At 39.6% G+C, this 115,343-nt stretch carries 99 protein-coding genes, 7 tRNA genes, 1 other RNA gene and 4 pseudogenes (1 of these 111 running past the window's edge); 51 read left to right on the forward strand and 60 right to left on the reverse strand.

Annotation, left to right across the window (positions count from 1 at the left end; genetic code table 11):
- Positions 1-12: 12 nt before the first annotated feature.
- The 4 genes from nusB to HG567_RS00020 are packed head-to-tail and all read right to left on the reverse strand — an operon-like array spanning position 13 to position 2,393.
- Positions 13-429, reverse strand: a complete 417-nt coding sequence (gene nusB, locus HG567_RS00005; RefSeq protein WP_000235739.1) for a transcription antitermination factor NusB — start codon at positions 427-429, stop codon at positions 13-15.
- A 1-nt stretch (position 430) separates the two neighbouring features.
- A complete protein-coding gene (gene ribH / locus HG567_RS00010) occupies positions 431-901 on the reverse strand; it encodes a 6,7-dimethyl-8-ribityllumazine synthase (protein WP_202163824.1) in 471 nt (156 codons plus the stop codon).
- 9 nt (positions 902-910) lie between these two features.
- Positions 911-1,741, reverse strand: coding sequence for a 3-deoxy-8-phosphooctulonate synthase (kdsA, locus tag HG567_RS00015; protein ID WP_202163825.1), 831 nt, complete (start codon positions 1,739-1,741; stop codon positions 911-913).
- Positions 1,728-2,393 carry a carbonic anhydrase gene (locus HG567_RS00020; protein ID WP_202163826.1) on the reverse strand — a complete coding sequence of 222 codons (666 nt, stop codon included), beginning with the start codon at positions 2,391-2,393 and terminating at the stop codon, positions 1,728-1,730. Before HG567_RS00020 ends, kdsA begins: the two co-directional genes overlap by 14 nt.
- Before the next feature lie 121 nt (positions 2,394-2,514).
- Here HG567_RS00020 and pyrF point away from each other — a divergent pair, with 121 nt between their 5' ends.
- Together pyrF and panC are read left to right on the forward strand one after the other, a co-directional pair.
- Positions 2,515-3,198 carry an orotidine-5'-phosphate decarboxylase gene (gene pyrF, locus HG567_RS00025; RefSeq protein WP_202139723.1) on the forward strand — a complete coding sequence of 228 codons (684 nt, stop codon included), beginning with the start codon at positions 2,515-2,517 and terminating at the stop codon, positions 3,196-3,198.
- The gene (panC, locus tag HG567_RS00030; RefSeq protein ID WP_202163827.1) at positions 3,199-4,029 is read left to right on the forward strand and encodes a pantoate--beta-alanine ligase; all 831 of its coding nucleotides are present in this window, start codon (positions 3,199-3,201) and stop codon (positions 4,027-4,029) included.
- Between the two features lie 13 nt (positions 4,030-4,042).
- Here the strand turns inward: panC and HG567_RS00035 are convergent.
- The 8 genes from HG567_RS00035 to groES form a co-directional block, all read right to left on the reverse strand.
- Positions 4,043-4,118: transfer RNA gene (locus HG567_RS00035), tRNA-Glu, on the reverse strand.
- A 72-nt stretch (positions 4,119-4,190) separates the two neighbouring features.
- Positions 4,191-4,267, reverse strand: a tRNA-Asp gene (locus HG567_RS00040).
- Positions 4,268-4,307: 40 nt separating this feature from the next.
- Positions 4,308-4,383 (reverse strand) — tRNA-Val (locus HG567_RS00045).
- 41 nt (positions 4,384-4,424) lie between these two features.
- Positions 4,425-4,499 (reverse strand) — tRNA-Glu (locus HG567_RS00050).
- A 10-nt stretch (positions 4,500-4,509) separates the two neighbouring features.
- Positions 4,510-4,585, reverse strand: a tRNA-Lys gene (locus tag HG567_RS00055).
- 468 nt (positions 4,586-5,053) lie between these two features.
- Complete coding sequence (hopZ, locus tag HG567_RS00060; RefSeq protein WP_202163828.1) at positions 5,054-7,063, reverse strand: Hop family adhesin HopZ; 2,010 nt, start codon at positions 7,061-7,063, stop codon at positions 5,054-5,056.
- 286 nt (positions 7,064-7,349) lie between these two features.
- Positions 7,350-8,990, reverse strand: a complete 1,641-nt coding sequence (groL, locus tag HG567_RS00065) for a chaperonin GroEL (protein ID WP_001040316.1) — start codon at positions 8,988-8,990, stop codon at positions 7,350-7,352.
- Between the two features lie 25 nt (positions 8,991-9,015).
- Positions 9,016-9,372: a co-chaperone GroES gene (groES, locus tag HG567_RS00070; protein ID WP_000671934.1), complete on the reverse strand. Its 357-nt coding sequence runs from the start codon at positions 9,370-9,372 to the stop codon at positions 9,016-9,018.
- A 286-nt stretch (positions 9,373-9,658) separates the two neighbouring features.
- Here groES and dnaG point away from each other — a divergent pair, with 286 nt between their 5' ends.
- The 6 genes from dnaG (at position 9,659) to HG567_RS00100 (ending at position 16,359) form a co-directional block, all read left to right on the forward strand.
- On the forward strand, positions 9,659-11,338 hold the full coding sequence (dnaG, locus tag HG567_RS00075; RefSeq protein ID WP_202139725.1) for a DNA primase: 1,680 nt from the start codon (positions 9,659-9,661) through the stop codon (positions 11,336-11,338).
- A complete protein-coding gene (locus HG567_RS00080) occupies positions 11,335-12,387 on the forward strand; it encodes an MnmA/TRMU family protein (protein WP_202139726.1) in 1,053 nt (350 codons plus the stop codon). Before dnaG ends, HG567_RS00080 begins: the two co-directional genes overlap by 4 nt.
- Positions 12,388-12,476: 89 nt before the next feature.
- Entirely contained in the window at positions 12,477-13,304 is an 828-nt protein-coding gene (locus HG567_RS00085) for a DUF5718 family protein (RefSeq protein WP_202139727.1), read from the forward strand.
- Between the two features lie 145 nt (positions 13,305-13,449).
- Positions 13,450-13,731, forward strand: coding sequence for a TrbC/VirB2 family protein (locus tag HG567_RS00090; RefSeq protein WP_001272686.1), 282 nt, complete (start codon positions 13,450-13,452; stop codon positions 13,729-13,731).
- Positions 13,731-13,994 carry a competence protein ComB gene (locus HG567_RS00095; RefSeq protein WP_202139728.1) on the forward strand — a complete coding sequence of 88 codons (264 nt, stop codon included), beginning with the start codon at positions 13,731-13,733 and terminating at the stop codon, positions 13,992-13,994. The genes HG567_RS00090 and HG567_RS00095 overlap by 1 nt, the downstream gene beginning before the upstream one ends.
- 1 nt (position 13,995) lies before the next feature.
- On the forward strand, positions 13,996-16,359 hold the full coding sequence (locus HG567_RS00100) for a VirB4 family type IV secretion/conjugal transfer ATPase (protein ID WP_202139729.1): 2,364 nt from the start codon (positions 13,996-13,998) through the stop codon (positions 16,357-16,359).
- 35 nt (positions 16,360-16,394) lie between these two features.
- Here HG567_RS00100 and ffs read toward each other — a convergent pair.
- An RNA gene (gene ffs / locus HG567_RS00105) (signal recognition particle sRNA small type) lies at positions 16,395-16,492 on the reverse strand.
- 175 nt (positions 16,493-16,667) lie between these two features.
- Between ffs and HG567_RS00110 the strand changes: the two genes are divergently transcribed.
- The 3 genes from HG567_RS00110 to nspC all read left to right on the forward strand — a co-directional run bounded on the left by HG567_RS00110 (position 16,668) and on the right by nspC (position 20,297).
- On the forward strand, positions 16,668-18,008 hold the full coding sequence (locus tag HG567_RS00110; RefSeq protein WP_202139730.1) for a COG3014 family protein: 1,341 nt from the start codon (positions 16,668-16,670) through the stop codon (positions 18,006-18,008).
- 109 nt (positions 18,009-18,117) lie between these two features.
- Positions 18,118-19,083, forward strand: coding sequence for a chemotaxis protein CheV1 (gene cheV1 / locus HG567_RS00115; RefSeq protein ID WP_120916061.1), 966 nt, complete (start codon positions 18,118-18,120; stop codon positions 19,081-19,083).
- The gene (gene nspC / locus HG567_RS00120; RefSeq protein ID WP_202139731.1) at positions 19,080-20,297 is read left to right on the forward strand and encodes a carboxynorspermidine decarboxylase; all 1,218 of its coding nucleotides are present in this window, start codon (positions 19,080-19,082) and stop codon (positions 20,295-20,297) included. Before cheV1 ends, nspC begins: the two co-directional genes overlap by 4 nt.
- 21 nt (positions 20,298-20,318) lie before the next feature.
- On the opposite strand, the gene lpxE is transcribed toward nspC, so the two are convergent.
- From lpxE to HG567_RS00140, 4 genes are all read right to left on the reverse strand, one after another.
- Positions 20,319-20,828 (reverse strand): lipid A 1-phosphatase LpxE, encoded by a 510-nt coding sequence (gene lpxE / locus HG567_RS00125; protein ID WP_237393065.1) that lies wholly within the window; start codon positions 20,826-20,828, stop codon positions 20,319-20,321.
- 67 nt (positions 20,829-20,895) lie between these two features.
- On the reverse strand, positions 20,896-22,461 hold the full coding sequence (gene eptA / locus HG567_RS00130) for a phosphoethanolamine--lipid A transferase EptA (protein ID WP_202163830.1): 1,566 nt from the start codon (positions 22,459-22,461) through the stop codon (positions 20,896-20,898).
- 616 nt (positions 22,462-23,077) lie between these two features.
- Positions 23,078-25,147, reverse strand: coding sequence for a Hop family adhesin SabA/HopD (sabA, locus tag HG567_RS00135; protein WP_202163831.1), 2,070 nt, complete (start codon positions 25,145-25,147; stop codon positions 23,078-23,080).
- A 689-nt stretch (positions 25,148-25,836) separates the two neighbouring features.
- Complete coding sequence (locus HG567_RS00140) at positions 25,837-27,117, reverse strand: citrate synthase (protein ID WP_120902647.1); 1,281 nt, start codon at positions 27,115-27,117, stop codon at positions 25,837-25,839.
- A 201-nt stretch (positions 27,118-27,318) separates the two neighbouring features.
- On the opposite strand from HG567_RS00140, the gene icd reads away from it, so the two are divergent.
- Together icd and HG567_RS00150 are read left to right on the forward strand one after the other, a co-directional pair.
- A complete protein-coding gene (gene icd, locus HG567_RS00145; protein WP_000323979.1) occupies positions 27,319-28,596 on the forward strand; it encodes an isocitrate dehydrogenase (NADP(+)) in 1,278 nt (425 codons plus the stop codon).
- Positions 28,597-28,662: 66 nt separating this feature from the next.
- Positions 28,663-29,190, forward strand: a complete 528-nt coding sequence (locus HG567_RS00150; protein WP_194148509.1) for a DUF1523 family protein — start codon at positions 28,663-28,665, stop codon at positions 29,188-29,190.
- Here HG567_RS00150 and bioD read toward each other — a convergent pair.
- The gene (gene bioD / locus HG567_RS00155; RefSeq protein ID WP_202139736.1) at positions 29,167-29,823 is read right to left on the reverse strand and encodes a dethiobiotin synthase; all 657 of its coding nucleotides are present in this window, start codon (positions 29,821-29,823) and stop codon (positions 29,167-29,169) included. The two genes, HG567_RS00150 and bioD, sit on opposite strands and share 24 nt — an antisense overlap.
- A gap of 3 nt (positions 29,824-29,826) precedes the next feature.
- The gene (locus HG567_RS00160; protein ID WP_202139737.1) at positions 29,827-31,530 is read right to left on the reverse strand and encodes a hypothetical protein; all 1,704 of its coding nucleotides are present in this window, start codon (positions 31,528-31,530) and stop codon (positions 29,827-29,829) included.
- A 110-nt stretch (positions 31,531-31,640) separates the two neighbouring features.
- Here HG567_RS00160 and HG567_RS00165 point away from each other — a divergent pair, with 110 nt between their 5' ends.
- The 14 genes from HG567_RS00165 (at position 31,641) to HG567_RS00230 (ending at position 43,876) form a co-directional block, all read left to right on the forward strand.
- Positions 31,641-32,054 (forward strand): universal stress protein, encoded by a 414-nt coding sequence (locus HG567_RS00165; RefSeq protein WP_001023008.1) that lies wholly within the window; start codon positions 31,641-31,643, stop codon positions 32,052-32,054.
- Between the two features lie 35 nt (positions 32,055-32,089).
- On the forward strand, positions 32,090-32,365 hold the full coding sequence (locus HG567_RS00170; RefSeq protein WP_202140204.1) for an ATP-dependent Clp protease adaptor ClpS: 276 nt from the start codon (positions 32,090-32,092) through the stop codon (positions 32,363-32,365).
- Entirely contained in the window at positions 32,365-34,590 is a 2,226-nt protein-coding gene (locus HG567_RS00175; RefSeq protein ID WP_202163832.1) for an AAA family ATPase, read from the forward strand. Before HG567_RS00170 ends, HG567_RS00175 begins: the two co-directional genes overlap by 1 nt.
- Positions 34,580-34,933 (forward strand): aspartate 1-decarboxylase, encoded by a 354-nt coding sequence (panD, locus tag HG567_RS00180; protein WP_000142250.1) that lies wholly within the window; start codon positions 34,580-34,582, stop codon positions 34,931-34,933. The genes HG567_RS00175 and panD overlap by 11 nt, the downstream gene beginning before the upstream one ends.
- Before the next feature lie 2 nt (positions 34,934-34,935).
- On the forward strand, positions 34,936-35,238 hold the full coding sequence (locus tag HG567_RS00185; RefSeq protein ID WP_000347926.1) for a YbaB/EbfC family nucleoid-associated protein: 303 nt from the start codon (positions 34,936-34,938) through the stop codon (positions 35,236-35,238).
- Positions 35,238-36,242, forward strand: a complete 1,005-nt coding sequence (locus tag HG567_RS00190; RefSeq protein WP_202140206.1) for a PDZ domain-containing protein — start codon at positions 35,238-35,240, stop codon at positions 36,240-36,242. The genes HG567_RS00185 and HG567_RS00190 overlap by 1 nt, the downstream gene beginning before the upstream one ends.
- Positions 36,243-36,249: 7 nt before the next feature.
- Entirely contained in the window at positions 36,250-37,305 is a 1,056-nt protein-coding gene (locus tag HG567_RS00195) for a type IV secretion system protein (protein ID WP_202140205.1), read from the forward strand.
- Positions 37,306-37,320: 15 nt separating this feature from the next.
- On the forward strand, positions 37,321-37,434 hold the full coding sequence (locus HG567_RS00200; protein WP_001217868.1) for a hypothetical protein: 114 nt from the start codon (positions 37,321-37,323) through the stop codon (positions 37,432-37,434).
- Positions 37,431-38,174 carry a VirB8 family type IV secretion system protein gene (locus tag HG567_RS00205; RefSeq protein ID WP_202139739.1) on the forward strand — a complete coding sequence of 248 codons (744 nt, stop codon included), beginning with the start codon at positions 37,431-37,433 and terminating at the stop codon, positions 38,172-38,174. Before HG567_RS00200 ends, HG567_RS00205 begins: the two co-directional genes overlap by 4 nt.
- Positions 38,174-39,154 carry a TrbG/VirB9 family P-type conjugative transfer protein gene (locus HG567_RS00210; RefSeq protein WP_202139740.1) on the forward strand — a complete coding sequence of 327 codons (981 nt, stop codon included), beginning with the start codon at positions 38,174-38,176 and terminating at the stop codon, positions 39,152-39,154. The genes HG567_RS00205 and HG567_RS00210 overlap by 1 nt, the downstream gene beginning before the upstream one ends.
- On the forward strand, positions 39,147-40,283 hold the full coding sequence (locus tag HG567_RS00215) for a DNA type IV secretion system protein ComB10 (RefSeq protein WP_202139741.1): 1,137 nt from the start codon (positions 39,147-39,149) through the stop codon (positions 40,281-40,283). The genes HG567_RS00210 and HG567_RS00215 overlap by 8 nt, the downstream gene beginning before the upstream one ends.
- Before the next feature lie 69 nt (positions 40,284-40,352).
- Entirely contained in the window at positions 40,353-41,750 is a 1,398-nt protein-coding gene (locus HG567_RS00220; protein ID WP_202139742.1) for a mannose-1-phosphate guanylyltransferase/mannose-6-phosphate isomerase, read from the forward strand.
- A gap of 55 nt (positions 41,751-41,805) precedes the next feature.
- Complete coding sequence (gene gmd / locus HG567_RS00225) at positions 41,806-42,951, forward strand: GDP-mannose 4,6-dehydratase (protein WP_202139743.1); 1,146 nt, start codon at positions 41,806-41,808, stop codon at positions 42,949-42,951.
- The gene (locus HG567_RS00230) at positions 42,944-43,876 is read left to right on the forward strand and encodes a GDP-L-fucose synthase family protein (protein WP_202139744.1); all 933 of its coding nucleotides are present in this window, start codon (positions 42,944-42,946) and stop codon (positions 43,874-43,876) included. Before gmd ends, HG567_RS00230 begins: the two co-directional genes overlap by 8 nt.
- A 289-nt stretch (positions 43,877-44,165) precedes the next feature.
- Here the strand turns inward: HG567_RS00230 and hypE are convergent, their stop codons facing one another.
- The 8 genes and pseudogenes from hypE to HG567_RS00265 form a co-directional block, all read right to left on the reverse strand.
- Complete coding sequence (gene hypE, locus HG567_RS00235) at positions 44,166-45,164, reverse strand: hydrogenase expression/formation protein HypE (RefSeq protein WP_202139745.1); 999 nt, start codon at positions 45,162-45,164, stop codon at positions 44,166-44,168.
- A 2-nt stretch (positions 45,165-45,166) separates the two neighbouring features.
- Positions 45,167-47,419, reverse strand: coding sequence for a carbamoyltransferase HypF (hypF, locus tag HG567_RS00240; RefSeq protein ID WP_202140207.1), 2,253 nt, complete (start codon positions 47,417-47,419; stop codon positions 45,167-45,169).
- Positions 47,416-48,408 (reverse strand): agmatine deiminase family protein, encoded by a 993-nt coding sequence (locus HG567_RS00245; RefSeq protein WP_202139746.1) that lies wholly within the window; start codon positions 48,406-48,408, stop codon positions 47,416-47,418. Before HG567_RS00245 ends, hypF begins: the two co-directional genes overlap by 4 nt.
- 51 nt (positions 48,409-48,459) lie before the next feature.
- Positions 48,460-49,158 (reverse strand): DNA-methyltransferase, encoded by a 699-nt coding sequence (locus HG567_RS00250; RefSeq protein WP_202139747.1) that lies wholly within the window; start codon positions 49,156-49,158, stop codon positions 48,460-48,462.
- Positions 49,155-49,556, reverse strand: a complete 402-nt coding sequence (locus tag HG567_RS07720) for a DNA cytosine methyltransferase (protein WP_421813255.1) — start codon at positions 49,554-49,556, stop codon at positions 49,155-49,157. The genes HG567_RS00250 and HG567_RS07720 overlap by 4 nt, the downstream gene beginning before the upstream one ends.
- Before the next feature lie 168 nt (positions 49,557-49,724).
- Positions 49,725-50,601, reverse strand: a pseudogene (locus tag HG567_RS07725) (DNA cytosine methyltransferase); the annotation flags it as partial.
- A gap of 40 nt (positions 50,602-50,641) precedes the next feature.
- The gene (gene putP / locus HG567_RS00260; protein WP_202139748.1) at positions 50,642-52,132 is read right to left on the reverse strand and encodes a sodium/proline symporter PutP; all 1,491 of its coding nucleotides are present in this window, start codon (positions 52,130-52,132) and stop codon (positions 50,642-50,644) included.
- A 26-nt stretch (positions 52,133-52,158) separates the two neighbouring features.
- The gene (locus HG567_RS00265; protein WP_202163833.1) at positions 52,159-55,716 is read right to left on the reverse strand and encodes a bifunctional proline dehydrogenase/L-glutamate gamma-semialdehyde dehydrogenase; all 3,558 of its coding nucleotides are present in this window, start codon (positions 55,714-55,716) and stop codon (positions 52,159-52,161) included.
- Between the two features lie 321 nt (positions 55,717-56,037).
- Here HG567_RS00265 and HG567_RS00270 point away from each other — a divergent pair, with 321 nt between their 5' ends.
- From HG567_RS00270 to HG567_RS00310, 9 genes and pseudogenes are all read left to right on the forward strand, one after another.
- Positions 56,038-56,247, forward strand: a complete 210-nt coding sequence (locus HG567_RS00270) for a hypothetical protein (RefSeq protein WP_000849021.1) — start codon at positions 56,038-56,040, stop codon at positions 56,245-56,247.
- Between the two features lie 619 nt (positions 56,248-56,866).
- On the forward strand, positions 56,867-57,691 hold the full coding sequence (locus HG567_RS00275) for a coiled-coil domain-containing protein (protein WP_479680769.1): 825 nt from the start codon (positions 56,867-56,869) through the stop codon (positions 57,689-57,691).
- 10 nt (positions 57,692-57,701) lie between these two features.
- A complete protein-coding gene (locus HG567_RS00280) occupies positions 57,702-60,122 on the forward strand; it encodes a hypothetical protein (protein WP_202163834.1) in 2,421 nt (806 codons plus the stop codon).
- Positions 60,119-60,688 (forward strand): hypothetical protein, encoded by a 570-nt coding sequence (locus HG567_RS00285; RefSeq protein WP_202139751.1) that lies wholly within the window; start codon positions 60,119-60,121, stop codon positions 60,686-60,688. Before HG567_RS00280 ends, HG567_RS00285 begins: the two co-directional genes overlap by 4 nt.
- Before the next feature lie 15 nt (positions 60,689-60,703).
- Positions 60,704-60,778 (forward strand): annotated as a pseudogene (locus HG567_RS00290) (type VII secretion protein); the annotation flags it as partial.
- Positions 60,775-61,869: pseudogene (locus tag HG567_RS00295) on the forward strand (HNH endonuclease); the annotation flags it as partial. The pseudogenes HG567_RS00290 and HG567_RS00295, both read left to right, overlap by 4 nt.
- A complete protein-coding gene (locus tag HG567_RS00300) occupies positions 61,839-62,258 on the forward strand; it encodes an SMI1/KNR4 family protein (protein ID WP_202139753.1) in 420 nt (139 codons plus the stop codon). The pseudogene HG567_RS00295 and the gene HG567_RS00300, both read left to right, overlap by 31 nt.
- A gap of 4 nt (positions 62,259-62,262) precedes the next feature.
- Positions 62,263-62,601 (forward strand): hypothetical protein, encoded by a 339-nt coding sequence (locus HG567_RS00305; protein ID WP_202140209.1) that lies wholly within the window; start codon positions 62,263-62,265, stop codon positions 62,599-62,601.
- A gap of 2 nt (positions 62,602-62,603) precedes the next feature.
- Positions 62,604-65,033 (forward strand): FtsK/SpoIIIE domain-containing protein, encoded by a 2,430-nt coding sequence (locus HG567_RS00310; RefSeq protein WP_202163835.1) that lies wholly within the window; start codon positions 62,604-62,606, stop codon positions 65,031-65,033.
- Between the two features lie 224 nt (positions 65,034-65,257).
- Here the strand turns inward: HG567_RS00310 and HG567_RS00315 are convergent, their stop codons facing one another.
- The 10 genes from HG567_RS00315 to glmM form a co-directional block, all read right to left on the reverse strand.
- A complete protein-coding gene (locus HG567_RS00315; protein ID WP_202140210.1) occupies positions 65,258-66,055 on the reverse strand; it encodes an urease accessory protein UreD in 798 nt (265 codons plus the stop codon).
- On the reverse strand, positions 66,055-66,654 hold the full coding sequence (gene ureG / locus HG567_RS00320) for an urease accessory protein UreG (protein ID WP_011578340.1): 600 nt from the start codon (positions 66,652-66,654) through the stop codon (positions 66,055-66,057). Before ureG ends, HG567_RS00315 begins: the two co-directional genes overlap by 1 nt.
- 28 nt (positions 66,655-66,682) lie before the next feature.
- Positions 66,683-67,402 carry an urease accessory protein UreF gene (locus tag HG567_RS00325; RefSeq protein ID WP_202164013.1) on the reverse strand — a complete coding sequence of 240 codons (720 nt, stop codon included), beginning with the start codon at positions 67,400-67,402 and terminating at the stop codon, positions 66,683-66,685.
- Positions 67,403-67,457: 55 nt separating this feature from the next.
- Positions 67,458-67,970: an urease accessory protein UreE gene (ureE, locus tag HG567_RS00330; protein ID WP_202163836.1), complete on the reverse strand. Its 513-nt coding sequence runs from the start codon at positions 67,968-67,970 to the stop codon at positions 67,458-67,460.
- A 1-nt stretch (position 67,971) separates the two neighbouring features.
- Entirely contained in the window at positions 67,972-68,559 is a 588-nt protein-coding gene (ureI, locus tag HG567_RS00335; RefSeq protein WP_000901267.1) for an acid-activated urea channel protein UreI, read from the reverse strand.
- 192 nt (positions 68,560-68,751) lie between these two features.
- Positions 68,752-70,461 (reverse strand): urease subunit beta, encoded by a 1,710-nt coding sequence (gene ureB / locus HG567_RS00340; RefSeq protein WP_000724281.1) that lies wholly within the window; start codon positions 70,459-70,461, stop codon positions 68,752-68,754.
- A gap of 3 nt (positions 70,462-70,464) precedes the next feature.
- Complete coding sequence (ureA, locus tag HG567_RS00345; protein WP_000779233.1) at positions 70,465-71,181, reverse strand: urease subunit alpha; 717 nt, start codon at positions 71,179-71,181, stop codon at positions 70,465-70,467.
- Between the two features lie 248 nt (positions 71,182-71,429).
- Positions 71,430-71,505 (reverse strand) — tRNA-Val (locus tag HG567_RS00350).
- Between the two features lie 20 nt (positions 71,506-71,525).
- Entirely contained in the window at positions 71,526-71,999 is a 474-nt protein-coding gene (gene lspA / locus HG567_RS00355) for a signal peptidase II (protein WP_202139756.1), read from the reverse strand.
- Positions 71,993-73,330, reverse strand: coding sequence for a phosphoglucosamine mutase (gene glmM / locus HG567_RS00360; RefSeq protein WP_202163837.1), 1,338 nt, complete (start codon positions 73,328-73,330; stop codon positions 71,993-71,995). Before glmM ends, lspA begins: the two co-directional genes overlap by 7 nt.
- A 94-nt stretch (positions 73,331-73,424) precedes the next feature.
- Between glmM and rpsT the strand changes: the two genes are divergently transcribed.
- The 5 genes from rpsT (at position 73,425) to HG567_RS00385 (ending at position 78,991) form a co-directional block, all read left to right on the forward strand.
- On the forward strand, positions 73,425-73,694 hold the full coding sequence (rpsT, locus tag HG567_RS00365) for a 30S ribosomal protein S20 (protein ID WP_001273632.1): 270 nt from the start codon (positions 73,425-73,427) through the stop codon (positions 73,692-73,694).
- Positions 73,695-73,805: 111 nt separating this feature from the next.
- On the forward strand, positions 73,806-74,864 hold the full coding sequence (prfA, locus tag HG567_RS00370; protein ID WP_000025119.1) for a peptide chain release factor 1: 1,059 nt from the start codon (positions 73,806-73,808) through the stop codon (positions 74,862-74,864).
- Positions 74,865-75,295: 431 nt separating this feature from the next.
- Positions 75,296-75,553, forward strand: coding sequence for a hypothetical protein (locus HG567_RS00375; RefSeq protein WP_033764644.1), 258 nt, complete (start codon positions 75,296-75,298; stop codon positions 75,551-75,553).
- Between the two features lie 10 nt (positions 75,554-75,563).
- The gene (locus HG567_RS00380; protein ID WP_202139758.1) at positions 75,564-76,955 is read left to right on the forward strand and encodes an outer membrane protein; all 1,392 of its coding nucleotides are present in this window, start codon (positions 75,564-75,566) and stop codon (positions 76,953-76,955) included.
- Positions 76,956-77,209: 254 nt separating this feature from the next.
- Complete coding sequence (locus HG567_RS00385) at positions 77,210-78,991, forward strand: dentin sialophosphopreproprotein (RefSeq protein ID WP_202139759.1); 1,782 nt, start codon at positions 77,210-77,212, stop codon at positions 78,989-78,991.
- A gap of 375 nt (positions 78,992-79,366) precedes the next feature.
- Here the strand turns inward: HG567_RS00385 and tlpC are convergent, their stop codons facing one another.
- From tlpC to fabD, 9 genes are all read right to left on the reverse strand, one after another.
- Positions 79,367-81,388, reverse strand: coding sequence for a methyl-accepting chemotaxis protein TlpC (gene tlpC, locus HG567_RS00390; RefSeq protein WP_202139760.1), 2,022 nt, complete (start codon positions 81,386-81,388; stop codon positions 79,367-79,369).
- A gap of 144 nt (positions 81,389-81,532) precedes the next feature.
- Entirely contained in the window at positions 81,533-81,922 is a 390-nt protein-coding gene (gene rpsI, locus HG567_RS00395) for a 30S ribosomal protein S9 (RefSeq protein ID WP_001227269.1), read from the reverse strand.
- The gene (gene rplM / locus HG567_RS00400) at positions 81,919-82,344 is read right to left on the reverse strand and encodes a 50S ribosomal protein L13 (protein ID WP_000167675.1); all 426 of its coding nucleotides are present in this window, start codon (positions 82,342-82,344) and stop codon (positions 81,919-81,921) included. The genes rpsI and rplM overlap by 4 nt, the downstream gene beginning before the upstream one ends.
- Before the next feature lie 337 nt (positions 82,345-82,681).
- Positions 82,682-82,870: a DUF5408 family protein gene (locus HG567_RS00405; protein WP_108540873.1), complete on the reverse strand. Its 189-nt coding sequence runs from the start codon at positions 82,868-82,870 to the stop codon at positions 82,682-82,684.
- Between the two features lie 6 nt (positions 82,871-82,876).
- A complete protein-coding gene (locus tag HG567_RS00410; protein ID WP_000061414.1) occupies positions 82,877-84,229 on the reverse strand; it encodes an FAD-dependent oxidoreductase in 1,353 nt (450 codons plus the stop codon).
- A 53-nt stretch (positions 84,230-84,282) separates the two neighbouring features.
- On the reverse strand, positions 84,283-85,656 hold the full coding sequence (locus HG567_RS00415; RefSeq protein WP_202163838.1) for an SH3 domain-containing C40 family peptidase: 1,374 nt from the start codon (positions 85,654-85,656) through the stop codon (positions 84,283-84,285).
- Between the two features lie 19 nt (positions 85,657-85,675).
- Positions 85,676-87,715, reverse strand: coding sequence for an RNA polymerase sigma factor RpoD (gene rpoD / locus HG567_RS00420; RefSeq protein ID WP_202139762.1), 2,040 nt, complete (start codon positions 87,713-87,715; stop codon positions 85,676-85,678).
- A gap of 164 nt (positions 87,716-87,879) precedes the next feature.
- Complete coding sequence (locus HG567_RS00425) at positions 87,880-88,575, reverse strand: 5'-methylthioadenosine/adenosylhomocysteine nucleosidase (protein WP_000250158.1); 696 nt, start codon at positions 88,573-88,575, stop codon at positions 87,880-87,882.
- 10 nt (positions 88,576-88,585) lie between these two features.
- Positions 88,586-89,515, reverse strand: coding sequence for an ACP S-malonyltransferase (fabD, locus tag HG567_RS00430; RefSeq protein ID WP_202163839.1), 930 nt, complete (start codon positions 89,513-89,515; stop codon positions 88,586-88,588).
- A gap of 129 nt (positions 89,516-89,644) precedes the next feature.
- Here fabD and HG567_RS00435 point away from each other — a divergent pair.
- From HG567_RS00435 to HG567_RS00445, 3 genes and pseudogenes are all read left to right on the forward strand, one after another.
- Positions 89,645-89,736 (forward strand) — tRNA-Ser (locus HG567_RS00435).
- Positions 89,737-89,953: 217 nt separating this feature from the next.
- A pseudogene (locus HG567_RS00440) lies at positions 89,954-91,025 on the forward strand (HTH domain-containing protein).
- Positions 91,026-91,028: 3 nt separating this feature from the next.
- The gene (locus tag HG567_RS00445; RefSeq protein ID WP_202138082.1) at positions 91,029-91,853 is read left to right on the forward strand and encodes a DNA-methyltransferase; all 825 of its coding nucleotides are present in this window, start codon (positions 91,029-91,031) and stop codon (positions 91,851-91,853) included.
- A gap of 20 nt (positions 91,854-91,873) precedes the next feature.
- Here the strand turns inward: HG567_RS00445 and HG567_RS00450 are convergent, their stop codons facing one another.
- Both HG567_RS00450 and HG567_RS00455 read right to left on the reverse strand, forming a co-directional pair.
- Complete coding sequence (locus HG567_RS00450; RefSeq protein WP_202163840.1) at positions 91,874-92,770, reverse strand: alpha-1,2-fucosyltransferase; 897 nt, start codon at positions 92,768-92,770, stop codon at positions 91,874-91,876.
- 97 nt (positions 92,771-92,867) lie between these two features.
- Complete coding sequence (locus HG567_RS00455) at positions 92,868-93,398, reverse strand: hypothetical protein (protein WP_001125762.1); 531 nt, start codon at positions 93,396-93,398, stop codon at positions 92,868-92,870.
- A gap of 72 nt (positions 93,399-93,470) precedes the next feature.
- Between HG567_RS00455 and HG567_RS00460 the strand changes: the two genes are divergently transcribed.
- Positions 93,471-94,415: a D-2-hydroxyacid dehydrogenase gene (locus HG567_RS00460; RefSeq protein ID WP_202139766.1), complete on the forward strand. Its 945-nt coding sequence runs from the start codon at positions 93,471-93,473 to the stop codon at positions 94,413-94,415.
- A 346-nt stretch (positions 94,416-94,761) separates the two neighbouring features.
- Here HG567_RS00460 and HG567_RS00465 read toward each other — a convergent pair whose 3' ends face one another.
- Both HG567_RS00465 and thrC read right to left on the reverse strand, forming a co-directional pair.
- A complete protein-coding gene (locus tag HG567_RS00465; RefSeq protein WP_202139767.1) occupies positions 94,762-95,475 on the reverse strand; it encodes a hypothetical protein in 714 nt (237 codons plus the stop codon).
- 105 nt (positions 95,476-95,580) lie between these two features.
- Complete coding sequence (thrC, locus tag HG567_RS00470; protein ID WP_202139768.1) at positions 95,581-97,041, reverse strand: threonine synthase; 1,461 nt, start codon at positions 97,039-97,041, stop codon at positions 95,581-95,583.
- A gap of 193 nt (positions 97,042-97,234) precedes the next feature.
- Between thrC and tlpA the strand changes: the two genes are divergently transcribed.
- The 3 genes from tlpA to HG567_RS00485 all read left to right on the forward strand — a co-directional run bounded on the left by tlpA (position 97,235) and on the right by HG567_RS00485 (position 101,347).
- On the forward strand, positions 97,235-99,262 hold the full coding sequence (gene tlpA, locus HG567_RS00475; RefSeq protein WP_202139769.1) for a methyl-accepting chemotaxis protein TlpA: 2,028 nt from the start codon (positions 97,235-97,237) through the stop codon (positions 99,260-99,262).
- Positions 99,262-100,368 carry an epoxyqueuosine reductase QueH gene (locus HG567_RS00480; RefSeq protein ID WP_202163841.1) on the forward strand — a complete coding sequence of 369 codons (1,107 nt, stop codon included), beginning with the start codon at positions 99,262-99,264 and terminating at the stop codon, positions 100,366-100,368. The genes tlpA and HG567_RS00480 overlap by 1 nt, the downstream gene beginning before the upstream one ends.
- A gap of 217 nt (positions 100,369-100,585) precedes the next feature.
- Positions 100,586-101,347, forward strand: a complete 762-nt coding sequence (locus HG567_RS00485; RefSeq protein WP_202139771.1) for an outer membrane beta-barrel protein — start codon at positions 100,586-100,588, stop codon at positions 101,345-101,347.
- On the opposite strand, the gene HG567_RS00490 is transcribed toward HG567_RS00485, so the two are convergent.
- From HG567_RS00490 to HG567_RS00520, 7 genes are all read right to left on the reverse strand, one after another.
- Complete coding sequence (locus HG567_RS00490) at positions 101,344-102,108, reverse strand: glycosyltransferase family 2 protein (RefSeq protein ID WP_120888409.1); 765 nt, start codon at positions 102,106-102,108, stop codon at positions 101,344-101,346. The genes HG567_RS00485 and HG567_RS00490 overlap by 4 nt on opposite strands.
- 120 nt (positions 102,109-102,228) lie before the next feature.
- Positions 102,229-103,383: an HNH endonuclease gene (locus tag HG567_RS00495; protein WP_187830677.1), complete on the reverse strand. Its 1,155-nt coding sequence runs from the start codon at positions 103,381-103,383 to the stop codon at positions 102,229-102,231.
- A complete protein-coding gene (locus tag HG567_RS00500) occupies positions 103,380-105,404 on the reverse strand; it encodes a DNA methyltransferase (protein ID WP_187830678.1) in 2,025 nt (674 codons plus the stop codon). Before HG567_RS00500 ends, HG567_RS00495 begins: the two co-directional genes overlap by 4 nt.
- Positions 105,405-105,521: 117 nt before the next feature.
- Positions 105,522-107,222, reverse strand: a complete 1,701-nt coding sequence (locus tag HG567_RS00505; protein ID WP_338154000.1) for a bifunctional metallophosphatase/5'-nucleotidase — start codon at positions 107,220-107,222, stop codon at positions 105,522-105,524.
- Positions 107,223-107,408: 186 nt separating this feature from the next.
- Complete coding sequence (locus tag HG567_RS00510) at positions 107,409-107,867, reverse strand: S-ribosylhomocysteine lyase (protein WP_000783576.1); 459 nt, start codon at positions 107,865-107,867, stop codon at positions 107,409-107,411.
- A 37-nt stretch (positions 107,868-107,904) separates the two neighbouring features.
- Positions 107,905-109,047 carry a cystathionine gamma-synthase gene (locus HG567_RS00515; protein ID WP_202139773.1) on the reverse strand — a complete coding sequence of 381 codons (1,143 nt, stop codon included), beginning with the start codon at positions 109,045-109,047 and terminating at the stop codon, positions 107,905-107,907.
- Positions 109,048-109,071: 24 nt separating this feature from the next.
- Positions 109,072-109,989 carry an O-acetylserine-dependent cystathionine beta-synthase gene (locus HG567_RS00520; RefSeq protein WP_202139774.1) on the reverse strand — a complete coding sequence of 306 codons (918 nt, stop codon included), beginning with the start codon at positions 109,987-109,989 and terminating at the stop codon, positions 109,072-109,074.
- Positions 109,990-110,107: 118 nt separating this feature from the next.
- On the opposite strand from HG567_RS00520, the gene HG567_RS00525 reads away from it, so the two are divergent.
- Positions 110,108-110,686 carry a hypothetical protein gene (locus tag HG567_RS00525; RefSeq protein ID WP_202139775.1) on the forward strand — a complete coding sequence of 193 codons (579 nt, stop codon included), beginning with the start codon at positions 110,108-110,110 and terminating at the stop codon, positions 110,684-110,686.
- Positions 110,687-110,925: 239 nt separating this feature from the next.
- On the opposite strand, the gene dnaK is transcribed toward HG567_RS00525, so the two are convergent.
- Genes dnaK through HG567_RS00540 form a run of 3 tightly spaced genes read right to left on the reverse strand, consistent with a single transcriptional unit; the run spans position 110,926 to position 114,208 of the window.
- Complete coding sequence (gene dnaK, locus HG567_RS00530) at positions 110,926-112,788, reverse strand: molecular chaperone DnaK (protein ID WP_202163842.1); 1,863 nt, start codon at positions 112,786-112,788, stop codon at positions 110,926-110,928.
- 29 nt (positions 112,789-112,817) lie between these two features.
- A complete protein-coding gene (grpE, locus tag HG567_RS00535) occupies positions 112,818-113,378 on the reverse strand; it encodes a nucleotide exchange factor GrpE (protein WP_202139777.1) in 561 nt (186 codons plus the stop codon).
- Entirely contained in the window at positions 113,378-114,208 is an 831-nt protein-coding gene (locus tag HG567_RS00540; RefSeq protein ID WP_202140211.1) for an HrcA family transcriptional regulator, read from the reverse strand. Before HG567_RS00540 ends, grpE begins: the two co-directional genes overlap by 1 nt.
- Before the next feature lie 382 nt (positions 114,209-114,590).
- Between HG567_RS00540 and HG567_RS00545 the strand changes: the two genes are divergently transcribed.
- Together HG567_RS00545 and HG567_RS00550 are read left to right on the forward strand one after the other, a co-directional pair.
- Entirely contained in the window at positions 114,591-115,229 is a 639-nt protein-coding gene (locus tag HG567_RS00545) for a class II aldolase and adducin N-terminal domain-containing protein (RefSeq protein ID WP_194149202.1), read from the forward strand.
- Between the two features lie 20 nt (positions 115,230-115,249).
- Positions 115,250-115,343: the beginning of a hypothetical protein gene (locus tag HG567_RS00550; RefSeq protein ID WP_202139778.1), read on the forward strand. 203 nt of this gene lie beyond the right edge of the window; only the first 94 of its 297 coding nucleotides appear in the window; its start codon is at positions 115,250-115,252; its stop codon lies off the right edge, out of view.

Raw genomic sequence — 115,343 nt, forward strand, 5'->3', positions numbered from 1 at the left:
CATAAAACGCCCTCAATTCAAGGGTTTTTGAGCGAGCTTTTTACTCAAAGAATCCAAGATAGCGTTTAAAAATTTAGGGGTGTTAGGCTCAGCGTAGAGTTTGCCAAGCTCTATGCATTCATTGATGATAATAGGGTTTTGTGTGGGCGTGAAGCCAATTTCATACGCTCCTAAGCGTAAAATCGCCTTTTCCATGCTCCCTAATCGCTTGAAATCCCAGTCTTTCAAATGCGGCTCGATGAGAGCGTCAATTTCATTGATTTTTTCTAACACGCCATTAAAAAGGCTTAAGGCAAAAGCGAGCTGGTTGTTTTTAATCTTTTTTTCTTCCAACATGCTGGAAGCGATTTTTTTAATTTCTTCATTACCGCTTTCAAACGCATACAACAATTCAACCACAGCCCCCCTGGCTTGAGTTCGTGTCGCCATTTTAACCCTTGAGAGTTTGGCACAAGCTCAATAATTCAATGAGAGTGCTCATCGCTTCAAAGCCCTTATTGCCGGCTTTACTGCCCGCTCTTTCAATCGCTTGTTCAATATTGTCCGTGGTAAGCACGCCAAAGCTTACCGGCATGCTGTATTTTAGCATTGCGTTTGCAATGCCCTTAGTCGCTTCCGCGCTCACGTAGTCAAAATGCGGAGTCCCCCCTCTAATAATGGCTCCTAAAACGCACACGCCATCGTATTTTTCGCTCTCTAACAATTTGTCTAAAATCAAAGGCAATTCATAAGCCCCAGGCACCAGCACGAGATCTAAAAGATTCTCATCGCCCCCATGCCTTTTAAAGCAATCCATCGCCCCTTCTTTTAATCTGTCTGTGATGATATGGTTGAAGCGCGATGTTAAAATAGCGACTCTTTCATTCCCTTGCAATTGCAATTTCCCTTCTATGATTTGCATGAAATTCCTTTAAAATAAATTTTGGATTTTTAACATGTCGGTTACTAAGTGTTCTAGCTCGTCAGGTTTTAGCATGTTCGCCCCATCGCTTAGGGCGTTTTTAGGATCAACATGCGTTTCAGCGAATAACCCATCAATCCCCACCGCCGCCGCTGCTCTCGCTAAAATAGGGGCAAAAGAGCTGTCTCCTGAACTTTTCCCGTTCGCTCCCCCTGGCATTTGCACGCTATGAGTAGCGTCAAAAATCACAGGGGCAAACTCTCGCATGATTTTTAAAGAACGCATATCCACCACTAAATTCCCATACCCAAAGCTGCTCCCCCTTTCACACAACCACACGCCATTTTTTAACGCTGTTTCATAAGTGGGGCTTTGAATGCTTTTATCTCTCGTTTTAAGGGCTTTTAAGACAGAATATTGCATGTCTTTTGGGTTCATGAATTGCCCTTTTTTGATATTGACAATAGCGTTAGTTTGGCTCACTGCTACAATCAGATCCGTTTGGCGGCACAAAAACGCCGGGATTTGTAAAATATCCGCTACTTTGGCTGCCGCACTTGCTTGATAGCTCTCATGCACATCGGTTAAAATTTTATAGCCAAATTCCTCTTTGATAATTTGTAACATTTCTAAGCCTTTTTCCAAACCAGGCCCTCTGTAACTCTCTAAACTCGTGCGGTTAGCCTTATCAAAACTCGCTTTAAAATAAAAATCCAACCGCTCGTTGTTGGCTAGGGGTTGCAATTTAGTAGCGATACTTCTTAGATTTTCTAAACTCTCAATGACGCATGGCCCGGCAATTAAAACGGATTTAGGGGTTTTTGTGTTAGAAGTTTTCATGACTTTTCCTTTGTTTAATGGTTTCTTCAATCGGCTCAAAAAAATGGCTTTCAAAATTATAATTATAAATCCTGCCTGTCTCTATGATATAGTGCCAACCAAAAATTTTTAATTCGTTATCCATCACTCTTTCTTGAATGAAATCATAGCTTAAGAGGTTGTTGAGTTGCAAGCGCACGTTCAAACGCTCCGTAAGCCATGAACGCTTGGCGAAATGGTTGCTGAATTGCGGATGGTTTTTTAATTCTTCTTTAATAGGCTCTAAAAATTGTATCCAGTCTGCAATGTAAGGGGTTTTAGCTTTGGTGGTTTCATCATGGATTAAATGAATGCTTCCGCAAGCCCCACAATCGCTATGCCCGCAAATAATAATGTTTTGAATCCCCACATGCACGATAGCGTATTCAACGCTCGCAATGGTAGAAAGGGACTCTTTATGGCTTGTTTTAGGGGGGATCACATTGCCCATGTTGCGGATCACATACAATTCGCCCGGTTTAGTGCCTGTGATTAGATTAGGCACGACTCGTGAATCCACGCAAGAAATGAACAAAGTGTGGGGCTTTTGCTTGGTTTTTAAGCTCTCATAAAGCTCTTTAAGCTCTTCATACTCATTCTCTTGAAACTCTAACGCTCCTAAAAACGCTTTCACTCTTTAACCCTTAAATCTCATTTTCTTAAACTTGGTTTTCATTTTAAAACGCTTATCATAGCTAAAAATCTTGCATTTCTTTTTGTTATAATGGCGTTATTTTACACTTTAAAGGGCTTTCATGCAATTATGTGTCGCATTGGATTTAGAAAAAAAAGAGGACAACCTTTCTTTATTGCAAGAATTAAAGGGCTTAGATTTATGGGCTAAGGTGGGGCTTAGATCGTTTATAAGAGATGGGGCTGTTTTTTTAGATGAAATCAGAAAGATTGATGAAAATTTTAAGATCTTTTTGGATTTGAAGCTCTATGATATTCCTTATACGATGGCAAATGCCGCGCTAGAGTGTGCGAAATTAGAAATTGATATGCTCACCGTGCATTTAAGCAGCGCTAAAAGCGCGCTAACCATTTTAATGCAACGCTTGAACGCTCTTAAAAAACGCCCCTTAATCATGGGCGTGAGCGCTTTAACCAGCTTTAGCGAAGAGGAATTTTTGATGGTGTATAACGCCCCTTTAAAAACGCAAGCGATCACATTAAGCGCTATGGGTAAAGAGAGCGGGATTGATGGGGTGGTGTGTTCGGTGTTTGAAAGTTTGGCGATTAAAGAGGCTTTGGGTCAAAACTTTTTGACTTTAACCCCTGGCATAAGGCTGGATAAAAACGATAAAGAAGATCAAGAAAGGGTGGCGAACGCTAAAGAAGCTAAACAAAATTTAAGCGATTTTATCGTGGTAGGCCGCCCCATTTATCAGGCTAAAGAGCCTAGAGAAGTGGTTTTAGAGCTTTTAAAGGATTGTTAAATGCGCGTGTTAGAAACGATTGCTGCTTTAAGAGAGTGTCGTAAAAGTTTGAAAGAAAGCGTGGGGTTTGTGCCGACTATGGGGGCTTTACACAGAGGGCATCAAAGCCTGATAGAAAGGAGTTTGAAAGAAAATTCCCACACGATTGTAAGCGTTTTTGTCAACCCTACGCAATTTGGGGCTAACGAAGATTTTAGCGCTTACCCGCGCCCTTTAGAAAAGGATTTAGCTTTGTGTGAAGGATTGGGCGTTAATGCGGTATTTGTGCCTAAAATTGGCGAAATGTATCCCTATGAAGCAGAGCAACGCTTAAAACTCTACGCCCCTGCATTTTTATCCCGCTCTTTAGAGGGAGCTATGCGTAAGGGGCATTTTGATGGGGTGGTTCAGGTTGTGTTAAAATTGTTCCATCTTATCAATCCTACTAGAGCGTATTTTGGTAAAAAGGACGCCCAACAGCTTTTAATCATCCAGCATTTAGTTAAAGATTTGCTTTTAGACATTGAAATAGCGCCATGCGAGATTGCGCGAGATAGCGATCATTTGGCTTTAAGCTCTAGGAATGCGTATTTGAATGCAAGAGAAAGAAAACAAGCCCTAGCCATTCCAAAAGCTTTAGAAAATATCCAGCAAGCCATAGATAAGGGCGAAAAAGCGTGCGAAAAACTTAAAAAACTAGGGCTTGAAATTTTAAAAAATTTAGAAGTGGATTATTTGGAATGCTGTAACCACAAACTAGAGCCTTTAAAAACCATAGAGCCAACTAACACGCTCATTTTAGTGGCGGCTCGTGTGGGTAAAACCAGGCTTTTAGATAATTTATGGGTGTAGTTTGGAATTTTTGTGGCGACCCTTGAAAGATTTGAACTTCCGTTTCCACCGTGAAAGGGTGGTATCCTTGGCCACTAGATGAAAGGGTCATTTTTAACAATTGACTATTATAACTATTATATTGGAAATAAAGCGTAGAAAATGATTTAAAAAGTTCTTGGTGGCGGAGCGGACGGGACTCGAACCCGCGACCCCCTGCGTGACAGGCAGATATTCTAACCAGCTGAACTACCGCTCCCTATCCAAAATCCATAGCCTAAAAATGCATGCTTTAGTCATGGTGGTCGCTATAAGACTCGAACTTATGACATCTACCTTGTAAGGGTAGCGCTCTACCAACTGAGCTAAGCGACCAAAATATTGAGATAAAATCCAACTAAACCCGTATAAAAGAGTGGTGACTCCTAGGGGATTTGAACCCCTGTAACCACCGTGAAAGGGTGGTATCCTAACCACTAGATGAAGGAGCCACGATGCTCATGGTGACCCGTGTTGGATTTGAACCAACGGCCCATTCCTTAAAAGGGAATTGCTCTACCAGCTGAGCTAACGGGTCTCACAAAAAAAGATAATGATACAATTTTTTTTAACGCTTGTCAAGAATAATTGAAAAATATTGCGGTTTTCAAAGAAATGACACGCTCTTAAAACGGCATAACAGCTTTTTGCTTAAATAAAAAACTTGGTTGCGCTTTAATGCCATAAGGATCACAATAGATGCGTTTTTGTTATTGGTTAGGTTTTTGGGGTTTTAAAAAAGCTTTATCAAGATCTAACAAATCTTATTAGGATTTAATGCTTTTTTTGTTTAAAAAATTTCATTTTTAAAAAATGGGTTTTTGTTTTATTGTTTTAGATCTTATTTTGTTGTAAAACGCATTTTCTTAAAGTTCTTAAAGTTTTATTTTATTTTCTTAAAGGGATAGGGGTGAATTTTACGCTTGACCCCAAAAACAAAGGGTTCAAAAAAAGAAAGGCTTCAAAAGAAATCCCTTAAAAAGGGAGTTTCACAAAAAGCCAAACATTAGTAAGCGAACACATAATTCAAATACACGCTATACAATCTTCGGTATTGGAGTTGAGTGCCTAGCAAAGAATAGTAATTCGTGTTAATCGTGGGGATCTTCACGCCTAATTCCACGCCATGCTGAGCCGCATGATCGCTCGCTTTCTTTTTGTTTTTAGCCAGATTCATTCTCAAGCCCAAATTGAATAAGAATTGGAAATTCGCCACATTCATTTTAGCGCTATAGAAATTATTGAAAGTCGCTAAATTCACATACTGGGAATTAAGCCATGAAGTGCCGGCTAACGCAATCCCCCCAAACACCCCAAAAGAAATCTTATTGTTTTTGGTGGCTTTATCGTTGATAAAGTTATAGAGGACATCTGTTCCTACCCCATAAGTGAACACATCAGAGGCGGAGTTGAAAAAGCTGGATTTGATATAAGCATGGTTGTAATCAAAAAAGCCGTAATACCTAGCCCCCCATCTTCTTTTTTCACCAAAAAATTGCTTATAGCCCACTTGCACGCCGATCCCATTCATGGCACCATTGTTGGTTTGAGAGCTGATTAAGCCAACGCGTCTGAAAGGGTTATGCCCTAATTCTTGCGTGGCGTTTAATAATTGCGAATAAGCGCTTTGGTTGACTTGATAAACGGCCTGTAAGCCTCCGGGGTTATTAGGGTTAGTGGATTGGCTTATCAAATTTTTAAGGAATGGGGAATTAGGCGTGTTTGAAGCGGTCGTGGTGATGCTGTTATAAGTGTTGTTTAAATCCTTAAGGCTGCCTCTAAAATCAAGTATCGTGCGCGCCAACAACTCAGATTGCTTGATTTGCTCGGCTTGAGTGCCAAAATGCACAAGGCTGTTATTTAAAGCCGTTATCGTTTCTTGCACATAGGCGCAACCCGCTCCCCAAGTGTTGTTAGTAACCCCTGCATCAGGTAATGTCCCACCCCCATTGCGGCAAGCTGCCAAGTAGTTTGTGACAAATTGGCTTGGGATAGTGTCAAGGTCATTTTTCATTTGATTGGCCAGACTGAGCATCTTGGCTTGCGCTTGCGCGCGATTGAGCATGTTTTGAGCGAAAGCCCTATCAGAAGAGGTGTAAGGATTGAAATCTTGTGGCGCGTTTTGATTGCTTTGCTGGTTGTTAAGGATTTGAGCTTGCGTTACGATTTCTTGGGCGTTTTTGATCATGCTAGTAACGGCACTAAATTCAGTGGCAAAAACCTGACACACATTCCCTGCCGTATTTAAACCCCACGGCGCGCCCCCATTTTGTCCTGGATTGTGATTGACCCATGGGCAGTTTGTAGTGAGGACGCTTATCATTTTACTGGCTTCTTGCAAAAGGGTTTGAGCGTTATTAGTAATAGTAGTAGTTTCCTTACTACTTTGCCCGTTAGTTTGCGTTGTTATGTTTATAGTTACTTGTTTTCCTGCACTATCCAAAACAGGAAACCCATTGTCGGTTTTTAACGCCTGTTGGATAGCTTGATAAGCGTTGTTAAGCTTTTTCATGTTATCAATGCTTAAAGGGCCGCTAACCCCGTTGTTAAAACCGGTTAAATTGCAATTAATGGAATTTGAATTGCGTCCTGGCTGGCCCTCAAAGGTTACGCTTGGTTGCCCACTATTACCAGGACCGCATTGGACATTATAAGCTATCACATTCCACAGCCCCACCGCAGCATTGAGCGCCAAATACACCGCTTGATACGCCGGGGAGTTGGTTTTTTCGCCGGTCAACCCTTGCGTGTTTGCTTTTAAATTATCGATCGCCGCATTGATTTCTGAAGGGCTGCTCGCGTTCGTTACCGCCTGATTGAGGTTGTTAAAATTGGTTAAAAGGTTGCTCAAATTCTCATAAGTGTCTGAGAGCTTTTTCAATTCGCCGGTGTTTTTCACCATTTGAGCGGCTTCACCGATCTGATAGCCCGCGCTGATAAAAAAGCCGTTGTCTTCAGCGTTTAAAAGCGATGAAGCGAGAGAGAGAGAGAGAGAGAGTAAAAAGGTTTTTTTCATAGATATTCCCCTTGAAATTAAAATGGTTAGGTGAGCCTTGTAAAAGAATGAGATCTTATCACAAGATTTCGTTAATATAGCATGAATTGATAAGATTTTTGCACTAATGGGGCGTTTTGTTGTTTCAAAAAAAGGTTTTTTTGGTGTTTTGGAAACATTTTTTAATATTGAAAGGGGGGTTAAAATCAGGTTTTGTCTTTTGTTGTGTGCTTTATTTGTAAAACGAGCGGTTTTGTCAAATAAAAGCCCCCAAAAAGAGGGCTTTCATCAAGAAAAGCAAGGGGGCTTACATCATGCCACCCATGCCTCCCATACCGCCCATGCCTCCCATATCAGGCATTGCTGGGGTTGCTTTTTCTTCTTTGATTTCATGCACGGTGGCTTCTGTGGTTAAAAGCAGGCTTGAAACCGAAACCGCATTTTGTAAAGCGATCCTTTCTACTTTTAAGGGGTCAATAATGCCTTCTTTAAACATATCCACATATTTGCCGTTGCTAGCGTTAAAACCAAAATGCCCTTCGTGTTTTTGCACTTCATTCACGACCACACCGCCATCATAACCGGCATTGATAGCGATTTGAGCTAATGGGGCTTTAATGGCACGCATGATGATTTCATAGCCCACTTTTTCATCATCGTGTAAATTCAAATGCACTTTTTGAGCCGCACGAATGAGAGCCGCACCGCCGCCAATAACAATGCCTTCTTCAACAGCCGCTTTAGTCGCGCTCAACGCGTCATCAACCCGATCTTTTTTCTCTTTCATTTCCACTTCACTCGCAGCGCCCACTTTAATCACAGCCACACCGCCAGAGAGTTTAGCCAATCTTTCTTGCAATTTTTCTTTGTCATAATCGCTTGTCGTGCTTGCAATTTGGGTTTTGATTTGCGCAACTCTGTCTTTGACATCATGGCTATGGCCTTTGCCATCTACGATCGTGGTGTTGTCTTTGTCGATCACAATCCTTCCAGCTTTGCCTAAAAACTCCACTTCAGCGTTTTCTAAAGTCAAGCCTAATTCTTCGCTAATAACTTGACCACCGGTTAAAACAGCGATGTCTTTGAGCATTTCTTTTCTTCTGTCCCCAAAGCCTGGAGCCTTAACCGCTGCGATATTCAACACGCCTCTTAATTTATTCACCACTAGAGTCGTTAAAGCTTCGCCCTCAATGTCTTCAGCGATGATTAAAAGCGGTTTGCCCTCTTTCATGGTTTTTTCTAGTAGCGGGAGAATGTCTTTCATGCTAGAGATTTTTTTATCCGTTAAAAGGATGTAAGCGTTATCCAATTGAGCGGTCATTTTTTCAGCGTTTGTTACAAAGTAAGGGGAGAGGTAGCCTCTATCAAATTGCATGCCCTCTACGACATCTAATTCATCTTCAATGCCCTTAGCTTCTTCAACGGTGATCACGCCGTCTTTACCCACTTTTTCCATAGCGTCAGCGATGAGTTTCCCGATATTGTGATCGGAGTTTGCAGAAATGGTCGCTACTTGGGTGATTTCTTCTTTACCGCCTACTTTTTTGCTCGCTTTTTTAAGCTCATTAATGATCGCTTCAGCGGCTTTATCCATGCCTCTTTTCACTTCAATAGGGTTAGCCCCAGCCGTGATATTCCTCAAACCTTCTTTAAAAATGCTATAAGCCAGCACGGTCGCTGTGGTCGTGCCATCGCCGGCAGCATCAGCGGTTTTGCTCGCTACTTCTTTAACGAGTTGAGCGCCCATGTTAGCTACCGGGCAACTTAATTCAATCTCTTTAGCCACGCTCACGCCATCTTTGGTGATGCTTGGAGCGCCATAGCTTTTTTGAATCAACACGTTCCTGCCTCTTGGCCCCATGGTAACTTTAACAGCGTCATGGAGTTGTCTCACGCCTTCAAATAAAAGGTTTCTTGCACTATCTGAAAATTTAATTTCTTTTGCCATTTTGTATCCTTAATAATAATGTTTTTTAGTGTTTTTTGTGATCATGACAGCAAGCTTCATGCTCTTTAGCATGTTTATGGTCATGATTACCTGTATGACAGCAAGAGCCTGAGCCCACAATGCCTAGAATGTCTTCTAGTTCTAACACCATGTATTCGGTGCCGTCTAAAACGATTTCTGCACCTTTGTATTTGCCAAAAGCGATCACATCGCCTTCTTTAACGCATTTGCAACCCTCACTGATTTTATGGCTAACGGCTTTGACTACGCCCATTAAAGGCTTTTCTTTAGCGTTATCAGGGATGATGATGCCTGAACTGGTTTTGTTCTCTTCTTCAAGTCTTTCTACTAAGACCCTTTCTCCTAGTGGTTGAAACTTCATTTCAGTTCTCCTAAGTTTTGATAAATAAAATAGAAATTTAGCGCTTAGTATTCTTAAGCGACATAACTATAGCGCATTTTTAGGGATAAGTCAAGCCATAAAAACAAAGCTAAGACTATAACTATAAGGATTATTAAGTCTATTTATATAAAGTTTTATTAGTTTAAAAATATAAGGATTAGAAAAGGGGGCGTTATTAACAAACCTTTTTTAAGATTTTATTTATTGAGTATAATCCCTTTTGAGAAAGTCAAACCAAAAAAACCCATTAAAGAAAGCATGAAAAATGATTCTTAAAAGTTCCATTGATCGCCTTTTACAAACGATAGACATTGTAGAAGTCATTAGCTCTTATGTGGATTTGAGGAAATCAGGCTCTAGCTACATGGCTTGTTGCCCTTTTCATGAAGAAAGGAGCGCGAGTTTTAGCGTCAATCAAATTAAAGGGTTTTACCATTGCTTTGGGTGTGGGGCGAGCGGGGATAGCATTAAATTTGTGATGGCATTTGAAAAGCTTTCGTTTGTGGAAGCGCTTGAGAAATTAGCCCACCGATTCAATGTAGCTTTAGAGTACGACAAAAGCACTTATTACGATCATAAAGAAGATTACCACCTTTTAGAAATGGTGAGTTCGTTGTATCAAGAAGAGCTTTTTAACGCCCCATTTTTTTTGAATTATTTGCAAAAAAGAGGGCTTAGCCTAGAGAGTATTAAAGCGTTTAAATTAGGCTTATGCACGAATAGAATCGATTACGGCATTGAAAATAAAGGCTTGAATAAGGACAAGCTCATTGAATTAGGCGTGCTAGGCAAGAGCGATAAAGAGGATAAAACCTATTTGCGCTTTTTGGATCGCATCATGTTCCCTATTTATAGCCCTAGCGCTCAAGTGGTGGGTTTTGGAGGGCGCACCTTAAAAGAAAAAGTAGCCAAGTATATCAATTCGCCCCAAAATAAGCTTTTTGATAAATCCAGCTTGCTCTATGGCTATCATTTGGCTAAAGAGCGCATTTATAAACAAAAGCAAGTCATTGTAACAGAAGGGTATTTGGATGTGATTTTATTGCACCAAGCGGGTTTTAAAAACGCCATAGCCACGCTTGGGACAGCTTTAACGCCATCGCATTTGCCCTTGCTTAAAAAAGGCGATCCAGAAATTCTTTTGAGCTATGATGGGGATAAGGCAGGGCGGAATGCGGCTTATAAAGCGAGCTTGATGTTGGCTAAAGAGCAAAGAAAGGGGGGGGTGATTTTGTTTGAAAACAATCTCGATCCAGCGGATATGATCGCTAATGGCCAGATTGAAACCTTAAAAGACTTGTTATCGTGCCCCATGGCTTTTATTGAGTTTGTTTTAAGGCGCATGGCGGGTTCTTATGTTTTAGACGATCCTTTAGAAAAAGATAAGGCTCTTAAAGAAATGTTAGGGTTTTTAAAAAATTTCTCTTTGCTTTTACAAAGCGAATACAAACCCCTAATCGCTACGCTTTTGCAAGCGCCTTTGCATGTTTTAGGGATTAGAGAGCCAATCTCTTTTCAGCCTTTTTACCCCAAAACAGAAAAGCCTAATCACTCTCAAAAGTTTGCGCATGTTTCTAGCACGCCCAGTTTGGAATTTTTAGAAAAATTGGTGATCCGCTACCTTTTAGAAGACAGAAGCCTGTTAGATTTGGCGGTGGGCTATATCCATAGTGGGGTATTCTTGCATAAAAAACAAGAATTTGACGCTTTGTGTCAAGAAAAATTGGACGACCCTAAATTAGTTGCGTTATTATTAGATGCGAATTTACCCCTAAAAAAGGGGGGTTTTGAAAAGGAATTGCGTTTGTTGATTTTGCGCTATTTTGAGCGGCAACTCAAAGAAATCCCTAAAAGTTCGCTCCCTTTTAGCGAAAAAATGAACGCTTTGAAAAAGGCTCGCCAGGCCATTATGAAATTAAAACAAGGAGAATTAGTCGCCATATGAAACAAATAAAAGCTTTAGCCCTATTTAGTGGGGGGTTGGATAGTTTGTTGTCCATGAAATTACTCATTGATCAAGGCATTGAAGTGAGCGCTTTACACTTCAATATAGGGTTTGGGGGGAATAAAGATAAAAGAGAGTATTTTGAAAACGCCACCGCGCAAATTGGGGCTAAGCTCCTAGTGTGCGATATTAGAGAGCAGTTTTTTAACGATGTGTTGTTTAAGCCCAAATACGGCTATGGGAAGTATTTCAACCCTTGCATTGATTGCCATGCCAACATGTTTAGGAACGCTTTTTATAAAATGCTTGAATTGAACGCGGATTTTGTTTTGAGCGGGGAAGTGTTGGGGCAACGCCCTAAATCCCAAAGGAAAGAAGCGCTCAATCAGGTGAGGAAATTAGTCAGAGAAGTGGGCGAAGAGGCGCGTTTTGATCCCATTTTAGACCGAACGCAAGCAAGCGGTGAAAAACCGCAATTTTTAGATGAATTGCTCTTAAGGCCCATGAGCGCTAAACTCTTAGAGCCTACTTTTATGGAAAAAAAGGGTTTTGTTGATAGAGAAAAGCTTTTAGATGTGAGTGGTAGGGGGCGCACTAGGCAATTGCAAATGATCAAAGATTATGGCTTGAAATATTATGAAAAGCCAGGTGGGGGGTGCTTGCTTACGGATATTCAAGTGAGCAATAAGATTAAGAATTTGAAAGAATACAGAGAAATGGTGTTTGAAGACAGCGTGATTGTCAAAAACGGGCGTTATTTTGTCTTACCCCATAACGCTCGTTTGGTGGTGGCAAGGAATGAAGAAGAAAACCATAAGCTAGACATTGAGCACCCCTTAATGGATAAGATTGAATTATTAAGCTGTAAAGGCCCTTTGAGTTTGGTGGATAAAAACGCCAGCCAAGAAGATAAAGAATTGGCCGGCCGTATCGCTTTAGGCTATGCTAAGACTTTAAAAAATCAAGCTTACCTCATTCAAATAGGGGATGAAAAGCGCGAACTTTACCCTTTGGATAAAGAGAACGCTAGGGAGTATTTGTTCGCTTGAAAGGGGAGTTTTTGAGAATTTTAGGGGTTTTCTTTTTATGCTATAATGGAAAAAGCTCTAATCATTAAGCTATTTGCTAGGAGGTTTGCATGCAAGAGTTTTTAGGTTTTGGTGTGGTGGGGAATTTTGCAGGGCATTTGGAGCAAGCAGGAGAGAGTCATAGTTTTATTAACATGAAAAGCGAAGAAAAGGACGCCCCTAAGGGGTTATTCCCTTTTTATATCCCGTATGAGAATTGCTATTTGGGGCGTTGTTGCATTAATAACCATAAGATTATTTTGCCTAGTGATCCACATTTAAGGGTGCAAGCAGAGCCAGAAATCGCTTTAGAATGCGATGTCAAATATGATGAAAAACATTTGGTAACCAAGCTTGTGCCTAATTTTTTCATGGCGTTTAATGACGCTTCTGTGCGCAATTTAGAAGCCACAAAGCTCTCCCAAAAAAAGAATTTTTCACCAGCTTCTAAAGGTATAGGGCAGAAATTGCCCATTGACAGGTTTGTTTATGGGGGGGTGTGCAACAATTTCTCTATCGCGTCTTTTTTGAAATACAATAATGTTTGGCACATTTATGGGGAAAACAGCAAATTGCTCAAATACGAGTTTTTTTATCAAAAGCTTTTAGATTGGATTAAAGACAGATTGAACCACCAACAAGATGGCGACTCTTTAGAGGCTCTAAGACCTTTTTTAGAGCGCCATAATTTCCCCACCAAAATGATTTTTGCGATTGGGGCTACCCCTTATATGCCTTTTGCACAAGAGCATTTTTTACAAAAAGGCGATGAGGTGGTGATCGTTGCTTACAACCATTTACAATACAGTTTTGAAAAGATTCAAAGCCTCTTAGAAGAATACACCCTACAAACCAAAGAACACACCAATCTTTCTTATGTCTATCAAATCGTAGAATAGTAAGGCTTTTACCTCTTTAGCTTTGCTTTTTTACCCTTTCAAAGATTAAATGCACCCCTTTTGACCCCCTTTTAGAGGATTTTTATGGTTTTTTTGAGATAATAAAGCGTTATAAAGTTAATTAAAATTAAACAAAAGGGTTTTGATGTCCGCTCATTTTTTAAAAATCATTTTTTTAGTAGGCATGTGCGTTTCAAGTTTGTTCGCTGAAGGTTTAGAGGGGTTTTTTAACGCCCTAGAAGCCCAGCTCAAAAGCCCCATCGCTAAGGGGATTTTAATGGTGATTTTCATAGGGATCGCTATTTATGTGTGGAGGAATTTAGACCGGTGGAAAGAGATTTTATTCACGATCCTTGGCGTGGTGTTTGGGATTTTTTTATTCTTTAAAGCCCCGAGTTTAGCGAATTGGTTCATGGGAATTTTTTGATGATTATCCTATCAGCGAGCGTGAAGAATTTGCGTGAAATTTCGGTTAAAGAAAAATTTTTATGGCTGAACGCTAAGTCTTATTTGATTTCTGTTTTTGTGCCTTTTATTTTGCTCCCTTGGATTGATTTGTTGAGCGCTTCTTTATTGTATTTAGGGTTTTTAGCGCTCTTTAGCGTGTTGGAATTTTTTGATGAAGATATTGCAGATATTATTATTGCCAGAAGCAAAATAAAGACTAAAACCAAATGTTATAGAGCGTAGAATGTTAGAAAAGCTTTTGAGCGCTGTCAAACAAAAAGTTTCAAACTATTTTTTAGGGGTTTTGCCTAAAAGCTATTCTATGAGCGAAGAAAACAACATTTTAGGCTTGTATGATGAGCATTTCTTGCTCACTAAAAACGAAAACTTAGTGGGAATTCTCCGTTTAGAGGGGGTGAGTTACACCCATTTAAGCACAGAGCAATTGCAAGATCTTTTCACCGAGCGCCAAATGGCGTTGGATTCTTTAGAAAAAGTCGTGGCGCGCCTTGTGGTTAAAAGGCGTAAAATTGATCACCAACAAAACATTCAATCTGATTCTAAATACTTGCAAGCGATTTTGAATCAATTTGAAAACAAAGAAGTGTATGAAAATCAGTATTTTTTAGTTTTAGAAAGCACTCACTCTTTGCATGGTGTTTTGGAGCATAAGAAAAAATCTTTCATGCATGCTAATAGGGAAAATTTTAAGGATATTCTCTCTTATAAAGCGCATTTTTTGCAAGAAACTTTAAAAAGCCTAGAAATCCAGCTCAAAAATTATGCCCCCAAACTCTTAAGCTCTAAAGAGGTTTTGAATTTTTATGCAGAATACATTAATGGGTTTGATCTCCCCCTAAAACCCCTAGTAGGGGGGTATTTGAGCGATAGCTATATCGCTAGTTCCATCACTTTTGAAAAAGATTACTTCATTCAAGAGAGCTTTAACCAAAAAACCTATAACCGCTTGATTGGCATTAAAGCTTATGAGAGCGAGCGCATCACTTCTATAGCGGTGGGAGCGCTTTTATACCAAGAGACGCCTTTGGATATTATCTTTTCCATAGAGCCTATGAGCGCGCATAAAACGCTGAGTTTTTTAAAAGAGAGAGCCAAGTTTAGCATGTCTAGTCTTGTTAAAAACGAGCTATTAGAATACCAAGAATTAGTCAAAACCAAACGCCTATCCATGCAAAAATTCGCCCTAAACGTTCTTATCAAAGCCCCCAGTTTAGAGGATTTAGACGCTCAAACGAGCTTAATTTTAGGGCTTTTATTTAAAGAAAACTTAGTGGGCGTTATAGAAACTTTTGGCTTGAAAGGGGGGTATTTTTCCTTTTTCCCTGAACGCATCCATTTAAACCACCGCTTGCGTTTTTTAACCTCTAAAGCCCTAGCGTGTTTAATGGTGTTTGAAAGGCAAAATTTAGGTTTTAAGGCTAATTCATGGGGGAATAGCCCTTTGAGCGTGTTTAAAAATTTGGATTATTCCCCTTTTTTATTCAATTTCCACAACCAAGAAGTGAGCCACAATAACGCTAAAGAAATCGCCAGAGTGAATGGGCATACTTTAGTTATAGGGGCTACCGGGAGCGGTAAAAGCACGCTGATTAGCTTTTTAATGATGAGCGCTTTGAAATACCAAAACATGCGCCTTTTAGCCTTTGACAGGATGCAAGGGCTGTATTCTTTCACCGAATTTTTTAAAGGGCATTACCATGACGGCCAATCTTTTAGCATTAACCCCTTTTGTTTAGAGCCTAATTTACAGAATTTAGAATTTTTGCAATCCTTCTTTTTGAGCATGTTTGATCTCGCCCCTTCAAGGGATAAAGAAGCCTTAGAAGACATGAATGCGATTTCTTGTGCGATTAAGAGCCTTTATGAGACCCTATACCCCAAAGATTTTAGTTTGCTAGATTTTAAAGAAACGCTTAAAAGAACCTCATCTAACCAATTGGGCTTGAGTTTAGAGCCGTATTTGAATAACCCCCTTTTTAACGCTTTGAATGACGCGTTCAACTCCAACGCTTTTTTAAACGTGATAAACCTAGATGCGATCACCCAAAACCCTAAAGACTTAGGGCTTTTAGCCTATTACTTGTTTTATAAGATCTTAGAAGAGTCCAGGAAAAACGACAGCGGGTTTTTGGTTTTTTTAGACGAATTTAAATCCTATGTGGAAAACGATTTGTTGAACACTAAAATCAACGCTTTAATCACGCAAGCCAGGAAAGCTAATGGCGTGGTGGTGTTGGCCTTGCAAGACATTTACCAATTAAGCGGGGTCAAAAACGCCCATAGTTTTTTAAGCAACATGGGGACTCTTATTTTGTATCCGCAAAAAAACGCTAGGGAGTTGAAACACAATTTTAATGTGCCTTTGAGCGAGACTGAAATTTCATTTTTAGAAAACACCCCTTTGTATGCCAGGCAGGTTTTAGTCAAAAATCTGGGTAACGGGAGTTCTAACATGATTGACGTGAGTTTGGAGGGCTTGGGGCGTTATTTGAAAATCTTTAATTCGGATTCTAGTCATGTCAATAAAGTGAAAGCGTTACAAAAAGACTACCCTACAGAGTGGCGTGAGAAACTTTTGAAGAGCTAGTTTTAAAAAGTTGGTTTCAATATCGTGTGAAGCGCTCCTATTCAGATGGCTAAGGCACACAAGAAATTAAGGGACTCTGCTGTATTCCTACCCTGAAGCGTTACCCTAAAGTCCTATTGCATAGGTCTAAATAAGAGCTTAGGGATCATTTTAACCATAAAAAGCTTATGTTTTCATTAAAAATGTTATGATACGCTCAAATTAGTCAAGCAAACAAGCAAAAAATTAAAAGGGTTAGATTGAAAATATTCGTTCTGTTGATGTCGGTAATTTTAGGAATATCATTAACAGGTTGCATAGGCTATCGTATGGACTTAGAACATTTTAACACGCTCTATTATGAAGAAAGCCCCAAACAAGCTTATGAATATTCCAAACAATTCACTAAGAAAAAAAAGAACGCTCTTTTATGGGACTTGCAAAACGGCTTGAGCGCTTTATACGCAAGGGATTATAAGACTTCTTTAGGGGTATTGGATCAAGCCGAGCAACGCTTTGATAAAACCCAAAGCGCTTTCACAAGAGGGGCTGGTTATGTGGGCGCTACCATGATTAATGATAACGTGCGCGCTTATGGGGGGAATATTTATGAGGGCGTTTTAATCAATTATTACAAAGCGATAGACTACATGCTTTTAAACGATAGCGCGAAAGCTAGGGTGCAATTCAACCGCGCGAACGAACGCCAGCGCAGGGCTAAAGAATTTTATTATGAGGAAGTGCAAAAAGCCATTAAAGAGATCGATTCTAGCAAAAAGCACAATATTAATATGGAACGCTCTAGGGTAGAAGTGAGCGAGATTTTAAACAACACCTATTCTAATTTAGACAAATACGAAGCTTATCAAGGCTTGCTTAACCCGGCGGTTTCGTATCTTTCAGGGTTGTTTTACGCTTTAAATGGGGATAAGAATAAGGGGTTAGGCTATCTTAATGAAGCCTATGGGATCAGTCAAAGCCCTTTTGTAGCCCAAGACTTGGTTTTTTTCAAAAACCCTAACAGGAGTCATTTCACTTGGATCATCATTGAAGATGGTAAAGAGCCGCAAAAAAGCGAATTTAAAATTGATGTGCCTATTTTTATGATCGATTCGGTTTATAACGTGAGTATAGCCTTGCCCAAGCTAGAAAAAGGGGAAGCGTTTTATCAAAATTTCACTCTTAAAGATGGAGAAAAAGTAACGCCCTTTGACACTTTAGCCTCAATAGATGCGGTGGTCGCTAGCGAATTCAGGAAGCAATTGCCCTACATTATCACTAGGGCTATTTTATCGGCCACTTTTAAAGTGGGCATGCAAGCGGTGGCGAACTATTATTTGGGGTTTGTTGGAGGGCTAGTAACTTCGTTGTATTCAGGTGTGAGCACCTTTGCAGACACTAGAAGCACGAGCATTTTTGCCCATAAAATCTATCTTATGCGTATCAAAAATAAGGCTTTTGAAAGTTATGAAGTTCAAGCTGATTCTATTGACGCTTTTTCGTTTTCCTTAAAGCCTTGCAAAAGATCGCTTGAAAGCCCCAAAGTCATTGACGCTAGGGAATTGCTTTCAGGGTTTGTAGCAGCCCCACAAATCTTTTGCTCTAACCGCCATAATATTTTATACGTGCGCAGCTTTAAAAACGGGTTTGTTTTGAGTCGTTTAAAATGATTTAAAAAAACCCCCACCAAAGGAATTTTAGTTTTTAAGTGTCGTTGGCATTAAACACAAACACGATATAATTATAAAACGATACGAAAACCTAAATTAAGGGGAAGTCATGGCTGATAGTTTAGCGGGCATTGATCAAGTTACGAGTTTGCATAAAAATAACGAGTTGCAATTGTTGTGTTTCAGGCTGGGTAAAAACAAGGATTTGTATGCGGTTAATGTCTTTAAGATCCGTGAAGTGGTGAAATACCATGGCAATCTCACTATCATCAGCCACGAAAACAATTCGCTCGTTGAGGGCTTAATCATTATAAGAGAGCTCACCATTCCCTTGATTGATATGAAAAAATGGTTTTATTATGACAGCCAAAACAAAAACAAGGATTTACGCCCTTATAGGATAGAAAAAGAAAAAGGCGAAGACGATATTATCATGATCTGTGAGTTTTCTCGCTGGACTATAGGGGTTAGGATCTATGAAGCGGATAGGATTTTGAGCAAGAAATGGACTGAAATGGAGCAAAGCGCTGGGCTAGGGGGATCTGCTGGGAATAACAAACTCGTGAGCCGCACGCGCTATTTTGACGGGCGTTTGGTGCAAGTGGTGGATATTGAAAAAATGCTTATAGATGTGTTCCCTTGGATTGAAGATGAAAAACACAGCGATTTAGAGACGCTCTCTAAAATCCATTCTAACCAATGCGTTTTGCTCGCTGATGACTCCCCAAGCGTTTTAAAAACCATGCAAATGATTTTAGACAAGCTGGGCGTCAAGCACATTGATTTTATCAATGGTAAAACCTTATTAGAACATTTGTTCAACCCCACAACCGATGTGGGTAATATTGGCCTGATTATTACCGATTTAGAAATGCCAGAAGCGAGCGGTTTTGAAGTGATCAAACAGGTTAAAAACGATCCTTTGACTTCAAAAATCCCTATCGTGGTCAATTCTTCTATGAGCGGCAGCTCTAATGAAGACATGGCCAGGAGTTTGAAAGCCGATGATTTCATCTCCAAGTCTAACCCCAAAGACATCCAGCGGGTGGTTAAGCAATTTTTGGAATTAGCATGAAAAAATACAGCGCTATCCCCACCCCTTGCTATGTGCTAGAGAGCGAACGCTTAGAAAAAAACGCCAAGATTTTAGAAATCGTGCGCCAACAAAGCGGGGCAAAGGTTTTGCTCGCTTTAAAAGGGTATGCGTTTTGGCGTGAGTTTGGGATTTTAAGGCAAAAATTGAACGGGTGTTGCGCGAGCGGTCTTTATGAAGCTAAGCTCGCTTTTGAAGAGTTTGGGGGGCGAGAGAGCCACAAAGAAATTTGCGTTTATAGCCCGGCTTTTAAAGAGGCTGAAATGAGCGCGATTTTACCCCTAGCGACAAGCATCATTTTCAACTCTTTTTACCAATACGCCACCTATAAAGACAGGATTTTGGATAAAAACAAGCAATTAGAAAACTTGGGCTTAAGCCCCATTAAAATGGGTTTGAGAATAAACCCTCTCTACAGCGAAGTAACCCCAGCGATCTATAACCCATGCTCTAAAATGAGCCGGTTAGGGATTACGCCTAGCGGATTTGAAAAGGGGGTTAAAGAGCATGGCTTAGAGGGGGTGAGCGGGTTGCATTTCCATACGCATTGCGAGCAAAACGCTGACGCTTTGTGCCGGACTTTAGAGCATGTAGAAAAGCATTTCAAGCCTTATTTAGAAAACATGGCGTGGGTGAATTTTGGTGGGGGGCATCATATCACTAAGAGCGATTATGATGTGAATTTACTCATCCAAACGATTAAGGATTTTAAAGAGCGTTATCATAATATAGAAGTGGTTTTAGAGCCCGGGGAAGCCATAGGGTGGCAATGCGGGTTTTTAATCGCAAGCGTGATAGACATCGTTCAAAACGATCAAGAAATTGCGATTTTAGACGCTTCTTTTAGCGCTCACATGCCCGATTGCTTAGAGATGCCTTATCGCCCTAGTATCCTTAAAATTTCCGTAGAAAACGATGAAGAAATTATTGAAGTTGAAAAGGGCGAAAATCAAGGGGCGTTTTCTTATTTTTTAGGCGGCCCTACTTGTTTAGCGGGGGATTTTATGGGGAGCTTTAGCTTTGAAACGCCTTTAAAAAGGGGCGATAAGATCGTGTTTCAAGACATGCTCCATTATACGATCGTCAAAAACAACTCGTTTAATGGCGTGCCGCTCCCAAGCCTAGCTAAAATAGACTCGCAAGGTTTTAAGATCCTTAAAAACTTTTCTTATGAAGATTACAAAAATAGGAATTAAGATCTCAATTAAAGCCTTTGATTAAGGCTTTTTGGGGCTTGTAAAAAGGCTTACGCACAACATTCCAACGCCAAGCCCGGCCAACACCGCGCCAATGGTGTGCGCATCTAAATAAATGCGAGCGAGCATGGTTAAGGGGATTAGGGGCAAGAGCCACAAGTATTTTTTAAAAGAATAACGGCGCATTAAAAACGCCACCGCCAAACCCACCATAGACGAATGCCCGCTTGGCATGTTGAAATTACCCCCATAAGGGCGCTCGCCCAAACGCTGATCGTTGATTGTTACATGGTTTAAGGCTCTTTTGGTGGTGTGCGTGAGGACAGTTGTAATGATAGAAGCGTTAGCGACTTGAAAAAGCCCTATCGCATCTCTTTGAATTAAGGGGATAGCCACAGACAAAATCGTAGGGATAAAGCGCGCGTAATGCTCGGTGAAATGAAACACCAAAGGCACGCTTTTGTGTTTAGGGACTTTAGGGAAGGGCGCAAAAATGCCCAATAAAATCAAGCCCAAACTGAGCGCTAACAAAGTTTTAGAAAAGCTTTTGGGCAGGCTTTCACAAAATTTTTGTTTAAATCTTTTCATGCGTGTTATTTTACTCTTTTTTGTGTTTAAGCAGATCTAAAGAAGGGCGATAAACAACGCTAGGGTTTTTAAAATCCAAAAACACCCCTAAAATGCTATGGAAAACAACATTTTGATTGATTGGGGTTTGGGTTTGAATGATGGAATGCTTCTCTTTGAAAAGATCATTGGCATAAACGATAAAGGGGATCTCGTATTGTTCTTTGGGAGCGATGCTTTTAGGAATGCCATGCAAATAATACGCTCCTTCGCCCAAACTTTCGCCATGATCGCTCAAATAGATCATTAAGGCGGGCTGCTTGGCGTTTTTGAGCATGCTAATGATTCTATCTAACAGATAGTCGTTGTAAAAAATGGTGTTGTCATAGGCGTTAATCAGGCTTTCTTTGGAGCAAGAAGACAGATCAGCGCTTGAGCAATAGGGCTTAAACACCCTAAAATTTAAAGGCACTTTATTGTCGTAGTTGGGGCCATGCGAGCCGGCAAGGTGTAAGATGAGTAAGACATTTTCATTAGAGCGTTCTTTTAAAAGGTCAGGCAAATTATAGAGTAAGGATTCATCATAAGGGGCGATTGCTTCGCAATTGGGGCATTTTTGAATCAATTCATAGTTTTTGAGATAGCTGGTAACCTTAACATTCTTTTCGCCGTCATTGGCGCTATACCAAAAGACTTTGATACCGGCTTTAGTCAAGTAAGTGGGCAAGTTTTCATAGGCGTTGTTTTTAAAAGAAGAATCTAAAATACATTCCAAACTCGCTGTCGTGTAAGTGGCGCAAGAAGTGGCGTTAAAAAGAGTGAGTTCGTTATCGGCTAAACGCTTGCTTAATTTTGGGGTGGTGGGTTTTTTATAGCCATAAAGGGCGTAATTGTGCTTTCTGGCGCTTTCGCCAATGACTAGCACCACAAACGAATTGGAATGGTTGGGCGAAAAGAGAGGGAGTGGCTTGATAGTGGGGGCGAAAAATTTAAGAGCGCTCACTCTAAAAGCGTTCACGCTATAAGCGAAGGGCAGGATTAAGCCCCCTATGAATTTCGCATGCTTGTCAAACCACAGCCAATTTTTAGCGTTAGCTAAAGCGCTAGCGATAAAAATAAACACTAACGCCAAGATCGCTAAAAAGGGCGCTTTTTTAGAAGAATTTTTGATGGGGATTTTATAAATGATATAGCCGGGTAACACCCCAAAAACAACGATAAAAAGGAATAATTTGACGCTCAAAAAGCCTAAAACTTCATGCGTGTTGGTGTTTAAGACATTGCCCATCATGCTTTTATTTAAAAACACCTTATAGGTGCTAATGAAATAGAAAGCGACGGAATTGAGCCAACTAAAAACTATCGCGCTCCAACGCATCAAAGAAGCAGAGATCAAGCCTAACGCCAAAAAAAGAGCGCCATTAACGCAAAAAAGCACCACAACCATCATGGCGATAAAACTAACCTGGTTGCTTTCTTTATAAACATAAGCGAACAAAGGGAAATGGTATAAAACGCCAAAAATAAGGCTATAAAGCAAACCGGCTTGCAGACAACTCAGGGGTTTTAAAAACTTCAGATGGAATAATGATGCCAAACACGCCCCTTAAAATCAATCGATCTTAGGATTATATCGTAGGTATGGGGATTTTATGGTTTATTTTAAGACTAGAAAGCGCATTTTTTAGGGTGGTTGCATTTAAGGGCTTTAAAGCGCGTTTGTTGCAGGATTTCATCACGCCCCATAGTTAGGATATGGGGCAAATCCAAATAAGGAGCATGCCATGAAGCGTAAAAGTGGCAAACGCTCTTCTTAAAGAATTATACTTTGAGTTCACTTTTTTTGGGCTTAAAGTGGTGGTTTCAATGAAACGCTAATTTCTAAGAGCGTTCCCTAAGCCTAAAAAGCTTAGGGGTTTCCTTGTGGGTGGGTTTGTCCTTGACTTTGGGGCGTTTGCATTGGGTTATAAAAATGATCGCTTGCTTGGTGTGAGATCCTTACTCTTTTAAAAAACACTCAAAGCGTTTTTAATCAGCCATGCTTAAGAATAAAATCAAAAAACTTTGTTTGGTGGAAAAAATTAAAAAAGTTTAGAAAAATAAAAGCTTTATGAAAAGTTAAAAAGCGAGTGAGAAGTCAGCGTAAAAAGATTAAACCCCCAAAAAAGAGAGGGTTCAAAAAAGAAATCCCTTAAAAAGGGAGTTTTAAGCTTTTAGTAAGCGAACACATAGTTCAAATACACGCTATAAAGCCTTCTGTATTGCAAGGTAGTGCCTAGCAAAGAATAATAATTCGTGTTGATCGTGGGGATCTTCACGCCTAATTCCATGCCATGTTGCGCGCTATGATCAGCGCCTCTTCTCTTATTTCTGGCGAGATTGGTCCTTAAGCCCAGATTGAATAAGAATTGGAAGTTAGAGGTGTTGATTTTAGCCTTATAGTAGTTATTCACATTCGCCAAATTCACATACTGAGAATTAAGCCATGAAGTCCCAGCTAGTTGGATACCGCCAAACGCGCCAAAAGAAATTTTATTGTGTTTAGTGGCTTTATCGTTGATGAAATTCACTAACAAATCGCTCCCCACGCCATAAGTCCAAACATCAGAATCGGAGTTGAAAAATTGGGATTTGTTATAGGTGTGGTTGTAATCCACAAAGCCGTAGTATCTCGCGCCCCATCGTTTGTTTTTCCCAAAGAATTGCTTATAGCCCACTTGAAAGCCGATCCCATTCATCGCGCCGTTATTGGTGGTAGAAGCGGCGATTAGCCCGGCGCGCCTGAAAGGGTTACTGCCTAATTCTTGAGTCCTAGATTGCACTTGAGAATGGATATTGGAGTCAATGTAGTAGTTATCCTGTATGCCTTGCGGGCTGTTAGGGTTAGTCTTTTTGCTCACCACATTTTGTAAAGATTGAGCGTCAGGCAAGCTTGAAATGGCTGCTGTGATGCTGTCATAATGTTCGCCTAGTTTTTTATACTGACTGCTGAAGTTCGCTAAAGTGTAGGCGAGGTTTTGCGCGTTATGGATTTGCTCGGCTTGGTCGCCAAAATGAGCGATGCTGTTTTTTAGATTCGTTACGGTCTCTCCCACATACGCGCAACCGGCTCCCCAAGTGTTATCAGTAACCGTTCCAGATGGCGTGCCACGGAGATTGCCGTCGCTACCCTTTTCATGGCATACTCCTAAAGAGTCTTTCACGAACGCTTCAGGGATTCTTTCAAAGTCCTTCACCACTGCTTGGGCGCGGTTTAAAATCTCCGCTTGCGCTCTAGCGTTAGCGAACATGCTTTGAGAAAAGCTACTAGCGTCTTTATAGGGGTTGAATGTCTTCCCAGTGTCTAGGTTGTGCTGGTTTTGTGCGTTTGTGGCAACGATCTTGGATTGCTCTACGGCTATTGCAGCGTTTTTGATCATGTCTTGAATCGCGCTGATTTCATTTTTAAAAATCCCGCACGCGCTCCCATCGCCTTTCAAATATATTCCTTCCCATAAACTACCACTGCTTGCACCACCTTTACCACCATTATTGATCCATGGGCATGCGCTATTAAGGGTAGTCATAATAATGCTAGCCTGTTCTAAAAGAACTTGAGCGTTATTTTTTGTAACAATTTCTTCTTTATTTTTATTATTGTTATCATTGTTGCTCCCATTGATTGTAAATTTAAGTTCGGTGTTGGTGTCGCTTAAGGCAGGAATATCCTTCCCACTTACTCCAAAAGCCTTTTGGATGATTTGATAGGCTTTATTGATTTTGGCGTAATTTTCAGTGGATATAATGCTATATGGTCCTGGTTCATATCTAGTAGTGCCACAAGTAATCTTATCTGTCCATGCTGCTGGAACATTTTCAAAGGTTTGAACGCCCCCATTTTTATCTTTGTCAGGGCCAGGGCCGCAAGGGCTGATCGCATAGCTCATGACTTGCCAAAACCCCGCTGCCGCATTCAAGGCTAAAAGCACCGCTTGATACGCCGGGGAATTCTTTTTATCATTGATTAAATTCTTCGCACTCGCATTCAAATTAGTCCTTGCGTTATTGATAGCGTTGGGATCGGCGGACTGCCTGATGAGAGTGTTTAGGGTGTTGTAACTCGTTAAAAGGTTGTTCAATCTCTCATAGCTGTCTGAAAGATCTTGAATGCCTTTAGTGTTTTTCACCATTTGAGCGGATTCACCGATTTGATAGCCCGCGCTCACAAAAAAGCCGTTGTCTTCAGCGCTTAAAGCGGAAACTAAAAGCGAACCTAAGGTTAATGACAGAAATCTTTTCTTCATGTTTTCTCCTTTACTTCTTGAAATAAGATTGATTTTGTCCGTAAATCTTACAGAAATGTGTCTTTAAGTAAGAACATACCGCAAGCTTTCGTTAATATAGTATAAATTAATGCGATTTTGATATTAATTAGGCGTTTTTGCCCTTTCAAAAAAAAAAAAAGGTTTTTGTAGCGTTTCTAAACAAATATTAAACCAATAAAGGTCATTTTAAAAGAAATGAGGTTGTTTGAATGGGGGTAGTTACAAAAAAGGGGTTTTAACTTTGATTGTTTGAGATTTGTTTGTAAAAAGGATTTTTCTTTAGATTTGTTGTAAATTTTGTTGTAAAAAGGATTTTCTTAAGGAGATAGACTTAAGGAGATAGAAAGGTTTTGCAATCATTCCCCCCAAAAACTCAAGGGTTTTTTTAAAAAAAGCGGTGGTTTCAATGAAACGCTAATTTCTAAGAGCGTTCCCTAAACCTCAAAAACTCAAGGGTTTCTTTAAAAAAGCGGAGTTATCCTTGAGTTTTGGGGCGTTTGCATGCGATTATTCAAAAAGCTTGGTGCGAGATCCTCACTCTTGTGAAGCACCCAAACGCTAAAGATGATTGGGATTTCTGCTAAGGAGTCTTAAATTTAAAAAGGCTTTGAGCGTTTTTAAAACTATCATCAACGCTCTGTTAAAACAGAGCCTAGCCTAACATTAATTTAATCCCCTACATAGACTTGTCTTGGACGCGTGATTCTAGCTTGCGGGCTTTTGACATGCTCTAATAGTTGAGCGCACCAGCCTACGGTTCTGCCAATGACAAACACCGGCGTGAAAAAACGCACCGGGATTTTTAAAGCCCTTAAAATCGTGCCGGAGTAGAAATCCACATTAGGGTAGAGATTCCTTTCAATGAAATACTCGTCTTTTAGCGCGATTTCTTCCACTTTCGCAGCGATTTCGCTCAACCTCTCGTCCATCTTAACGCCTTTTTGGTGCAGTTCGTCTTTCAGGCCTTTTAAGATTTTTGCACGCGGATCGTAGCTTTTATACACCCTATGCCCAAAGCCCATGAGTTTGAAACTATCGTTTTTGTCTTTCACGCGCGCAATATATTTATCCACATTTTTCACATCGCCGATTTCTTCTAATTGCAAAAGCACTTTTTCATTCGCTCCGCCATGCAAATGCCCCCATAAAGCGCTAATGCCCGCGCTAATAGCGGCATAAGGATGCACGCCGGTGCTAGCGACATTCCTTACCGTGGTAGAAGAGGCGTTTTGCCCATGGTCAGCGTGTAAGGTTAGGATTTTATCAAAGGCTTCCACTTCTAGGGGCGTGATTTCCATTTCGCCTTGAGTGGTGTGTTTTAAGCGGCTATAAGGATACCCTCTCAACATGAAAAGGATATTTTCCACATAAGAGCGCGCGATATCCGGATAAATAATGGGCGCTCCCACTTCATTACGATAGCAAATAGCCGCAAGCGTGGGGATTTTAGCGACAATCCTTCTAGCCATAGTCTGGTAATCTTCTTCAGTGTGCATGTTTTGGTGCGTGGAATAAAGGGTGGATAAAATAGACACGCCGCTAGAGAGTTTCGCCATAGGGTGGGCGTTACTAGGGAAAGCTGAAAACATGTTGAGTAAGCTCTCATGCACAAAGCTTCTGTGGCGCAATTCTAATTCAAACTCCAAGCTTTCTTCTTGATTTTTGGGCAATTCCCCTGTGAGAAGCAATTTGCACACATCTACATATTTGTATTTGGCGACTAAATCTTCTATTCTATGCCCTCTGTAATACAATTCGCCTTTTTTGCCATTGATATAGCTGATCTTAGATTGGCACCCAGCAGTAGAAGAATACCCTGGATCGTAAGAAAAAAACCCGGTCGTTTCAAAAAGCTTGGAAAAATCCACCGCTTTAGGCCCACGAGTGCATTCAATCGTTTCAAATTCATAGCGTTCATTATTTTCATTATTGATTAAAGTAACAGACATTGTGATTCCCTTAAGTTTTGATAGTATCCAACTCCTAATTATAAGCCAAAAAATTAAATGATTTCTTTTTAAAAACATTTTCGTTTTTTCAAGTTATTTCCAACCGCTACTTTTAAACACGCATTCAAAAAAAGATTTTTAAGGGTTATATAGTATTTTTGCGCTAGTATAGTTACTCAAACTTTAGAAAAAGGACGAGAGATGGCTTACAACCCTAAAATTTTACAAAAGCCTAAAGAGGGCGAAGAAATTACGATTAAAGACAACAAATTGCATGTGCCAAACCACCCCATTATCCCTTTCATTGAGGGCGATGGCATTGGATCAGATATTACCCCGGCGATGATTAAAGTGGTGGATAGCGCGGTTCAAAAAGCGTATAAAGGCGAGAAAAAAATCGCATGGTATGAAGTGTTTGTGGGCGAAAAATGCTATCAAAAATTCAAAGATCATAAGGAATTAAGCCCTGAAGAGCAATGGCTCTTACCGGACACTATTGAAGCGATTAACCATTATAAAGTTTCTATTAAAGGGCCTTTGACCACGCCTATTGGTGAGGGGTTTAGATCTTTGAATGTGGCGTTACGCCAAAAAATGGACTTGTATGTGTGCTTGAGACCGGTTCGGTGGTATGGGAGTCCTAGCCCGGTGAAAGAACCACAAAAAGTGGATATGGTGATTTTTAGAGAAAATTCTGAAGACATTTATGCGGGCATTGAATGGCAAGAAGGTAGCACGGAAGCGAAAAAACTCATCCATTTTTTACAAAATGAACTAAAGGTTAAAAAAATCCGCTTCCCTGAAAGCAGCGGCATAGGGGTAAAACCCATTAGTAAAGAAGGCACAGAGAGGCTAGTTAGGAAAGCGATTGAATACGCTATTGATAACGACAAGCCAAGCGTAACTTTTGTGCATAAGGGCAATATCATGAAATACACCGAAGGGGCGTTCATGAAGTGGGGCTATGCGCTCGCTCAAAAAGAATTTAACGCTCAAGTCATTGATAAAGGCCCATGGTGTTCTTTGAAAAACCCTAAAACCGGTAAAGAAATCATCATTAAAGACATGATTGCTGACGCGTTTTTGCAACAAATCTTATTGCGCCCTAGCGAATACAGCGTCATTGCGACCATGAATTTGAATGGGGATTATATCTCTGATGCGTTAGCGGCGATGGTGGGGGGCATTGGTATCGCTCCTGGGGCTAATCTCAATGACACAGTGGGCATGTTTGAAGCCACCCATGGCACCGCTCCTAAATACGCTGGGCTGGATAAAGTCAATCCGGGGTCTATTATTTTGAGTGCGGAAATGATGTTAAGGCATATGGGCTGGGTGGAAGCGGCTGATTTGATCGTCTCTGCGATGGAAAAAGCGATTAAAAGCAAGAAAGTCACTTATGATTTCGCTCGCTTGATGGATGGGGCTAAAGAAGTCAAATGCTCTGAATTCGCTAGCGTGATGATTGAAAACATGTGAAAGAGCGTTTTTTAAGCTCTGGTGTTTGAATGCGAAAAAAGGCTAATACTATCATAAGGAATGAAGTTGATAAAATTTGTGCGTAATGTGGTTTTGTTCATTTTAACGGCGATCTTTTTAGCACTCATGCTTTTGGTGAGCTATTGCATGCCCCATTATAGTGTGGCTGTCATTAGCGGGGTGGAGGTCAAAAGAATGAATGAAAATGAAAACACGCCCAATAATAAGGAAGTAAAAACCCTTGCTAGAGATGTCTATTTTGTGCAAACTTACGACCCTAAAGATCAAAAAAGCGTAACCGTTTATCGTAACGAAGACACGCGCTTTGGCTTCCCTTTTTATTTTAAGTTTAATTCGGCTGATATTTCAGCTCTCGCTCAAAGTTTAGTCAATCAGCAAGTGGAAGTGCAATACTATGGCTGGCGGATCAATTTGTTTAACATGTTCCCTAATGTGATTTTTTTAAAGCCCTTAAAAGAGAGTGCTGACATTTCAAAACCCATTTTTAGCTGGATTTTATACGCTTTGCTGTTAGGGGGCTTTTTTATCAGCGCACGTTCTGTTTGCACTTTATTTAAGAGCAAAGCTCATTAATTCTTTCAGGCTTTGTTGGAAAATCACAATGGGGTTATTGGAGCGTGTATTAAAAAGCTCAATATAGGGCAAACTGACGCTGTGAAAAGCGGTGTTATTTTCCCTCAAATTGATAGCGATTTTATAGTCTAGTTGGTGGGATTTCAATAAAAAATCATTCAGCAAACAATCATTAATCAATCCCAAATTATCATGGCTAATCAAAAGCATTTTAGCTTTTAATTTTAGGGCCAAATCCAGCATGTTTTCTTCTAAAGTGATAGGCACGCATAGCCCCCCAGCCCCTTCAACAATGACTAAATCGTAAGTTTTGGTGAAATTGTGAAGGCGTTGGATTAAATGATCTATATCAATGGGGGCGTTTGGATCTTCTTCTTGTTGGGCGATGAGAGGAGCTGAAGCTTTAGCGTAACGATAGAATGAAATGTCTTTTAAGGTTAAAGAGCGATCTAAAAGGCGGTTATCTTGCAAGAACAAATGCGCATCGCTAGAGTGGTTAATGGCGTCATTAACGCCCGTTTCAATGGGTTTTAACAAGATCGTTTTAACGCCACAAGCGTTGCAATATTTTGCTAAGAGCCTAGTGCATGTGGTTTTTCCGGCATTGGTGTTAGTCGCGCTGATAAAGAGCATGGTTTAACCTTTAAAACTATAGTCATTACCTCTAAACTGATAAGCCCCATCAAAGATTTGAGAAGTCAATACATTTTTGATTTGTGGTAACTTCACATTTTTAAGTGCTTCTCGTGGGACTTCAATGACTAGTCTCTCAAACGCTTGGTCGCTCATAGGGTTATCAATATCAAAAATGAAACTTAAGATATTGTGGAGCGAATTATATGTAACCCTGTCAATTAACGCATAAGTTAGTCTTACTCCCTCTGCTTGCTCTATAGCGGTTACAATACTTTTAGATAGTCTAGGGCTGATATTGTTAAGTTGTGTCGCTAAATCTGTCGGTGAAATAAAGCAATAACCTGCATCGGTGTCTATGGTGTTAGCAATCAATGTCCTACTCACTTTTTTGCCTTGTCGCATAGCTTTAAAAAGATTATTAACTTTAAGCGCATTTTCATAGCTTTGTCTAAAACTAGCATTCAACACTTTCTTTCTGTTTTCTCGCTCTTTAATAGCTTGTAGTTCGTATTTCTCTATGTCATCAGCATCAAAAGTTCTAGGACTGCCATGATATTGCCTTGCTTTAATAAAGCTTTTAACCCCATTCTCAAGTTGTCTGTAAAAACCATCAGCATTCTTTGGGATACTCATCGCCTTAATTTGTGTCTTACCTAACTCATCAAAGAATACACCATAATTGTCCTTGCCCTCTTTTTTAAAGAATGTATAAACGCTATTGTGTAAGCGTGTGATAGATTGGGTTATAGAAGTGGAGAATGTAATGCCTGTAAAAGTCCAATCCACTTTACCAAAATCCTTTTGTGTCGCTAATAGTAAATCCACTTTGCCAGTCTTGGCGTTTTCACAATAACAAATCGCCATTTGATTAAAAAGTCGTGCCAACAATAATAGATGATTTTTCAAATCAAACGCACTACTAGGTTCGTTTTGAAACACAAAGAAGCTAACTTCTCTGTCTGGTAAAAGAGTGTCCTCGAGATTATCTTTCCAATACCCAATCACTTGAATATATCCTACAAAGTCTCCCCAACTATCTAAATACGCTTTTAGATGTCTTGTCCTTTCCATATTGTCTTTATAGGTGAAGCGGTATTTTTTGACAAATTTATCGCTAGACATAAAGTCTTTCATTGTGGCTTTGCTATTAAGGGCAGTGTATCTGTCCATAAATTTCTGTCCAAATATATTGCGAAGTGTTCTATAAATGTTAGTGTTCCCTTTAAAGAAGTCTTTAGCTTTTATAGGTTTGTGCCAATCTACTTCAGCGTATTTGTCTTGCCAATATTTAGCCATTTTTTTGGCGTCAGCTCTATTATAACCGCTCTTATACGCTTCTATCAATAATTCTCGTTCCTTTTCAGTGAAGTCTTTAATAAAAGCGTCTTTAAAAGGTCTAAACGCCGAGATAGTCCCAAAAGGTAGTCCGCTTTTGATTTTATTGACAATGCTGTTAAGATTAGCGCTCTCAATTGTAGAGCCTTTAATAGTCGTATCTTTTGCGTTTTTAAGTCGTGAGAGTTCCTCACCAAAGGCATCTAGTGTCGCTCTTAAAGATAGTCCTTCTTTTATCTTTACTCTAGGTTTATTTTGTCTAGCTAATTTCTTGTCCGCTAACGCCTTATCAATAGCCGATGTCAAAGAAGTAGAAGTGTTTCTTTGTGGCTCATCAACAAATTCTAAAAAGTCGTAATTCAATAGCATTATCGTGTCCTTTTCTTTAAGCGAGATTGTAGCGCTTTATCTTTGAGCTTTCAGCGGGTCATTAGGGTTTATTTGGTATAATATCAAAACTTCATTTAAGGTTGGTTCTTATGAATATTTTATTTGGGATTAGCGACACGCAAGAATGTTATAACGCTATTAAATTCGCTGTCAAATTAGCCCATTCGCTTAAAGAGGTCCGTTTCACTCTATTGCATGTGAGCATGGAAGTGTTTATTTATAGCGAAAGCGGGATGATGGATTACGGCCAAACAGAAGCCTTAGAAGAAGAAAAAGCTAAGGCTTTGTTAAAGCAATTTGAAGACGCTTTCAAAAAAGAAAATATAGAGTGCGAGAGCGTTTTAAAAAGCGGTGATTTGATTGATGTGGTTTTAGAAATGGCTAAGGATTATGATTTGTTATTGATTGGGGCGAGCGAATCTAATTTGTTGTATCGTTTGTTCATTTCGCACCAAAATAGCCTTGTTGAACAATCCAGTATCCCTGTTGTGATCGCCAAATAGCATGAATAAGCAACATGAAAGCATGGATAAGCGGCATGAAAATGTATAACATACCCACCCCCACCATGGCGCAAGTGATCATGGTTGATGACCCCATTACGACAGCGGAATTTGTCATCTCTGCTTTGAGGGATTTTTTTGACAAGTCTTTAGAAGAGGCCAAAGCCCTCACATCAAGCATCCATCGTGATGGCTGTGGGGTTTGTGGCGTCTATCCTTATGATATTGCCAGGCATAGGGCAGCATGGGTTAGGGATAAGGCCAGAGCGTTAGAATTCCCCTTAAAATTATTGGTAGAAGAGATGAAATAATGGCTAAATTCAATCAAGATCTCAATGAAGTTCTAAACCAAGCTTTAAATTTAGCCCTAGATCTTAACCACGCCCTTTGCACCACAGAGCATGTGCTACTAGTCATTTTAGAACATGAGAGCGGGGAAAAGATTATTGGCGCTTTAGAAAGAGATGACTATGATAAATTAAAACAAATCCTTAAAGACTATTTGTTGCAATATGTGCCTTTAAAGAGCGATCCAGCCAAAATGCCTGCTAGGAGTTTTGTGCTATTAAGAATGCTTAAAAGAATGTATGCGAGCTGTTTTGAGAGCGTGGGCGTGGAAGAATTGCTTATTTTAATGCTGGATCACCCCGATTGTTACGCTTCAAAACTCATGGATAGTTTTGGCATCGCTCGTTTGTATTCTAATCCTGCTTTATTGGATTTGGATAACCATGGTATTCCTAATGACATTAATGATAATGAAGAAGCGCCCAAAAACACTCCCCTAAAAAAATACGCTAAAAATTTGAGCGCTTTAGCCCAAGACAACGCTTTAGATCCAGTCATTGGCAGAGAAGAAGAGATTTTAAGAGTGATAGAAATTTTAGGGCGCAGAAAAAAGAATAACCCGCTTTTAATTGGCGAAGCGGGCGTAGGGAAAACCTCCATCGCTGAAGCTTTGGCTTTAAAAATCGCTCAAAAAGAAGTGCCGGAGTTTTTGCAAGAATATGAAGTCTATTCTTTGGATTTAGCTTTAATGGTGGCTGGGGCAAAATACAGAGGGGATTTTGAAAAACGCTTGAAAAAAACGCTCAAAGAGATCCAACAAAACGGCCGTATCATTTTATTCATTGATGAAATCCACACCCTTTTAGGCGCAGGGAGCAGTAACGCTGGGAGCTTGGATGCGGCGAATATATTAAAACCGGTTTTAACGGATGGGGGCTTGAAATGTTTAGGAGCGACCACTTTTGAAGAATACCGCAGCGTGTTTGAAAAAGACAAGGCTTTCAACAGGCGTTTTTCAGTCATAAAAGTTGAAGAGCCTTCTAAAGAGGCGTGTTATTTGATCTTAAAAAAGATCGCTCCCCTTTATGAAGAACACCACCAGGTGCGTTATGATGAGAGCGTGTTTAAGGCATGCGTGGATTTAACGAGTGATTACATGCATGATAAATTCTTGCCGGATAAAGCGATTGAATTGCTAGATGAGGTGGGATCGAGGAAAAAAATCAGCCCTAAAAAGGGCAAAAAAATCGGCGTTGATGATGTGAAAGAAGCGCTCGCCATAAAGCTTAAAATCCCTAAAATGCGTTTGAGCAGCGATAAAAAAGCCCTTTTAAGGAATTTAGAAAAATCGCTTAAAAATAAGATTTTTGCCCAAACCGAAGCGATCAGTCTTGTTAGCAATGCGATTAAAATCCAGTATTGCGGGCTTTCTTCTAAAAATAAGCCTGTGGGGAGCTTTTTATTCGTGGGGCCTAGTGGGGTGGGGAAAACGGAGTTGGCTAAAGAATTGGCCTTGAATTTGAATTTGCATTTTGAACGCTTTGACATGAGCGAATATAAAGAGGCCCATAGCGTGGCAAAACTCATCGGGAGTCCTAGCGGTTATGTGGGGTTTGAGCAAGGGGGGCTGTTGGTGAATGCGATTAAAAAACACCCGCATTGTTTGCTGCTTTTAGATGAAATAGAAAAAGCCCATTCTAATGTGTATGATTTGTTGTTGCAAGTGATGGATAACGCCACTTTGAGCGATAATTTAGGCAATCAGGCGAGTTTTAAGCATGTGATTTTGATTATGACTTCAAATGTGGGGAGTAAGGATAAGGACACGCTAGGGTTTTTTAGCGCTAAAAACACCAAGTATGATAAAGCCGTTAAAGAGCTTTTGACTCCTGAATTACGCTCTAGGATTGATGCGATCGTGCCGTTTAACGCACTCAGTTTGGAGGATTTTGAACGCATTGTTTCTGTGGAATTAGACAAATTAAAAGCCCTAGCGCTAGAGCAAGATATAGCCTTAAAATTCCATAAAGAAGTTTTGAAATGCATCGCACAAAAAAGCTACCAAACGACTTTAGGAGCGAGGGAAATTAAAAAAATCATTCACAATGAGATCAAAACCCCATTAAGCGATCTACTGCTCTTGCAATCGTTTAAAAAACCTTGTAAGATCGCTTGCTTGCTGGAAAAAAACCAATTGGTTTTAAAAGAAATCAAGCGCGCGCAAAAGGTGAAAGAAAATGACTTTTGAAATGCTTTATAGTAAAATCCATAGGGCTACTATCACAGACGCTAATCTCAATTACATAGGCTCGATCACCATAGATGAGGATTTGGCCAAGCTGGCTAAGCTCAGAGAGGGCATGAAAGTGGAAATCGTGGATGTCAATAACGGCGAACGCTTCAGCACCTATGTGATTTTAGGGAAAAAAAGGGGCGAAATTTGCGTCAATGGCGCAGCAGCCAGAAAGGTGGCCATAGGCGATGTGGTGATCATTTTAGCTTATGCGAGCATGAATGAAGATGAAATCAACGCACACAAGCCGAGCATCGTGCTAGTGGATGAAAAAAACGAAATTTTAGAAAAGGGTTAGAGATGGATTTTAGTCAATTGGGCGGGTTAAGCGGGTTGTTAGACGGCATGAAAAAAGAGTTTTCCCAACTAGAAGAAAAGAATAAAGACACGATCCACACTTCCAAAAGCGGTGGGGGAATGGTGAGCGTGAGTTTTAATGGGTTGGGGGAGTTGGTGGATTTGCAAATTGATGACAGCCTGTTAGAAGATAAAGAAGCGATGCAAATCTATTTGATGAGCGCTTTGAATGACGGGTATAAAGCCGTAGAAGAAAACCGAAAAAATTTAGCCTTTAACATGTTAGGGAATTTTGCTAAATTGTGATGCTTCACAAAGCCTTTATTACCTTTATCGTTCCATGGTTTTTTTTAAATGGCTTAGGGGCTTATGATTTCAAGCATTGTCAGGCGTTTTTTAAAAAAGCGAGCCTTCAAAAAGGGGGCGTGGCTTTAAAGGAATTGCCTAAGGGCGTATATTTATATTATTCCAAAACCTACCCTAAACATGCCAGAGTCATCAAATCCGATCCTTTTGTAGGGTTGTATTTGTTGCAAAGCGCGCCAAGCGAGTATTTTTATACCTTAAGGGATTTAGACAAAGACGCCCTGATAAGACCAATGGCTAGTATAGGGGAGAATCAAGCCCTAGAAGCGCGGTTGCTTTTCAAGCAAAAAGGCTATGAACGCTACGCTCAAATTTCACAAGAGATTCAAAAAAATGGCGTTATCAGCAATATTTGCTATCAAATGTTAGGGCTAGGGGTAGGGGGGAATGGCTTTATAGAAACGAAATTCATCAAACGCTTTTTAAACCAAAAAGAGCCTTATTATGGGGATATTGGGGTGCGTTTAGAAGAACATCATAAGCGTTTAGTGGTAGCGCAATTTGATCCCTTTTTCCCTAAAAACCCTTTTTTAAAAAACGATGAAATCCTAGCGATCAATGATTACAAGATCTATTCGTTAGCGGAGTTTGAATGGGTGGTGAGCAATCTTAAATACCAAAGCCTTGCCAAAGTGAGAATCAAACGAAACCATAAAATCAAAGAAGTAACGCTCAAAGTCAATAAGCGTTATGGGGGGTTTTTACTCAAAGACACTTTTTTAGAGCGCTATGGCATCGCTTTAGATAGGCGTTTTATCATCACTAAAATAGGCACTCATTTGCCCAAAGGCCTAGATTTTTTAAAGCTTGGGGATAGGATTTTATGGGTGAATCATAAAAGCGTTTCGTTCAACCCGAAGGCTTTAAGAGAAGCGTTAAGCGCGCCTAAAATTGAATTATTAGTTTGGCGTAAAGGCTTTGAATTTTACATTAAAGTCCGTTGAAGTATTGATGAAAAATGACGCTTATGAGATTATTCTTTCTTGGTTTATCACGCCTCTCACGGCGATTTTAGGGCGTTTCGCTGAATTTTTCCTCTACACTTTGCATGCGCAATTGGTGTTTAATAGCGTGGTCGCTTTGGCGTTCATGCTCTTTGCTTATAGGAGCTTGAAAGAACAGAATTTTTTCAGCACTAGCGCGCTTTTAGAGACGTTATTATTTGTGGGGTTTTTTGCGCTGTTTAACTACGCTTTGAAAAACCCTTCGCGCTTTTATGAATTGTTTCAAAACGCTATTTTTATTGCGCCTAACATGATCACGCAAAGCCTTTCTCAAAGCTTGAGTAACTTTTCTAACCACGCGCTTTCTTTAGATTTTATCTTTAATCATGGTTTTTATGCCCTTAGTTTTATCAGCGATTTGAGCCATAATGAAATGTCTGTGTGGCTTTTTTTAAGCATTTTGCAAGGGCTTTTTTTGAGTGTGCTGTTTGCGATCATCATTTTAGTGTATTTAGAAGTGCATGTGTGGTGCTCTTTGGGGGTGCTGTTTTTAGCGTTTGGGTTTTTTAAAACCTGGAGGAGCGTTGTGGTTGCATGCCTAAAAAAATGCTTCGCTCTTGGGTTTTACAAGCCTTTTTTGTTGTTGGTGGGGTTTTTGAATGTGTCGGTTACTAAGGCTTTAATAGACGCGCATATGCAAGAAAAACAAGACTTAAGCCTTTTATTGGTGGTAGCGTTATTTTTGTGTTGCGTTTTTATCATAGGCGTGCCTTTTTTCATCAACGCTTTGTTTAGGGTGCAAAACAGCCTTAAAGAAACTTACAAACTCGCCACCAATTTGAGCGCTAACCTCAGCCAAAACGCCCTTAATTCCTTACAATATATCACGACCCCACCCGCTTCTTCTAGCGTTTCTTCTTCTATGAGCGGAAGCGTCTCTAAAGAAAAAGAAACGCATTCCCCCACATTCAAGGTAGAAACCACTCAATTAGATGTAAAAATCCCAAATTTCAAGCAAAAAAAGGTTAAAAAGGATACAATAAATACAAAAAATGAAATTTAAATAAATAGGAATTTAATGAGAATTTTTTTTGTCATTATGGGAATCATGTTGTTTGGTTGCACCAGTAAGGTGCATGAGATGAAAAAAAGCCCTTGCACATTGTATGAAAACAGGTTAAATCTCGCATGAAAGAAAAGCCTTTCAATAGCGAGCAGTTGGCTTTTTTAGAAGAGCTTTTAAGCCACCAAGAAAAGCATTTAGAAAACAAGCTTTCTGGTTTTTCGGTGAATGATTTGGACATGCAAAGCGTGTTCAGACTGGAGAGAAACCGCTTGAAAATCGCTTATAAACTCTTAGGCTTGATGAGTTTTATCGCTCTTATCTTAGCGATCGTTTTAATCAGTGTTCTACCCTTACAAAAAACCGAACACCATTTCGTGGATTTTTTAAACCAGGACAAGCATTACGCCATTATCCAAAGAGCGGATAAAAGCATTTCCAGTAATGAAGCGTTGGCTCGTTCGCTCATTGGGGCGTATGTGTTAAACCGAGAGAGCATTAACCGCATTGACGATAAATCGCGCTATGAATTGGTGCGCTTGCAAAGCAGTTCTAAAGTGTGGCAACGCTTTGAAGATTTGATTAAAACGCAAAACAGCATCTATGCGCAAAGCCATTTAGAAAGAGAAGTCCATATCGTCAATATTGCGATCTATCAGCAAGACAATAACCCCATTGCGAGCGTTTCCATTGCCGCTAAACTAATGAATGAAAACAAGCTCGTGTATGAAAAGCGTTATAAAATCGTATTGAGTTATTTGTTTGACACCCCGGATTTTGATTACGCTTCCATGCCTAAAAACCCTACCGGCTTTAAAATCACTCGCTACAGCATCACTGAAATCGCGCCGACTAATAGGAATGATTGATGCGTAAGGTTTTATATGCCCTCATGGGCTTTTTGTTGGCTTTTAGCGTTTTAAGAGCCGATGATTTTTTAGAAGAAGCTAACGAAACAGCCCCGGCGCATTTAAACCACCCCATGCAGGATTTAAACGCCATTCAAGGGAGCTTTTTTGACAAAAACCGCTCCAAAATGTCCAACACTTTGAACATTGATTATTTTCAAGGGCAAACTTATAAAATCCGCTTGCGTTATGCGATGGCGACTTTATTGTTTTTTTCAAAACCCATTAGCGATTTTGTTTTAGGGGATAAGGTGGGATTTGACGCGAAAATCTTAGAAAGTAACGATCGTATTTTACTCATCAAACCCTTACAAATTGGCGTGGATTCCAATATCAGCGTGATTGATAGCGAAGGTAAGATTTTTTCTTTCTATGTGTTTTCTACCACTTTCACCAGCTCCAAACACCCTAATTTACAGGTTTTTATAGAAGATAAAAACTATTATTCTAACGCTTTTTTGAAGCCGCAAAATAAAGAAAATGTCCTTGAAAATACCCTTGAAAATGCCCCCACAAACAACAAACCCTTAAAAGAAGAAAAAGAAGAAACCAAAGAAAAAGAAGAAGAGACTATAACTATTGGCGATAACACTAATGCGATGAAAATCGTTAAAAAAGACATTCAAAAAGGCTATAAGGCTTTAAAAAGCTCTCAAAGGAAATGGTATTGTTTATGGGCTTGTTCTAAAAAATCCAAACTCTCTTTGATGCCTGAAGAAATTTTTAACGACAAGCAATTCACTTATTTCAAATTTGACAAAAAATTAGCGCTCTCTAAATTCCCGGTGATTTATAAAGTCGTTGATGGCTATGATAACCCGGTGAATACTAGGATTGTAGGCGATTACATTATCGCTGAAGATGTTTCGGCTAAATGGACTTTAAGGCTGGGTAAGGACTATCTGTGCATCCGTTTTATCAAAAGGGCTAAAGATGAATAAGTGGCTTAAGGGAGCGTTGATTGTTGCAGGGGGTTTTGCAACGATTACAACCATTTCTTTAGTCTATCATCAAAAGCCAAAAGCCCCCTTAAATAACCAACCTAGCCTTTTGAATGACGATGAGGTGAAATACCCCTTACAAGACTACACCTTCACTCAAAACCCACAGCCAACTAACACAGAAAGCTCCAAAGACGCTACCATCAAAGCCTTACAAGAACAGCTCAAAGCCGCTTTAAAAGCCCTAAACTCCAAAGAAATGAATTATTCTAAAGAAGAGACTTTTACTAGCCCTCCCATGGATTTAAAAACAAACACAACCCCCCCTAAAAAAGATTTTTCTTTAAAGCAATTAGATTTATTAGCCGCTCGCATCACCCCTTTCAAACAAAGCCCTAAAAATTACGAAGAAAACCTGATTTTCCCCATGGATAACCCTAAGGGCATTGATGGTTTCACTAACCTTAAAGAAAAAGACATTGCCACCAATGAAAACAAGCTTTTACGCACCATTACAGCGGATAAAATGATACCCGCCTTTTTGATCACGCCCATTTCTAGCCAGATCGCTGGTAAAGTGATTGCGCAAGTGGAGAGCGATATTTTCGCTCACATGGGCAAAGCTGTTTTAATCCCCAAAGGCTCTAAGGTCATAGGCTATTACAGCAACAACAACAAAATGGGCGAATACCGCTTGGATATTGTATGGAGCCGCATCATCACTCCCCATGGCATTAATATCATGCTCACTAACGCTAAAGGGGCGGATATTAAAGGCTATAACGGCTTGGTGGGGGAATTGATTGAAAGGAATTTCCAGCGCTATGGCGTGCCGTTACTGCTTTCTACGCTCACTAACGGCCTATTGATTGGGATCACTTCGGCTTTAAACAACAGAGGCAATAAAGAAGGAGCCACCAATTTCTTTGGGGATTATCTTTTAATGCAATTGATGAGGCAAAGCGGTATGGGGATCAATCAAGTGGTCAATCAAATTTTAAGAGACAAGAGCAAAATCGCTCCTATTGTGGTGATTAGAGAGGGGAGTAGGGTTTTCATTTCGCCCAATACTGACATCTTTTTCCCTATACCCAGAGAGAATGAAGTCATCGCTGAGTTTTTGAAGTGACTTAAAAATGCCCAATTAAAAATGCTATAATAACCCCAAAAAACAAAAGAGAGCCTAACAAGAAAATGCATGAAAATTAAAAATATCTTACTGAGTGGGGGGAGCGGCAAGCGCTTATGGCCTTTAAGCCGTAGCCTATACCCTAAGCAATTTTTAAAGCTTTTTAACCATAAAAGCTTGTTTGAGTTGAGTTTTAAAAGAAACGCTTCCTTAGTAGATGAAACGCTCATTGTGTGCAATGAAAAACATTATTTTTTAGCCCTAGAAGAAATAGAGAATGAAATCAAAAACAAAAGCGTGGGTTTTTTATTAGAGAGCTTGAGTAAAAACACCGCTAACGCCATTGCTTTGAGCGTTTTAATGAGCGATAAAGAAGATTTGCTCATCGTTACGCCAAGCGATCATCTGATTAAAGACCTTCAAGCGTATGAAAATGCGATAAAAAAAGCGATTAATTTAGCCCAAAAAGGCTTTTTAGTCACTTTTGGGGTGAGTATTGACAAGCCCAACACGGAGTTTGGGTATATTGAAAGCCCTAATGGTTTAGATGTGAAGCGATTCATTGAAAAGCCAAGCCTAGAAAAAGCGATAGAGTTTCAAAAAAGCGGGGGTTTTTATTTCAATAGCGGCATGTTTGTTTTCCAAGCGGGCGTTTTTTTAGACGAACTAAAAAAGCATGCCCCCACTATTTTAAAGGGGTGTGAAAGAGCGTTTGAATCGTTAGAAAACACGCATTTTTTTGAACAAAAGATCGCTCGTTTGAGCGAAAAGAGCATGCAAGATTTAGAAGATGTGAGCGTGGATATTGCTTTAATGCAACAAAGCCACAAAATCAAAATGGTAGGATTAAACGCCAAGTGGAGCGATTTAGGGAATTTTAACGCTCTTTTTGAAGAAGCGGCTAACGGCACTAAAGAAAATGTCAGCTTGAATCAAACGCCCATTTTTGCCAAAGAAAGCGCAAATAATTTAGTGTTTTCTCATAAAGTGAGCGCTCTTTTAGGCGTTGAGAATTTAGCGGTTATTGACACTAAAGACGCTCTTTTAGTCGCTCATAAAGACAAGGCTAAAGATTTAAAGGCTTTAGTGAGCGAGATAGAAATAAATAACCAAGAATTATTACAAACGCACACTAAAGTCTATCGCCCTTGGGGGAGTTATGAAGTCTTGCATGAGAGCGGTTGTTACAAGGTTAAGATTTTAGAAGTCAAACCAAACGCCAGGCTTTCTTTACAGAAGCATTTCCACAGGAGCGAACACTGGGTGGTGATTAGCGGGATGGCGAGCGTGGAGTTGGATCACCAATCGTTTGAATTGCAAGCTAATGAGTCCACTTATATCCCTAAAAACACCCTACACCGCCTGGCTAATTACGGCAAAATCCCTTTAATTATCATAGAAGTTCAAGTGGGCGAGTATGTCGGCGAAGACGATATTGTAAGGGTTGATGACGATTTTAACAGATAAAATCAAAACGCCTAATGAAAAAATTTAATAAAGAAAATTTAATAAAGGAAAAATAATGAAAGAAAAAATCGCTTTAATCACCGGGGTTACCGGGCAAGACGGGAGCTATCTGGCTGAATACTTGCTCAATTTAGGTTATGAAGTGCATGGGTTAAAAAGGCGCTCTTCTAGCATCAACACTTCTAGGATCGATCATTTGTATGAAGATTTGCACAGCGAGCATAAAAGGCGTTTTTTCTTACACTATGGGGATATGACCGATAGCTCTAACCTTATCCATTTAATCGCTACCACTAAGCCTACAGAAATTTATAATCTAGCCGCTCAAAGCCATGTGAAAGTCTCTTTTGAAACCCCAGAATACACCGCTAACGCTGATGGTATTGGCACGCTAAGGATTTTAGAGGCCATGCGGATTTTAGGCTTAGAAAATAAAACACGATTCTATCAAGCCAGCACGAGCGAATTGTATGGCGAAGTCTTAGAAACCCCACAAAATGAAAACACCCCCTTTAACCCACGAAGCCCCTACGCGGTCGCTAAAATGTATGCCTTTTACATCACTAAAAATTACAGAGAGGCTTATAACTTGTTTGCGGTTAATGGCATTCTTTTTAACCATGAAAGTAAAGTAAGGGGCGAAACTTTTGTCACTCGTAAGATCACACGAGCCGCTAGCGCAATAGCGTATAACTTAACAGATTGCTTGTATTTAGGGAATTTAGACGCTAAAAGAGACTGGGGGCATGCCAAAGATTACGTGAAAATGATGCATTTAATGCTCCAAGCGCCCATTCCACAAGATTATGTGATCGCTACAGGCAAGACCACAAGCGTGCGCGATTTTGTGAAAATGAGCTTTGAATTTATCGGTATTGGTTTAGAATTTCAAAACACAGGGATTAAAGAAATCGGTTTGATTAAAAGCGTTGATGAAAAAAGAGCGAACGCTTTAAAATTAAACTTAAGCCATTTAAAAACAGGCCAAATCGTGGTGCGCATAGACGAGCGCTATTTCAGGCCTACTGAAGTGGATTTGCTTTTAGGCGATCCCACTAAGGCAGAAAAAGAGCTAGGTTGGGTTAGGGAATACGATTTAAAAGAGTTGGTTAAGGACATGTTAGAATACGATTTAAAAGAATGCCAGAAAAACCTTTACTTGCAAGATGGGGGTTATATTTTAAGGAATTTTTATGAATGAGATTATTTTAATCACCGGCGCCTATGGCATGGTGGGGCAGAACACGGCGTTGTATTTTAAAAAAAATAAGCCTGATGTTACTCTACTCACCCCTAAAAAGAGCGAATTGTATTTACTGGATAAAGACAATGTTCAAGCTTATTTGAAAGAATACAAGCCTACAGGCATTATCCATTGTGCCGGGAGAGTGGGGGGCATTGTCGCTAACATGAACGATCTTTCAACTTACATGGTTGAGAATTTATTGATGGGCTTGTACCTCTTTTCTAGCGCTTTAGATTTGGGCGTGAAAAAAGCCATTAACCTAGCGAGCTCTTGCGCTTATCCTAAATTCGCCCCTAACCCTTTAAAAGAAAGCGATTTATTGAACGGCTCTTTAGAGCCAACGAATGAAGGCTACGCTTTAGCCAAACTCTCTGTGATGAAGTATTGCGAGTATGTGAGCGCTGAAAAAGGCGTTTTTTATAAAACCCTAGTGCCTTGCAACCTTTATGGCGAGTTTGACAAATTTGAAGAAAAAATAGCGCACATGATACCCGGGCTTATTGCTAGGATGCACACCGCTAAATTAAAAAATGAAAAAGAGTTTGTGATGTGGGGCGATGGCACGGCTAGGAGAGAATATTTAAACGCTAAAGATTTAGCCAGGTTCATTTCTCTAGCTTATGAGAATATCGCTTCAATCCCTAGCGTGATGAATGTCGGCTCTGGTGTGGATTACAGCATTGAAGAGTATTACAAAATGGTCGCTCAGGTTTTAGATTATAAGGGCGCGTTTGTGAAAGACTTGTCCAAACCAGTGGGCATGCAGCAAAAGCTTATGGATATTTCCAAACAAAAGGCTTTAAAATGGGAATTAGAAATCCCTTTAGAGAAAGGTATCAAAGAAGCTTATGAGTATTATTTGAAACTTTTAGAGGTTTGAAATAAAATCATAGAGCTATAAAAACGCTCCACTATTAAGCATTAGGCTAGCGGTAGTTACGATATTGTGATTATGCGGTAGTTACGATATTGTGATTATTTGGCTTCAAACAAGCTTTGAGCTATTGAAAGGGTTTTGGTGTGCGCTTCGCTCTCAAGCGCTTTTTTATCATCAAGCCCGCTTTTTTTTGTAACACCCGCCATTAAATCTCTTTTATTGCAAGTTTTCTAGATTGATTATAGTGATTTTAGAGGGTAGGGGCGGTGGAGTTTTAAAAAGCGCCTTAGCCTTAACAAATCCTAGGCAATAATTCGCCTTCTGGCATCTCTAAGATCCTTTCAAAACCCCATGCGTTCTTTAAAACCACGCTAGGATAAGGGTTTTCAAACACTCCGCCAATCACGCAAGCGTTTTTAGCTTTTTCGTTACTTTTTAAAATTTCTAAGGCTTTAGGGGCGTCTTTTTGATTGAGTGCTAAAACAAACACCCCCTCATTGGCTAGTGCGTAGGGTTCTAGCCCTAAAATCTCACAAATCCCTTTAGTTTCTTCTTTTAAGGGGATTTTTTCTTCTTCTATAACGATTTTCACTTTGGAGCTGTTCGCCCATTCGTTCAGCACGCTCGCTAATCCGCCCCTGGTCGCATCTCTTAAAGCATGGATTTTGAGATCGCTTAAAAATAGGGGTTTTAATAAGGGATAGAGTAGTTGGCAATCGCTTTCTAGATTAGTTTTAAGCTTGATTTCATGACGCATCGCAAACAAGCTTGCCCCATGGTTGGCGATAGTGTCGCTTATGATAATGGCTTGGCCTTGTTTTAAATGGCGTGAAGAAATCCCTGGCTTGATGGTTTTACCAATACATGTTGTGTTGATAAAAAGCTTATCCACGCTCCCCTTTGGCACGACTTTAGTGTCTAGGGAGAGGAGTTTCAGGTTGGCTTTAAACAATTCTTTTTGTATGGATTGTAAAATTTGTTTTAAAAGAGGGATTTCTAAGCCTTCTTCTAAAATAAAACCCATATTCAAATACAAAGGTTCGCCCCCTTGCACGCTCACATCATTCGCACTCCCGCAAACGCAAAGCTTGCCTATATCGCCTCCATTAAAAATTAAGGGCGTGATGACAAAGCTATCCGTGCTCACGCAATATTCCCCACTAGCTTCAAATTTAGGGGCGTCTTCATCAAACGCAACGATAAATTCTTTTAAATAGGGCATAAAGATTCGCTCAATTAAAGCGTTTGTTTCTTTCCCTCCGTTCCCGCATGCTAGAGTTACGCTATCCATTTTTATCCTTTTTTAATGATTGTAGGGTTGAAATACGCCATTAAGGCTTGACCGATAGGGATACTGCTGTCATTAGGGGGGAAATGCTTGTGGAAAAAATACTCCCTTTGAAGCTTTTTGAATCGTTTGGCTAATTGTTCGCATAATAATTGGTTGCAAAACACGCCCCCACTACACACCACGACATGCTCTTTAAAGGGTGCAATCAAAGCGGTAATGATTTCTACTAAGCTGTTAAAAAATTTCTTAGCGATGCGTTTGGGTTCTAAAACGCCCAAATCCTTTTCAAACGCTTGATAAAATGCTTTCAAACCCACCACGCTGTTTTTGATTTCAAAAGGGTAAAAAGCGATCTCATCGCTTTGTAAGGCTAGATTTTCTAAAACCTGCCCGCTCTCTGCTTCAAAGCTAATCGTTCCTGTTAAATCCAAACTAAACGCTACTATATCAAACAAACGCCCTATGGAATTGGTGGCGACGCTTTGAATTTTTTTGTCATGCATTTGTTGGAAAATTTCTAATTCGTCTTCTTTAAAATGTTTTTGAACACGCCCTAAAAGCTTGTTGAGTTGGTGTTTTAAAGCGATTTCTAAAACTAGGCGTTTAGGCTCTTTGATCGCTTTTTGCCCCCCCAAAAGCCAAAATTCTTCAAATCTGGCGATTTCTTCAATGCGTTCAAAATCCCCCACAAAACACTCTGCCCCATAAACCTTATTGTCATAAGCCCCACTCCCGTCCCAAACAATACCTATAAAGGGGTGATTTAAATGCGGATTTTGTAATAATGCGTCTAAGACGCTCGCTAAAAAGTGGGCATGGTGGTGCTGGACTTGCAATAAGGGCGTATTAAATTCAAAAGCCATTTGAGTGGTGGTGTAGTTTTGATGCTTGTCGCAAGCTAAGAGCGTGGGTTTAAAATCATAGGTTTTTAAGAAAAAATTCAAAGTTTCTTTAAAGTGTTTTTCATTTTCTAAAACGCTCAAATCCCCACAAAAAGGCGAGAGTAAAAGAACAGAAGTTTCGCTATCCAATAAACTAAAATGCCCTTTTTGCTCCGCTCCAAGCGCTAAAATCTTTTTGGGCGCATTAAAAGAGCGTTTGGGCAAAGTGAGGTAAAGGGGGGCAAACCCTCTAGCCAAACGCATGGGGCGAATAACATTATCCACACGCTGCACGATACTGTCATCAATCCTGTGGATGATGGCGCGATTGTGCGTGAGCTTAAAATCAAAAATAAAATGAAGCGAATCGATCTCTTTTTCATCGCTTGCTAAAGGGAGGGAGCTGAAATTCGCGCTCGTGAACACAATAGGGAAATCCAATAAATCCAATAATAAAGCATGCAAAGGGGTATAGGGCAAAATCACGCCATAAAAGGGGGAGTTTTTAGCGATATTGGGGGCTAATTGGGTGTCAGGTTTTTTACGGGCTAAAAGAATGGGAACACTTGTAGAAATTAAGCTTTCGCATTCTAACGCGTTCAAAAACGCATGCTGTTTGGCTGTGTTCAAATCTTTAAACATGAGCGCGAAAGGCTTTAGGGGGCGTTTTTTTAAAAGCCGTAACCTTTCTATGGTTTGAAAATTCCTCGCATCGCACAAGAGAGCAAAGCCTCCCAAACCTTTAAGAGCGATGATTTTACCCTTTTGAAGGTCTTTAGCGCATTCTAAAAGAGCGTCATCATTCTTGAATCGCTTGTAATTGAGCGCGATACCGCACTTTTTGCAGCTGATGCCTTGAATGTGGAAGCGCTTATTGGTGGGGTCTTGATAGATAGAAGCGCAAAATTCACAGAATTTGAAGGGTTTTAGGGCGGAGTTTTCTCTGTCATAGGGCATGGCGTTTAAAAGGCTGTATCTTGCCCCGCACTTCGCGCAAGAATTGAAAGCGTAATGAAAATAGGGGGAGTTTTTATCTCTGATCTCGCGCAAGCAATCCTCACACACGCCTAAATCTTTAGGGATTTGACTGAGCAAATTTAAAGGGTGGTTCTTGCTTTCTAAAATCCTAAAATCATTGAAATGAAGCGCCTTATCATAGGGGCTAATAATGATTTTTTCCACCAGCACTAAAGGGGGCAATCCTTTTTTGAGGGCGTTTAAAAAAGACTCTGTTTGATGAGCGGGTAAGACGATTTCTAAAGCCGCTTGGGCGTTACGCACAAAGCCTACAAGCCCTAATTTTTGAGCCAGGGTATAAATAAAAGGGCGCATGCCCACGCCTTGAACCACGCCAAAAAGCGTGATTTTGTTCAATAAAGTTGCATCGTTACACAATGCAAACTCCCATGCTGTTTGATTAAGGTATTGCAATCAACCCCTATCACTTCTAAGGGCGTGTGTTGTTTTAAGGTTTCTAAAATGAGCGTATCTTTAGGGTCGTTGTAAGTGGGGACGATGAGGGCGTTATTGCACAATAAAAAATTCACATAAGTTGCCGGCAAGCGCTGTTGGTTTTCATCAAAAATGGCTTTGGGGATTTCTAAGGGGATGAGTTTATAAGGCGTTTTGTCTAGTTTTTTAAAGGTTTTTAATTCTTCTTGCATTTTTTTTAAAGCTGTGTAATGCTCATCGTTTTCATCTTCGCATGCACTATAAACAATGGTGTCTTTATCCAAAAAACGAGCGAGCGTGTCGGTATGGCTATCGGTATCATCGCCTTTTAAATAGCCATAAGAATACCACAGCACTTGTTTAGCCCCTAATTCCTTTTTAAGCATGTTTTCTATTCCATTTTGATTCAAATGGGGGTTACGATTTTTTTCTAGCAGGCATTGGGTGTTGGTTAAAATGCTCCCGGCCCCATCGCTTTCTATGCTCCCGCCCTCTAAAACATAGAGCATCGTTTTTAAAGGGTGTTTTAAAAACCCTAAACTTTTGAGTTTGAAATTCACCTGATTGTCTAAATTGGACGGGTATTTTAACCCCCAGCCATTAAAACCAAAATCCAAGCACTCTAAAACGCCCTGATTTTCAATACTGATCGCTCCAAAATCCCTAGCCCATGTGTCGTTAGTGTCAATCCTTGCGATCTCTACACCAGATAAGTTTTTAAGCATCTCATAGCCGATAGTATCGCTAGTATGGACGCACACTAACACTTTAGCGTGTTTGGCTATGGTTTGAATGATGTTTAAAAAGCTTTCTCTCGCTTCTTTGATGCAATACGCCCAATCGCCAAACTCATGGGGGAACGCCATTAAAATCGCTTGGATTTTTTCAAACTCCGCTAACATTCTTTTCATTCAAAATATCCTTTTAAATAACTATAACACAATCTCATTCAAATAGCGTTTTTAAAACAGATTCAAACGCTTTTGTGCGGTTTGAAAATATTCTTTTTCTGATTCTATACCGATAAAATTCCGTTCTAAATTTTTGCACGCTAAGCCGGTGGTGCCGCTCCCCATGAAAGGATCTAGCACGATGTCATTAGGGTTTGTGTGGATGGAAATGATTTTTTCCATTAAGGCTAGGCTTTTTTGCGTGGGGTGTTTCACTCTTTCAAGCCCGCTCACCACAGGGCTTTTTAAGATCAAAGGCCGCAAATATTTTTCATTTTTGGGTTTGTTAAACACCCATTTAGCTTTCTTTTTAACCGCCCATAGGGCAAATTCCGTGTCTTGGACATAGCGCCGGTGGATGTTTCTTGGCATTGGATTATTTTTAACCCATTGGATAAAGTCTTTGACCACAAAGCCGTTTTCTTCTAAAAAATCAGCGATATAGCTTATAAACCTGTAAGAGCAAAAAATCACCATGCAGCCGTTTGGATTGACTAAGGGGGCGTAGCGCTTGATCCATTCTAAAAGCTTGAAATTTTTATCCCATTCCCCAAAATCTATGCCTTGCCTTTTAGCGCTCTTTAGGGTGGAAAAATTGTTTTTAACCGAAATGTTATAAGGAGGATCCGTGATGATCGCATCCACTTTTAAATTTTGCCGGTAAAAATCTTTGATGATTTCAAAAGCGTCAGCGTGATGGATTTGTATCATTTTCTTAAGTTTTTTAAGATCGCTTTGCCTAAAGCTAGGGCTAGAAGAGGAGGCACAGCGTTACCGATTTGCTTGCAAACGCTCGTTTTATTGCCATAAAAGATATAATTATCGCTAAAACTTTGTATCCTGGCGGCTTCTCTGGGCGTGATAGAGCGGTGCAATTCGGGGTGGGAGTTGGTGCCGTTGCTGGGAGTGTCAAAGCGTGTGTCTATGGTGGGGCTGATTTTATTCCAATTTAAGCGCCCCCATGTGCTTTTGAATTGCTGTTTGCCATGCAAGTTTTTAGGCAAGCATTCTTTGCCTTGCTCTTTATTGATGAGTTTTAATTTCTCTAAAGCGGCTTGCGAGTGGTTGGTGGCTTGGTGGTTGTATAATTTAGGGCTATCTTTTCGCATTAAGGCTTGATAGTTTGATTGGACAGGGTTTAAATAATCGCTCTCAAACGCCCCCTCATTAGAACAAAGATAGGCCAAATCGCTTATGGCATCTTGAACATTCACGCTTTGAGAAGGCTCTAAAAGATTGAAATCAAAACTGAAACGACTAGCCCCTACAATAAACGCTCTCTCTCTGTTTTGAGGCACGCCATAATCTGAAACATTTAAGACAATCTTATTACCGACCATTCTATGAGGCTTTTTGTTTAATTCTGTATTCTCAAACGCGCTTTGTCCTTCTTTTAAATCCTTAATCCATTCTTGCATATGCTTTGGATAAGTTCTAAAACTATGATAAAAATCTGCGCTATCATACTCGCCCCAAAGTAAGTGGTTTTAACGAGCCTATCACTTCTTTTAAGGTTTTTTCTTGTTTGAAATCAGGAAAAAATTCTAACGCACTTGTAAAATCTTTAAACTCTTTACAAACCCCTATCACTAAAGTTCTTGTTCGGCTTGAATTAGCTCCAAAATTTTTAAAATTGATTACCTCATCATAGAGCCTATAATCGCCACTCAAATTTTGCTCTATCATAGATCCTATTTCTAGCAAATTGTCATTTTTGTCTATACAACCTGTTTTATAAAAACTAGGGACATTTTCTAAAATAAAAAATCTGGGTTTGATTTGTTTAATCAAATCAACGCTCTCAATAACCAAAGAATTCCGTTTGATTTCATCGTTTTTCTTTTTATGATTGGCCACACTCATGCCTTGACAAGGTGGGGTTGCTACCACTAAATCAACCCTATCATTACCAAATTTTTTAGAATAAAATCCAATTTGTTTTAAAATTTTTTCTTTTGTTTCTGGCTTTTTAATATCCCCACTAATGTAGCTTTCATCTAGTTTGCATTTGCGATTGATCCTTTGGATATTCAAGCGTTTTTCTAAAATTTCATTGGTAGCAACGCATTCAAACCCCTCTTCTAAAAGCCCATAGCACCCCACTCCTGCCCCAGAAAATAAAGAAATATAGGTTAAGGTTTGATTAAAGAGCATAGGGGGATTTAAGGATTAAACCAAACTCATTTGAAGCGTTTTAATGTCTCAAGCTCTCAATTTCTTTAAGCATGGTTTCAAAAGCCTCTTTAGTGCCTGCTCGCACGCTAGAAAACAAACTAAACACAACAATGGCTATGCTCGCTACAATAAAGCCCGGAACGATTTCATAAATATCCAAAAAGCTTTTGCCAAATTTATCGTATAAAATCACCGTGCTAGCCCCAGAGAGCATGCCAGCAATCGCGCCAATGCGCGTCATTCTTGACCAAAAAAGCGAGAATAAAATCACAGAGCCAAAGCTCGCGCCAAAGCCAGCCCATGCGTAACTCACGATGCTGAGAATACTGGCGTTTCTATCCGTTGAAATGAAAAAAGCGATGCAAGCCACTCCTAAAACCGAAAGCCTAGAAATAACCATCACTAATTTTTGCGGAGCATCTTTATTGAAAATCGTCGCATAGAAGTCTTCAGCAATGGTAGAAGAGCTTACAAGCAGTTGTGAACTGGCCGTGCTCATCACCGCCGCTAAAATCGCGCTCAATAAAATGCCTGTGATCCAAGGGTTAAAGAGCAATTGACTCATCACAATGAAAATCTTTTCAGGGTCTTCTAAACTCAAATCAAATTTATGCACATACGCAACGCCTAAAAGCCCCATAGCGCATGCCCCAATCAAAGAAATAACCATCCAAGAAATCCCAATAGTGGTCGCTTTAGGGACATCTTTAATGGAGCGGATAGACATGAAACGCACTAAAATATGGGGTTGCCCAAAATAGCCTAACCCCCAAGCAAGGCTTGAAATAATGGCGACCATGCTAGAGCCTTGCAAGAAAGAAAGGTTTTCAGGCTTGATTTCTCTAATGATTTTAATCCCTTCTCCAATCCCTCCAAGATGGATTATCATAACGACTGGAACCACGATTAAAGCGCTCATCATCAAAAGCCCTTGAATCAAATCCGTCCAACACACCGCCTTATACCCCCCTAAAAAGGTGTAAGAGACAATAATCAGCGTGCCAATGCTTAAAGCGTAGGTGTATTGAATGCCAAAGGTCGCTTCAAAGAGTTTAGCCCCACTCACCAACCCTGAAGAAATGTAAAAAATAAAAAAGATCAAAATCACAAAAGCTGAAATCAAGCGCAAAATGTGTCTGTCATCGCTAAAGCGCGTTTCAAAATAATCTGAAATGGTGATGGAATTAGCGATCACGCTCGTATAAATGCGTAAGCGTTTAGCCACAAAAACCCAGTTAATGAGCGCGCCCAAACTCAACCCTATGGCGATGTGTGAATTGATTAAGCCCCCCACATATAAAGCTCCGGGTAATCCCATTAGAAGCCACCCGCTCATGTCGCTCGCTCCCGCGCTCAAAGCGCTAATGATAGGGCCCATAGAACGATCGCCTAAGAAATAATCTTCAGTCGTTTCGTTTTGTTTGTAAAAATAAAAACCAATATAGAGCATTAACAGCGAATAAACGACAAACATCGTAACAATAGGGGTGCTTAAAACAACATGTCCCATTTTGATCTCCTTATTTAATACAATATTTATTTTTCAGCACAGCATGATTTGTGGCAAGTTGGTTGCCTTAAAACCCTTGAGCCTAAATTCCCGTAACGATGATAAGAGATGCTAACCGATCGCTCTAAGTGGTAATACAGCAATTCAAAACGCCCGTTCAAGCAGGGTTTAGCCGTGGCTAAAACAATCCCTAAGGCGCTTGCTTGTTCATGCAATAAATCCAAATCGCTTTTTAAATAACGGACACGATTGAAAGCGTTCAGTTTCTCGCTAAATTTTTGCAAGCTTTCATAAACAATGGGGGCGTTTGCTCGGAGCGCTTTTAAGCATTCTAAGAAAAATGGTAAATCTTTGTTCGCTCGTTCGTTTTCTATGCTGAGCGTTAAAGGGATTTGAGGAATTAAACATGCCAAAGCAACGCCTAACATATCGCTTAAGGTGTCTTTTTCGGTGATGCGATAGCCCACGCTTTTAACTTTGGTGTAGGAAAAAAGGTTGTCTTCGCCTCTGATTTTGACATAGTCTTTAGCTTGGCTGAATTCATGCTTGTAATGATAAGCGTAACTCTTTGCCATAAAAATCGCGCGCTTCAACTCATGCGTGTGTTCATCATAGCCTTTTTGAGTCAAGCCCTCTAAAACTTCGCTTAAGGGGTTTTTCAGGGCGTTTTCATCTTCTTCTTCTTGGTGGGTATTCACAAATTGCGTGATATAGTTAAAAATGCCTACTTTTCTCCCAAACCCCACAGCGGATTTTTTAACCCCCCCAAAAGGCTGGCGCAAGACAATCGCTCCTGTGGTGGGTTTGTTGATATAGATATTACCGGCTTCAATGCGTTCTAAATAATATTCCCACTCCCTTTCGTCCAAAGACTCTAACGCGCTCGTCAGCCCGTAACCGGTAGAATTGACTATGTCTATCGCTTCGTCTAAATCTTGCGCTTTCATCACGGATAAAATGGGCGTAAAAAGCTCAGTTTGGTGCGTGAAATCGCCTTTTTTAGTGCCGTATTTGATGCTTGGCTTCATCAAATAGGGGTTATCATTGACAAAGCTTACCGGGATTTCGTAATTTTCATAGCTTTTCAATTCATCTATGGCTTTGATGACCTTTTTATTAGGCTTGTCCGCTAGAGCGCCGATTTTGTTTTTGAAATCAAAAGGATCGCCCACGCTAAGGCTTAGAGTCGCATCTATTAGAGTCTTTTTAAAGTTCTCATCTTCATAGACTTCTTTTTCCAACACTAAAAGCGAAGTGGCAGAGCATTTTTGCCCCGAATTGCTAAAAGCTGAATGGATAACATTCTTAATCGCTTGATCTCTGTCTGCCATTTTGCTCACAATGGTGGCGTTTTTACCGCCCGTTTCAGCGCTCAAGGCTAGAGTGGGGTTAGCTTCTAACATTTTGTAAGCGGTGTCTTCGCCCCCGGTTAAAATGGCAAACTGGATGCTTTCATCTTTTAAAAGGTGTTCGCTAATATCGCTCCCTTTAGAGGGCAGGTAAATGAGCGCATCTCTTGGCACGCCCGCATCCCAAAAGCACTCACAAAGCTTATAGCCGGTTACGCTAGACAAACTTGAGGGCTTGTAAATCACCCGATTGCCAGCGGCTAGGGGGGCAGCGATAGTGCCTACAGAAATGCCCACAGGGAAATTCCATGGGGCAATGACCACACCCACGCCTTTGGGGGTGAATTGCGTTTTTGGGTTCTGCTCTTGTAACACCCTTAAACTATAAGGGTAAAACTCCAAAAAGTCAATGGCTTCGCTCACTTCAGCGTCCGTTTCAGCGAAAGTCTTACCCACTTCTAAAGCCGAAATCCCTATTAAATCGCCTCTTCTTTCTCTAAAAAGCTGAGCGGTTTGACTCAATAAAGCATGGATTTCTGTGAAGCTTTTTTGACTGAAATGACTCTTATCGCTTTTAGCCACTTCTAGAGCTTTTAAAATCGCTTCCTTATCCGCTAAATGCACGCTAGCGATTTTTTTATGATGGATTTTATCAAAGACTTCTAAAGGGGTTAGATTGGGATCTTCAAACCTCCCATCTATTTCTGGGTAAAGCTCTAAAATAGGAGCGTTATGCATTTTATCGCGCACTTTTTTAGCCCATTCTCGGTTGGCTTTTAAAATAAAATCGGTATCGCTTTCGTTTTTAAAGGAGTGGTTTGGGTAGGTGGTATGACCGGTTTGTTTGGCGTTTCTGTCTTGGGTCCTGTGGGTAGCGTTGTCTAAAGTGGCGATTCCTTTAAGGCTGTTTAAAAAGCGTTGCTCTTGGTCTTTCCATTCGCTCGTGCCTACTTTGAGGTTGAAGAAAGCTTTCATGAAATTATCGCTTGAGGTGTTTTCGTCTAACCTCCTCACCAAGTAAGCGATCGCATTGTTAAAATGCGCTTCATCGCACACCGGCGCATAAAGAATGAGTTTGTGCATCTCTTTTAGTTCCTGGCTCGCTTGCAAGCTCATGCCCTCTAGCATTTCAAAGCTAAAATGCTCTAACACAACAGGGTCGTTAATGGCATGGATGCGCGTATAAATGTAAGCGATTTCAAAAATATTGTGGCTCGCTGCACCAATATGGATGTATTTATAATTATCGCCCTCTAAAACAAAATCCAGCATTTTATTGTAATTAGAGTCGGTGTCTTGCTTATTGGAAAATGTGGGTAACGCCCAGTCTTTCATAGAAGCGATCGTCTCTTCGCTCTCCATGTTCGCCCCCTTAACAAAGCGGATTTTAATGGGCTTCAACCCTTTTAAAACCCTTTCTTTAGAAAAAGCATGCAGTTTTTTCAAATATTCATAAGAATCAGGGATATAGGCTTGCAGCACAATACCAGCGTTCAAATCAAATTTAGCGATGGATTCCATAAAAGACTCCACCGTAAGCTCTAAATCCCTAAATTCCTCCATATCCAAATTGATGAATTTAGGCATGCCTTGCTTTTTTTCTTCTTCTAAAGCTAAGGCGTAAAGAGCGTCTAAGCGTTTGACAATCTCTTTTTTAGAGTATTCAAAATCAAGGATATTGATTTGAGAAAAAATCGTCGTGATTTTAATGGAAATGTATTGGATGTAGTTGGATTTTAGGGCTTGAGAGTATTTTTCAAAACGCGCACTAGCTTCTTCTTCGCCTAAAACCTCTTCGCCAATAAAATTCACGTTCAAAATGATTTTTTCATTCTTTCTTTTTAAAATCCGCTCTTTCAATCGGCTCTCTTCTTGATCCAAGACCATCGCTTTCGTGTCGCTTCTGATTTTATTGACAAAAAAAGGCACGCTCATATCAGGCAGCATTTTCCCAAAGCTCAAAAACCCCATTAAAAGCAATTTTTCAAACGGAGAAAAAATCTCACGGCTTTTGTATTTGTCTAAAACATGCTCAATCATTTCAAAGCGGGCTTTATTGTCCAAGCACCTGAAACTCCGATCCATAAGTTCTATGAGCATGACTTTGTTTTCAGGGTTGTTTAAAAGCTTTTGCATTTTAGAGTGGAACGCTTTTTCTTGCTCGCTCAAATGGTTACTGATACTATCTTGCAGTTTTTTAGCTAATTCTAATGAATCCTCAATGATTTTTTGCATGAGCTTACCTTTTATTTAAGAATTTGGCTTGATTGTAGCATGTTTTAAGCGGGTGGCTTTAAGTCTTATGGGTTGGTAATGTTTTTTAATTTTAAATTTTGTTTTAGTGGTAATTAATTCTCATTCCAATCTGTTTGAGTTTATCACGCATTTTTACACAATGATAAGAATTTGAGTGATAATTTGTATTGTTTTTAGCTTCATTTACTTTTCGTTTAAAAATAAATTATAACATTCGCATCGTGTAATTTAAAACCATTGAACGAAACGATTTTAAATTAAACGGATTTACAAAAAATTTTACAAAACAAAGGATATAAAATGAAAACAATTAAAAATGGTATTATGATTGGCACACTCGGTGCGTTGTTATTGAGCGGTTGTTCTAGCTTTGATACTCAGCGTTTCGCTTGTCTTCCTAAAGACCATTCTTCAAAAGACGCTTCTACCAAAAAAGAAGTGCAATACATGCCTAAGGGCTTTTTTGACCCTTATTCTTCTAACTTAAACCATTGGGATTCTACATTCTAGGGGTTTGTTAGAGGGGGCGAAAAAAAGGGGGGGGGAAATAAAGCTCATTTTAAATTTTCTCAAATTACAATAACAATCTTTTTAACACTGATATAATACAAAAGGAGATATTCTTACGAGTGGCGCTCATATTGTAGAAAATACGAATAATGAAAAAATAGAAAAACCAAATATTTCAAATCCCACTGCTTTCGCCCCCACACCCCCCAATAATGAAGAGCTTTTAAAACTTGTTCGAGATCTTGCAGATCGCATTAAAAAATTAGAAGATCTTAAATTAGAAGACTTTGAACCCCTTAGAAAAATCTCTCATCTTATAGACTCTTTCTTTTCGCTTGGAAAATCCTCTAACGACACCCAAGAAAACTCAAAAGACGCTCAAGGAAGAGAGAAAGCGCTTAAAGAAATCCAAGAAGAAAACACCAAACTAAAAAATGAAAACACTGAGCTAACTAACAAGATCACCGATTTATCAAAAGATAAAGACAATCTAGCTAAAGAAAACACTGAACTAAATAGAGAAAGAAATGATCTAGCTAGAGAAAAAGACAATCTAGCTAAAGAAAAAACAGAACTGATTGAAAAAAATAAAGCTCTAACCACAGAAAAAGATAAACTAATTAAAGCAAACACCGAGCTGAAAACCGAAAAAGAAAATCTAACTAATCAGCTTAATGCATCACAAAAGCAAGCGAAAGAGTTAGAACAATCTCAGCAAGCTTTAAAAAATGAAAAAGCCGAGTTATCAAAAGAAAAAGAAAATCTAACTAAAGCAAACACCGAACTATATAGAGAAAGAAATGATCTAGCTAGAGAAAAAGAAAATCTAAACAATCAGCTTAATGCATCACAAAAGCAAGTGAAAGAGTTAGAACAATCTCAGCAAGTTTTAAAAAATGAAAAAGCCGAGTTATCAAAAGAAAAAGAAAATCTAACTAAAGCAAACACCGATCTGAAAACCGAAAATAACAAGCTCAACCACCAAGTTGTCGCGCTCACTAAAGAGCAGGGCAGCCTCAAACAAGAGCGAGCGCAATTGCAAGATGCGCATGGGTTTTTAGAAAAATTATGCGCTGATTTAGAAAAAGAAAACCAACGCCTAACCGACAAACTCAAAAAGTTAGAAAGCACTCAAAAAAATTTGGAAAACACTAACAATCAATTACGGCAGTCTTTAGAAAACTCTAACGCTCAATTAGCGCAAGCTAAAGAAAAAATAGCCGAAGAAAACACCGAGTTGGAGCGAGAAATCGCGCGCCTGAAGAGCTTAGAGACTATGGAAGAAAAAAGCAAACTGGACTTACACAACAGGCGTTTAGCGAGCGCAAACCAGGATTTAAAACGCCAAAACCGAAAATTAGAAGAAGAGAACATCGCTCTCAAAGAGAGGGCTTATGGCTTGAACGAGCAACTCTTCACATTGCAACCACAAAAACCACAATAAAGGAAATATCATGGCAAACCCCTTACAGAGTTTAAGACTGCCTCTTGGCCACCCCTTAGTAGAGAAATTGTGCGATCTGTCTTTAAAGGATGGAGTCAAATTCAATGAAGAAATACCGATCCATTTCAAAAAAGAAGTGCCAGAAGAAGACAAAATCAAATTCAAACAAGTGCTGCGGGTGCTTCATGTGATCGTTAATAATGAGACTTCTTCAAGGTATCTTTCTGATGAAAATCAAAAATTCCTAGAGGATTTAGCGCAAGCTGAAAAGATCACTAATGAGCAAATAGAAAAAACCTTAGAAATCGTTTCTTATAGCGATGTGGATGTGGATTTTGAAAAATTTAAAGATTTGATGCTCAAAGTGGATAGTGTAGCGGTAGGCCTTAAGAGCTATAGCCAAAGCCAATTGCTTGATTTAGATGGAGGGCATTGGGATTTAGAGGTGCCTAGCACGCCTAAAGAAAGGGTAACCTTTAGGTTTGATAATTTAGACAGCAACAACAAAGAAATGAACTTCTATGCGCGCTCAAGTTTGAAGGATTTAAACAAGGGCGTTGTCGCTATTGACTTTGGGACTAAAAGCACGACCGCAAGCTATATGGATAAGACGGGAACATACCGCTTGCTCTCTATTGGCGGGCTAGTAGATGACGCAAGCCTAACAAAGTTTGAAAACCCCACGATCATGGAGTTTAGACATAAAGAAAACTTTCTTAACGCTTATAACGCGCTAGATCACCGCCCTTTCACAGAAAAGAACGATATGGAAGTGGCGCATGAAGCCCAAAAGAATGCTGCAGGCGTTAAAGGGAATGATTTGTATCGGTTTTTTTCTCAATTGAAGCAATGGGCTGGAGCGGATGAAAAACAGAATTTTAGGGATCTTATAGAGGATTTTCCTTTAGAAAGCTTCACTAATTGCACGGGTTTTAACTCCATAGAAATCTACGCTTACTGCATCGGCCGCTGCGTTAATAACATGCATAATGGCGTGTTTTTGAAATACTTTTTATCCTACCCCATCAAGTATGAAAAGCATCAGGCTGAAAAAATCAGAGAGAGTTTTGAAAGAGGCTTGAAAAAATCCTTACCCCGGCATGTTTTTGGCGATGAAAAAACGGCTAAAACTTTCAAAGTGGAATTGAGAGCGAGCGAGCCTTGCGCGTATGCCATTAGCGCTTTAAAAAGCTATGGGTTTTTTAAATCAGAGAAGTTAGACAAACCGGTTTATTACGGGGTGTTTGATTTTGGGGGCGGGACGACGGATTTTGACTTTGGCAAATGGGAAAAAAGCGCTAATCCTAAGTTCGCTTACAAAATGACGCATTTTAGCAGCGGAGGGGATAAGTATTTAGGCGGTGAGAATTTATTGGAATTGTTGGCTTGGGAAGCGTATGGCCAAAATTTTCAAACGCTGAAATCAAAAGACATTGTCATCGCTAAGCCCAACTATGACAGGATTGATACGCAACGCTTTGGATCGTTTATGCAAAACTCCAGGGAAGCGCGCTTGAATTTGCAAGAGATCGCTTCTAAATTACGCCCTTTTTTAGAAAATTTAGACGCTGATATTATAGAAGCGATAGAAGAAAATGAAGAGTTTAGCATAGAGGGTTTTGAAAAGGATTTTAAAACCATGCTGTTGGATAGGAATGGGGTAGAAACAGAATGCGATCTTAAAGTTGATTGCAAAGAGCTTTTAAACCTCTTAAAAGACAAGATCAATGAAAGCGTTGCCAACTTCTTTGCCGGATTTTCTAAAGTGATGGCTGAAAACATTGATGATCAGTGTCGGGCGTTTCATATTTTCTTAGGCGGGAATGCGAGCCGTTCGGTGCTAGTCAAACAAGCGTTTGAAAACGCCAAAGAAAAGCAACTCAAAGATTACCAGCAAAAGACTTCTAAAGATGATTTCACATTCATTCTTTATGAGCCGCTAGGCACAGAAAAATCAGACAAACAGATTTTAGAGCTTACCGGAGAAGATGTTTCTAACACGCCCGCTTATTTGAAGCCCACTTGCAAAACCGGGGTGGCTTTCGGGCTTTTAGAAAGCAGGGACAAGGCTAAAGGGATTGAAATGCCCTCCATAAGCTCCAATCCTGTGTTTAAATACGATTTAGGCATTGAGATAGAGGGGAAATTCCACGCTAAAATCCATAGGGATTCTTTAAAGCCTAATGAATACCAGATTTTCCAAACTAAAGAGGAATGGGGAGGCTTTGATGAGCTAGAGATACGCTACAGCGACAAAGCCCTAGCCAACACCAACACTTTAAACATTAAAGATACGCAAATGATTTCCATAGCGTTAGAAGAGGTTGAAGAAGTGGATGTGAAGGTGTGTTGCGTGGATTCCCAAAGCATTAAAGTGGGGCTGTTTAAAGACAACCAACTAATCTATGAAAGCGAGGCAGAAAAATTATGATGACTAAGAACGCTTATGCGTTTGTCGTGATTGAAAAAAGCGTTATGGTGTTTAAATGCGCAAAAGACAAGGGGCTAATCCCTATCACTGAAGGCTTTGTGCCTTTAAAAGAGGGCTTTTTGAGAAGTTTTAAAGAGCGTTGCAACGTGGAATTTTTAGACAATTTAGACCTTTTGTTTTTGTATGACTACCCGTTTTCAAGCGAGGTTTTTTCCTTGCGTAAGGATTTGAAAAATTCCATTTGGGACAGGAAGCTTGTGGTAGCGCTAGTGGAGGCTTTGGAGGGTTTTAAGGGCTTGAATTTGTCTCTTAAGATAGAAGACAAGCGTTCTAACAGCTTGGGTAATGGCGTTCAAAAATTGCTCACCAACGCTGATTTAGGGAGCAACCACAAAGCAATCGTGATAGACAGCATGAAAACATACCACCAAAGCCAGCAAGAAAAATACAAAAGAGAAAGAGGCGAGACGCTAGAGGTTCGCCCCACAACACCCCCTAGCTATGGGGGTGGGAGCATTAGAATCAGCGGCGATAAAAAGCCTGATTCTAATGAAGAAAATTTTTAAAAGAAAGGACAACCTATGAGCAGAGTGCAAATGGATACCGAAGAGGTCAGGGAATTTGTAGGGCATTTAGAACGCTTTAGAGAGCTACTAATCAAGCCAAAGCGAGCGCGGAACTTGTGGAGGGGGCTTGGAAGGGCGTTAAAAAGATGTTGCATTTTTATACCGATAAGCACCAGGAATTTATCAGGCGTTTGAAACAAGCGAGCGAAGCGATAGATAACGAATACAACTTTCCAACCCCAGGCGTTTTAATGGAATACGATTTTGAACGGCCTACTATCTCTTATACCCCTAAAAAAAGCGTTTTTGACGAGCACTTGAAGGACTTGAGGGAAAATTTTAGCGCTTCTTTATACGCTGATTGGAAAGACAAGATCAGCGCTTTTTCTAGTAAGGATCACGCTAAAGCCTCTAAAGAGCAAGAGTTGGAAAATTTAGAGGATTTGATGGGTGCATATTCTTATGATGAAAACCCTAACGATGAATTAGATCGCATGGCAAGCTCTAAAGAGCGAGAATTTGAAAAAAATTTAGAGGATTTGATGCCAAGCGTCTTAGGCGTGCCTTCTTATAACGAAAGCTTGACTCTAGCCAAAAAGAATTGCGTTAAAAATTGTAAGAAAGCTTTAGAAGGTTTTACAGAAAAAATCAAAGAAGCCCCCAACGATTCAAACGCTGTCAATGAAGCTTTTGATAGTTTAGAAAGAGAGTTAGAAATAGCTACAGAAAATTTGAGTCAAAAAATCGATCCCGTTTTAGAACGGAATGAAAATTATACGCAAAAAGCGTTGGAGTATAGAGAGTTTTTAGAAAGCCATAAAGAGGACTTTATGGTAGATGAGCAAAACCCCTATCCTGATGAGGTCAGATTCAATGATTTGCGTTTAGCGGAATTTGATAGCGTTTTTAGCGTCATTGTGCCTTTAGAAGATTTAAGTAAAACCGCATGCGCTCATCATGCCCTAAAGGCTTTACAAGCCGCGCTTAAAGATAACGATTTGGGCTTTGATACGGCAGAATTGGAACAGATCGCAAAAGGGTTCATTCCTAGGGGGTATTTGTGGCATTTTGACGCGAATGTTTTAGGGAATGTGGCGTTGGTGAGAGAAGAGTTATTATTAGGCGTGAAACACACGAAAGGATACTTACTATGGAAACAATTCCTGCAAACTCAGAACTGAATTGGGAATTTGTAGAGCCGATCAATGAAAATGCGTTGAACGGGTTAGAAGAGCGATTGAAAATAGGCTTTAGCGATGAATTTAAGGACTTCATCAAACGATCAAACTATGGTTTTAGCCAATTGCGTTATTTCATGGTGGGCAATGAATCCTACACGTTCAAACATGTTTTGAATTTCAATTTAGAGAGCTTGTTCATTGATTTCATGCAGAGCTTAAAAGAATGGTTAGAGCCTGAAGAAATCGTTTTTGCTAATGACGGGTATGGGGGGTATTATCTTTGGAATACCACCACTGATGTGGTGCTGTTTTTAGACACCGATGATGGCTCAAAAAAAGCGCTATTAAATCTTAATATGTTTTTAAAAAAACTGGAATCAAGGGGTTAAAATGTTGTTTTCTCATAAAGTTTTTTTGGAGGGTTGCACCAATGAGTTAAGAAGGATTTGCGACTATTTCGTAGAAGAGGCCATGCAAGATGATTTGGGGCAGAAACTTAAAAGTGAGGCGCTAGAGGAGATGCTAAAAATCGCGCATGATTTAGAAAATTTAGAGCAAGACACTCAATACCAAAGAAGAAAAATCGACGAGCAACTTGAAGAAGCCAAGCGTTTGGAGAAGCAAATTCATATGAATTTCCATTCACCAAGCGAGATCGATAGGCTTATGCGTGAAGCCAAAGAGCATGAAAGAGAAGCTAAGAGGCGCTATGATGAATATCTTAAGGATTAAAGATGATTGATGCGGGTAATTTATTAAAAGAACTAGACGACGCCTTAGATAAGGTTGTTGCTAAAAAAGAGCCAGAGAGTTTTCTCAAGCCGATCGTCTCACCAATAGAGGACTACCAAAAGAGTATTAGGCAAATCCAAGCGCAATTCACAGACGCGCCAAAGTTCAATGAAACGAGTGCTTACCCTAAATTTTTAAGCTGTGGTTTATTGGAAATTAAAGGCAAAAATGGCACTAATATGGAATTTTTATTGCCTAAAGTTTATCCTTTCCCTCCTAAAAGCTTGTATATAGAGCATGAAAAAGATGGGCAGTTTTTAAGAGAAATGCTCATGCGCTTACTCTCCAGCGTGCCCTTGGTGCAATTAGAAGTGATCTTGGTTGATGCGCTGAGTTTGGGGGGTATTTTCAATCTAGCCAGAAGGCTTTTAGATAAAGACAATGACTTTATTTACCAGAAAAGGATTTTAACCGAAAGCAAGGAAATAGAAGAAGCCCTAAAGCATTTGTATGAATACTTAAAGGTTAATTTGCAAGAAAAATTAGCCGGTTATAAAGATTTTGCGCATTATAATGAAAACGCCACAGACCGCTTGCCTTTAAAAGCGCTTTTTTTAAGCGGGGTGGATGCTTTAAGTCAAAACGCGCTTTATTATTTGGAAAAAATCATGCGTTTTGGATCTAAGAATGGGGTTTTGAGCTTTGTCAATTTGGAGAGCGAGAAAAACAATCAATCCGCAGAAGATTTGAAAAATTATGCGGAGTTTTTTAAAGACACGACAAGTTTTGAACGCTTAAAATATCTTAGCGTAGAAGTGATCAATGATCAAGGTATTAAATCCCAGCACATGAAAGACTTCGCTGATAAAATTAAAGCGTATTACAAGCAAAAAAAAGAAGTTAAAAGGGAATTGAAAGACTTACAAAAAGACGAAAAATTTTGGACTGAAAGCTCTCAGTTTAAAGTGTCTGTGCCGGTAGGGTGGGATATTAACCATAAGGAAGTGTGTTTTGAAATCGGTAACGAACAAAACCACACGCTCATTTGCGGGCGTAGCGGGAGCGGGAAATCCAATTTCTTGCATGTGTTGATCCAAAATCTAGCCTTCTACTACGCACCCAATGAAGTCCAACTCTTTTTGTTAGACTATAAAGAGGGGGTGGAATTTAACGCATACACAGATCCGATTTTAGAGCATGCGAGGTTGGTGAGCGTGGCGAGTTCAGTCTCTTATGGCATCACTTTCTTGAAATGGCTTTGTGATGAAATACAAAAAAGAGCCGATCGGTTCAAGCAATTTGGGGCGAAAGATTTAAACAATTACCGCAAGCATGACGAAATGCCCAGATTGATCGTAGTGATTGATGAATTTCAGGTGCTTTTTAGCGACAACTCCACTAAAGGGAAAGAGAGCGTGGATCAGTCTTTAAACACCCTGCTTAAAAAGGGCCGTAGCTATGGGGTGCATTTAGTTTTAGCCACTCAAACCATGCGCGGCACTGACATTAATCCAAGCTTTAAGGCTCAAATCGCCAACCGCATCGCTTTGCCTATGGATGCAGAAGACAGCAGTAGTGTTTTGGGCGATGATGCGGCTTGTGAGCTTGTCAGGCCAGAAGGCATTTTCAACAACAACGGAGGGAATAGAAAATACCACACCAAGATGAGTATCCCTAAAGCTCCTGATGATTTCAAATCTTTTCTCACAAAAATACACGCTGAATTTAACCAAAGAAATCTCGCGCCCATAGATCGTAAAATCTATAATGGCGAGACACCTTTAAAAATGCCCAACACCCTTAAGGCTAATGAAATGCGTTTGCATCTGGGCAAAACAGTGGATTATGAGCAAAAGGACTTGATAGTGGAGTTTGAAAGTAACGAATCGCATTTGTTGGTGGTGAGTCAAGATTTAAACGCTCGCATCGCTTTAATAAAACTCTTGTTCCAAAATGTTAAGAGCGCGAACAAAGAATTGGTTTTTTGCAATAAAGAAAAACGCTTGATAAGGTTTTTTGATGCGCAAAAAGAATACGGCATCACGCCTGTAGAAAATATCTTAAGCGTTTTAGACACCGCTATGAATCCTAATAGCGTGCTTGTGATAGACAATCTCAACGAAGCGAAAGAATTGCACGACAAAGTAGGGGCGGAAAAGTTAAAATCGTTTTTAGAAAAAGCCATAGACAACGAGCAGTATTGTATCATTTTTGCGCATGACTACAAACAAATTAAAAATAATTACCATCTTGACAAGTTAAGAGAATTGTTAAACAACCACTTCAAGCAATGCCTGGCCTTTAAGTGCAATGGGGAAAACTTAAACGCTCTCAAAAGCGGTTTACCCTCACCAAGCAATTTCAACGCGCTATTGATAGAGCTTTCTAAAGACAGCCGCACTGAGTTTAGGCCCTTCAGCTTACAAGATTAAAAAAAAGAGAGTTAAAAAAAGAGAGTTAAAAAAAGAGAGTTAAAAAAAGAGAGTTAAAAAAAGAGAGTTAAAAAAAGAGAGTTAAAAAAAGAGAGTTAAAAAAAGAGAGTTAAAAAAAGAGAGTTAAAAAAAGAGAGTTAAAAAAAGAGAGTTAAAAAAAGAGAGTTAAAAAAAAGGGGGGGGGTTAAAAAGACTAAAGGGTTTTTAATCTTTTTAAAGCGTTTTCAAACCTTTTGCGTGGTGGTTTGCGTAACCAGGCGAGCGATTTTTTCTCTTAAATGCAACAAGGGTTCTGAGCCTTTCGCTAAAGCTTTCAGGCATAGATGAGAACTAGCAATCTCGCTCACGGCTCCATCCACTCCTTCGCTCTCTTCAATCAATTCTCGCGCACCAGACAGCTCTATGGGGCAATTGACAAGCACCAGATTCAAATAATGCGTGTAGCCATCAAACATGCACATATTATTCATGTCGGTGGTTTTGGGATCTAAAATCGTATTATCATAATAGATGGGCTTCTCATCTTGTAAAATAGCGATTTTGGTGTGCAAGCGGTTGAATTGGAACAACTCATTGCGCGCCACTCGCCCAGCGACAATGATTTCACTATAAAGCAATTGAGAGCCAGAGCGTAAAGAAATCGTAGTGTTGCCCTTAAAATGCGCCTTTTCAAAGGGGATTAAAGGGAAGGGCGCGAAGTCCAAAAAGGCGTTTTCCCCCACAACGATATGCATGTCTCTGCTGGCAAACCCGTCTTCAGTGTTATGGATTTTTTCAAAGGATTGCGAAGTGATCCTTAACTTGCAATTTTGACCGATATGTAATTGCATGTCTTGCGCATCGCCTTTCATTAAGCCAGGGCTTACCGCTAAAAGCATGATTTCAGCTAAATCGTCTTTAGGGTAAAAGGGCGCCATGAGCTTAAAGGGGGGCGTGAAGAAATTGTCTTCAATCACGCACCGCCCGTCAGCCCCTATTTTGGTTTTTAGCCTGAGCTTGGATTCTTGAGCGTAAGTGTTCATCAATCTTCCAATAAAGCGTTGCGCTTGATCCAAGCGATCACATCATCTAGGCCTTCTTTAGAGCGGATATTCGTGAAAATAAAGGGCTTTTCGCCACGCATTTTTTTAGAATCCCTTTCCATGACTTTCAAGTCCGCTCCCACATAGGGGGCTAAATCAATCTTATTGATGACAAGCAAGTCTGAGCGCGTGATTCCTGGGCCGCCTTTCCTAGGGATTTTATCGCCCTCAGCCACATCAATCACAAAAATCGTAAAATCTGCTAGCTCTGGGTTGAAAGTCGCTGAAAGGTTGTCGCCTCCGCTTTCAATCAAAAGCAGTTCCAAATTAGGGAAACGGCCATGCATTTCTTCTACGGCTTCTAAATTCATAGAAGCGTCTTCTCTAATGGCTGTGTGCGGACAGCCTCCTGTTTCTACACCAATGATCCTATCTCGTGGCATCACCGAATTTTTACACATAAACTCTGCGTCTTCTTTCGTGTAAATATCATTAGTGATGACCGCCATGTCGTAATCCTTTGACATGTGGCGCGTTAAAGCTTCAATCAAGGCGGTTTTACCGCTTCCTACAGGACCACAAACTCCAATTTTTACCATAAAATTCCTTTCAATTTGAGATTAAAATTCAAGACATATAAAGGCGCGAGTATAAACTCTCATGCTGCATCGCCTTAATGTCGTTTTGAACGCTTGCCGCGCACAGGTGGATTTCGTCTAGTTCTAGGGTTTTTTCTATGAGCTGGTTAAAAGGGCTTTGCAAGCTCAATAAGATTTTTTGCCCGTCGTTTTGAGATAGTGGGACGCTTTTAACGCAGTTGATCACCATGTTAGAAGTCTGTGCATAAAGATAATGCCTTAAAGCCTTTTTCAATTCAATCCCCAAACTCGCCGCAAAAACGCCATAGCTAGTGGCATGGGTGGGATCTTTGGTTTGTTGAGCGTAAGCGTTAAAAAATGCGCCCATGTCTAATTCGTTCATGGCTTGTAAGGTTTTAATGAAACGATTGCCTAGCTTTTGATTGGCTAATCGTAATTCCATGGGGCTTGTGGATAGCCTAACCATTTCTTCAACCCCTAAGATTTTTTTTAAATCCTGTTGGAGGGTGCTTTCATAGGTTAATTTCAAACTCAGCATTTCCGTGTAAAGGAACTGGCTAGAGAGATTGGCTTTTAAATATTCTAAAGCGCTTTCTTTGTTGGTAACTTTTTTTTGCTGGATGTAAGTTTCTAGCCCAAAAGAATGCGTGTAAGATCCAATGGGGAACACCGCATCATTGACTTGCAGAATCAGAAATTCATTATCCACATGAGCATTGTTGTCTGTTTTTGGGGTTTTTGGGGGCATACCCACGCTTTTTTCAGTGCTTTTCACGCTTTTTCCTTCATCTGTCTGTTATTTTCTATTTCATGACCACTTTAAAATCGCTCGCTAGTGAGATCTTAAAATTAGGCTCACTATGGGGCATGCTCACGGTTAAGCGTTCTTTGGAATTTAGTTTTGAACTTAAAACACGATTTTGAACCCCTAGCTTTTCTAATAAGGCTAGTGTGGGCTTTTCAAATGGTGTTTTAAATTCAAATTGAGACTCGCCATAGTATAAAGCCGCATGGCGGTTTCCTATTTCGTAGCATATTTTAGCCACTTCTGCCACGCTCTTAGCTTGGATGTGAATGACTTCAGAATCCAAGATATTAACGGCGATGATTTCCTTTTCTTCTTTAAATAAAATATCCCCTTGAGAGAGACCCAACTTGGGAGCGTCTTTAAGGCGTATGGCTATGTCTTTGCCTTGCCTGGTTTTAAAGCGAGCGATTTTTTTCCTCGTTTCAAACCATTCCAAATCCACATAATCCACGCTGAAATCCAAGGGGTTTAAATCCCTTAGATTGCCAACTAAACGCTCTATGATCATCTCACACCCAGTGTTGGATAAAGAGTAACCAAGCAGGGATCCAAGCGGTTAAAATACCCTCAATGATAGCAAGCCATGGAGTGAATTTCCCTAAAGGGATTTTCAAGATGTTTTCAATGAAAGCGGTAAGCCACAAAACACCCCAAGCCAACCAAATGATCGCCCACCAATCGCCTTCAGTGATGCCTAACACTTTGTGGTCATCAAGCATATCGCTATAGTGGGATAAAATCGCAGCAGGAACAGTGTTGATCGCTACGAATAAGCTATACCAAGAATACGGCCTCCAATCCAAACCAAAAGTGTGGTTGATGGCCGCATACAAGTAGGTAAAACCAAACAATAACCCAGTCGCTGGCCCATAGAAACTAGTCAAATGGTGCGATACTTGAGCAATATCTTCGGCACCTTCTACAGGGGCTGTAGGGTGGAGCGCAGAATAAGTGATGACCACCACATTACAAACAATGGAAAGTCCGCCCACAAAAAAGTTCATCACCGCAGTGCTTTTAGGATCGACTTTGGTTAATCCGCAAATCCCGTTGCTGATTAAAACAATCCCAACATATAACAATACAAGTCCTAGCATTGCCTTTTCCTTCCAAACAAAAATTTTTACAACAAACGCACCTTACGAATAACTTTTGTTGCTTGAGCTAATCATAAAGAAAAATAGTAAATTGACAAAAAATAAAAACAAAAAAAAGCCCCCAATTTTTTGATAAACAAAAAATCAGAGAGCTAAAAACTAAGGATTTAAGGAGCGTCGCTCCTAAAGATCCTAGAAAATGCTAAAGAGTTGAGCCAAGCTCACTTTATTAGCTGGTTTAGAAGTGACTTCTTTGCCATCCACGAACACATGGTAAGTTTCAGGATTGACTTCAATGTGAGCGGTAGTGTCGTTGAATTGCATGTCTTTTTTAGTGATGTTTCTGCAATTTTTTACCGGCAACACTTGTCTTTCAAGCCCTAATTCTTCTTTAATGCCTTTGTCATAAGCCGCTTGAGACACAAAAGTGATGTTTGCATCGTATTTAGCTTTACCATGATGGGCGAACATTTCTCTGTAATAAACTGGTTGTGGGGTAGGGATAGAAGCGTTCGCATCACCCATTTGACTTAATGCAATGAACCCACCTTTAATGATCATGTTGGGTTTCACGCCAAAGAATGCTGGACTCCACAATACCAAGTCAGCCACTTTGCCCACTTCTACAGAACCTACATACTCGCTAATCCCATGAGCGATCGCTGGGTTAATGGTGTATTTAGACAAGTAGCGTTTGATCCTGAAGTTGTCGTTATCGCCTTTTTCTTCTTTCAAGCGGCCAAATTCTTTTTTGTTTTTGTCAGCTGTTTGCCAAGTTCTGGTGATAACTTCACCCACACGGCCCATCGCTTGAGAGTCAGAACTGGTGATTGAGAAAATCCCCATGTCATGCAAAGTGTCTTCAGCCGCAATGGTTTGAGGGCGGATCCTTGAATCAGCGAACTGGACATCTTCTTTAATGCTTTTATCCAAGTGGTGGCACACCATGAGCATGTCCATGTGTTCGGCTTCTGTATTCACGGTGAAAGGGATAGTGGGGTTAGTGGAAGCGGGTAGAATGTTGTGTTCGCCGGCCACTTTAATAATATCAGGAGCGTGTCCGCCGCCAGCGCCTTCAGTGTGGAAAGTGTGCATAGTGCGTCCGGCAATAGCAGCCATAGTGTCTTCTACACAACCAGCTTCATTCAAAGTGTCTGTGTGGATAGCGACTTGCACATCGTATTTGTCCGCAACATCTAACGCATGATTGATTGCAGAAGGAGTGGTACCCCAGTCTTCGTGGATTTTAAAACCAATCGCACCGGCTTCAATTTGATCGGCTAAGCTCGCGTCGTTAGAAGCGTTACCTTTAGCTAAGAAACCTAAGTTCATAGAATATTCTTCAGCCGCTCTGAGCATCCATTTTAAATTTCTTCTACCTGGAGTGATAGTGGTTGCGTTAGTGCCATCAGCAGGGCCAGTTCCGCCACCAATCATGGTTGTTACACCGCTTGCAAAAGCTGTAGGGATTTGTTGGGGTGAAATGAAGTGGATGTGTGTGTCAATACCACCAGCCGTTACGATCAAACCTTCACCGGCTAAGGCTTCAGTAGCAGGACCCACGCTAAGATTGTTTTTAACGCCATCTTGCATGTCTTTGTTACCGCCTTTACCAATGCCAGCGATTTTGCCATCTTTAATACCAATATCCGCTTTATAAATACCGGTGTAATCCACGATTAAAGCGTTAGTGATGATTAAATCCAGTTCTTCTTTGCTGGGGTTGTTGGATTGGCTCATGCCTTCTCTTAAAGTTTTACCGCCGCCGAATTTAAGCTCTTCGCCATAAATGGTGTAGTCATGTTCTACTTCAGCGATCAAGTCTGTATCGCCCAATCTCACTTTATCGCCTGTAGTAGGGCCATACATAGAAGCATATTCTTTTCTGCTAATCTTTTTCATTTCTTACTCCTTAATTGTTTTTACATAGTTGTCATCGCTTTTAGCGCCATGAAAACCACGCTCTTTAGCTCTGTGTAAAGCAATCTTTTTGCTTTCGTTATCGGCTTGCCTATCAACCAACGCGTTAAATCCAAAGATCCTTCTGTTACCGCCAATGTCAATCAATTCTACGGATTTTTCTTCGCCAGGTTCAAACCTTACCGCTGTCCCGCTCGCAATGTCTAAGCGTTTACCGAAAGTTTTTTCTCTGTCAAAGTCTAAGCATCTATTCACTTCAAAGAAATGGAAGTGTGAGCCGATTTGAACCGGTCTGTCGCCAACATTTTTAACTTTCACGCTAACGGCTTTTTTGCCTTCGTTGATAGTGATGTCTTCATTTTTTAAGAACAACTCACCAGGAACTAATTTACCATTAGCCTCAATAGGGGTATGCACGGTTACGAGTTTGGTCCCATCAGGAAACATCGCTTCAATACCCACTTCATGGATCATGCTTGCCACGCCATCCATCACATCATCAGGTTTTAAAAGAGTGCGTCCTTCTTGCATCAATTCAGCCGCAGTCTTTTTACCAGCTCTCGCTTCTTCCATAATATGGGCACTAATCAAAGCTACTGCTTCCACATAGTTAAGCTTAATGCCTTTTTCTTTGCGTTTCCTAGCCAATTCTCCAGCATAGTGGAGCATCAACTTGTCTAACTCTTTTGGGGTGAGTTTCATCTCATTCTCCTATTCTTAAAGTGTTTTTCCTTGAAGACATAACGAAATCAAGGTTGGAGTAATTGTAGCAATGTTTTGATTTACTAAGATTAACAGAAGCGTTCATTAACTAATTATTATTTAAAATGAATTAGTGTTATAGTTTTGAAGCGCTATCAAAGCGTTATTAGGAGCGCGTTTAATACCCCTTTAGAATTTATAAAGATCAAAAACTCGCAAAAAAATGAGAATTAGAATTGGAGTGATAATGGTGGCCACGACTGGACTTGAACCAGCGGCCACTACCATGTCAAGGTAGTGCTCTACCAACTGAGCTACGCGACCTTTTATTTTAAAAAGAGTGATTATGCCTTAATTTTGTTTTGTTTTTGCTTAAAAAAGAATTGTTTCAACAATAAAACGCCCACGCCCACATCTATCATGACATCAGCGAAATTAAAAATGGCAAAATCAAAGCCATAATGGTAATACACATAATCCACCACGCCCCCATGCACAAACCGGTCTAAAACATTAGAAACCCCAGCGCCAAACACCATGCCAAACTCTATTGCATGGTTTTTAAAAAGCTCCTTTTGGCGCATTAAAAAGATAAAAAGCCCTAAAATCAAAAGGATTTGCAAGTATTTCAAACCCCCCTCTAAAAAACTGAGCAAGGAAAACGCCACGCCTTTATTGAACACTAAAACAATATCTATAATCAAACTTTCATAGCGAAACCCCTCTAAAATAGCGTATTTAATCGCTTGATCTGCGCCAAAAATAAGGGAAAAAACCCCTATAAAAACCAACAGGCTTTTTTGGGTGGTTTTTAGCACAAATGCCCTTCAAAAAACTCTTTTAATTCTTGCATTTTGGATTCTAAAAGTTTTTCATCTTTAGCTTCTAAGAGGATTCGTAATTTGTTTTCAGTGCCGCTATAGCGGATCAAATGGCGGATTTCTAGCCTGTCTAATTCTTTTAAAAGAGCGCTATAACCTTTCAGGCTTTCTAAAGGAAGCTTTTTTTGGATATTCAAATTCATTAGGCTTTGAGGGTATAATTCAAAGGGGTTTAGCGCAACAGAGCTTACTTGCTTGCTTTCTAACACTAACGCGCTCACTTGCAAAGCGCACACCAAGCCATCGCCTGTTTTAGCGTAATCGCTAAAAATGATATGCCCGCTTTGCTCGCCTCCAAAATTGGCTTTATTCAATTGCATGCATTCGCTCACAAACTTATCCCCAATCGCACAATGCTTCAATTCTAAATCTTGGGATTTTAAATATTCTTTAAGGGCTAAATTGCTCATGCTTGTAGCGACGACCGCTTGAGAAGAAAGGGCGTTTTTAGATTTTTGATAAACCCCTAACACCCCTAAAAGCTTGTCCCCATGCACGATATTCCCTAAATTATCCACCACCACTAGCCTATCCGCATCGCCATCAAAAGCAAAGCCCAGATCCGCGCGGTATTTTTTCACTTCCTGGCTCAATTGGTTGGGGTGTAAAGCCCCACATTGCTCATTAATGTTACACCCATTAGGCTCATCATTAATCACTAACACATCAGCCCCAAGCTCGCTAAAAACGACCGGAGCCACCTTATAAGCCGCGCCATTAGCGGTATCTAGCACGATCCTTAAACTCTGTAAATTCAAATGTTTGGGGAAAGAGTGCTTTAAATGCACGATATAGCGCCCTATGACATCATCTATCCTTTTAGCGCTACCGACGCTCTCGCCCACTTTATAACTAGAATGCAGTAATCCTTCATCATGAAAGATTTCTTCAATCGCTTTTTCTTCTTCTTCTTTAAGCTTATAACCATAAGAATTGAAAAACTTAATACCATTGTCTTCAAAAGGGTTGTGGCTCGCGCTTATCATAATGCCCGCATCGCAGCGCATGTCTTCGGTTAAAAACGCGATCGCAGGGGTAGGCATAGGCCCTATTTGAATGACATTATAGCCTATGGAAGTGAGAGCGCTCACTAAAGCGTTTTCTACCATATAGCCGCTTTTTCTAGTGTCTTTACCGATTAGAATTTTATTCGTTTGAGAATGTTTTTTAAAATACAACCCGGCAGCAATGCCTAAACGCATCACAAACATGGGGGTGAGTTTCACCCCTGCTTTACCCCTCACGCCATCAGTCCCAAAAATTTTCATCGTTATAAAATACCTTTTAAACTATTTTTAATCAATTTTTAGATAGAATTATGCCAAATTTTATTTTACATTACAAAGGGATTAAAACAAGGCTATGGCAAATCATAAGTCCGCAGAAAAGCGAATCAGACAGACCATTAAAAGAACTGAACGCAACAGGTTCTATAAAACTAAAGTTAAAAATATCATTAAAGCCGTGCGTGAAGCGGTCGCTGTCAATGATGTAGCAAAAGCTCAAGAGCGTTTGAAAATCGCTAATAAAGAGTTGCATAAATTTGTTAGCAAAGGGATTTTAAAGAAAAACACCGCTTCTAGGAAAGTCTCAAGGCTTAACGCTTCAGTGAAAAAAATCGCTCTCGCTTAGTTTTAAGGCGTTTTTTAACTTCTTTAAGCTCAGTAACGGGTTTTTATTATTGGGCTTCTTTTTGAGTTTTGCGTTTTTTAGATTGTTGCATCTTTTTATAGGTAGTTTTGCATGTCTATTCTAGCCGAAAAGCTTTCTTCCATTCTCAAACGATACGACGAACTCACAGCATTGCTTTCTAGCGCTGAAGTGATTAGCGATATTAAAAAACTCACCGAATTGAGCAAAGAGCAAAGCTCCATTGAAGAAATCTCTATAGCGAGTAAAGAGTATTTGAGCGTTTTAGAGAATATCAAAGAAAATAAGGAGCTTTTAGAAGACAAGGAATTGAGCGAACTGGCTAAAGAAGAGTTAAAAATTTTAGAAATCCAAAAAAGCGAGCTAGAAACTGCCATTAAGCAACTCCTTATTCCTAAAGATCCTAATGACGATAAAAACATTTATTTAGAGTTAAGAGCTGGCACAGGGGGCGATGAAGCGGGCATTTTTGTAGGGGATTTGTTTAAAGCGTATTGCCGTTATGCGGATTTGAAAAAGTGGAAAGTAGAGGTAGTGAGCTCTAGCGAAAACAGCGTAGGGGGCTATAAAGAAATTATCGCTTTGATTAAGGGTAAGGGCGTGTATTCAAGGCTCAAATTTGAAGCAGGCACGCATCGAGTCCAAAGAGTCCCCGAGACAGAATCTCAAGGGCGCATCCACACTTCCGCTATCACAGTAGCGATCATGCCTGAAGTAGATGATGTGGAAGTTTCTATCAACCCTAGCGATTTAAAGATTGAAGTGTTTCGCGCTGGCGGGCATGGGGGGCAATGCGTCAACACCACAGACTCTGCGGTGCGCATCACGCACCTCCCCACCAATATCAGCGTGAGCATGCAAGATGAAAAATCCCAACATAAAAACAAGGATAAAGCCCTAAAAATCCTAAAAGCGCGCCTTTATGAAAAACAAATTGAAGAGCAACAGCTCGCTAACGCTAAAGACCGAAAGGAGCAAGTGGGTAGTGGGGATAGGAGTGAAAGGATCCGCACCTATAATTACCCGCAAAACCGCTTGAGCGAGCATAGAATCAATTTAACTCTGTATAGTTTAGAAGAAATCATGCTTTCAGGGAATTTAGATGAAGTGATCAACCCTTTAATCGCCCACGCCCAAAGCCAGTTTGAATAAGACCATTACTAAAATGATAAAACAAAGCGATAAAACACCCAAGCCTTTTTTAATTGATATTATTATAGCCTTATCACGATAGCCACCCGCTACGACCAAAAACCCTAAAAGCTCTAAATTTTCGCCCCACACAAAAACAGCGCAAGAGCTTCAATAAAATATAGTTAAATATAATTTTAAATTCTTTATATATATTTTTATATATAAATACATTTTTAAAAAATAAAACGATTTATTTAACCTATTCTTAACGAAAAATTCACTTTTTTGTGATATAACTCCAAAGCTTACTATAAGAGCGGATTGTATTCTGTGGAAGCGAATGTATGAGGACAACTCTCAAATTTTGATAGCTCCCTATATTTTTGCGCCATAGCATGAATGCAATAAAAAAAGAAATCCTTAGGATTTCTCACATTAAGGAGTTTTAAATGAAAAAAGTTTTTTTAGGTATGGCATTAGCCTTTAGTGTGTCTATGGCAGAAAAAAGCGGTGCGTTTTTAGGAGGGGGGTTTCAATATTCTAATTTAGAAAACCAAAATACCACCCGCACCCCAGGCGCTAACAATAACACCCCGATAGACACTTCAATGTTTGGCAGCAATCAAGTAGCTCCAGCCCAAGAAACGCAAAGCGCTTCTAAACCGGACACTAAAGTCAATCCAAGCGCAAGCTGGATGAAAAAATAAGAAAGAAGTTATGAAAAAGTCATTCAAAAAATTAGGCTTTGTCTCTTTGGCGGCTAGTGGCGTGCTTTTAGGGAGCATGAATGCTACCAATTTAGAAACCTACGCAGCATTGCAAAAATCATCGCATGTTTTTGGTAATTATGCTAAAAAGGATAAGGATAGTAAATTAACAAGCGATTCACCAACGCAACAACAAGCCCAAACTCAAGCCCAAAACACCGCTTCAAGAGGCACACCAGCTCCAGAAACCCCACCAGCTAAAAAAGATGAAACAAGTGGCACACCAAGCACTAGTGGGAGTTCTGTGGCAAGCCAGCTAACCAAAGACACCACTATGGTTAATAATCTTAAGAGCGTGAGCGTGAGTGGCATGAACACCACTTTAAGTGGGGTAGAAACCATGTCTAAACAAACCGCAACGATCAGCAATCTTTTGAGCGGTAATCCTAATTTAGGCAGTGTGATTCCTAACGCTCAAGGGCTAAACAGCGCGTTTAGCGCATTAGAAAGCGCTCAAAACACTTTAAAAGGCTATTTGGATTCTTCTAGTGCGACGATCGGGCAATTGACGAACGGCTCTAATGCGGTTGTGGGCGCGTTAGATAAAGCTATCAATCAAGTGGATATGGCTCTAGCCGATCTTGCTATGTCTGATACGCAAAAAACGCAAGCCGTTGCGCTTGCAGCTGTTAGTGATAGCGCAACGACAACGACAGATGCCATCAATTTCTTAAACGCGCTAAAAAGCAATCTAACGGCTCAAAAAGACGCTTTCATGAGCGTGCATAAAAACATCCAAACCGCTGTCGCTCAAGCCCAAGCAACCTACACGCCAAGCGTGATCAACACCAATAATTACGGGCAAATGTATGGGGTAGATGCGATGGCAGGGTATAAGTGGTTCTTTGGCAAAACCAAACGCTTTGGCTTTAGATCTTATGGATACTACAGCTATAACCATGCGAATTTAAGCTTTGTGGGGAGCCAGCTTGGAATCATGGAGGGCGCGTCTCAAGTGAATAACTTCACTTATGGCGTGGGCTTTGATGCGCTCTATAACTTCTATGAAAGTAAAGAGGGCTATAACACAGCAGGGTTGTTCTTAGGCTTTGGGTTAGGAGGGGATTCGTTTATCGTTCAAGGAGAGAGCTACTTAAAATCTCAAATGCGAATTTGCAATGACACCGCAGGCTGTTCAGCGAGCATGAACACGAGCTATTTCCAAATGCCTGTTGAATTTGGTTTTAGGAGCAATTTCTCTAAACACAGCGGGATTGAAGTGGGCCTTAAATTGCCTTTATTCACCAACCAATTCTATAAAGAAAGGGGCGTAGATGGATCAGTAGATGTGTTCTATAAAAGGAACTTCTCTATCTATTTTAACTACATGATCAACTTCTAAGCCTTTCTCTTCTTTCCAATAGAGGGTTTTCTCTCTGTTGGTTTCTTTTTTCTTTTTTTGTGATGTTTATTTTGTTGTGTTGGGGGGCTAGGTTTTTGTTTAGAGAGAGGGTTTTTTAAAAACTAAAGAAGCGCTTAAAACAGAACCTTTTGTTTTTTAGGTTTTATTTTTTACTTTGGCTTGTTTTTTAAAAGTCATTTTGATTTCTAAAAATAGTCTATAATGCTCGCAAGAGATATTTTTTAAGGTTATAAATGAAAGCTATAAAAATACTTTTTATGATGACACTCAGTTTAAACGCTATTAGCGTGAATAGGGCGTTGTTTGACTTAAAAGATTCGCAATTAAAAGGGGAATTAACGCCAAAAATAGTGAATTTTGGGGGTTATAAAAGCAGCACTGAAGAGTGGGGAGCTAGCGCTTTAAACTATATCAATGCGGCTAATGGCGATGCGAAAAAATTCAGCGCGTTAGTGGAAAAAATGCGTTTTAACTCCGGTATATTGGGGAATTTTAGAGCGCATGCGCGTTTGAGGCAAGCCCTAAAATTGCAAAAGAATTTGAAATATTGCCTTAAAATCATCGCTAGGGATTCTTTTTATAGTTACCGCACCGGTATTTATATCCCCTTAGGCATTTCTTTAAAAGATCAAAAAACGGCTCAAAAAATGCTCGCTGATTTGAGCGTGGTAGGGGCGTATCTTAAAAAACAACAAGAGAATGAAAAGGCTCAAAGCCCTTATTATAGGAGCAACAACTATTACAACTCTTACTATAGCCCTTATTATGGTATGTATGGCATGTATGGAATGGGTATGTATGGCATGTATGGTATGGGCATGTATGATTTTTATGACTTTTATGATGGCATGTATGGTTTCTACCCTAACATGTTTTTCATGATGCAAGTTCAAGATTACTTGATGTTAGAAAATTACATGTATGCGCTCGATCAAGAAGAGATTTTAGATCATGACGCTTCCATTAACCAACTTGATACGCCTACTGATGATGACAGAGACGATAAAGACGATAAATCTTCGCAACCAGCAAATCTTATGAGCTTTTATCGTGATCCCAAATTCAGCAAAGGCATTCAAACCAACCGCTTGAATAGCGCTTTAGTCAATTTAGACAACAGCCGCATGCTCAAAGACAATTCGCTTTTCCACACTAAAGCCATGCCCACTAAAAGCGTGGATGCGATAACTTCTCAAGCCAAAGAGCTTAACCATTTAGTGGGGCAAATCAAAGAAATGAAGCAAGACGGGGCGAGTCCTAGTAAGATTGATTCAGTTGTCAATAAAGCTATGGAAGTGAGGGATAAATTAGACAATAATTTAAACCAGCTAGACAATGACTTAAAAGATCAAAAAGGGCTTTCAAGCGAGCAACAAGCTCAAGTGGATAAAGCCCTAGACAGCGTGCAACAATTAAGCCATAGCAGCGATGTGGTGGGGAATTATTTAGACGGGAGTTTGAAAATTGATGGCGATGATAGAGATGATTTGAATGATGCGATGAATAACCCCATGCAACAACCTGTGCAACAAACGCCCATCAATAACATGGGCAACACCCATGCAAATGATAGCAAAAATCAAGGGGGTAACGCGCTCATAAACCCTAACACTAACACCGATGACACTCACACCGACGATACTCACACCGACACTAACGCCACAAACGATACCAGCACCACTGACACCCCCACTGATGATAAAGATGCTGGCGGCATGAACAATACCGGCGATATGAATAATACCGATACCGGCAACACGGACACCGGCAATACTGATACTGGTAACACGGATACCGGTAACACTGATGATGCGAGTAACATGAACAACGGCAACGATGATATGGGTAACGCTAATGACGACATGAGCAACGGCAACGACATGGGCGATGACATGAATAATGCGAACGACATGAACGATGACATGGGTAATGGCAACGATGACATGGGCGATATGGGGGACATGAACGACGACATGGGTGGCGATATGGGGGATATGGGCGATATGGGGAATTGAGATTAACCCCAATATCAAAGAGTGATAGCCAAAACTTAATATTTTTATTTATAATTCTTTTAAGGGGGATAGGGGGATATTTTGGCGATGAATACCCCTTTAACCCCCCAACTAACTCCCCTAATAACGCTTTTTAAAATCCAATCAAAGCTTTTTATCATCAAACTAGCACAAAAAAACTCCGTTCTTTAGGGTGCAAGATGTAAGCGCTTAGGCTATATTCAAGCTAACAAAATACCTCTAGTCTTTTTAGGGTAAGAAATGCCCATGCAGACTTTAAAGAGTCTTTTGTATTAGCGTTCGTTAGGGTGCTTTAGTTAAAAAAACCCCTTGCTTTAGAAAAAGGGGGCGGTTTCACATTTTAGACGCTCAAAATTAAAATTTCTTCTTGCTCACATCTTCTAAAATATCTTGGGAAATCCCATCAATTTTAGTGCTGACTTGTAAAGAATAATTAGCGATAGTCAAATTATCCTGCACATCTTGTTGCAAAGCGTTAATGGAGTTGTGGATGTTTTCTACGCCCTTATTTTGCATTTTGATAGACTCGGCGTTATCGGCAATGCTTTGAACTAAAATATTGATATTGGCTTCAATCTCGCTGAGCGATTTTTGCGTCCTTTCAGCGAGCTTCCTAACTTCATCAGCCACCACCGCAAAGCCTCTGCCATGCTCACCAGCCCGTGCGGCTTCAATAGCAGCATTCAGGGCTAATAGATTCGTTTGATCAGCGATATCTCTAATCATATCCACCACGCTTTTAATGTCTTCGCCTTGAGAGATCATCTCTTGGCTTTTAGAATCAATCGTTGTAATGATATTAGTGATTTCTTCTAAGGATTGGGTGGTGTTTTTCAAGCTTCTTTCTTGTTTATGAGCGGTTTTGGTTAAGTTATCCACGCAAGTTTTTAAATCTTTGGATTCATGATTGAGCGCGTTCGCAAATCCTAAAGAAGCTTTAAGCATGCTAGAAATTTCTTGCCCTAAAGTGTTGAGCGCTTTTTCCATGTTGGCTTTGGGGTTTTGGATGTGGTGGGTGAAATCCAGGTTTTTATAATGCTCTAGGGCGTTGTTTAGGGCTTCAATATTGGCACCAATTTGGTTGCGAAAATACTGGATAATGCTATTGATCGTGTTTCTTAAAGCTTGCAAGTCTTTGTTTTTAGGCACGCATGCGATTTCTTGGGTGAAATCCCCACTTTCCACAAAATTAGCCACTTCAATGCTGTTTTGAATGGCGTTATTATCAGCTTGAATGTTTTCTTGGGTTTTAAGGATGTTTTCATTGATGGAAGCTTGCATTTGCCCGATTTCATCATAAGCGCTTGGGGGCGTTAGGCTTATGGCATGGTTATTTTTGGGGTTATTGAGCAAGTTGAAAAAATCATTTAGGGTGTTATTGACCCTACTGATGCGTTTGGTTATGAGATTGGAAACGATGATAAAGACTAAAAAGGCTAACACCAGCACGCCTAAAATCAAAGTGGTGATAATAATGAATTTGGTGTTTGTCGCTTCTTTAAAGACTAAAGATTTATTGACATATTTCCCAATTGCCCAACGCCACTGATTGCTGTTATCCCCTTTTTCTTCAAAAAAATCAAAGGGCTGTATGGCTAAAAAGGTTTCTGTATTCCCGCTCAATGAATGGTAGCTCAAAGTGCCCGCTTCGTTTTGATTGTAATACTCCACAGCTTTAGCGACTCTTTTATCCGGATTGATAGCGCTTAAAATCTTATCTTGGATCTCACGATTAGGGTTGATTAAAATTCTGCCATCTTTCCCCATTAAAAAGGTGTTGCTCTTTTTCTTGCCTACCACATCTGTATAAAAAGCGTCAATGTTTAAAAAGAGATTCAGTGCGCCTATAGTCTTTTGATTCTTACCCATTAGGGGGAGGGTAATATCCATGCCATAGATTTTATCGCCATTAACCTCTTTATAATAGGGATCTGAATGGGTTATACTTTTGAGCGAATGGATTTGATTGATCATGTTTTCATTGAGCGTGGTATTAGGGTAGGCGATTTTTGAATCCATGCTCATTGCAGTGATAATTCGTTCATTATTATTCGTATAAATCGCACTAACCAATAACACATGAGGGTTTGCTAACAAAAACTCAGAGAGCATGCGCTTTTTTAGGGTGTCGTTGATAGTGCTATTTTCATCGCTTAAAAATTTTTCAAGGGTGTTAGCGCCAATGAAAATGCGTTTCATGATGCTTTGAATTTTGAAACTGACTAACTGAGCCTTTTTTTGCAGCAATTCTGTGGCTTGGCTTTGCAACACGCTTTCAACCTTGTAGCTGATAATAACGCCCATAACAGCGCTAATGATAATAACGACCGCACACACCATCATGACGATTTTAGAACCAATTCTTGTAGATTTCATTCCCTTTGCCCTTTTAAAACGAATTGATAGAGAACGATTATTATACATTATTTTGAAATTTTAATAAAATAAGAGAGGACAAAAAAGCAGAAAATAAAAGAGAGCCAAAACCCTCCAAAGCTCCCCCAAAGGAGAGATAAAAAATTACCTTTTGGAGAATTGCGGGCTTCTTCTGGCCTTTCTTTTACCATATTTTTTGCGTTCAACCACCCTTGAATCCCTAGTGAGCAAGCCTTTAGGTTTTAAAATGGCTCTAAAAGCAATATCATAAGCGTTCAAAGCTTTAGAAATACCATGCCTTAAGGCTTCCGCTTGCGCTGAATAGCCCCCACCAAAAACCACCGCTTTAATATCCACAGATTGCTCTTGTTTGGTTAAAAGCAAGGGCTGCATGACTTTCATTTTAATGGCTTCATGCCCGCCTAACCACTGATTCAGGCTTTGTTCATTGATACTCAATTCGCCTTTACCCGGAGTGAGCCACACTTTAGCGATAGCGGTTTTTCTTTTACCGGTAGCATAGATTTTTCTCATTTAGCGTCCTTTTTGCTAGTTTGTGCGGTGTGAGGGTGCTTATCATCACGATAAACTTTGAGTTTTTTGATCATCGCTTTCCCTAATTTCGTTTTAGGGAGCATGCCCCTAACGGCTAAGTGGTAGAGCTTTTCGGGGGTTTTTTCTAGCATTTCTTGGAGAGTCTTGCTCTTGGTGCTGCCAAAATAGCCTGAATGGGTAAAATACTCTTTATCCTCTAATTTCATGCCTGAAAATTTAACCTTATTGGCGTTGATAACCACCACAAAATCCCCACAATCCACATTAGGGGTGTAAAAAGGGCGGTGTTTGCCTCTTAAAAGCACAGCGATTTCAGTGATCAAGCGGCCAAAAACTTTGTCCTTAGCGTCTAAAACGACCCAATCACGAACGATGTCATTGACTTTAGCAGTCTTTGTCATAAGAATCCTTTGATAAAATTAAAGCACTCATTATAAGGAAATAAACTTAAATATTGCTGAATTTAAGGAAAGTTTAAAGTTTGAAAAAGGGGTTTTGGCTGCTTTGTTTTATCGTTTCAGACTTTACTTTATAGTAAAACTCATTCTCTTAAGGGGATAGGGGGGTATTTTACAATAACCCTCCCCTACAACCCCCAACTAAAAACCCCCTAACCCCAAAAGACTGCTTTTAAAGAGGCTATCACTTGCTTTTCGCAAGCTCTTTTATTGTATTTATTTTAAAAAATGCCTTTAAGCTTTTTTAATTTTGTTACTCATGCTTAATAAGCCAAAGCCTTTATTTTTGCTCCTGGTTAAGCCTTTCTTCTATCTTTTTGATTTGTTGGCTCATTTTAGCGCTCGCGTTGATTTGATTGATGAGCATGTAAAGGTTTATCATCATCAAAAGCACCACCACAATCCCTAAAAAAAACACGATTTGAACGGCTTTTTTAGCGATTTCTTGGGCTTCTTGTTCTTTTTGCATGCGTTTTTAATTTTCCAATTCTTCTGGGGATAAATCTTTATAAAAGCGTTCTAATTCAAAGCTCTCGCCCAAATACGCAGCGATTTCTTGGGAATCCACAAGGGCGTTTTGCAAGCAACTCGTCGCGCCTGGAGAAGGGGTCATGTTGAAAGTGATGCCTTTATGGGTGCAAATCTTTTTTTCGCCTAATTCCAGCTTTCGCTTGGTTCTGTCTAAAACTTGCGGGCGCACTTCGCCAAAACCATGAGCGTATTCTAAATCTTCTAGGCTAAGAGAGGGGATGATTTTTTGAGCGTCTTTTAAAAATTTCCTTTTACCGATAATAGGCAATTCAAAAACCATGTTTTTAAATACATAATTACGGATTTCTTTATCGCTCATCAAATCAAATGCGATTTTAAACACATCTTTATTCAAATCCATTTTCAACAATTCCAAGCTAATGCCCTTGAGCCAGCATTTGTTGCGTTCTAATTTAGGCATCGTTAAAGCGGTAGGCCCGATTCGTGTTTTTCCTTTAATGACAGCATCAGGGTCGCCATGTACGGCTGCAAAAGGGAGTTTGGGGTTTTGAACGGTATAAACCTTACCCCTTAATAAATCCGGCACAAAATAAAAGCTGCCCGCCACAGGCAAGCACCCTAAATCCAAGCCATAGCCCATGCTCTGAGCCAAAGGCAAAGCGTAAGAGCCGGCATTAACTAGCACGAATTTAGCATACACTTCTTCAGCGTCTTCTGAAATTACGGCGTAAGTGTCGTTGCGTTTTTCAATCTTTTTTACTTTGAAATTCAAAAACACCTGGTTGTTAGGCTTTAATTTTAGGGCTTCTTCAACGAAGTTTTCACTCAACTTCGCAAAATTCATCGTGCTCCAATCCTTTTGATACCCATGCCCGATAATGTTTTCATGCCTGTCTATGCCATTAGCCCCTAAAATCACATTAGGCTCTAATTCTTTAATCTTTTGCTTGTCAAATTCTTCTAACCCCACAAAGATTTCTTTAAAGGATTCGTAGCGTTTTTTCATGAACTCGCATTCTTCATCGCCCACGCCTATAGCCATTTTCTGGGTTTCAAAAATCACTTCATTTTGCAAGCCTTTATTGAGCGCGTATTGTCTGGTTTTATAAGCGCTCAAACGCACTTTTTTAGCTTTTTCAGGAGTGTAATTCGTTTCAATAGAGCCATCATGAATGGTTTGCGAATTAGCTTTAGCGCTGGAGCTGATTTGAGCCAATTTAGAGCATTTTTCCACGATAGCCACGCGCTTTAAAGAGCTGTATTCGCTCAAAGTATAAAAGGTCGCACACCCTGAAACCCCACCTCCAATAATAACAGCATCAAATTCCATACTCATTGTCTTTCTCCAAATGTTTTAAATTGATAAATCGTAATCATAATATAAGAAAATCAATTCGCATTCAAAGGGCTTGAAGTTTTATTGACAAAATCTTTCAAATCGCTCATTCCAAGCACCCTGTCAATCAATAATTTCTTTTTAGAAAACGCCCCATTATGTTCTTCGGCTAACCATAATGAAGTGATCACCACGCCTCCTATTTTATGACTCAAGGTTTTAAAATGCTTTTGGGTTTGCACCGACCAAATGCTGTGAGCGACTATCGCTTGATGGTTGTATGCGCCTAAATAGAGCATGATATGCCCTTTTAAATAGATGAGCGTTCCAAAAGGCGTGGCGCTTTTAAGGATGTAATCTTCTTTTTCTTTGGCTTTCATGGAGCTTAAATCCATATAATTGTTCGCATAACGGCTTTGTGCGTAGGAATTTCTGGGGAGCAAAATACCAAAATTAGCAAAACTATCTCTGGTGAAAGCCGAGCAATCCCTATTACCTAATAGTCCACCCCAGCCGTATTTTTGCCCTAGCATGGTGTCTATAAAATACGCCATGTTCTCGCTGTTAAAAGCCTTAGGGAAAACAAAAAAATCCTTTTCATCTAAGATCACGCTTTGTAAATCTGCATAACCCTTAGCATCCCTCAAAAAACCATAGGCTTTCAATTCCTTTTTTTGGGGGTTTTGAGATGCGTTTTGACTTTGGGGGATGAGAGCGAACAATTCGCCCACCCTAGCATCGGTGTAAAAATCCCCATACTCTGTATAAAGGGGGATCTTATCTTTTATAGGCATGACATAATTTTTGAGTTTGGTTAAAAGCTCTATGTCTTTATCGTGCATGTAAGCTAGATCGCTGACTTTAATCCAGCCATAAACAAAACTGCTTTGAATGTGGGCGTAAGTTTTGTCTAGATTAAAATGCGTGATTAAAACCGGCGTGCCTTGAAAAATCAGCGAATTTTGATACCTATCAAAAGGATAGCCTTTTTGAGAAAGGTAATAAGGCTTGTTAGTAGGCACAGCCCTCACATCGCTATCTCGCACCACAACAGCCTTAATCTTAGCGCTTGGGTAATGCTCAATATCCATGCTTTTAATAAGCTCATCATTGAAAGCTTTTGCGTTGGGTTTTAGATCTTCGCCATAACCGGTGGATTTATTCATCTCCTTAAGGATCCAAAACACTTCTTTTTTATTGCTTTTGATTTTCGCATCTAGCCATGGGGAATACCACGCTTTGAGGTAGCTCTCTTTTAGGTTTTCTCTTAACGCTTGGGGGTCAATGCTTTGGTTATTATGACTGCCATTTTGAGAGCTTGCAAGATAACTTGAAGCCTCTTGGGGCAAGGATAAATCTTTGAGCGTGAAATCCTTTTTCATGCAACCCACAAACAAAAACAAGAAAACTACAAGAAAATAACGCATGCTTTAGAGAACCTTAACATCAAATGCGCAAATAGTTTCTTAAAATGCGCCCGTATTGCGGGCTTCTCAATTTTTTGATCGCAGAGCTTTCAATCTGGCGCACCCTTTCTCTCGTAACATTCAATTCCTTGCCAATTTCTTCTAAAGTTCGATCGCTTTCATCGTCTAAAAGCCCAAAACGCATGCGGATCACCGCTTTTTCTCGCTCATTCAATTGATCCAAAACGCTTTCAATTTGTGCTTTTAAATCTTCGCGCATGATGTGATCAATGGAGCTAACGATATTTTTATCTTCCACGAAATCCCCAAATTTGCCGTCATCATCATTGCCGACTGGGGTTTCTAAGCTGATAGGCTCTTTAGTAACCTTAATCACATTCTTCACTTTATCTAACGAAAGCCCCACTTCTTCAGCCACCACTTCTAAATCAGGCTCTTTGCCGGTTTCTTGAATGTGTTTGCGCATGACTTTATTGATGCGATTAATCGTGTCAATCATGTGAATGGGGATGCGGATAGTGCGGGCTTGATCGGCTATGGCTCTGCTGATGGCTTGCTTGATCCACCAGGTCGCATAGGTAGAAAACTTGAAGCCCTTTTCATGCTCAAACTTATCCACCGCTTTCATCAAGCCGATATTGCCCTCTTGAATCAAATCCAAGAAGGGTAAGCCTCTGCTCGTGAATCGTTTAGCGATGCTCACTACCAACCTTAAATTGGATTTAGCCATTTTGTTTTTAGCGCGATCGGAAATCAATTTCCCTCTTTTGATTTGCTCTAAAATTTCTTTTAGCTTGTTGGGGGCTAAATCAAAGCCTTCTTCGCTCGCTTCTTTAGTCAAAAAAAGCTTTTTAAGATCCATATACACGCTCACCATAGTCGCTTCTGGCACTTGAGCGATAATATCTTCTTTAGTCATGTTAGTGATATTAGCGAGGATTTTTTTATGGTTGGCGATGAGAGTGTCATTGAATAAGGGTAGCTTGTATTCCAAGCGTTTCAACTCTTTTTCAAACCCATCGCCGCTTTTTAAAGTGGTTTCCATCGTTTTGACTAATTCATTAATCAGTTTGCTAGTAGGCTCTAAATCATAGAGTCTGTCTTTGAGCGTTTGGCGTTTGTAAGCTAGAGTCAATAAACGCACCAATTCGTCTTCTTTTTCATCTACAGGGGCTTCAAGGGCTTTAAGCCATTCTTTTTTAGCCTTGTCTAGGGCTTTAAAGCTTTCTTGAACCTTTTCTACGCGCTTCTTGTCTTTTTCAGAAACGACTTTTTTCCTTTCTTCGTTTTCTTCATCTTCTTCGCTGTCGTCATCTTTTTTAGAATCGCTCACGCTATTTTCATCGTCATCATCAAAGCTCCTGAAAAGCTCTTTAACCCTTCTTTCACGATTGATTAAAGCGTCTTTATACGCATAAATAAAATCAATCAAATACGGCACCGAGCAAATCGCGTCTAAAATAATGTCTTCACCCAAGCGGATTTGCTTGCTCAATTCAATCTCTTCATCTTTGCTTAAAAGTTTTATATCCCCCATTTCACGCAAATACATGCGCACTGGGCTATCGCTCCTGCTCCACTCTAAAAAATCCTTTTCTTTCAAAAAGTCATAGCCATCTTCTAATTCTTCATCTAAAACTTTTTGCTTTTCTTCGGTTTTTTTAATCTTGTCAATCGCATTGAGTTTTTTAGCGTATTCTGAAGAGCTGACCAATTTCTTTTGGTATTTTTGGCACAACTCTTTGATTTTTTTGATTTGGGCTAGAGTGGGGACTTTCGTGCTGATTTGAATGATAGACTCATAAGAAACACAATCGCTTAAGGAATTAGCGAACAATTCTTCTAACGCTTCATTAAAACTAAGCTTTTTAACAGGAATAGGTTCTTTCGCTGTTTCTTTGACTTTGCTTTCTTTGGTTTTATTTTCTTTAATTTTGCTCTCTTTGGCTTTATTGCTTTCTTTAGTTTTGTTTTCTTGTTTAATTTCTTGTGTGGCTTCTGCTTTGGCTTCCTGTTTAGCTCTTTTGGGGGCTTTTTCTTCGTTAGCTTTCTTTTTCATTGGACACTCCATAAAGTAAGAACCATGCTTTCAATCAAAAGCTAGGTCCATAAGATTAAGATACACCTAATCCTTTGTTATTTTACTAAAAAATAGCTTAAATTCTAATTATAAAATGAGTTTAAAATAAAATTTAAACCCCCCCATTTTTTAAAAAACAAGCCCTAAAGCTTATCCACCATGCTTTTTAAGAATTTCGCTGAAGTTTGAGCGCTTTTTTCTAAAAACGCATCAAAACTCATGTTAGCTTCCTCATCAGCGTTATCGCTAATGCTCCTTAGCACACAGCATGGCACGCCAAATTTTTGGCACACAAACGCCACGCTCGCCCCCTCCATTTCCACCGCACTCGCCTTAAACTCGCTGACTAAAAACTCTTTCCTTTCTTTGCTATGCACAAACTGATCGCCTGATGCGATGACGCCTTCTTTGAGCGCGATGTGTTGCTCATTAGCGACTTTTTTAGCCAAAGCGTTCAAACTTTCGCTCGTTTCAATAAAAATCGCGCTTTCTGGGATGAACCCTAAAGGGTGGTTAAACGCGCTCAAATCCACATCATGCTGGACTAATTGAATAGCCACTAACAAATCATTGATTTTTAAGTCTTTGACTAAGCTTCCAGCCACTCCGCTAAAAAGCACCTTTTGAACGCCAAACGCTAAAATCATGCTCGTTGTGGTTAAAGTGGAATGCACCTTGCCAATCTTGCTGTAAGCGACAATGATTTCCTTGTTACGATAAACGCCTTTGTGGAAAACATTCCCCCCTAAAGGGATCTCTTCAAAATCCACGCCAAACAATTCTAAAATAGGGGTTATTTCTTCTCTCATCGCCCCTAAAATGCCAATTTTTTGCACCATTTTCTCCCAATCACACATATTCTTCTAAAAACTCAATCGCTTCATCAAGCCCTTTATTATCCCCCACGCTTATGGTGGGCTTGTTGCTCAATCGCTTGTTAAGCCCCTTTAACACACTCCCACAGCCTAATTCAAAAAAGACATCCACTCGGTCATTGTTAGATTTCACGCAGTCTTGATAACGCACCGGCTGAGTGAGTTGCAAGCTCAATAATTCAACGGCTTTTGCTTTGTTATGATACGCTTCGTTAGTCGCATTGGAGATGATTTCAAAATGGAATTTATCTTTCAAGCTTTTTTCTAGCAATTCCTGGAATTTAAAAATCATAGGCTCTAAAAAAGGGCAATGGCTCGCCACGCTCATTTCTAAAAAAACCACTCTTTTAGCCCCCATTTCCTTTAAAGTCGGCTCTAGGGCTTTCAAATCGTCTTTAATCCCGGCTAAAACCACTTGCATGCCGCCATTGAAATTCGCGCACCACACATTTTTGGTTCTTTGACACAAGCTTAAAAGGCTTTCTTCAGAAACGCCCAAAACGACCATCATAGAAGCGTCTTTATTCGTGCACGCTTCTTGCATCATTTTGCCTCTTTGGTGCGTGAGTTTAAGGGCTTTTTCAAAATCTAGCGCCCCGCTCAAAGACACCGCGCTCACTTCGCCGAGCGAATGCCCCAAAGCAAAAACGGGTTTTAACCTCCCATTTACTTGCTTGTTGAGCAATTGGTAAGCGATATAGCTCACTAAATAAATGGCAGGCTGGGTGTAAGCGCTCTCTTTTAAAAGCTCATTTTCTTCAAAAAGCGTTTTTTTCATATCCACTTTAAGCGCGTTAGAAGCCCTTTCAAACAATTCTTTAGCTAGGGTGTGGCTCTCATAGAATGATTTCCCCATTCCTATACATTGCGAGCCTTGCCCTGGAAATAATAGCGCGTATTGCATGGTGTTATCCTTTAAATTTTATTAATCCATAATTTAAAATTGTAATATAAAAGCCCTTAGTTTTGTTTAGAAACCATTAAAGTTTAAGGTTTATTTTAACTTATTTTTACTATAATTCTACTTTTTAAAGGACAGGTGGGTGAGTTGGCTGAAACCACATCCCTGCTAAGGATGCGTAGCCGTCAAGGTTACCGAGGGTTCGAATCCCTCCCTGTCCGCCAGCCTTTTTGCCTTTAAAAACTTTTTGTTTAGAATGTATTAACGAGACACCATAGTTTCTAAGCATTCCTTTTACGACACTCCTTTTACAGATTTTACAAATACAAATTTTAGGTTGGGTGAAGAGAGACACCCAGCCTAAACCCTATCAGTCCACTGCGGTATTTTCAAACATTTTGAGTATAATCGTTTCCACTACAATCACAAAAAAGAAAGAACATGACTTACAAAGAATTAGGTAAAAAAGTTTTAGAACAAGCAGGGAAGCCTTTGAGCGCTGAAGAAATTTGGGAGAGAGCTTGTGAAATGGGATTGGATAAAGAACGCAACGGCGGAAAAATACTTCCTCATAGTCTTGGAAGTCAGCTTGGTGAACACGATATTCCTAATGGGATTGGATAAAGAATGCAACGACGGAAAAATACTTCTTCATAGTCTTGGAAGTCAGCTTGGTGAACACGACATTTCTAACGACGAGAAGCAATTTTATGTTGCAAACAAAAAAGGAAGATCCTATTGCTATTGGCTCAAATCTCGTGAAAGAGAATTTCCCCCACAAGAAACCCCAGATTCCAAAGAAGAAGATGATGAACAGAGCGGGTGTTTAGGTGCATCCAAAAAACAAAAAATCTCTTTTCATGAAAGGGATTTGCACCCACTGCTTGTGAAATTTCTCTATGAAAATCCAGATTTCAATCTCCAATGCAAAACCATCTACCATGAAAAATGCAAAAAAGACAAAAAAGGCAAGGGTGAGTGGAATTATCCTGACATCGTGGGCGTGTATTTTCCTCAAAATGATTGCCATAAGAATTACAAGATAGAAACTTTGGAGTTTTTACACCATACCGGTCAAAATAGCTACAAGCTTTTTTCCTTTGAGCTTAAAAAAGAGCTTAGTTTTTCCAATCTAAAAGCGAGCTATTTCCAAGCGGTGAGCAATTCTAGTTGGGCTAATGAGGGGTATTTGGTGGTTTTTGATATTGATGATGAGGTTTTAAATGAATTAAGGCGGCTCAACCAAAGCTTTGGTATAGGGGTCATCAAGCTGGAATCTGAAATTTCAAACTCCAAAATCTTGTTGCCAGCTAAAGAAAGGGAGATTGATATGCAAACGCTTAATATGTTTATAGATAATAGTCCGGAGGATTTTGAGCCTTTCATCAAGGACATTAATAAACAAATTAAAGCAGGATTTGATACGCATGTCAAAGTCGCCGGTTTAGATCCAGTGCTTGATGATGAAGCAATGCAAAAATACATTAAAGACAAGGGCATTAAAGCAGAATAAAAAATGGGAGCGCTTTATCTTTCTCGCCCCATTTTTAAAAGCACAGACCAGCTTTTCACTCTTTATCAAGGGGATTGCAATGAGGTTTTGCCCCAATTTGAAAATGCTTTTGATTTGATTTTTGCTGATCCGCCTTATTTCCTTTCTAATGACGGCTTAAGCATACAAAGCGGTAAAATCGTGAGCGTCAATAAAGGCGATTGGGATAAAGAAAATGGGATTAACGATATTGATGAGTTCAATTACCAGTGGATCAACAACGCCAAAAAGGCTTTAAAAAACACAGGAAGCCTTTTAATCAGTGGGACTTACCACAACATCTTTTCTTTGGGGCGTATTTTACAAAAATTGGATTTTAAGATTTTAAACCTCATCACTTGGCAAAAAACCAACCCTCCTCCCAATTTCAGCTGCCGTTATTTGACGCATTCAGCTGAGCAAATCATTTGGGCGAGAAAAAGCCACAAACACAAGCATGTTTTTAACTATGAGGTTTTAAAAAAGATCAATAACGATAAACAAATGCGTGATGTATGGAATTTCCCAGCGATCGCTCCTTGGGAAAAAACAAACGGCAAGCACCCCACTCAAAAACCCCTCGCGCTGTTGGTGCGCTTGCTTTTAATGGCGAGCGATGAAAATTCTCTCATTGGCGATCCTTTTAGCGGGAGCTCCACCACAGGCATTGCGGCCAATCTTTTGAAAAGGCAATTTATCGGCATAGAAAAAGAAAGCGAATTTATCAAAATATCCATGAACAGAAAATTAGAATTAGACGCTCGCTATAAAGAAATCCGATCTAAAATCAAAGATTTAAACCACCAGTAAAGCCCCTTTTTTAAGCCGCTTTAAGCGTTATACTTTTGGGATTTCACCTCAAAATGGGATTCTATCTTCACCCATTCCTTACAAAGGATATTCTCATGCCCAAAAAGCCAGTGTTTAGGGCCAATAATGATTTTTTCTGGATTGTTTATCAAATAAGCCGCCCACCAACTATAAGTGCTGTTAGCGATAATGCCATGCTTGCAAGATTGCATGAGCAGCATATCCCAATACGCTTCTTCGTCTTTATCCCTAGTGGTCATGTCCATAAAAGGGTAGCCAAGATCAAGGTTTTGCGTGAATTTTAAGTCTTCGCAAAACACAAAAAGCTCCATGTTTGGCACGCGCTTTGCCATATACTCAAGCGCCTTTTTTTGATAGTCAATACCAAGCTGACAGCCAATCCCCACATAATCCCCTCTTCTTATATGCACAAACACGCTGTTTTTAGCGGCTAAAATCAAAGAAAGCTTGCGCTGGTATTCTTCCTCTTTTTTTTTATTATTTCCATTTTCGGGGGGGGGTAGGGTGAAGGTTTGCTTGATTAAAGGGGATATAGCGTCAAAATATCGTGGATCTTGAAAATAGCCAAAAAAATAAGTCAAGCGGCTTGGCTTTAGTAATTTAGGCTCGTATTCAAAAACGATTTCTTGACTCACCCTATCAAATCCCATGCATTTGAGCGCGTCTCTTACTAGCTTGGGGAGGTGTTGCATTTTAGCTATAGCGATTTCTTTCGCGCTCGCATAGGGCAAATCAATAGGGAAAAGTTCTAATTGCATTTTCCTATTACTCCCATCAAAAGAAGTAGTATCTAATAGCACAGGCGTATTAAGGTGTTTTTGCAAACTTTTAGCAAAAGCGTATTGAAACATTTGATTCCCAAGCCCCCCGCAAATTTGCACCACCTTAAAAGCCATTCAATCCCTTTATTTGTCAAATGAAACGCTAATTTTAGCTCATTTTAAAGCCCTTTTCAATAAAAGCCTAAAAAGTGGGGCAAGTAACGCTTTCAAATCATTTGAATTTTTTATTTGAAAAAGATGCGTATGAGGGTTCTAGCAAGCGTTCTTGGTATTCTAAAAGAATCCTGTCTTCGCTATTGAGCGAGTAGGCTTCATCGTATTTGCGCTTGATGATGCCCTTTAAAATGGTGTGCTGGACTTGGTATTTATCTTCTTTAAGCATTTCATCCACTAAAGCGTAAAGCTGAATGTCTTGAATGAGTAAATCTGAAATCTTAACGCTCTCTTTGTCAAACAATTCTTCATTAGCGCAATATTCATTCACTAAAATAAGCACTCGGTTATACACATCAGAGGCGATTTTAGCGTTTAGGGTTCTATAAATGTAACTTTTGATTTTTTTGAGTTGCTCTTCTAAATCTTCACTGGCCTTGCTCGCTAAAGCCAGAATGCTTAAGATTTGAATCAGAGTCATCATTTTATGGCTTAAAGAGCGGGTGCGCCATTTAATGAGAAAGCGCATGAAATAAGACATTTTGATAGAAAGGCTACAGGGGAGGGTGTTTTTCTTGGGTTTTGGCATGCTTAGTTTCTTTTAAAAAAGGATTTTGTGGTTTAATTATATAACTTTAAAACTAATTCTAGGAGTAAAGAGATGGAAACATTCAAAAAAGGCGTGGTCTTAGACGCTAAAAGCGTGGGGTTAAAGGCGCTAGAAGTTTTAAAAGAAGTGGCGGATTTTGATTTTTATGAGATCACTTCGCCTAATCAAGTGGTTGAGCGCTGCAAAGAGGCTGAGATTGTGGTGCTGAATAAAGTCGTTATCACTCAAGAAATTTTAAGCCAATTGCCTAAACTCAAACTCATTTGCATTAGCGCTACAGGCACGGATAATGTGGATATAAAAAGCGCGAAAGCTTTAGGCATAGAAGTCAAAAATGTGAGCGCTTATTCTACAGAATCCGTAGCCCAGCACACTTTAGCGTGCGCGTTGTCTTTGTTGGGGAGGATCAATGATTACGATCGTTATTGCAAAAGTGGGGAATATAGCCAAAGCGATATTTTTACGCACATTAGTAATATTAAAATGGGGCTTATTAAAGGGGGTCAATGGGGGGTTATTGGTTTAGGTGCAATCGGTAAAAGAGTCGCTAAGCTCGCTCAAGCTTTCGGGGCAAAGGTGGTGTATTATTCCCCTAAAGATAAAAAAGAAGAGTATGAGCGCTTGAATTTAAAAGAACTGCTCACAACAAGCGATATTATCAGCATTCATGCCCCCTTAAATGAAAGCACGCGCGATTTAATCGCTCTAAAGGAATTGCAAAGCCTAAAAGACGGGGCGATTTTAATCAATGTGGGGCGTGGGGGCATTGTGAATGAAAAGGATCTGGCTGGAATTTTAGAAACCAAAGATTTGTATTATGCGAGCGATGTGTTTGTGAAAGAGCCTTTTGAAAAAGATCATGCGTTTTTGAACCCAAAGATCCAAAATAAATTGCTTTTAACCCCCCATATCGCATGGGCGTATAGCGACAGCTTGAAAACCTTAGTAGAAAAAACCAAAGAAAATATTCAGGATTTTTTAGCTTCTCAAAAATAAACGCAAAAAAAGGGGGTTTTTGTTGGGTTTTTCTCTCCGCTTTTCTCCCCTTTTGTTGTGAGAGTGCCCCTTTCTAAAAAAAGGGGCTTCCAAAGCATTCCGTTGAACGCTAACACGAAAGGCTCTTTAAAGTCTGCATGGGTATTTCCCACCCTAAAAAGACTGGGGGGATTTTAACCTCTTTTAGCTTTGAATATAGCCCTATGCACTCTTGCGCCCTAAAGAACGGAGTTTTTCGCGTTAGTGGGATAAAATCTAAACAATGGAGTAAGGTTTAATGGTTTTCAACCAAATTAAGAAAAAACCTTTAGGTGGATTGACCTAAAGGCTTTATTGAAGAGGACGATCACATCTTAGAAATATCAATTTTAAAGGTGTGGATTTCATCTTCTAAAAAGACTTTAACCACCACCACACCCGGGGTTTTAAGGTTTTTGGTATCCACTACCACAAACCCTCCCTTAGCCTTACCTTCAACATTAAGGGTGTTGTTTTTAAGGTAATTGATCGCTAGGATTTTTAAAGCTTGGCGGCTTTCTTGCATGACTTCTTGCTCTTCTACATCATCCATCATCATCATGCCAAAGCCTGGCCCATACAAGCCCATTCCCCCATACATCATGCCATTATAAGCTAAAAATCCCCCTTGCCCGTAATAAAACATAGGCGGGGTGATCATATTGACATTATCAATAGGGGTGGTCGGCACGGCAATATTAAAACTTTGTAAAATACCCTCAAAATCAAAACTGGATTTCATCACCTGTCTTAGGCTTAAGACCGGTAAATTCGTTTGGTTGATAGACACCGAAATGGCTTTACGGCTAAACACCACAGGATTTCCCTCTAAAACTTGCGCCCCTACATACAGCACTAAAGGGGACTCGCTTAAGCCTTTCAATTTGCTTTGAGCGATTTCTAGCTGGACTTTAGATTTGGCTTGCGTGGAAGTCATCACTTGAATCCCATTATTATAGGATGTAACATGTTCAGGCGTGATCTTATAGCTCGCGCAAGCGCTCATCAGTAAGGCTATCGCTACTAAAACGATTCTTTTCATCAAAATCCCTTTCATTCAAAGTTTAATTTTCGTTTAGAATTTCCTTATTATAGTGTAGTTTGACTTAAAATTAAGATTTTATTAAAAACAAGAGCTTAAAAAGCTTTAATGCGTGTTTTCTAGCCACAAAAGGATAGAAGATTTGATCTCATTGAGTTTTAAAACCTCTTGGTGCTTGATTCCTTTCTCAAATAAATTATCAAGGCGCTGGCTATCCGGGGTATTGTAGCTGTTTTTAAGCGTTTCTAGGGCGGTTTTGTCGTTATCGTTTTTCTTTTGCTCGTTTAGGGCTAAAAGGGTGGTGCTGGGGAATTTTTCATAAGAGGCGGTGGCAGAAACAAGGGTTTTTTCACTAGTTTTCAAGCTGGCGTTTAAAGCGGTGGCGGTGTGGGGGTCAATCAGGTATTGGTGCTCTGCATAAACTTCTTGGATTGTTTTCAAACAGGCTTCATCTGAGCAGCTCGCACAAGAAAAATGCTCCTGTAAAAGGGCTAATTCTTTAGGCTTTAAGGCATAAAACTTCTCTTCTTCTAAAGCTTGCATCCATTCTAGCGTGCGTTCAAACCCAAAGAGATCAAAAAGCGCTCTTTCCACATTAGAGCTTTTTAAAATATCCATAGCCGGCGAGTAGGTTTGCTTTAAAGAACGATGGGTTAAATCGTAACGCCCTGTTTCTATAAACTCCCTTAAAACATCATTGCTGTTGGTTACAACCTTGATTTTAGCAATATTCAAGCCCATTTTTTTGGCATAAAACGCCCCTAAAGCGTTCCCAAAATTACCGCTAGGTATGGCTAGGGTGATTTTTTCTTTAGAATTGATCGCGCCTTTTTTATACAATTCTAAAAAGCCCCAAATATGATAGACGATTTGAAAAGCGATGCGCCCAAAATTCACGGAATTAGCCACGCTTAATTTTAATTGGCGCGCTTTTAAAGCGTCGTTAAAATCATCGTCTTTTAAAAGGTTTTTGAGCGCGTTTTGCGCATCATCAAAATCCCCACTGATCCCAAAGACCTTTAAATTGCTAGCGCTTTGGGTAACCATTTGGAGTTTTTGGACTAAACTTGTGCCATCTTTGGGGTATAAACACACCACAAAAACATTAGGCATGCCCGCCAAACTTTCTAAAGTCGCAGGGCCGGTATCGCCACTGGTAGAAACGAGCATTAAATACTTTTCATTTTTTCCTACCGCTAGATTAGAAAACAAGCTCGCTAAAGGCTGTAACGCCATGTCTTTAAACGCCAAACTAGGCCCATGGTAGAGCTCTTGGACAAAAAGCCTTTCATTGAGCGCAAAAATAGGGGCTGGATTTTTAGGGTTATCAAAATTTTCATAGCGTTTTAAAGCGCTTGTTAATAAACCCTTAGGAATCTCTAAACCCAAGCGCTCAAACACGCATTCTACCAGCTCGTTATAGCTCAGATTCAAACAATCCTGCCATTGTAATGTTTCAAAATGCTCTAAAGTGTAAAGCCCGCCTTTTGGGGCGTTGGGGTTTAATATTGCTTCAATAAAATCAATCTTTTTTTCTTTCAAAGAGCGCGTGGGGACAAAAGGCATTATTCTTCCTTACCATAATTTTTAGCCGTAGCATACCCTAAAAGAGCGAATGCAACCTTAAATGGTTTTTAATGAGAATGATTGATCGCCTTTTTAATCCAGTTTAATTTTGGATTTATGCTTATAATACTATAATGCGGTTTAAAATTTTGCCGCAAATGGGCAAAAAATTTCATCATAGTAAGGTTGTGTTTTGTCTAAAGGTTTGAGTATCGGTAATAAAATCATATTGTGGGTGGCGTTGATTGTGATCGTGTGCGTGAGCATTTTAGGGGTGTCCTTAAACAGCAGGGTGAAAGAGATTTTAAAAGAAAACACCTTGCGTTCTATGCAAGATAGTTTGCATTTTAAGGTTAAGGAAGTGCAAGGGGTTTTGGAAAACACCTATACGAGCATGGGCATTGTCAAAGAAATGCTCCCTAAAGACACCAAAAGAGAAATCAAAATCCACTTGTTGAAAAACTTCATTTTAGCCAATTCGCATGTCGCTGGGGTGAGCATGTTTTTTAAAAACAGAGAAGATTTAAGATTAACGCTTTTAAGGGATAACGATACGATTAAATTAATGGAAAATTCATCATTAGGGAATAGCCCTTTAGCGCAAAAAGCGATGAAAAATAAAGAAATTTCTAAAAGCTTGCCTTATTATAGGAAAATGCCTAATGGGGCGGAAGTTTATGGGGTTGATATTCTTTTACCTTTATTGAATGAAAACGCTCAAGAGGTTGTAGGGGCTTTGATGATTTTCTTTTCTATTGACAGCTTCAGCAATGAAATCACTAAAAACAGGAGCGATTTGTTTTTAATTGGCGTTAAAGGTAAAGTGCTTTTGAGCGCGAATAAGAGTTTGCAAGACAAATCTATCGCAGAAATTTATAAGAGCGTGCCTAAAGCCACCAACGAAGTGCTGGCTATTTTAGAAAACGGCTCTAAAGCGACTTTAGAATACTTAGATCCCTTTAGCCATAAGGAAAATTTTTTAGCCGTTGAAACCTTTAAAATGCTAGGCAAAGCAGAAAGTAAAGACAATCTTAATTGGATGATCGCTTTAATCATTGAAAAAGACAAGGTCTATGAGCAAGTGGGATCGGTGCGTTTTGTGGTGATTATAGCGAGCGCTATCATGGTATTAGCCTTGATTATAGCGATCACTCTCTTAATGCGAGCGATTGTGAGCAGTCCTTTGGAAGTCGTTTCTAGCACCCTATCTCATTTCTTCAAACTATTGAACAATCAAGCCAATTCCAGCGGTATTAAATTGGTTGAAGCGAAATCTAATGACGAATTAGGGCGCATGCAAACAGCGATCAATAAAAATATCTTGCAAACCCAAAAAATCATGCAAGAAGACAGGCAGGCCGTCCAAGACACCATTAAAGTGGTTTCAGATGTGAAAGCAGGGAATTTTGCGGTGCGCATCACAGCTGATCCCGCAAGCCCTGATTTGAAAGAATTGAGGGACGCGCTAAACGGGATCATGGATTATTTGCAAGAAAGCGTGGGGACTCACATGCCAAGCATTTTCAAAATCTTTGAAAGCTATTCTGGCTTGGATTTTAGAGGGCGGATCCAAAACGCTTCAGGTAGGGTGGAATTGGTTACTAACGCTTTAGGGCAAGAAATCCAAAAAATGCTAGAAACTTCGTCTAATTTTGCCAAAGATTTAGCGAATGATAGCGCGAATTTAAAAGAATGCGTGCAGAATTTAGAAAAGGCTTCAAACTCCCAACACAAAAGCTTGATGGAAACTTCTAAAACGATAGAAAATATCACCACTTCCATTCAAGGCGTGAGCTCTCAAAGTGAAGCCATGATTGAACAAGGGCAAGACATTAAAAGCATTGTAGAAATCATCAGAGATATTGCTGATCAAACCAATCTTTTAGCCCTAAACGCCGCTATTGAAGCCGCAAGAGCCGGCGAGCATGGCAGAGGCTTTGCGGTGGTGGCTGATGAAGTTAGGAAGCTCGCTGAAAGGACGCAAAAATCGCTCAGCGAGATTGAAGCCAATATCAATATTTTAGTTCAAAGCATTTCAGACACGAGCGAGAGCATTAAAAACCAGGTTAAAGAAGTAGAAGAAATCAACGCTTCTATTGAAGCCTTAAGATCAGTTATTGAGGGCAATCTAAAAATCGCTAGCGATTCTTTAGAAATCAGTCAAGAAATTGACAAAGTCTCTAACGATATTTTAGAAGATGTGAATAAAAAGCAGTTTTAATGCTCATTCATATTTGCTGCTCGGTGGATAACCTGTATTTTTTAAAAAAGGCTAAAGAGGCTTTTGCGGGTGAAAAAATCATAGGGTTTTTCTATAACCCCAATATCCACCCTTATAGCGAATACTTGTTGCGTTTAGAAGACGTGAAACGCGCTTGCGAGATGCTAGGAATTGAATTGCTTGAAGGCGATTATGAATTAGAAAAATTTTTAGACAAAGCTAAGGGTAAGGAATTGTTAGGGGAAAAAAGCGAGCGCTGTTTTGAGTGCTTTGATTTGCGCTTAGAAGCGAGCGCATTAAAAGCCTTTGAATTAGGGGAAGAAAAATTCACCACCACCTTACTCACAAGCCCTAAAAAAGACCCTAACCAGCTCATCGCTAAGGGACAACACATCGCGCAAAGGCACAATTTGGAATTTGTTGTGTTCAGAAACGATAATTTTGAACATTTTAAGAGCGAATTGGATTTGAATTTGCAAGCTTTGGCGAGAGAAAACGAGCTTTATCGGCAAAATTATTGCGGTTGCCAATTCGCTTTAAAAATCCAAAAAGAATCCCAAAACAGAAGCCCCTTTGAGCTTTACTCGCCCTTAAAACGCCAGATTTTACCCGCAAGTATTGAAGAAAGGACGCAAGTTTTTAGAACATTAGAAGCGGCTAAAAAGGACGCTAATAAGCCTTTTTTAGCCCAAAAAACGATCGCAACTTACCGCTTATTAAATGGGGGCGTGTGGCTTTCTAAAAATTCAAACCCCTTGAATTGCTGTATTCTAGCGCGCTCTAAAAGTAAGGCTAAGGTTAGGATCAACGATTTAAGGTGGGTTTTTTCTCAGCGTTTAAGCGTGCTAGTGGGTTATAGCCAAAGAGATGAAACCTTGTTTTTAACTTTAGAAGGCCTTAATACTCTTATGGCAAAAAACTACGATAATTTAAAAGAGTTAAACCTTAACCCCTTAAATTATGAAGAAGAGTTATCTTTAAGGGCGTTAGTGAGCGGGAGCGAGAGCGTTAACCCTATTATCGTGCTAGAAGAACGCACAGAAAAAACCATTTTTGTAGAAATTAAAAGCATTTTTCAAGAAGAGAAGGTGTTTTATTTGCTCTAAGCTAAACTTTAATGGAGCGATAAATTCTTGTAATTAAAAATTATTAAAGTTGGCTTTAGTTATCCATGCTTGATGAGAACAAAACCTAAAACAATATATTATTTTAAAATATAGCGTTGCGTGTAAGTAGGGGTTATATTCAGTCAAAACATGCAAGTAATTTAAAGTTAATTTAAGATAATTAGGCACAATAGCCGTAAAAAGTTTAAGGCTGTATTTGAAAACTCTATTTAGTATTTATCTCTTTTTATCGTTGAACCCACTCTTTTTAGAAGCTAATGAAATCACTTGGTCTAAATTCTTAGAAAACTTTAAAAACAAGAATGAAGACGACAAACCTAAACCCCTAACCATTGATAAAAATAGCGAAAAACAGCCAGTCTTAGATAAAAACCAGCAAATCTTAAAAAGGGCTTTAGAAAAAAGCCTTAAATTTTTCTTTATTTTTGGGTACAACTATTCGCAAGCCACTTTTTCAACTTCTAATCAAAGCTTGACTTTTGTAGCCAATAGCATAGGGTTTAACACCGCTACCGGTTTAGAGCATTTTTTAAGAAACCACCCTAAAGTCGGTTTTAGAATCTTTAGCGTCTATAATTATTTCCATTCTGTTTCACTCTCTCAGCCTCAAACCTTAATGGTGCAAAATTATGGGGGCGCGTTAGATTTTTCTTGGATTTTTGTAGATAAAAATATTTATCGTTTTAGGAGTTATTTGGGTATCGCTTTAGAACAAGGGGTGCTATTGGTGGATACGATTAAAACCGGTGCGATCACAACGATTATCCCAAGAACCAAAAAAACCTTTTTTCAAGCCCCTTTGCGTTTTGGTTTTATCGTGGATTTTATCGGCTATTTGTCTTTGCAATTAGGGATTGAAATACCCTTAGTGAGGAATGTTTTTTACACCTACAACAACCATCAAGAAAGATTCAAACCACGATTTAACGCTAATCTTTCTTTAATCGTTTCGTTTTAGTGTCCTTTTCCCCTTTTAAATAAGCCCATGATTTTCCTAGGGTATTTTAAAAGCATGGAAAAAACATTCGCTTGAATGCCGTTTTCTTGGCATGCTCTTATGTTTTCTTTATTCCTTAATAAAAGGCTTTTAAACCCGCTCGTGCTAACCCCCCCAGTGCGCATCACCACTAACGCTTCTTTCAAATAAGAAAAGCTTATTTTTTGCACCACAAACAAGCGGATGATCATCTCAAAATCCGCTGAAATCTTATAATCGGTTTTGTATAGCCCATAGCGTTCATAAATGGCTTTTTTGACAAAGAGCGTGGGGTGGGCTGGCACCACGCCATAAAGCAAGGTTTTAGGGCTAAACTCCCCGCTCTCATAATAGCGCACCACTTTTTCTAAACGATCCGGTTTGACAAACACCAGATCTGCATACACGCTATCGCAATTTTTGTTTTCAAACTCATGCACCACTTTTTCTATTACAAACTCATCTTTGTAAAAATCATCGCTATTCAATAGAGCGATAATATCCCCACTAGAACGCTTTATGCCTTTATTCATGGCGTCATAAATGCCCTCATCTTTTTCACTCACCACGCAAGCGATTTTATCTCTATATTTTTGAATGATTTCTAAAGTGCGATCCGCGCTAGCCCCGTCTATAATGATGTATTCAATGTTTTTATAAGTTTGATGAAGCACGGAAAGAATGGTGTCTTCAATGGTTTTTTCGCTATTAAAACACGCCGTAATCACAGAAACTTTTAACAATCCAACCCCTTTTTGATAAACTCCCCCCTGATTTTTAGAGTAAGAATATACAGAATCTTGATAGTTATTTTACATAATCTTTGACATTAAAATAAGGTGGGATTGTGATTCACCAAAACATCACCGCAACAAGAATTTATCCTTATTATACTGCAAAGCTAGAGGGTCTGGACGCAAATCTAATTGTTCTGGCAAGAATATAGATTTATGATTAAAACTAGATAGAATGCATTGTCTATCAATTATAAGATTTGATGATGAAGTAATAACAACTATCTCATTATCATTTTTATATTCAAAACTAAATAACCCATTATCAAACATTTTGTGCATCTCATAACTTAAAGCTATGCCATTATTCACGGCAAAAGATCCACCATCTCTATATGGGATAATATGTGCTGCTTCTAACAAACATCTACCATTAATAAATAATGATTTGCCGGTTATGGCACATTTATTATCATAAGCTCTTAAGACACTTTCTCTAAATAGTTGTTGCTTCCCTGCTGGTCTAAAACTATTTTTAGCAGGATAATAATATAAAATATTATTCATGCTAGCATTTAATATATCCACAAAATTGAAATCAACAATCACTTTATGATGACTATCTAGCACTAAAGCTGTTATAAGGAAATTATAGATATATGAAATGGGTTTATTTAATTCTTCTTGTGTTTCCAAATTAAGATCTCTAAAAGCATCTTGATTGTATCGCATAAGCAAAACATCTTCTTTTGTATGAGCTAAGATATTTTGCAAAATCTCTTTGTTTAAATTTTTTATATTGTAATTTCTCATATAATTTAAAAGCACCAAATATGGGCGAATGGAATCTGCAGTATCATAGTAGGATAAAATAAGTTGTAAAATTGACTTCTTATATTGATTAAGATTGTAAATAGATGAAAACAATTCTTGAGGCGATAAAGAATCAATATTTTTTCTGTTACTTTTTACTATATTTTCATCATACGCATGAATGCCCCAAGAATAACCAAAAGCTTTCATTATTTGTTTTGCTTCTCTGGTTAGAGTAAAATGATAATCACTTGGTTTATCATAATCTATAAGTCCTATTTTTCTCATATCGGGATATTTTGACTTATAGTTGGCAGGAATAAGGTTTAAATATTTTTCAGCACCAAGGTGAGAAAGTGTGGGCAGTTCCACTGCTATAAGATTAGAAAGGTTGTGCTTAAAGTGTTTGAAAGAGTCAAAAAATAAACCCGTGCTATTTCTTTTATATCGCATATTAACCTGTCTCATCATCTCTCCTTTTGCAAAACAATTATGCTCTCTCGTAAATAAAATTTAGTTTTAGAATCAATGATTTTCATCTGCTGACTAGATGTTTTAAGCTTCCTAGCAATAATGATTTCCTTGCATTTAAAACCTAATTTTTGTGCCTCTTGTGCTAAGATTTCATCAGTTTGTATCGGCACTCCTCTATAGCAAGAATTTCCAACTACAATAAAGCAAAATCCTCCATCCTTAAGAACTTCAAAACAATTTTTTAAAACTTTTTGCATATCAAAAAAATAATTATTTAGCATTGTTAAAGTGCTTGATTCTATACCTTTATTGTTAAGAATTTCTAATGTGTAATTAAGCAATATATTTTCTATTTTATCTTGTTGTTTTAAGGCTGCATTTTTGTTATTTCTTAGAGCAGATTTTTTAAGCTTTTTCCACTCTTCATAACTTTTTACAATTTTGCTACTCCATAACTCCATTTTGTAAATTTCAAAATAATCAAATGAATTTGCATATGGCGGAGATGTTAAAATACAATCAACTTTATCTTTTGGTTTATTGTTTATGGAAGAGCAGTTTTTCAAAACTATAACTTTAGAATTTTTTGTATCAAATTCGTTTTTTAACTCAAATGCCCTTAGCACAAGTGCTTTGAGATAAGATTCTATATCTTTAATCTTACTTTTTCTATGCTTAATACCATTGCCATCTTTTTTAAAATTAAGCATTTTTTCTAAATTAGATAATACTAAAAAAGACACAAAATGATAAATCTTAGAATCCAAGTCTTTAAAGGATTCTATAAAATCCATTATGAGATTAAATCGCTTTTTATCAGCATATTTGCTAAAAGATTCCCATTGTGGAAAGGGATATTCTTTATTGCTAGCTATAAAATTATTTACATTTTTTTCTGCTTTTTTTAAATTGTCAGAGTCCAAACTTTCTAATTTTGCTTTAGCGACATTTATGGCAAATGGTGAAGTGTCAAAACCATAGCAAACTTGCGTTTGTATATTTAAAAAGCTAGAGCCAACACCACAAAACGGATCATAAACACTCGTAATAGAACAATCAAAACGATTTTGTAAATGCTCTATAAGATAAGGACTAAAAGCTTCTTTATAGGGAAAAACTTCATTTAAAGAGTCTAATATGTCATCATTATTTACTAAACTTGTCAGCGTTGTAGGGTAGCTTTTTATAATAGGAATAGTATGAGAAACTGTGTTTTTTACAAATCTTTCAAGGGCAATCTTACAATATTTACTTGATAACTCAATGCCGATAAATTGTCTATTCAATCTGCTTGCCACATAGGTTGTTGTACCTATGCCATTAAAGGGATCTAATACAATATCATTTTGATAGGAATAAATTTTTAATAATCTCTCAATTAACTCTTCTGGGTAGGGTGCGGGATGTAAATCTTTTTTAGCATTGTTACTAACACATAAAATACTTTCAAAGCCTTGATTGTTGTCTTGATCAAAATACCAAATATTTTTTGTCCATTCTTTAAATTCTTGGCTAGTAATATCTGCTAATTCTCCCTCAGTTTTATGAATTTTATTTTCCTTATAAAACACTAATATTGCTTCTCCCAAAGGCCTAAAAGATGGGCAAGAAGGGCTTTTCCAACTCCCCCAAGCTGTATTGTTTCCCTGAAAATGCTTAATATCTTTTCCCTTATGCCAAGTTATAAGCTCAAACTCCTTAAAGCCAATTTCATTTAAAATTTGTGTTATATAAACGCTTAAAAATCTCACCTCTTTGCTATCTCTATTTTTCACTGCAAAAGGCACATTGACACAAATCCGCCCATCCTTTTTAAGCACACGGTAGCATTCTTTAAAAATATCGTGCATCAAATTGAGATAAGATTCAAAATCTAAATCATCATTATAATTTTCATATTGATGTGCCACATTATATGGAGGTGAAGTAATAATAATGTCTATAAGATTATCTTCTATATGATTTTTTAGAATATATAAACTATCTCCATTTAGGATCTCTTGCAAACTTTTATTCATTCAAGTAGTATAACACAACAAATCATAGCTTTATATGGGATCTCATATAGTTTTAGTTGTTATTTATATTATTTCTTTAAGTTAAACTTAAAAATAAAATAATAAAAATAAAAAACCTTATTTTACTTCACTCTCTTTAATGGATTTGACATTCAAAGTCCTCCCGTCTTTTGAAGTGGGGATTTTGATGCTCCCCTCTTTTAATTTTTCTCTCAATTTTTCCAACAACGGGTTTTTGAAATCGTAGTTGATGATTTCCCAATTACCCTCCAATTCAGGGGTTACCTTCCCGCCTTTTTCTTCCGTGATGTATTTGATGATTAAATCTCGTATTTGCCCGTTATCTTGCAATTCATCGTAAGAATTATAATACCTATTAGCGTCTGTAACCAAATTTAATGTCTTGGATAATGTCCCAAATCGGTAATTGTTGATCGCTAATTTATACACCGCTTTAGGGTTAATGGGTTTGTTGTTGATTGTCGGATTAATAATCCTTGATCCGGCGGGTTTTGTAACATCAACTTGGTATTTCACGCCAGAAAACATATCAAAGTTATAGCCGCGAATGTTTTCATTAAAACTGATCGTCAAATCTCCTGGTTGCAACTGATTGTAAAATTGATACGACCATTCCATGTATTTCAACAGATTTTCACCCGTTATTTTCACTCCAATGAGCGTGTTAGCGAACTTGTAAATATAGGCGACATCTTTTCTTTTGAAAGGCCCTTTTTTCAAATTGGCGCCAAAATTGAATAAGGCTGCCGCTGAAACATCGGCTTTTGCGTAATATTTTTGAACTTTATTGATCAATTCTATCACCGGTGTTTCTTGCAAGGCGGCGGTTGGCATCGTGGTGATTTTTTCTTCTCCTGTGATAAAATCAGGCCTTTCAATAAAGGTTTTTGTCACTTCGCCAACCACTTCATTAGCGTATTCTTTTGATTTTTTATCCACATATTCGTATTTTTTCGCCAATTCTTCATCTTCTGGCACGCCTTTTGTGGGTAAATTTTCAGTCGTTACGATTTTTTTCTTCGTTTGGGTGTCAAACACCACCACGCCCTTTGCCAGATAAGCCCCATACGCTCCAGGCTCAATGGTATGCACCTTTCCTATTTTGGTGTTATAAACCGCATGCTCATGCCCGGCAAAAATGATGTCAAATTGCGGGAATTTTTTCGCTAAATCCGGTATCCCGTCGCCACCTTTTTCATCTTCTCGCCCCAAATGAAAAGCGCCAATCAAAATATCATACTTCCCTTTTAACTCTTTCAAGGTCTTTTTCAACGCTTCTTCAGCGTCCAAAAACTTCAACCCTGCAAAATGTTCAGGCGTAGAGGCTTCCCAAGTTGGGATGTGCGGCACCACATACCCCACAACCGCCACCCTCACGCCATCAATTTTTTTAATCACATAAGGCTTCACAAACGGCTTATTGTCTGCAATTTTGATAATATTCGCATTCACGACACCGCCGTTAAACCCCTTAATGTTTTTCTCTAAAAAATCTTTGCTGAAATTAAACTCGTGATTGCCAAGCACACGAATATCAAATTTCAAATCGTTTTCGGCTAAAACCAGCGGGTGGATAGGCTCATCATTAAACAACTCCGCGCTATTGCCTTGCAACAAATCCCCGCTGTCAATCAAAACCACATTTTTATTCTCAGCCCTTTGCTTTTTGATTAAAGCCGCAATCCTTGTCAAGCCGTTATTGGGTTTTTGTTCCCCCACCGCATAATCATACGAAAAAAGCCGCCCATGAATGTCTGAAGTTTCTAAAAACACGATTTTGACTTCTTTTGCAGATATTGAAAGTGTTAGCGTTAAAAAGATGACTAAAACCAATTTTCTCATTGAAATCCTTCCATAAAAAAATCTTCATAACATTATTTTTACATGAAATTAACGCTGATGCGATGGTTTTGATTGGAATGTAACGCCTAAATGGGCAAAATGGGTAAGGGGATAGGGGAGTAAAATCATTCCCCCCATTCATCAAACCCCCACTTCAGACCATTCAGCGCGTTTGTCTAAAAAAGCGCGTGCTAAATTCTGTGCGCCTTCTAAAGTGTGGTTAGCCGCCCAACCGCATTGCTTTTCATTGCTGGCAGGCACTTCTTTAGCCTTTAACACGTCTTGCATCGTCTTTTCTAAAACCTCTAAAATCTCTGTATAATTGTCATGGTTTAACACCGTGAGATAAAACCCTGTTTGGCAACCCATAGGCGACCAATCCACGACATAACTGGCATGGTTGCGGATGATCTCAGCGACTAAATGCTCTAAAGAGTGTAGGCTAGGCATGTCCATGTGATCCTTATTGGGCTGCTTGAAGCGCACATCGTATTTGACAATCACATCCCCATTAGCACCCTTTTTGCGATCAGCGACACGCACATAAGGGGCTTTGACTTTGGTGTGATCCAAATTGAAACTCTCTACATTCATTTTCATGTTTTTAACTCCTTCATTCATAAATTGTAATGAAACTTTAGCCTATTTTAGCGAACGCTTGCTCTAAATCTTCTAACAAATCCTGTTCATGCTCAATCCCCACAGACAAGCGCACCAAGCCATCTCTAATCCCTGCAGCTTCTCGTTGTTCTTTAGGGATACACGCATGGGTCATAAATGCCGGAATCCCCACCAAACTTTCCACCCCGCCTAAGCTCTCGCCTAAAATGAATAACTTAAGGCTTTCTACAAAAGCAGTCGCCTCGCTGTCATTTTTGAGGGTAAAAGAGAGCATTCCGCTAAAGCCACGCATCTGTTTTTTGGCTAGCTCGTGTTGGGGGTGAGTGGGAAGACCCGGGTAATAAACCTTTTCTACTTTAGGGTGTTTTTCTAAAAATTCAGCCACGCAAAGAGCGTTTTTTTGATGGGCCTCCATGCGTAATCCTAGCGTTTTAATCCCTCTTTGCAACAGCCAGCTGTCTTGAGGGCCTAAAACCCCACCGATAGCGTTTTGGAAAAAAGCGATCTCTTGGGCTAGCGCTTCATTATTAGTGGTTACAAGCCCGGCGACCACATCGCTATGCCCGCCTAAGTATTTTGTGCCGCTATGCACCACAATGTCCGCCCCTAAAAGAAGCGGGTTTTGGCAATAGGGGGTGGCAAAGGTGTTATCCACGATAGTGAGCAAATGATGATCTTTAGCGACACTAGCGCATTGCGCTAAATCCGTGATTTTAAGCAAGGGGTTACTAGGGGTTTCTAAATAAAGGGCTTTGGTGTTTTGCTTGATAGCCTTTTTAATTTGGGATATGTCGCTAGTGTCTATAATGGTGCAAGAAAGCCCGTTTTTGACAAGCACTTTGTTAAACAAACGAAAAGTCCCCCCATAAACATCATCGCCCAATAACACATGATCGCCTGATTGCAAGAGGGAAAAGACGGCGTGGATTCCGGCTAAACCAGAAGCGAAGGCGAACCCCTTAACCCCCCCTTCTAAATCGGCGATGAGCTCTTCTAAAGCAAAGCGCGTGGGGTTGCCTGAGCGAGAGTATTCATAGCCCTTGTGGCGGCCTATGGCGTCTTGGCGGTAGGTGGAAGTCTGATAAATAGGCACGCTCACCGCCCCCGTTGTCGTATCCTCGCTAATACCCCCATGGATTAATTTGGTTTGCATGCGCATGGTTTTTCCTTTTTTATTGAATTTTTATAAATAAATACCTTTAGAAAGATAACGATCGGCAACATCCGGGAAAATGGTTAAAACCTGGCTGCCTTCGGGGAGGCGTTGCGCTTCTTTCAGCGCTGCCGCGAAAACTGCCCCGCTAGAGCTCCCCACTAATAAGCCGTTTTTCTTAGCTAATTTCCTAGTGTAGCTAAAACCCTCTTCATCTGAGATCGTTTCAAAGCCATCAATATCCAAGTTTGCAAAAAAAGGAGGGATGAACTCCACGCCAATGCCCTCAATCTCATGAGGCCCAGGCTCGCCCCCATTCAAAATAGAACCCTCCGGCTCCACCCCAATCAAGCGAATGTTAGGGATGCGTTCTTTCAAATACTTAGCCATGCCTGCAAAAGTGCCACCACTCCCTATCCCGGCTACAAAGCTCGTAAGGTTTGTGCCTAATTCTTGGACAATCTCAGGGGCTAGGGTGTGGTAGTAAGCGGCGGGATTATCAGGGTTTTCAAATTGCAAGGGCAAATAGCTATCAGGGATACTTTCGGCTAATTCTTTACTTTTTTTAATGGCGCCAGAAATCCCCTCGCTAGTAGGCGTGTTGATCACTAAAGCCCCCAAAGCTCTCATGATTTGCTGTTTTTCTGTGCTGAATTTTTCCGGGACAACAAAGATGGTTTTGAGATGGTGCTTGATTGCCACTAAGGCTAGAGCGATGCCGGTATTGCCTGCGGTAGGCTCAATGATGGTTGTTTTAGAAGTGATTTTGCCCGTTTTAAACCCTTCTTCTATAAGGTATTGGCCTAAGCGATCTTTAACGCTCCCTCCCGGGTTTAGATGCTCTAGTTTAGCGTAAATGGCGGAATTTAACGGAATGGGGTAATCCTTGTTAGTGAATTTAAAAACGGGAGTGCGGCCTATGGCGTCTTGCATTGCGGTAAGGATCATTATTCCTCCTATAATAAAGATAACGATAACTCAATTTTAGCGATTATGCCTAAACTCATTAAATGGAGTAAAATTAAGGGTAAAATGTTGGCTTATTAAGATCGATCAAGGAGCTTTCATGAAAACGATAGAATGGAATGAAGAGCAAAGAAAAGCGTTTCAAGACTTGTTAAGAGAGTTTGTAGCGTTAATTGACGCTAAAATGCAAGAGGAAAAGCAAACAGGCAAAACCCCAAAGATACCAAAGTGGGCTTCATACCAAAGAGAGCTGAACAAGTTTTTAGCATCATGGGGTTATGCGTGTAAAATCAGTCTTGGCTCTGGGAACTTATCCCATAAGCCATCCATCGCTTTTTGCCGTCAGGATATTTTAGGGGAAGGGTTTGTCAATGGTGAGAAACCAACCCCAAAAAAAGGTTTTTACCTCTGGTTTGCTTACTATTGGAAGAACGATGCAGAAAAGTTTTGTCTCTGTATAGGTCGATCCATAGAGGAGAATGGGGAAAAAGAGTGTCAAAAATGCTTGACGTATGACAAAATCATTGATCCTGATGGAGACGCTTATTATCAAGAGAGTTATGACGATTTAGAAGCCGATCTTGAAAACATTACCGACTATTTTTTACACCTTGTTAATGAATTTAATCAAATCCCCACTGCGTTTTTTGAATTAGAGCCATCTAGCGCGAGCCATTGAGAAACACCCCCATACCAAAAAGGAACTCTCTCATAAGGGATTTCCCTAAAATCCACCAACGCTTTTAAGCTAAACCTTAAAAAAGCTATCGTTTGGTTACAATCAAGCTTTGATATTTGGATTAAAAAACGCTATTTTTTAGATTTTGCAATCAGTATCCCATTGATGAAAATGAGAAAAGCAAGCAGGTTTTGATTAAAACCGCCCGCTTGAAAGAAGTTTTTAAGTGCGTTTAAATTTCACTCCACTTCCGCATCAATTACATCGTCGTCTTTTTTCTTAGGCTGTTCAGCGTTGTTTTTATTCGCCATAGCTTCGCCTAATTTTTGAGCCGCTTGCGCTAATGTTTTTGTCTTGTCTTCAAGCTCAGCTTTAGTAGCGTTATCGTTTTTGACGCACTCTTTAAGGGCGTTAATGGCGTTTTGGATCTCGTTAGCGTCGCTTTCATTCAAATTCGTTTTATGCTCATCAAGGCTCTTTTGGGTTTGGTGCGCCAAACTATCGGCATGGTTTCTCGCTTCAATCACTTCTTTTTTCCTAGCGTCTTCTTCTTTGTGCAATTCAGCGTCTTTAACCATTTTTTCAATTTCGCTATCAGACAACCCGCTAGAGCCAGAAATTTTAATCTCTTGGCTTTTACCGGTATTTTTATCTTGCGCTGACACGGTTAAAATCCCGTTAGCGTCAATATCAAAGGTTACTTCAATTTGCGGCACGCCTCTTGGAGCGGGAGCGATGCCTTGCAAATCAAATTTACCCAACGATTTATTATCCCTTGCCAATTCCCTTTCGCCCTGTAAAACCATAATGGACACAGCGGGTTGGTTGTCTTCAGCGGTTGAAAACACTTGAGATTTTTTCGCCGGGATAGTCGTGCCTCTATCAATCACTTTAGTCATCACGCCCCCTAAAGTTTCAATCCCAAGGCTTAAAGGCGTAACGTCTAATAAAAGCACATCTTTCACATCGCCTTTTAACACGCCCCCTTGAATGCTTGCGCCCACAGCTACGACTTCATCGGGATTGACGCTTTTATTCAAATCTTTATTAATAAACGCTTTCACCCTTTCTTGGACTTTAGGGATACGAGTAGAGCCTCCCACCATCACCACTTCTGAAATCTCATTTTTGGTTAGCCCTGCGTCCTTGATCACGCTTTCAATTTTAGAAATCGTTTCTTCCATGAGATCTTCTGTCAAGCTTTCAAATTTAGCCCTAGTGAGTTTTTTAACCAAGTGTTTAGGCCCGGTAGCGTCCGCGGTGATAAAGGGCAAATTGATTTCAGTCTCCATCGCAGAGCTCAGTTCTTTTTTAGCGTTTTCAGCCGCTTCTTTCAGGCGTTGCAACGCCATCACATCGTTTTTAATCTCAATGCCCGTTTCGCTTTTAAACTCAGCCGCTAAGAAATCAATCACACGATTGTCAAAATCATCGCCCCCTAAAAACGCATCGCCCCCTGTGGCTAAAACTTCTACGACATTATCGCCTGTTTCTAAAACGGTAACATCAAAAGTCCCCCCACCCAAATCATAAACCATGATTTTTTCGCTCTCTTTTTTATCCAAGCCGTAAGCTAACGCCGCGCTGGTAGGCTCATTGATGATCCTTAAAACGTTAAGCCCTGCAATCGTGCCGGCTTCTTTAGTCGCTTTCCTTTGGCTGTCGTTAAAATAAGCCGGAACCGTGATCACCGCTTCCGTAACGCTCTCGCCTAAATAACTTTCAGCGTCTTCTTTGAGCTTCATTAAAATTTTGGCTGAAATTTCTTGAGGGGTATAAACTTTACCCGAAATCTCAATCGCGCAAGCCCCATTCCTATCCACAATCTTATAAGGCAAGCGTTTTTCAGCTTCTTTAGCCTTATCTTCATTAAACATCAAGCCCATGATTCTTTTAATAGAATAAATGGTTTTTTCTGGGTTGGTTACCGCTTGTCTTTTGGCGCTCTCGCCCACTAAAATCTCGCCCTTATCCGTAAAGGCTACAATAGAAGGAGTGGTGTTTTTACCCTCTTTATTCGCAATAATCTTTGATTCATTGCCTTCATAAACCGCCATTGCGGAGTTGGTTGTCCCTAAATCAATTCCAATAACTTTTCCCATGCGTTATCCTTTCTTTTAAAATAAATGTTTTAATCGTTTTTAGCAATGCTCACCATTGCCGGCCTCAAAACCCTACCCTTATACTTGTAACCTTGTTGCAAAACCTGCACGATTTTCCCATTTTCTTTTTCTTCGCTTTTGACTTGCATGATCGCATTGTGGAAATGGGGATCAAATTCTTCTAAGCATTCAATCCCCTCAATGCCATGCCTTGCCAAAACTTCATGCAACTTTTCCATCGTAAGCTCCAAGCCCTTGGTTAAAGCGCTCTCTTTATCCACTTCTAAAGCGCTTCTATGAGCCCCAAGAAGCGCATCAATCACTGGCAATAGATCCAATGCGATTTTTTCATACGCATACTCTAACGCCATGCTCTTGTCTCTTTCTAAGCGCTTTTTCACGTTTTCAAAATCCGCATGCACTCTCAAGTATTTTTCGTGCATTTCTTTATATTTAAGCTCAAAATCTTCCCTGATCTCGCCTTCTTTTTCGCCCGCTTCTTGCTTTTTGCTTTCACAAGTGCAAGAATTTTCACAAGACTCTAGCTCTTTTGGGCTTAAATCGTGTTCTTGGTTGTGTTCATCTTTCATTATTCCTCCTTAGAAATCGTTTGAAAAAACCCTTCATAATCGCATTCTAGTTTCCCCACGCAAAGCAGTTGCATCCGCTTGTTTTGAAATTCTATAGGGCGTGTTACTAGCATGCAATCAGGCTCTATAAAATGCAACCCCTTTTTGAAACGCTCCAAAACCTTACCCCCTAAAATGTCAAAAAATAAAGGGCTGTTTAAAAGCGTTTTTAACCCCATCAGATTAAAGCGTGTGATTTGTGTGCTGGAATACTCCAAACGCTCTAATTGCCTGGCCAAACTCAACGCATTGACAGAAGCAGCGATTGAGCGCACTTCTTTAACGCTTTTGCCCACAAGCTCTAATAAAAACTTCTCCATTTTAACGCTGTAACCCAGCGCGCAAGAAAACGCCAAAAAATCCAAAATCAAAAAGCGTTTTTCGCATTCAATGACTCTTTCTAAACGCTCCAAACTGGGTTTTTTTAACAGCGTGAAAAGCCCAAAATTTTCACTTGCACTTTTTAAGCGTTTTTCATTCACCTTTAAAACTTCAAAGCGCAACGACTTGTGCCAATAGTTTTCAAACGCCTTAAAAGTAGGCAATCTAGCGCCGCTAGAATGGGCTTGATAGAGCATGCCTTCTTTAGAAAGGATTTGAAAATAATTCCTGATCGTCGCGCAAGATATTTTCAAGTTTGCCAACTCTTTCAAGCGTTTAGAGCTAATGGGTTCTAAAATCTGCAGATAGGTTTTAACAAACGCATCTAACAAACTCTCTTTCTTATTCAAATCAGAACCTACTTTAATTCTTCTTAACATCATTATTTGAAAAATCTCGTCAATCACCATTCTTGATGAAAGAACCTTCGCATTATAGCACAAAAAGTTAATAATCTATCACTTGTTTTGAAAAAGTGATAAAAATTACCTGATTTTTCTTTAAAGTTTAGTCTGTATCACTAAATTTATTTACTAGCATTAAATTAGGATTTTTTATAGAGTTGATTTAATTTAGATCTGATCTCATTTAAATATGGATAATCCTTTTTGTTTTATAATGAAACTCATTCTCTTAAGGGGATAGGGGGGTATTTTGAAATAACTCTCCCCCTACAACCCCCCTTAAAATCCCCCTAACCCCCAAGACCGCTTTTTTAGTAAAGTTATCGCTTGCTTGACGCAAGCTCTTTACTATTTTATTATCTATCTTTTATTAAAAAAACTTGTTATCATGCTAAACATGAACACACACACAAGAGGCATTGACAGCAATCTGATTTATTCGCTCAAAAGCATTTCATTATCCATGTTTAGAAAGGGTTTTTTTGGGCTTTATCAAGGCTCCATTTCGGCGCGTATTGGCACCAATCAATTTGTGATCAATAAAAGAAACGCTGTTTTTGATCAATTGAATGAAAACACCTTACTGGTCTTGCATGACAAAATAGATTACCGCTGGAAAGAAGCGAGCCTGGATTCGCCCATTCATGCGAGCGTGTATCGGGAGTTTTTGGACGCTAAATTCATCGCTTACGCGCGCCCTCCTTATAGCCTAGCGTATTCCTTGCGCCATAACCGATTGCTCCCTAGGGATTATTTAGGGTATCGTTCTTTGGGCGAAGAAATCGCCATTTTTAACCCCAAAGACTATGACAGCTGGCAAGAAAGAGCGGATACAGAGATTTTACGCCAACTGCAAGAGAGCAAAAAATATTTTGTTTTCATTAAGGGGTGTGGGATTTTTGCCTACCACAGAGAGCTTTCTAAACTCATGGAAGTTTTTGATTTGATTGAAAACTCATGCAAGGTTTTACGATTGGGCGATTTAATGGATTATTGCTATAATGATGATCCACGATTGAGCGTGTAAAAAGCTAAAAAGGATAAAACATGACCATCAACACCCATTACACCCCTAATTTCACACAGCTCCAAACCTTGAACAATATCAATAATGACGCAACCATAAAGGACAGGAATCAAG

The sequence above is a fragment of the Helicobacter pylori genome (assembly GCF_016755635.1).
In the GTDB taxonomy this organism is placed as follows: domain Bacteria; phylum Campylobacterota; class Campylobacteria; order Campylobacterales; family Helicobacteraceae; genus Helicobacter; species Helicobacter pylori_CQ.

What these genes read in the sequence shown, in the direction of transcription:
- HG567_RS00250 (WP_202139747.1), bottom strand. Translation starts at nt 49,158, where the DNA reads ATGATACAAATCCATCACGCTGACGCTTTTGAAATCATCAAAGATTTT.
- HG567_RS00200 (WP_001217868.1), top strand. Translation starts at nt 37,321, where the DNA reads ATGAGAATTTTTTTTGTCATTATGGGAATCATGTTGTTTGGTTGCACC.
- HG567_RS00215 (WP_202139741.1), top strand. Translation starts at nt 39,147, where the DNA reads ATGAATAAGTGGCTTAAGGGAGCGTTGATTGTTGCAGGGGGTTTTGCA.
- HG567_RS00545 (WP_194149202.1), top strand. Translation starts at nt 114,591, where the DNA reads ATGCTAAACATGAACACACACACAAGAGGCATTGACAGCAATCTGATT.
- ureB (WP_000724281.1), bottom strand. Translation starts at nt 70,461, where the DNA reads ATGAAAAAGATTAGCAGAAAAGAATATGCTTCTATGTATGGCCCTACT.
- HG567_RS00445 (WP_202138082.1), top strand. Translation starts at nt 91,029, where the DNA reads ATGGGAGCGCTTTATCTTTCTCGCCCCATTTTTAAAAGCACAGACCAG.
- thrC (WP_202139768.1), bottom strand. Translation starts at nt 97,041, where the DNA reads ATGCCTTTTGTCCCCACGCGCTCTTTGAAAGAAAAAAAGATTGATTTT.
- HG567_RS00270 (WP_000849021.1), top strand. Translation starts at nt 56,038, where the DNA reads ATGAAAACAATTAAAAATGGTATTATGATTGGCACACTCGGTGCGTTG.
- ureI (WP_000901267.1), bottom strand. Translation starts at nt 68,559, where the DNA reads ATGCTAGGACTTGTATTGTTATATGTTGGGATTGTTTTAATCAGCAAC.
- HG567_RS00100 (WP_202139729.1), top strand. Translation starts at nt 13,996, where the DNA reads ATGTTAGAAAAGCTTTTGAGCGCTGTCAAACAAAAAGTTTCAAACTAT.
- bioD (WP_202139736.1), bottom strand. Translation starts at nt 29,823, where the DNA reads ATGCTCTTTATCAGCGCGACTAACACCAATGCCGGAAAAACCACATGC.
- nusB (WP_000235739.1), bottom strand. Translation starts at nt 429, where the DNA reads ATGGCGACACGAACTCAAGCCAGGGGGGCTGTGGTTGAATTGTTGTAT.
- HG567_RS00165 (WP_001023008.1), top strand. Translation starts at nt 31,641, where the DNA reads ATGAATATTTTATTTGGGATTAGCGACACGCAAGAATGTTATAACGCT.
- HG567_RS00495 (WP_187830677.1), bottom strand. Translation starts at nt 103,383, where the DNA reads ATGATGAGACAGGTTAATATGCGATATAAAAGAAATAGCACGGGTTTA.
- HG567_RS00385 (WP_202139759.1), top strand. Translation starts at nt 77,210, where the DNA reads ATGAAAGCTATAAAAATACTTTTTATGATGACACTCAGTTTAAACGCT.
- prfA (WP_000025119.1), top strand. Translation starts at nt 73,806, where the DNA reads ATGTCTATTCTAGCCGAAAAGCTTTCTTCCATTCTCAAACGATACGAC.
- fabD (WP_202163839.1), bottom strand. Translation starts at nt 89,515, where the DNA reads ATGCAATACGCGCTATTATTTCCAGGGCAAGGCTCGCAATGTATAGGA.
- HG567_RS00205 (WP_202139739.1), top strand. Translation starts at nt 37,431, where the DNA reads ATGAAAGAAAAGCCTTTCAATAGCGAGCAGTTGGCTTTTTTAGAAGAG.
- HG567_RS00405 (WP_108540873.1), bottom strand. Translation starts at nt 82,870, where the DNA reads ATGCAAAAAGAACAAGAAGCCCAAGAAATCGCTAAAAAAGCCGTTCAA.
- HG567_RS00160 (WP_202139737.1), bottom strand. Translation starts at nt 31,530, where the DNA reads ATGCTATTGAATTACGACTTTTTAGAATTTGTTGATGAGCCACAAAGA.
- HG567_RS00500 (WP_187830678.1), bottom strand. Translation starts at nt 105,404, where the DNA reads ATGAATAAAAGTTTGCAAGAGATCCTAAATGGAGATAGTTTATATATT.
- ribH (WP_202163824.1), bottom strand. Translation starts at nt 901, where the DNA reads ATGCAAATCATAGAAGGGAAATTGCAATTGCAAGGGAATGAAAGAGTC.
- panC (WP_202163827.1), top strand. Translation starts at nt 3,199, where the DNA reads ATGCGCGTGTTAGAAACGATTGCTGCTTTAAGAGAGTGTCGTAAAAGT.
- ureA (WP_000779233.1), bottom strand. Translation starts at nt 71,181, where the DNA reads ATGAAACTCACCCCAAAAGAGTTAGACAAGTTGATGCTCCACTATGCT.
- rpoD (WP_202139762.1), bottom strand. Translation starts at nt 87,715, where the DNA reads ATGAAAAAGAAAGCTAACGAAGAAAAAGCCCCCAAAAGAGCTAAACAG.
- HG567_RS00185 (WP_000347926.1), top strand. Translation starts at nt 34,936, where the DNA reads ATGGATTTTAGTCAATTGGGCGGGTTAAGCGGGTTGTTAGACGGCATG.
- HG567_RS00195 (WP_202140205.1), top strand. Translation starts at nt 36,250, where the DNA reads ATGAAAAATGACGCTTATGAGATTATTCTTTCTTGGTTTATCACGCCT.
- HG567_RS00455 (WP_001125762.1), bottom strand. Translation starts at nt 93,398, where the DNA reads ATGCCAAAACCCAAGAAAAACACCCTCCCCTGTAGCCTTTCTATCAAA.
- HG567_RS00140 (WP_120902647.1), bottom strand. Translation starts at nt 27,117, where the DNA reads ATGTCTGTTACTTTAATCAATAATGAAAATAATGAACGCTATGAATTT.
- putP (WP_202139748.1), bottom strand. Translation starts at nt 52,132, where the DNA reads ATGGGACATGTTGTTTTAAGCACCCCTATTGTTACGATGTTTGTCGTT.
- gmd (WP_202139743.1), top strand. Translation starts at nt 41,806, where the DNA reads ATGAAAGAAAAAATCGCTTTAATCACCGGGGTTACCGGGCAAGACGGG.
- tlpC (WP_202139760.1), bottom strand. Translation starts at nt 81,388, where the DNA reads ATGAAATCTACAAGAATTGGTTCTAAAATCGTCATGATGGTGTGTGCG.
- HG567_RS00210 (WP_202139740.1), top strand. Translation starts at nt 38,174, where the DNA reads ATGCGTAAGGTTTTATATGCCCTCATGGGCTTTTTGTTGGCTTTTAGC.
- HG567_RS00095 (WP_202139728.1), top strand. Translation starts at nt 13,731, where the DNA reads ATGATTATCCTATCAGCGAGCGTGAAGAATTTGCGTGAAATTTCGGTT.
- HG567_RS00410 (WP_000061414.1), bottom strand. Translation starts at nt 84,229, where the DNA reads ATGAGTATGGAATTTGATGCTGTTATTATTGGAGGTGGGGTTTCAGGG.
- HG567_RS00515 (WP_202139773.1), bottom strand. Translation starts at nt 109,047, where the DNA reads ATGCGCATGCAAACCAAATTAATCCATGGGGGTATTAGCGAGGATACG.
- rplM (WP_000167675.1), bottom strand. Translation starts at nt 82,344, where the DNA reads ATGACAAAGACTGCTAAAGTCAATGACATCGTTCGTGATTGGGTCGTT.
- kdsA (WP_202163825.1), bottom strand. Translation starts at nt 1,741, where the DNA reads ATGAAAACTTCTAACACAAAAACCCCTAAATCCGTTTTAATTGCCGGG.
- dnaG (WP_202139725.1), top strand. Translation starts at nt 9,659, where the DNA reads ATGATTCTTAAAAGTTCCATTGATCGCCTTTTACAAACGATAGACATT.
- HG567_RS00525 (WP_202139775.1), top strand. Translation starts at nt 110,108, where the DNA reads ATGAAAACGATAGAATGGAATGAAGAGCAAAGAAAAGCGTTTCAAGAC.
- HG567_RS00450 (WP_202163840.1), bottom strand. Translation starts at nt 92,770, where the DNA reads ATGGCTTTTAAGGTGGTGCAAATTTGCGGGGGGCTTGGGAATCAAATG.
- glmM (WP_202163837.1), bottom strand. Translation starts at nt 73,330, where the DNA reads ATGAAAATTTTTGGGACTGATGGCGTGAGGGGTAAAGCAGGGGTGAAA.
- ureE (WP_202163836.1), bottom strand. Translation starts at nt 67,970, where the DNA reads ATGATCATAGAGCGTTTAGTTGGCAATCTAAGGGATTTAAACCCCTTG.
- HG567_RS00300 (WP_202139753.1), top strand. Translation starts at nt 61,839, where the DNA reads ATGGAAACAATTCCTGCAAACTCAGAACTGAATTGGGAATTTGTAGAG.
- HG567_RS00510 (WP_000783576.1), bottom strand. Translation starts at nt 107,867, where the DNA reads ATGAAAATGAATGTAGAGAGTTTCAATTTGGATCACACCAAAGTCAAA.
- HG567_RS00090 (WP_001272686.1), top strand. Translation starts at nt 13,450, where the DNA reads ATGTCCGCTCATTTTTTAAAAATCATTTTTTTAGTAGGCATGTGCGTT.
- HG567_RS00480 (WP_202163841.1), top strand. Translation starts at nt 99,262, where the DNA reads ATGCTCATTCATATTTGCTGCTCGGTGGATAACCTGTATTTTTTAAAA.
- HG567_RS00310 (WP_202163835.1), top strand. Translation starts at nt 62,604, where the DNA reads ATGATTGATGCGGGTAATTTATTAAAAGAACTAGACGACGCCTTAGAT.
- grpE (WP_202139777.1), bottom strand. Translation starts at nt 113,378, where the DNA reads ATGAAAGATGAACACAACCAAGAACACGATTTAAGCCCAAAAGAGCTA.
- HG567_RS00380 (WP_202139758.1), top strand. Translation starts at nt 75,564, where the DNA reads ATGAAAAAGTCATTCAAAAAATTAGGCTTTGTCTCTTTGGCGGCTAGT.
- groES (WP_000671934.1), bottom strand. Translation starts at nt 9,372, where the DNA reads ATGAAGTTTCAACCACTAGGAGAAAGGGTCTTAGTAGAAAGACTTGAA.
- HG567_RS00315 (WP_202140210.1), bottom strand. Translation starts at nt 66,055, where the DNA reads ATGAACACTTACGCTCAAGAATCCAAGCTCAGGCTAAAAACCAAAATA.
- HG567_RS00280 (WP_202163834.1), top strand. Translation starts at nt 57,702, where the DNA reads ATGGCAAACCCCTTACAGAGTTTAAGACTGCCTCTTGGCCACCCCTTA.
- rpsT (WP_001273632.1), top strand. Translation starts at nt 73,425, where the DNA reads ATGGCAAATCATAAGTCCGCAGAAAAGCGAATCAGACAGACCATTAAA.
- HG567_RS07720 (WP_421813255.1), bottom strand. Translation starts at nt 49,556, where the DNA reads ATGCGAAAAGATAGCCCTAAATTATACAACCACCAAGCCACCAACCAC.
- HG567_RS00325 (WP_202164013.1), bottom strand. Translation starts at nt 67,402, where the DNA reads ATGCCCCCAAAAACCCCAAAAACAGACAACAATGCTCATGTGGATAAT.
- HG567_RS00285 (WP_202139751.1), top strand. Translation starts at nt 60,119, where the DNA reads ATGATGACTAAGAACGCTTATGCGTTTGTCGTGATTGAAAAAAGCGTT.
- HG567_RS00465 (WP_202139767.1), bottom strand. Translation starts at nt 95,475, where the DNA reads ATGAAAAGAATCGTTTTAGTAGCGATAGCCTTACTGATGAGCGCTTGC.
- panD (WP_000142250.1), top strand. Translation starts at nt 34,580, where the DNA reads ATGACTTTTGAAATGCTTTATAGTAAAATCCATAGGGCTACTATCACA.
- rpsI (WP_001227269.1), bottom strand. Translation starts at nt 81,922, where the DNA reads ATGAGAAAAATCTATGCTACCGGTAAAAGAAAAACCGCTATCGCTAAA.
- pyrF (WP_202139723.1), top strand. Translation starts at nt 2,515, where the DNA reads ATGCAATTATGTGTCGCATTGGATTTAGAAAAAAAAGAGGACAACCTT.
- groL (WP_001040316.1), bottom strand. Translation starts at nt 8,990, where the DNA reads ATGGCAAAAGAAATTAAATTTTCAGATAGTGCAAGAAACCTTTTATTT.
- HG567_RS00415 (WP_202163838.1), bottom strand. Translation starts at nt 85,656, where the DNA reads ATGCGTTATTTTCTTGTAGTTTTCTTGTTTTTGTTTGTGGGTTGCATG.
- HG567_RS00220 (WP_202139742.1), top strand. Translation starts at nt 40,353, where the DNA reads ATGAAAATTAAAAATATCTTACTGAGTGGGGGGAGCGGCAAGCGCTTA.
- HG567_RS00460 (WP_202139766.1), top strand. Translation starts at nt 93,471, where the DNA reads ATGGAAACATTCAAAAAAGGCGTGGTCTTAGACGCTAAAAGCGTGGGG.
- HG567_RS00520 (WP_202139774.1), bottom strand. Translation starts at nt 109,989, where the DNA reads ATGATCCTTACCGCAATGCAAGACGCCATAGGCCGCACTCCCGTTTTT.
- icd (WP_000323979.1), top strand. Translation starts at nt 27,319, where the DNA reads ATGGCTTACAACCCTAAAATTTTACAAAAGCCTAAAGAGGGCGAAGAA.
- HG567_RS00080 (WP_202139726.1), top strand. Translation starts at nt 11,335, where the DNA reads ATGAAACAAATAAAAGCTTTAGCCCTATTTAGTGGGGGGTTGGATAGT.
- hopZ (WP_202163828.1), bottom strand. Translation starts at nt 7,063, where the DNA reads ATGAAAAAAACCTTTTTACTCTCTCTCTCTCTCTCTCTCGCTTCATCG.
- HG567_RS00170 (WP_202140204.1), top strand. Translation starts at nt 32,090, where the DNA reads ATGAAAATGTATAACATACCCACCCCCACCATGGCGCAAGTGATCATG.
- hypE (WP_202139745.1), bottom strand. Translation starts at nt 45,164, where the DNA reads ATGGATAGCGTAACTCTAGCATGCGGGAACGGAGGGAAAGAAACAAAC.
- ureG (WP_011578340.1), bottom strand. Translation starts at nt 66,654, where the DNA reads ATGGTAAAAATTGGAGTTTGTGGTCCTGTAGGAAGCGGTAAAACCGCC.
- HG567_RS00375 (WP_033764644.1), top strand. Translation starts at nt 75,296, where the DNA reads ATGAAAAAAGTTTTTTTAGGTATGGCATTAGCCTTTAGTGTGTCTATG.
- HG567_RS00245 (WP_202139746.1), bottom strand. Translation starts at nt 48,408, where the DNA reads ATGAAAAGAATGTTAGCGGAGTTTGAAAAAATCCAAGCGATTTTAATG.
- nspC (WP_202139731.1), top strand. Translation starts at nt 19,080, where the DNA reads ATGAAAAAATACAGCGCTATCCCCACCCCTTGCTATGTGCTAGAGAGC.
- sabA (WP_202163831.1), bottom strand. Translation starts at nt 25,147, where the DNA reads ATGAAGAAAAGATTTCTGTCATTAACCTTAGGTTCGCTTTTAGTTTCC.
- HG567_RS00175 (WP_202163832.1), top strand. Translation starts at nt 32,365, where the DNA reads ATGGCTAAATTCAATCAAGATCTCAATGAAGTTCTAAACCAAGCTTTA.
- HG567_RS00085 (WP_202139727.1), top strand. Translation starts at nt 12,477, where the DNA reads ATGCAAGAGTTTTTAGGTTTTGGTGTGGTGGGGAATTTTGCAGGGCAT.
- cheV1 (WP_120916061.1), top strand. Translation starts at nt 18,118, where the DNA reads ATGGCTGATAGTTTAGCGGGCATTGATCAAGTTACGAGTTTGCATAAA.
- HG567_RS00230 (WP_202139744.1), top strand. Translation starts at nt 42,944, where the DNA reads ATGAATGAGATTATTTTAATCACCGGCGCCTATGGCATGGTGGGGCAG.
- HG567_RS00540 (WP_202140211.1), bottom strand. Translation starts at nt 114,208, where the DNA reads ATGGTGATTGACGAGATTTTTCAAATAATGATGTTAAGAAGAATTAAA.
- HG567_RS00265 (WP_202163833.1), bottom strand. Translation starts at nt 55,716, where the DNA reads ATGCAAAAAATCATTGAGGATTCATTAGAATTAGCTAAAAAACTGCAA.
- dnaK (WP_202163842.1), bottom strand. Translation starts at nt 112,788, where the DNA reads ATGGGAAAAGTTATTGGAATTGATTTAGGGACAACCAACTCCGCAATG.
- HG567_RS00110 (WP_202139730.1), top strand. Translation starts at nt 16,668, where the DNA reads ATGGACTTAGAACATTTTAACACGCTCTATTATGAAGAAAGCCCCAAA.
- HG567_RS00425 (WP_000250158.1), bottom strand. Translation starts at nt 88,575, where the DNA reads ATGGTGCAAAAAATTGGCATTTTAGGGGCGATGAGAGAAGAAATAACC.
- HG567_RS00190 (WP_202140206.1), top strand. Translation starts at nt 35,238, where the DNA reads ATGCTTCACAAAGCCTTTATTACCTTTATCGTTCCATGGTTTTTTTTA.